The sequence below is a fragment of the Paludisphaera sp. genome, assembly GCF_037189885.1.
GTDB lineage: Bacteria > Planctomycetota > Planctomycetia > Isosphaerales > Isosphaeraceae > Paludisphaera.
Genome location: NZ_JBBCIR010000013.1, coordinates 1 through 115,343 on the forward strand (window position 1 = coordinate 1; position 115,343 = coordinate 115,343).

Annotated in this window: 95 protein-coding genes and 1 tRNA gene (1 of these 96 running past the window's edge); 52 read left to right on the plus strand and 44 right to left on the minus strand. The window is 71.7% G+C overall.

Going from position 1 to position 115,343, the window contains the following annotated elements:
• From WG209_RS05290 to WG209_RS05310, 5 genes are all read left to right on the plus strand, one after another.
• A partial coding sequence (locus tag WG209_RS05290; RefSeq protein ID WP_337173968.1) for a DUF6797 domain-containing protein occupies window positions 1–2,940 on the plus strand: 2,940 nt, incomplete at its 5' end.
• A gap of 243 nt (window positions 2,941–3,183) precedes the next feature.
• Window positions 3,184–3,594: a hypothetical protein gene (locus tag WG209_RS05295; RefSeq protein ID WP_337173969.1), complete on the plus strand. Its 411-nt coding sequence runs from the start codon at window positions 3,184–3,186 to the stop codon at window positions 3,592–3,594.
• 257 nt (window positions 3,595–3,851) lie between these two features.
• The gene (locus WG209_RS05300) at window positions 3,852–5,252 is read left to right on the plus strand and encodes a hypothetical protein (protein ID WP_337173970.1); all 1,401 of its coding nucleotides are present in this window, start codon (window positions 3,852–3,854) and stop codon (window positions 5,250–5,252) included.
• A 49-nt stretch (window positions 5,253–5,301) separates the two neighbouring features.
• On the plus strand, window positions 5,302–6,327 hold the full coding sequence (locus WG209_RS05305) for a DUF1559 domain-containing protein (RefSeq protein ID WP_337173971.1): 1,026 nt from the start codon (window positions 5,302–5,304) through the stop codon (window positions 6,325–6,327).
• Window positions 6,328–6,340: 13 nt separating this feature from the next.
• Entirely contained in the window at window positions 6,341–6,733 is a 393-nt protein-coding gene (locus WG209_RS05310) for a hypothetical protein (RefSeq protein WP_337173972.1), read from the plus strand.
• 42 nt (window positions 6,734–6,775) lie between these two features.
• Here WG209_RS05310 and WG209_RS05315 read toward each other — a convergent pair whose 3' ends face one another.
• From WG209_RS05315 to WG209_RS05370, 12 genes are all read right to left on the minus strand, one after another.
• The gene (locus tag WG209_RS05315) at window positions 6,776–7,684 is read right to left on the minus strand and encodes a DUF1559 domain-containing protein (RefSeq protein WP_337173973.1); all 909 of its coding nucleotides are present in this window, start codon (window positions 7,682–7,684) and stop codon (window positions 6,776–6,778) included.
• A complete protein-coding gene (locus tag WG209_RS05320; protein WP_337173974.1) occupies window positions 7,674–8,624 on the minus strand; it encodes a DUF1559 domain-containing protein in 951 nt (316 codons plus the stop codon). The genes WG209_RS05315 and WG209_RS05320 overlap by 11 nt, the downstream gene beginning before the upstream one ends.
• Before the next feature lie 24 nt (window positions 8,625–8,648).
• Complete coding sequence (locus tag WG209_RS05325) at window positions 8,649–9,557, minus strand: DUF1559 domain-containing protein (protein ID WP_337173975.1); 909 nt, start codon at window positions 9,555–9,557, stop codon at window positions 8,649–8,651.
• Between the two features lie 22 nt (window positions 9,558–9,579).
• Window positions 9,580–9,984 carry a hypothetical protein gene (locus tag WG209_RS05330; protein ID WP_337173976.1) on the minus strand — a complete coding sequence of 135 codons (405 nt, stop codon included), beginning with the start codon at window positions 9,982–9,984 and terminating at the stop codon, window positions 9,580–9,582.
• Window positions 9,981–10,517, minus strand: a complete 537-nt coding sequence (locus WG209_RS05335) for a hypothetical protein (RefSeq protein ID WP_337173977.1) — start codon at window positions 10,515–10,517, stop codon at window positions 9,981–9,983. The genes WG209_RS05330 and WG209_RS05335 overlap by 4 nt, the downstream gene beginning before the upstream one ends.
• Entirely contained in the window at window positions 10,514–10,942 is a 429-nt protein-coding gene (locus WG209_RS05340) for a hypothetical protein (protein WP_337173978.1), read from the minus strand. The genes WG209_RS05335 and WG209_RS05340 overlap by 4 nt, the downstream gene beginning before the upstream one ends.
• Window positions 10,942–12,156, minus strand: coding sequence for a type II secretion system F family protein (locus tag WG209_RS05345; RefSeq protein WP_337173979.1), 1,215 nt, complete (start codon window positions 12,154–12,156; stop codon window positions 10,942–10,944). The genes WG209_RS05340 and WG209_RS05345 overlap by 1 nt, the downstream gene beginning before the upstream one ends.
• A gap of 1 nt (window position 12,157) precedes the next feature.
• Complete coding sequence (locus WG209_RS05350; RefSeq protein ID WP_337173980.1) at window positions 12,158–12,403, minus strand: hypothetical protein; 246 nt, start codon at window positions 12,401–12,403, stop codon at window positions 12,158–12,160.
• 31 nt (window positions 12,404–12,434) lie between these two features.
• Complete coding sequence (locus tag WG209_RS05355; RefSeq protein ID WP_337173981.1) at window positions 12,435–13,544, minus strand: type II secretion system F family protein; 1,110 nt, start codon at window positions 13,542–13,544, stop codon at window positions 12,435–12,437.
• Between the two features lie 61 nt (window positions 13,545–13,605).
• Window positions 13,606–14,688 carry a type II secretion system F family protein gene (locus WG209_RS05360; protein ID WP_337173982.1) on the minus strand — a complete coding sequence of 361 codons (1,083 nt, stop codon included), beginning with the start codon at window positions 14,686–14,688 and terminating at the stop codon, window positions 13,606–13,608.
• A gap of 84 nt (window positions 14,689–14,772) precedes the next feature.
• Complete coding sequence (locus tag WG209_RS05365; protein WP_337173983.1) at window positions 14,773–15,999, minus strand: GspE/PulE family protein; 1,227 nt, start codon at window positions 15,997–15,999, stop codon at window positions 14,773–14,775.
• Window positions 16,000–16,180: 181 nt separating this feature from the next.
• Window positions 16,181–16,588 carry a hypothetical protein gene (locus WG209_RS05370; RefSeq protein WP_337173984.1) on the minus strand — a complete coding sequence of 136 codons (408 nt, stop codon included), beginning with the start codon at window positions 16,586–16,588 and terminating at the stop codon, window positions 16,181–16,183.
• A gap of 352 nt (window positions 16,589–16,940) precedes the next feature.
• Here WG209_RS05370 and WG209_RS05375 point away from each other — a divergent pair, with 352 nt between their 5' ends.
• The 9 genes from WG209_RS05375 to WG209_RS05415 all read left to right on the plus strand — a co-directional run bounded on the left by WG209_RS05375 (window position 16,941) and on the right by WG209_RS05415 (window position 25,735).
• Entirely contained in the window at window positions 16,941–18,767 is a 1,827-nt protein-coding gene (locus WG209_RS05375) for a porin (protein WP_337173985.1), read from the plus strand.
• Window positions 18,768–19,037: 270 nt separating this feature from the next.
• A complete protein-coding gene (locus WG209_RS05380) occupies window positions 19,038–19,757 on the plus strand; it encodes a carbonic anhydrase (RefSeq protein ID WP_337173986.1) in 720 nt (239 codons plus the stop codon).
• Window positions 19,758–19,767: 10 nt separating this feature from the next.
• Entirely contained in the window at window positions 19,768–20,775 is a 1,008-nt protein-coding gene (locus WG209_RS05385) for an urea transporter (RefSeq protein ID WP_337173987.1), read from the plus strand.
• A 54-nt stretch (window positions 20,776–20,829) separates the two neighbouring features.
• The gene (locus WG209_RS05390) at window positions 20,830–21,132 is read left to right on the plus strand and encodes an urease subunit gamma (RefSeq protein ID WP_337173988.1); all 303 of its coding nucleotides are present in this window, start codon (window positions 20,830–20,832) and stop codon (window positions 21,130–21,132) included.
• Between the two features lie 38 nt (window positions 21,133–21,170).
• The gene (ureB, locus tag WG209_RS05395; protein ID WP_337173989.1) at window positions 21,171–21,587 is read left to right on the plus strand and encodes an urease subunit beta; all 417 of its coding nucleotides are present in this window, start codon (window positions 21,171–21,173) and stop codon (window positions 21,585–21,587) included.
• Window positions 21,584–23,305 carry an urease subunit alpha gene (gene ureC, locus WG209_RS05400; RefSeq protein ID WP_337173990.1) on the plus strand — a complete coding sequence of 574 codons (1,722 nt, stop codon included), beginning with the start codon at window positions 21,584–21,586 and terminating at the stop codon, window positions 23,303–23,305. The genes ureB and ureC overlap by 4 nt, the downstream gene beginning before the upstream one ends.
• An 18-nt stretch (window positions 23,306–23,323) precedes the next feature.
• Window positions 23,324–24,007 carry an urease accessory UreF family protein gene (locus WG209_RS05405; RefSeq protein ID WP_337173991.1) on the plus strand — a complete coding sequence of 228 codons (684 nt, stop codon included), beginning with the start codon at window positions 23,324–23,326 and terminating at the stop codon, window positions 24,005–24,007.
• The gene (gene ureG / locus WG209_RS05410) at window positions 23,967–24,755 is read left to right on the plus strand and encodes an urease accessory protein UreG (RefSeq protein WP_337173992.1); all 789 of its coding nucleotides are present in this window, start codon (window positions 23,967–23,969) and stop codon (window positions 24,753–24,755) included. The genes WG209_RS05405 and ureG overlap by 41 nt, the downstream gene beginning before the upstream one ends.
• Window positions 24,755–25,735, plus strand: a complete 981-nt coding sequence (locus WG209_RS05415; RefSeq protein WP_337173993.1) for an urease accessory protein UreD — start codon at window positions 24,755–24,757, stop codon at window positions 25,733–25,735. The genes ureG and WG209_RS05415 overlap by 1 nt, the downstream gene beginning before the upstream one ends.
• Before the next feature lie 21 nt (window positions 25,736–25,756).
• On the opposite strand, the gene WG209_RS05420 is transcribed toward WG209_RS05415, so the two are convergent.
• The 7 genes from WG209_RS05420 to WG209_RS05450 form a co-directional block, all read right to left on the minus strand.
• Window positions 25,757–27,076 (minus strand): outer membrane beta-barrel protein, encoded by a 1,320-nt coding sequence (locus WG209_RS05420; RefSeq protein WP_337173994.1) that lies wholly within the window; start codon window positions 27,074–27,076, stop codon window positions 25,757–25,759.
• 168 nt (window positions 27,077–27,244) lie between these two features.
• A complete protein-coding gene (locus WG209_RS05425; RefSeq protein WP_337173995.1) occupies window positions 27,245–28,711 on the minus strand; it encodes an alkaline phosphatase family protein in 1,467 nt (488 codons plus the stop codon).
• Window positions 28,708–30,570: an alkaline phosphatase family protein gene (locus WG209_RS05430; protein ID WP_337173996.1), complete on the minus strand. Its 1,863-nt coding sequence runs from the start codon at window positions 30,568–30,570 to the stop codon at window positions 28,708–28,710. The genes WG209_RS05425 and WG209_RS05430 overlap by 4 nt, the downstream gene beginning before the upstream one ends.
• A gap of 146 nt (window positions 30,571–30,716) precedes the next feature.
• A complete protein-coding gene (locus WG209_RS05435) occupies window positions 30,717–34,016 on the minus strand; it encodes a multidrug efflux RND transporter permease subunit (protein ID WP_337173997.1) in 3,300 nt (1,099 codons plus the stop codon).
• 67 nt (window positions 34,017–34,083) lie between these two features.
• Window positions 34,084–35,547 (minus strand): efflux RND transporter periplasmic adaptor subunit, encoded by a 1,464-nt coding sequence (locus WG209_RS05440; protein WP_337173998.1) that lies wholly within the window; start codon window positions 35,545–35,547, stop codon window positions 34,084–34,086.
• Window positions 35,548–35,606: 59 nt separating this feature from the next.
• The gene (locus WG209_RS05445; protein ID WP_337173999.1) at window positions 35,607–36,344 is read right to left on the minus strand and encodes a TetR/AcrR family transcriptional regulator; all 738 of its coding nucleotides are present in this window, start codon (window positions 36,342–36,344) and stop codon (window positions 35,607–35,609) included.
• A gap of 88 nt (window positions 36,345–36,432) precedes the next feature.
• Window positions 36,433–36,924, minus strand: a complete 492-nt coding sequence (locus WG209_RS05450) for a DUF4177 domain-containing protein (RefSeq protein WP_337174000.1) — start codon at window positions 36,922–36,924, stop codon at window positions 36,433–36,435.
• Between the two features lie 625 nt (window positions 36,925–37,549).
• Here WG209_RS05450 and WG209_RS05455 point away from each other — a divergent pair.
• The 8 genes from WG209_RS05455 to WG209_RS05490 all read left to right on the plus strand — a co-directional run bounded on the left by WG209_RS05455 (window position 37,550) and on the right by WG209_RS05490 (window position 51,864).
• Complete coding sequence (locus tag WG209_RS05455; protein ID WP_337174001.1) at window positions 37,550–38,818, plus strand: hemolysin family protein; 1,269 nt, start codon at window positions 37,550–37,552, stop codon at window positions 38,816–38,818.
• A gap of 34 nt (window positions 38,819–38,852) precedes the next feature.
• Complete coding sequence (locus tag WG209_RS05460; protein ID WP_337174002.1) at window positions 38,853–39,794, plus strand: alpha/beta hydrolase; 942 nt, start codon at window positions 38,853–38,855, stop codon at window positions 39,792–39,794.
• Window positions 39,795–39,919: 125 nt separating this feature from the next.
• Window positions 39,920–41,377 (plus strand): 30S ribosomal protein S12 methylthiotransferase RimO, encoded by a 1,458-nt coding sequence (gene rimO, locus WG209_RS05465; protein WP_337174003.1) that lies wholly within the window; start codon window positions 39,920–39,922, stop codon window positions 41,375–41,377.
• A gap of 14 nt (window positions 41,378–41,391) precedes the next feature.
• Window positions 41,392–42,021 carry a CDP-diacylglycerol--glycerol-3-phosphate 3-phosphatidyltransferase gene (gene pgsA / locus WG209_RS05470; RefSeq protein ID WP_337174004.1) on the plus strand — a complete coding sequence of 210 codons (630 nt, stop codon included), beginning with the start codon at window positions 41,392–41,394 and terminating at the stop codon, window positions 42,019–42,021.
• 39 nt (window positions 42,022–42,060) lie between these two features.
• A complete protein-coding gene (locus tag WG209_RS05475) occupies window positions 42,061–43,065 on the plus strand; it encodes an undecaprenyl-diphosphate phosphatase (protein WP_337174005.1) in 1,005 nt (334 codons plus the stop codon).
• Entirely contained in the window at window positions 43,010–46,102 is a 3,093-nt protein-coding gene (locus WG209_RS05480; protein WP_337174006.1) for a PD-(D/E)XK nuclease family protein, read from the plus strand. The genes WG209_RS05475 and WG209_RS05480 overlap by 56 nt, the downstream gene beginning before the upstream one ends.
• Window positions 46,099–49,482: a UvrD-helicase domain-containing protein gene (locus WG209_RS05485; protein WP_337174007.1), complete on the plus strand. Its 3,384-nt coding sequence runs from the start codon at window positions 46,099–46,101 to the stop codon at window positions 49,480–49,482. The genes WG209_RS05480 and WG209_RS05485 overlap by 4 nt, the downstream gene beginning before the upstream one ends.
• 63 nt (window positions 49,483–49,545) lie before the next feature.
• Window positions 49,546–51,864, plus strand: coding sequence for a hypothetical protein (locus tag WG209_RS05490; RefSeq protein WP_337174008.1), 2,319 nt, complete (start codon window positions 49,546–49,548; stop codon window positions 51,862–51,864).
• A gap of 9 nt (window positions 51,865–51,873) precedes the next feature.
• Here WG209_RS05490 and WG209_RS05495 read toward each other — a convergent pair whose 3' ends face one another.
• Complete coding sequence (locus WG209_RS05495; protein WP_337174009.1) at window positions 51,874–53,841, minus strand: hypothetical protein; 1,968 nt, start codon at window positions 53,839–53,841, stop codon at window positions 51,874–51,876.
• Window positions 53,842–54,568: 727 nt separating this feature from the next.
• Here WG209_RS05495 and rpsB point away from each other — a divergent pair.
• The 6 genes from rpsB to WG209_RS05525 all read left to right on the plus strand — a co-directional run bounded on the left by rpsB (window position 54,569) and on the right by WG209_RS05525 (window position 61,030).
• Window positions 54,569–55,660, plus strand: coding sequence for a 30S ribosomal protein S2 (gene rpsB, locus WG209_RS05500; protein ID WP_337174010.1), 1,092 nt, complete (start codon window positions 54,569–54,571; stop codon window positions 55,658–55,660).
• Between the two features lie 144 nt (window positions 55,661–55,804).
• On the plus strand, window positions 55,805–56,401 hold the full coding sequence (locus tag WG209_RS05505; RefSeq protein ID WP_337174011.1) for a translation elongation factor Ts: 597 nt from the start codon (window positions 55,805–55,807) through the stop codon (window positions 56,399–56,401).
• A gap of 106 nt (window positions 56,402–56,507) precedes the next feature.
• Window positions 56,508–57,266, plus strand: coding sequence for a UMP kinase (gene pyrH / locus WG209_RS05510; RefSeq protein ID WP_337174012.1), 759 nt, complete (start codon window positions 56,508–56,510; stop codon window positions 57,264–57,266).
• Window positions 57,267–57,378: 112 nt separating this feature from the next.
• Entirely contained in the window at window positions 57,379–57,939 is a 561-nt protein-coding gene (gene frr / locus WG209_RS05515; RefSeq protein ID WP_337174013.1) for a ribosome recycling factor, read from the plus strand.
• 105 nt (window positions 57,940–58,044) lie between these two features.
• Window positions 58,045–58,118: transfer RNA gene (locus WG209_RS05520), tRNA-Val, on the plus strand.
• A 233-nt stretch (window positions 58,119–58,351) separates the two neighbouring features.
• Entirely contained in the window at window positions 58,352–61,030 is a 2,679-nt protein-coding gene (locus WG209_RS05525; protein WP_337174014.1) for a bifunctional YncE family protein/alkaline phosphatase family protein, read from the plus strand.
• A 159-nt stretch (window positions 61,031–61,189) separates the two neighbouring features.
• Here the strand turns inward: WG209_RS05525 and WG209_RS05530 are convergent, their stop codons facing one another.
• Genes WG209_RS05530 through WG209_RS05540 form a run of 3 tightly spaced genes read right to left on the minus strand, consistent with a single transcriptional unit; the run spans window position 61,190 to window position 65,756 of the window.
• Window positions 61,190–61,960, minus strand: a complete 771-nt coding sequence (locus WG209_RS05530; RefSeq protein ID WP_337174015.1) for an amidohydrolase family protein — start codon at window positions 61,958–61,960, stop codon at window positions 61,190–61,192.
• Window positions 61,957–62,772, minus strand: coding sequence for an amidohydrolase family protein (locus WG209_RS05535; protein WP_337174016.1), 816 nt, complete (start codon window positions 62,770–62,772; stop codon window positions 61,957–61,959). Before WG209_RS05535 ends, WG209_RS05530 begins: the two co-directional genes overlap by 4 nt.
• On the minus strand, window positions 62,769–65,756 hold the full coding sequence (locus WG209_RS05540) for a PVC-type heme-binding CxxCH protein (RefSeq protein WP_337174017.1): 2,988 nt from the start codon (window positions 65,754–65,756) through the stop codon (window positions 62,769–62,771). The genes WG209_RS05535 and WG209_RS05540 overlap by 4 nt, the downstream gene beginning before the upstream one ends.
• Window positions 65,757–65,956: 200 nt before the next feature.
• Here WG209_RS05540 and WG209_RS05545 point away from each other — a divergent pair, with 200 nt between their 5' ends.
• From WG209_RS05545 to WG209_RS05585, 9 genes are all read left to right on the plus strand, one after another.
• Window positions 65,957–66,433: a hypothetical protein gene (locus tag WG209_RS05545; RefSeq protein WP_337174018.1), complete on the plus strand. Its 477-nt coding sequence runs from the start codon at window positions 65,957–65,959 to the stop codon at window positions 66,431–66,433.
• Window positions 66,388–69,066 carry a ComEC/Rec2 family competence protein gene (locus WG209_RS05550; protein ID WP_337174019.1) on the plus strand — a complete coding sequence of 893 codons (2,679 nt, stop codon included), beginning with the start codon at window positions 66,388–66,390 and terminating at the stop codon, window positions 69,064–69,066. Before WG209_RS05545 ends, WG209_RS05550 begins: the two co-directional genes overlap by 46 nt.
• Before the next feature lie 16 nt (window positions 69,067–69,082).
• The gene (locus tag WG209_RS05555) at window positions 69,083–69,958 is read left to right on the plus strand and encodes an alpha/beta fold hydrolase (protein WP_337174020.1); all 876 of its coding nucleotides are present in this window, start codon (window positions 69,083–69,085) and stop codon (window positions 69,956–69,958) included.
• Between the two features lie 58 nt (window positions 69,959–70,016).
• Complete coding sequence (locus WG209_RS05560) at window positions 70,017–71,300, plus strand: nucleotide disphospho-sugar-binding domain-containing protein (RefSeq protein WP_337174021.1); 1,284 nt, start codon at window positions 70,017–70,019, stop codon at window positions 71,298–71,300.
• 35 nt (window positions 71,301–71,335) lie between these two features.
• Window positions 71,336–72,448, plus strand: a complete 1,113-nt coding sequence (gene rlmN / locus WG209_RS05565) for a 23S rRNA (adenine(2503)-C(2))-methyltransferase RlmN (protein ID WP_337174022.1) — start codon at window positions 71,336–71,338, stop codon at window positions 72,446–72,448.
• A 40-nt stretch (window positions 72,449–72,488) separates the two neighbouring features.
• Window positions 72,489–73,154: a sigma-70 family RNA polymerase sigma factor gene (locus WG209_RS05570; protein WP_337174023.1), complete on the plus strand. Its 666-nt coding sequence runs from the start codon at window positions 72,489–72,491 to the stop codon at window positions 73,152–73,154.
• A 1-nt stretch (window position 73,155) separates the two neighbouring features.
• Window positions 73,156–73,908: a ComF family protein gene (locus WG209_RS05575; RefSeq protein WP_337174024.1), complete on the plus strand. Its 753-nt coding sequence runs from the start codon at window positions 73,156–73,158 to the stop codon at window positions 73,906–73,908.
• A 12-nt stretch (window positions 73,909–73,920) separates the two neighbouring features.
• On the plus strand, window positions 73,921–74,868 hold the full coding sequence (gene hemC, locus WG209_RS05580; RefSeq protein WP_337174025.1) for a hydroxymethylbilane synthase: 948 nt from the start codon (window positions 73,921–73,923) through the stop codon (window positions 74,866–74,868).
• 182 nt (window positions 74,869–75,050) lie between these two features.
• Window positions 75,051–75,473, plus strand: coding sequence for a hypothetical protein (locus tag WG209_RS05585; RefSeq protein ID WP_337174026.1), 423 nt, complete (start codon window positions 75,051–75,053; stop codon window positions 75,471–75,473).
• A 14-nt stretch (window positions 75,474–75,487) separates the two neighbouring features.
• Here WG209_RS05585 and WG209_RS05590 read toward each other — a convergent pair whose 3' ends face one another.
• The 10 genes from WG209_RS05590 to WG209_RS05635 form a co-directional block, all read right to left on the minus strand.
• Window positions 75,488–75,991 (minus strand): DUF1648 domain-containing protein, encoded by a 504-nt coding sequence (locus WG209_RS05590; RefSeq protein ID WP_337174027.1) that lies wholly within the window; start codon window positions 75,989–75,991, stop codon window positions 75,488–75,490.
• 19 nt (window positions 75,992–76,010) lie between these two features.
• Window positions 76,011–78,341: a DNA translocase FtsK 4TM domain-containing protein gene (locus WG209_RS05595; RefSeq protein WP_337174028.1), complete on the minus strand. Its 2,331-nt coding sequence runs from the start codon at window positions 78,339–78,341 to the stop codon at window positions 76,011–76,013.
• A gap of 165 nt (window positions 78,342–78,506) precedes the next feature.
• On the minus strand, window positions 78,507–78,776 hold the full coding sequence (locus WG209_RS05600; protein WP_337174029.1) for a DNA-directed RNA polymerase subunit omega: 270 nt from the start codon (window positions 78,774–78,776) through the stop codon (window positions 78,507–78,509).
• Window positions 78,769–79,371 (minus strand): guanylate kinase, encoded by a 603-nt coding sequence (gene gmk / locus WG209_RS05605; RefSeq protein WP_337174030.1) that lies wholly within the window; start codon window positions 79,369–79,371, stop codon window positions 78,769–78,771. The genes WG209_RS05600 and gmk overlap by 8 nt, the downstream gene beginning before the upstream one ends.
• 26 nt (window positions 79,372–79,397) lie before the next feature.
• On the minus strand, window positions 79,398–80,270 hold the full coding sequence (locus tag WG209_RS05610) for a YicC/YloC family endoribonuclease (protein ID WP_337174031.1): 873 nt from the start codon (window positions 80,268–80,270) through the stop codon (window positions 79,398–79,400).
• Between the two features lie 86 nt (window positions 80,271–80,356).
• Window positions 80,357–80,821 carry a preprotein translocase subunit SecG gene (gene secG / locus WG209_RS05615; RefSeq protein WP_337174032.1) on the minus strand — a complete coding sequence of 155 codons (465 nt, stop codon included), beginning with the start codon at window positions 80,819–80,821 and terminating at the stop codon, window positions 80,357–80,359.
• 46 nt (window positions 80,822–80,867) lie between these two features.
• Window positions 80,868–81,650 carry a triose-phosphate isomerase gene (gene tpiA, locus WG209_RS05620; protein WP_337174033.1) on the minus strand — a complete coding sequence of 261 codons (783 nt, stop codon included), beginning with the start codon at window positions 81,648–81,650 and terminating at the stop codon, window positions 80,868–80,870.
• Complete coding sequence (gene aroF / locus WG209_RS05625; protein ID WP_337174034.1) at window positions 81,650–82,687, minus strand: 3-deoxy-7-phosphoheptulonate synthase; 1,038 nt, start codon at window positions 82,685–82,687, stop codon at window positions 81,650–81,652. Before aroF ends, tpiA begins: the two co-directional genes overlap by 1 nt.
• A gap of 266 nt (window positions 82,688–82,953) precedes the next feature.
• Window positions 82,954–83,292 (minus strand): hypothetical protein, encoded by a 339-nt coding sequence (locus WG209_RS05630; RefSeq protein WP_337174035.1) that lies wholly within the window; start codon window positions 83,290–83,292, stop codon window positions 82,954–82,956.
• A 438-nt stretch (window positions 83,293–83,730) separates the two neighbouring features.
• Complete coding sequence (locus WG209_RS05635; protein ID WP_337174036.1) at window positions 83,731–84,729, minus strand: zinc-dependent alcohol dehydrogenase family protein; 999 nt, start codon at window positions 84,727–84,729, stop codon at window positions 83,731–83,733.
• Window positions 84,730–84,832: 103 nt separating this feature from the next.
• Here WG209_RS05635 and WG209_RS05640 point away from each other — a divergent pair, with 103 nt between their 5' ends.
• On the plus strand, window positions 84,833–85,699 hold the full coding sequence (locus tag WG209_RS05640; protein WP_337174037.1) for a sulfurtransferase: 867 nt from the start codon (window positions 84,833–84,835) through the stop codon (window positions 85,697–85,699).
• A 15-nt stretch (window positions 85,700–85,714) separates the two neighbouring features.
• Here WG209_RS05640 and WG209_RS05645 read toward each other — a convergent pair whose 3' ends face one another.
• A complete protein-coding gene (locus tag WG209_RS05645; protein ID WP_337174038.1) occupies window positions 85,715–85,951 on the minus strand; it encodes a hypothetical protein in 237 nt (78 codons plus the stop codon).
• 1,122 nt (window positions 85,952–87,073) lie between these two features.
• Entirely contained in the window at window positions 87,074–87,571 is a 498-nt protein-coding gene (locus WG209_RS05650) for a DinB family protein (protein WP_337174039.1), read from the minus strand.
• 337 nt (window positions 87,572–87,908) lie between these two features.
• On the opposite strand from WG209_RS05650, the gene WG209_RS05655 reads away from it, so the two are divergent.
• On the plus strand, window positions 87,909–88,271 hold the full coding sequence (locus WG209_RS05655; RefSeq protein ID WP_337174040.1) for a hypothetical protein: 363 nt from the start codon (window positions 87,909–87,911) through the stop codon (window positions 88,269–88,271).
• Window positions 88,272–89,070: 799 nt separating this feature from the next.
• Here WG209_RS05655 and nikR read toward each other — a convergent pair.
• Window positions 89,071–89,589 (minus strand): nickel-responsive transcriptional regulator NikR, encoded by a 519-nt coding sequence (gene nikR, locus WG209_RS05660; protein ID WP_337174041.1) that lies wholly within the window; start codon window positions 89,587–89,589, stop codon window positions 89,071–89,073.
• Window positions 89,590–89,602: 13 nt separating this feature from the next.
• Entirely contained in the window at window positions 89,603–90,763 is a 1,161-nt protein-coding gene (locus WG209_RS05665; protein WP_337174042.1) for a Gfo/Idh/MocA family oxidoreductase, read from the minus strand.
• A 468-nt stretch (window positions 90,764–91,231) separates the two neighbouring features.
• Between WG209_RS05665 and WG209_RS05670 the strand changes: the two genes are divergently transcribed.
• Window positions 91,232–92,932: a porin gene (locus tag WG209_RS05670; RefSeq protein WP_337174043.1), complete on the plus strand. Its 1,701-nt coding sequence runs from the start codon at window positions 91,232–91,234 to the stop codon at window positions 92,930–92,932.
• Window positions 92,933–93,041: 109 nt separating this feature from the next.
• Here WG209_RS05670 and WG209_RS05675 read toward each other — a convergent pair whose 3' ends face one another.
• Window positions 93,042–94,349, minus strand: coding sequence for a DUF1552 domain-containing protein (locus WG209_RS05675; protein ID WP_337174044.1), 1,308 nt, complete (start codon window positions 94,347–94,349; stop codon window positions 93,042–93,044).
• A 40-nt stretch (window positions 94,350–94,389) separates the two neighbouring features.
• On the minus strand, window positions 94,390–98,409 hold the full coding sequence (locus WG209_RS05680; RefSeq protein ID WP_337174045.1) for a DUF1592 domain-containing protein: 4,020 nt from the start codon (window positions 98,407–98,409) through the stop codon (window positions 94,390–94,392).
• Between the two features lie 124 nt (window positions 98,410–98,533).
• On the opposite strand from WG209_RS05680, the gene WG209_RS05685 reads away from it, so the two are divergent.
• The 7 genes from WG209_RS05685 (at window position 98,534) to WG209_RS05715 (ending at window position 104,859) form a co-directional block, all read left to right on the plus strand.
• Complete coding sequence (locus WG209_RS05685) at window positions 98,534–99,301, plus strand: methyltransferase domain-containing protein (RefSeq protein ID WP_337174046.1); 768 nt, start codon at window positions 98,534–98,536, stop codon at window positions 99,299–99,301.
• Window positions 99,302–99,333: 32 nt separating this feature from the next.
• Window positions 99,334–99,846, plus strand: a complete 513-nt coding sequence (locus WG209_RS05690) for a hypothetical protein (protein ID WP_337174047.1) — start codon at window positions 99,334–99,336, stop codon at window positions 99,844–99,846.
• Window positions 99,847–100,035: 189 nt separating this feature from the next.
• Complete coding sequence (gene hisS, locus WG209_RS05695) at window positions 100,036–101,406, plus strand: histidine--tRNA ligase (RefSeq protein WP_337174048.1); 1,371 nt, start codon at window positions 100,036–100,038, stop codon at window positions 101,404–101,406.
• Window positions 101,403–102,905, plus strand: coding sequence for an ATP phosphoribosyltransferase regulatory subunit (locus WG209_RS05700; RefSeq protein ID WP_337174049.1), 1,503 nt, complete (start codon window positions 101,403–101,405; stop codon window positions 102,903–102,905). Before hisS ends, WG209_RS05700 begins: the two co-directional genes overlap by 4 nt.
• Window positions 102,902–103,939: an ATP phosphoribosyltransferase gene (gene hisG / locus WG209_RS05705; RefSeq protein WP_337174050.1), complete on the plus strand. Its 1,038-nt coding sequence runs from the start codon at window positions 102,902–102,904 to the stop codon at window positions 103,937–103,939. Before WG209_RS05700 ends, hisG begins: the two co-directional genes overlap by 4 nt.
• A 36-nt stretch (window positions 103,940–103,975) precedes the next feature.
• Window positions 103,976–104,347 carry a response regulator gene (locus WG209_RS05710; RefSeq protein WP_337174051.1) on the plus strand — a complete coding sequence of 124 codons (372 nt, stop codon included), beginning with the start codon at window positions 103,976–103,978 and terminating at the stop codon, window positions 104,345–104,347.
• 125 nt (window positions 104,348–104,472) lie between these two features.
• On the plus strand, window positions 104,473–104,859 hold the full coding sequence (locus WG209_RS05715) for a PilZ domain-containing protein (RefSeq protein ID WP_337174052.1): 387 nt from the start codon (window positions 104,473–104,475) through the stop codon (window positions 104,857–104,859).
• A 15-nt stretch (window positions 104,860–104,874) separates the two neighbouring features.
• Here WG209_RS05715 and eda read toward each other — a convergent pair whose 3' ends face one another.
• Together eda and WG209_RS05725 are read right to left on the minus strand one after the other, a co-directional pair.
• Window positions 104,875–105,525, minus strand: coding sequence for a bifunctional 4-hydroxy-2-oxoglutarate aldolase/2-dehydro-3-deoxy-phosphogluconate aldolase (gene eda, locus WG209_RS05720; RefSeq protein WP_337174053.1), 651 nt, complete (start codon window positions 105,523–105,525; stop codon window positions 104,875–104,877).
• Between the two features lie 25 nt (window positions 105,526–105,550).
• The gene (locus WG209_RS05725; RefSeq protein WP_337174054.1) at window positions 105,551–106,954 is read right to left on the minus strand and encodes an MFS transporter; all 1,404 of its coding nucleotides are present in this window, start codon (window positions 106,952–106,954) and stop codon (window positions 105,551–105,553) included.
• Window positions 106,955–107,155: 201 nt separating this feature from the next.
• Here WG209_RS05725 and xerD point away from each other — a divergent pair, with 201 nt between their 5' ends.
• Window positions 107,156–108,094: a site-specific tyrosine recombinase XerD gene (xerD, locus tag WG209_RS05730; RefSeq protein WP_337174055.1), complete on the plus strand. Its 939-nt coding sequence runs from the start codon at window positions 107,156–107,158 to the stop codon at window positions 108,092–108,094.
• Between the two features lie 349 nt (window positions 108,095–108,443).
• On the opposite strand, the gene WG209_RS05735 is transcribed toward xerD, so the two are convergent.
• Window positions 108,444–108,620, minus strand: coding sequence for a DUF1328 family protein (locus WG209_RS05735; protein WP_337174056.1), 177 nt, complete (start codon window positions 108,618–108,620; stop codon window positions 108,444–108,446).
• Window positions 108,621–108,695: 75 nt separating this feature from the next.
• Entirely contained in the window at window positions 108,696–109,178 is a 483-nt protein-coding gene (locus WG209_RS05740; protein ID WP_337174057.1) for a CsbD family protein, read from the minus strand.
• Between the two features lie 985 nt (window positions 109,179–110,163).
• On the opposite strand from WG209_RS05740, the gene WG209_RS05745 reads away from it, so the two are divergent.
• The 4 genes from WG209_RS05745 to WG209_RS05760 all read left to right on the plus strand — a co-directional run bounded on the left by WG209_RS05745 (window position 110,164) and on the right by WG209_RS05760 (window position 114,322).
• Window positions 110,164–110,487: a MazG nucleotide pyrophosphohydrolase domain-containing protein gene (locus WG209_RS05745; RefSeq protein ID WP_337174058.1), complete on the plus strand. Its 324-nt coding sequence runs from the start codon at window positions 110,164–110,166 to the stop codon at window positions 110,485–110,487.
• A 48-nt stretch (window positions 110,488–110,535) separates the two neighbouring features.
• Window positions 110,536–112,824, plus strand: a complete 2,289-nt coding sequence (locus WG209_RS05750) for a hypothetical protein (RefSeq protein ID WP_337174059.1) — start codon at window positions 110,536–110,538, stop codon at window positions 112,822–112,824.
• Between the two features lie 62 nt (window positions 112,825–112,886).
• A complete protein-coding gene (locus tag WG209_RS05755; protein ID WP_337174060.1) occupies window positions 112,887–113,813 on the plus strand; it encodes an ABC transporter ATP-binding protein in 927 nt (308 codons plus the stop codon).
• Between the two features lie 17 nt (window positions 113,814–113,830).
• Window positions 113,831–114,322, plus strand: coding sequence for an N-acetyltransferase (locus WG209_RS05760; protein WP_337174147.1), 492 nt, complete (start codon window positions 113,831–113,833; stop codon window positions 114,320–114,322).
• Between the two features lie 10 nt (window positions 114,323–114,332).
• Here the strand turns inward: WG209_RS05760 and ilvA are convergent, their stop codons facing one another.
• Window positions 114,333–115,343, minus strand: the 3' portion of a protein-coding gene (gene ilvA / locus WG209_RS05765; RefSeq protein WP_337174061.1) for a threonine ammonia-lyase, biosynthetic. It continues 525 nt past the right edge of the window; the window shows 1,011 of its 1,536 coding nt (coding positions 526–1,536); its start codon lies off the right edge, out of view — the gene reads right to left on this strand; its stop codon occupies window positions 114,333–114,335.

A 115,343-nucleotide genomic window follows, 5' to 3' on the forward strand; every position in this document is an offset into this window, starting at 1 on the left:
CCCGCGCGGGGCGCGGCCGTCTTCACGGACGTCCGCTACACCTGCTTCTCGTGCCACGCCGTCGGGGGGCGGGGGGGGGCGATCGGGCCCGACCTGACGACCGTCACCAAGACGGCGACGCCCGAGGAGATCGTCGCGTCGGTCCTCTGGCCGCGACTCAAGGTGAAGCCGGAGTACGAGGCGTTCGGCTTCGCGCTCGACGACGGCCGGGTCGTCCAGGGCTACAAGGAGGGCGAGACCGCCGACGCCGTCCGGATCCGCGACGTGTCGCTTGGCGAGGCCGTCACGCTGGCGAAGTCCGAGATCGAGGAGTCGAAGCCGCTGGGGACGCTGATGCCCGACGGGCTGACGACGCCGATGTCGCCGCGCGAGCGGGCCGACCTGTTCGCCTTCCTGCTGAGCCTGGGCGCCGAAGGCGTCCCCACCCCGACGCTCTCCCCTCCGGTCCACGCCCACGCCCCCGCGCCCGTCGATTTCGAGCATGATCGCAAGCCGTTGCGGCCGGAGTTTTACGCCAGCGCCGACGACCACGTCAACCGCCAGCGGACGTTCGACTTCTACGCCAAGGAAGCCGACTTCTTCCGCGCCCAGCCCAACCCGCCGTCGCTCCTCCCGATGTATCCCGGGCTCGACGGCGGCAAGCGCGGCCACTGGGGCAACCAGAACGAGACCACCTGGGCCGACGGCCGCTGGAACGAGTCGGACCTGGGCTCCGTCCTGGCCGGGGTCCTCCGCGCGGGCGACGAGACGATCCCCAAGGCGGTCTGCGTCCGGCTGGGGGAGGAAGGCCAGCTGTCCGCCTGCTTCGACCCCCAGACGCTCACGTACCCGGCGCTCTGGACGGGCGGGTTCCTCAAATTCTCGGACGTCCGCCACGGTTTCCTGGGGGGCCTGATCCTCGACGGCCAGCTCCAGCCCAAGCCCGAAGGAGCGGCCCCCGAGAAGCCATTCACATATCAAGGCTACTACCGGCACGGAAAGCGGATCATCTTCGCGTACCGGATCGACGGCGAGGACTGGCTCGACGCCCCGTGGGTGGACGAGGCCGGCAACTTCGTCCGCGAGGCCGGCCCCGCCGCGACGCATTCGCTCCGCGACCTGACGCGCGGAGGGCCTTCGCGATGGCCCCAGACGCTCACCACGCGCGGCAAGAGGTCGGAGACGCGGCCCTTCGCCATCGACGTGATCGAGCCGCCTTACGAGAACCCGTGGAAGGCGCTGATGTATTTCGGCGGGCTCGACTTCCTCCCCGACGGCACGGCGATGGTCGCCACGATGGAGGGGGACGTGTGGCGCGTCTCCGGCATCGACGACGCCCTGGAGCGCGTCACCTGGCGGCGGTTCGCCTCGGGCCTGCACCAGCCGCAGGGGGTGGTCGTCGCCGACGGCTCGGTGTACGTCGTGGGGCGCGATCAGATCACGGAACTGAAGGACCTCGACGGGGACGGCGAGGCCGATTTCCACCGCTGCGTCAACAACGCCTACTTCACGTCGCCCGCCGGCCACGACTTCGTCTGCGGACTCCAGCGCGACGCCGAGGGGAACTTCTACACGGCGTCCGGCCCGCAGGGCATCCTCCGCGTCCCCCCCGACGGAGGCCCGCCGACGGTCCTCGCCACCGGCTTCCGCAACCCGGACGGGCTCGGTCTGACGCGATCCGGGATACTCTCCGCCCCCCAGTCCGAGGGGGAATGGGTGCCGACCTCGCAGGTCTGCGACATCACCCCCGGCGCCCACTACGGCTACCCCGGGCCGAAGGACGACCAGGTCCCCGCGCTGCCGCTGGTCTACCTCCCGCGCGGGATCGACAACTCGAGCGCCGAGCAGGTCGAGGTGACGAGCGAGCGCTGGGCGCCGTTCCTGGGGAACCGGATCCACCTGTCCTACGGCGCGGCGTCGGCGTTCCTGCTGCTCCGCGACGTTGTCGACGGCCAGGCCCAGGGCGCCGTCTGGCCGATCCCGGGCGACTACCTCTCGGGCATCCATCGTGGCCGGTTCAACCCCGTCGACGGCCAGCTCTATGTCGTGGGCCAGGCGGGATGGGGGACGTACTCGGCGCTCGACGGCTGCTTCCAGCGCCTCCGCTACACCGGCGACCCGGTCCAGGCGCCGCGCTCAATCCGGGTCGTCGAGAACGGCGTGGTCCTGGGCTTCAACCTCCCGATTGACCCGTCGGCCGCCGCCCTCCCTGGGGCTTGCTTCGCGCAGGCGTGGAATTACCGCTACAGCGGAGGCTACGGCTCGCTGGAATACTCCGCGCGGCACCCCGGGACGGCCGGCCATGACGTCCTTCCGATCCGGGGCGTCCATGTCGTCGGCGACGGCCGGACGCTGTTCCTGGAGATCCCCGACGTGCAGCCGGTCGACACGCTCCACCTGCGCCTGGACCTGGGCGACGGCTGGCCGCAGGAGCTGTTCGCCACCGTCCACAAGCTTGCCCCGCCGTTCACCGAGTTCCCGGGCTATCGGCCGACGGAGAAGATCGTCGCGGCCCACCCGCGGCTGGCCGACATGGCGGCGCTCAAGTACAAGAAGGAGCCGAACCCCTGGGCGAAGAAGCTGCCGAACGCGCGCAAGGTGGAGGTGACGGCGGGCAAGAACCTGACGTTCGCCACCCCCGCGTTCAAGGTGAAGGCCGGGGAGACCATCCGCCTGACGTTCATCAACCCGGACGTCGTGCCGCACAACTGGGTCCTGCTCCGCCCCGGGACGCTGGAGGTGGTCGGCGACCTGGTGAACCGGATCATCGCCGAGCCCGACGCCGCCGCGCGGAACTACATCCCCAGGACCGACGACGTGCTGGCCTACGTGGACGTCGTCGACCCGGGGTCCGAATCCTCGATCGATTTCGTCGCCCCCACGGCCCCCGGCCGCTACCCGTTCCTTTGTAGCTTCCCCGGTCACTGGATGGTCATGAACGGCGTGATGACGGTGGAATGACCGTCGGACCGGCCGCGCCTCGTTATGCCAGCCGCCGCCGGTCGGGCGAGGGGGGCGCGGCCGGATTCTTCGTCGCGACGAATTCCTTGGGATTGACAAGTCGGCCCCGGGCGATCGGTCCGGGCTTGAAAGTCGGACGTTGACGTCATAGATTGAACCCGCCGTGTGGTTTGATCCGGTTCGGCCCCGCCCGTCTCCATTCCATGACGGGGCCCCGATCCAGCGAGCGACGATCTCGATCCCATGACGCCTCGACGCGCCAGGATATCCCTGTTCGCGGCCCCCGTCTGGGCGGCCCTCTCGGCGGCGACCCTGGCCTTCGCCTGGTCGGCCGACGCGCGGGCGAGCTGCGGCGGCCTGGCGCATCCTGCCGAGGCCGTGGGAGTGGCGGCCTCGACCTTCTCGGCCGAGATCGTCGGCGACGAGCCCACCTCGCCCCTGAAGCCCCCCGGCTGCACCGGCGCGTTCTGCGCCAGGACCGACGGGCCCGCCGGCATGGACTTCACCGGGGGCGTCGACCTCCGCGCCGAGTCCTGGGCGTGCGCCCCGACGCCCGTCGACCCCGGGCCCGACGGCGGCGCCCGCCTGGTCGCCCGCTCCGACGCGCTCAGCCCCGGCACGGGCGGCGACGACCTGCTCGACCCGCCCCGATGACCGACCCCTTCGCGCGCCCCCCTTGCGCGCGGAGTTCGCCCCTCGACGGCGCTCCCGCGCGCCCCGACCGACCCGCGCGCGAAGCGCGCGACGGATCCGTCATCGTCACCGTCATCGCTTGAGCCACGGCGAGTCGCTTGCCGCCAGGGGCCGGCTCGCGTCACGGGCCTGGCGCCCCGACGCGGCTCCTCGGCCGCGTGGCGCGCCCGCGCCTGACCATCCAAGTCGGATTCATTCTTTCATCGTGGAGTGTTCTCATGGCCATCAGGCGATTCATGATTGCGTCGGCGCTGCTGCCCTTCGCGTGCCCCGCCTTCGCGGAGGACGAGGCCGCGCCGCCGCCGGTGGCGGTGACCCGGCCGGAGCTCAAGGAGGTGCTCGAAGGGTCGAAGTCGAGCAAGTCACGCCTCCCCTTGCCGCCGCTGACCGACGACGACCGGGCCCGCGCCGAGCAGGCGGAGCGGAACCCCGGCAACCCCATGGGGGGCATCGTGAACAACGGCCGGATGCGGATGCATTACCTCGCGCCGGAGTTCCGGAGCGAGTTCTACGTCCGTCCGGCCGACGCCGCGAAGCCCGACGCGAAGGCGATCCTCCGATGGGGGGCCGGCGACCCGGCCATGCCGCTCGACCCGACGTTCCGCATCATGTTCTTCTGGCTCGTCGCCCGCGCCAACAACTGCTACTACTGCCTGGGCCATCAGGAGGTGAAGCTCCAGGCCGTGGGCGTCACCGACGATGAACTGGCCGCGCTGGACTCCGACTGGTCGGCCTTCCCGCCCGACCGCGCGGCGGCCTTCGCGTTCGTGGCGAAGCTGACGCGGTCTCCCCAGGACGTGACCGACGCGGACGTCGACGGCCTCCGGCGCTACTTCGACGAGCCGGCGATCCTGGACATGATCTTCTCGACGGGCAACTACAACGCGATGACCCGCTGGACCGGCGGCCTGGCGATCCCGCAGGAGGACCATCGCGACTACCTAACGCCCACCGCCGCGGCCTTCCGCGACCGCGCCAGCCTGGTCGCCCCGCTGGACCCGGCGCGCGAGGCCGGCCAGGCCGTCTGCCGCCCGGTCGCGTCCAATCGCCCGGCGCTCGAGCCGCGTGACGTCGTCGAGGCCCGCCTGGCCGCGGCCCGAGACCGCAAGCCGCGGCTCGCCCTCGCGAGCGAGGAGCGCGCCCGCGAGATCCTGCCGACGGGTTCGTCCGCGGAGCCGTCGGCGAACTGGGTCCGCCTGCTCGCGAACTTCCCCGAGGCCGGCCGGGCCCGCGTCGTGAGCATCGCCGCCGCCGCCTCGCCCGACGTGGGCGTCCTCGACCCGACGCTCCGCGCCCAGATCGCCTGGGTCGCCGCCCGGCAGGATCGCGCCTGGTACGCGACCGGCCACGCGCTCCGGCGGCTGAAGGATCTCGGCCAGTCCGACGACGCCGTCTTCGCGATCGACGCCCCCGACGACAGCTTCGACGCCGGCCGCAAGGCGGTGTTCCACCTCGCGAGGAAGCTGACCGCCGACCCGGCGCTCGTCACCGACGCCGACGTGGAGGCCGTCCGCGCGCACTTCAGCGACCGCGAGACCGCCGAGGTCGTCTACTTCGTCACGGTCGCCTCCTTCTTCAATCGCGTGACCGAGGCCGCCGGGCTCCCGCTCGAATTCTGACGGATCGATCCCTTCATCAAATTCATTCGTCCCGTCGTCGGAGGTCCACATGCACGCCCACGTCCGTCGCCGCCCCCGCGGCTTCACGCTGATCGAGCTGCTGGTGGTGATCGCGATCATCGCCGTCCTGATCGCGCTGCTCCTGCCCGCGGTGCAAGCGGCCCGCGAGGCCGCCCGCCGCGCCCAGTGCGTCAACAACCTGAAGCAGATCGGGCTCGCGACGCACAACTACCACGACGTCCACCAGAAGTTCCCGCTCGGCCGCGCGGTCGAGGTGGGCGCTGGGGGGGCCGTGAGCATCAGCCGGGCTTACTCGCCGCACAGCCAGATCCTCCCGTTCATGGAACAGACGCCGCTCTACCAGGCGATCAACTTCAACCTGACGTGGAACCCGGACCCGGCCAACGGCGGCTACGACGGCAACCGGACCGTCCGCGCCTCGGTCGTCTCCGGGTTCCTCTGCCCGTCCGACGCCGCCACGACCATCCCGGCCGGCTACGCGGGGAACAACTACCGCGCGTGCGAGGGCTCCAACTTCCTCTTCGGGCACGGCAGGTCCGACCCCGGCAACGCCAACGCGGCGATGCGGGCGCCCGACGGCCTGTTCTTCGCCAACGAGGCGAGGGGGGTGGCCGAGGCGACCGACGGCACGTCGAACACCGCGATGTTCAGCGAGCACATCATCGGCGACTTCAACCAGGCCGTCGCCACCGAGCACGGCGACACCTTCCAGCCGGGCGTCTACCCGGCCACCCAGGACGAGGCCGTGCGGGCCTGCCGCGACATGAACTGGCGCGACATCGCCCGGCAGGGCTTTTCCGACGTCGGCGCGCCTTGGATCTACGGCTACCACTCGACGACGTCGTATTATCACGTCGGCCCGCCCTCGTCCCGCTCGTGCATGTTCCCGCCGATGCGGATCGCGACCACGGCCAACAGCAAGCACGCCGGCGGGGTGAACGTCCTGCTCGGCGACGGCTCGGTCAAGTTCATCAAGGACTCGATCAACATCCAGACCTGGCGCGCCATGGGCTCTCGCAACATGGGCGAGGTCATCAGCGCCGACGCCATGTGAGCGGAGCAGCGACATGACAGCCAGAACGACCCCCGTGGTCGCCCTCTTCCTCGCCGCCTCCCTGGCGGCGGGGTGCGGCGACGCGGCCCCCGCGGCCACCGACGTCTCGGCCGCGAAGGAATACCTGACCCGGGCGCTCGACGCCTGGAAGGCGGGCGAGCCCAGGGACTCGCTCGCGTCCGGGAGCCCCACGATCCTCGTGAAGGATCCCGACTGGGACCGGAAGTCGACGCTTTCCCACTACGCCCTCGAAGGCGAGGGCCAGCCGCTCGGGGCGGGCGTGCAGTGGACCGTGCCGCTGACGCTGCTCTCCGCGAAGGGCAAGAACGTCAAGAAGCAGGCCGTGTACGTCGTGAACATCGCCGACGACGTCGTCGCGGTCTCGCGCCAGGACATGGACTTCTGAAGACCCGGCCGGCGGGGCGTCGCGTGCGACGCCCCGCCGCGGTCAGAAGGCGTCGCCGTCGATGATCACGCCGTCGGCGCGGTTGGCGAGGGCCCGCAAGACGCGGCGGTCGATCTTGCTCTTGAGGAACCGGACCGAGCCGTCGCCGAGCAGGAAGTTCGCGCCGGTGGAATGGTAACTTCCGAAGCCGCCGACCACGTCGGCCTTCATGTCTCCGGCCTCGATCATGTCGCGGATCGCGGTCGGGTCGAAACCGCCGCCGGAAGGCCGGGCGCGTCCCGCCACGCGGAGATGCTCGGCGAGGGAGAACTCGGGCGAACCCTCGTCGTTGACGTCCCAGCCGGCGTTGCGGAGGGTGGCCGCCGTGCCCGCCGCCCAGCCGCCGTAGGCGATCGAGCCGCGGCCCTCTCCCGCGACGATCGTGAACGCCGGGCCGTCCACGAGGTCCGCCCGGGCGACCCGGCTGTTGAGGAACAGGACGCCGTGGTCGTCCGCGCCGATTGGCTTCTCCTCGTCGTTGTGGCAGCCCGCGTAGTTCATGCCGTTGTCCTGGTTGGGCGACGACGGGCAGACGTAGTTATTGAGCCTCCGGCCCGACGCCGTCCGGTTCTCCTCGGCGAACGCCCCGTAGCGGAAATTCAAGGCGTTGTACGCGTTCCGATGCTCCAGGAACGGCAGGATCCGCGCCGCCCAGCCGACGCGGTAGCCGCTCGGCTCGATGGTGACGGGCCCCTCGGCGTCGACGACGCCCGGCGGATAGACGCGGTTCGACGCCGCGTAGTTCTCCATCGCGAGGCCGATCTGGAGCATGTTGTTCGTGCATTGGACACGGCGCGCGACCTCGCGGGCCGACTGCACGGCCGGCAGCAGCAGCGAGATCAGCACGCTGATGACGCCCACCACGATGAGCAACTCGATCAGCGTGAATCCGCGGCTCGGATCAGTACGCATCGCCGTCCACCTCCTCTCCGTCGTCGCGGTCTCCCAGCCGTCGATAGACGGCCGGGTCGATCGACTGGCGCACGAACCGGGCCGAGCCGTCGCCGAAGGCGAAGAGCGCCCCGCCCCCGCGATGCCGGCTCCCGAAGCCCCCGACGTACGCCGGCGGGAGGTCGACCTCGCCCGACGCGGCCAGCGACTCCAGCGCCGCGGGCGTCCGCGCCGAGCCTCGCCAGGCGTCGGAGTTCGCGACCTCGCCCAGCGCCGCGACGTCCAGGCCGTTGATCGCCGCGCCGGTGTTGCGGAGCGTGGAACGCCCGCCCACGAACCAGCCGTCGGCCGACGGCTGGAAGACCTCGCCCACGAAGATCGTCTGCGAGAGGCCGTCGAGCACGTCGGCCGCTCGGACGCGGCTGTTGAGGAACAGGACGCCGTGGTCGTCGGCGTCGATCACCTTCTCGACGTCGTTGTGGCAGGCGGCGTAGCTCGACGGGCCGATTTCGGACTCGGCCGTGGCCGGGCGGAACCAGGAGGCCCAACCTTGAGACCAGGCGGCCCCTTCCGGCGAGGAATCGGGGCAGAGCCACATGCTGATCCGGACGCGGCGGGCCGTCAAGTTCCCGGGGTCGGTCGACGCGACCTCGAAGTTGATCGCGTTGTAGACGGCCTGCTGTTCGGTCCAGGGGAGGATCATGGCCGCCCAGCTCACGCGGCGCGTGGCGACCGTGGGGTCCAGCGGCCGGGCGTGATCGACGACGCCCGGCGGGAAGACGGCGTGCGAGGAGTGGTAGCTCTGGAGCGCCAGGTGCGTCTGCTTCAGGTTGTTCAGGCACTGGGCCCGGCGCGCCGCCTCGGCCGCGCCCCGGAGCGCGGGGACCAGCAGCGCGAGGATGGTCCCGATGATCCCCAGGACCACGAGGAACTCCACCAGGGTAAAGCCCGACCGCTTCATCGTTCGACCTCCCGCGACGGGCGGTTAGTAGGAGTTGGCGTCGATGACCTCGCCGTCGGCCCGGTTGACGAGAAGGCGGAACGTCCCGATCGCCATCGAGTCCTTGATGAACTTGACGGAGCCGTCGCCGAACAGCGTGTTCGCCCCGCCGGGGTGGTACGAGCCGATCCCGCCGACGAACTTACCGGCGTGCTCGGGGTCGGATTGATAAGCGGCCCTTTCGATCGGGCCTCCCTCCGCGTGGATGAGCACGCCGTCGCGGGCGTTGGGGGGCGAGCCGGCGTTCCGCAGGGTGGCGCGGGTGCCCGAGGCCCAGCCCAGGTCGGTGCCGTCGATCCGCTTCTCGGCGGCGTAGATCGTGTTGCTGGAGCCGTCCGGGACGTCCTCGTAGCGGATGGCGCTGTTGAGGAACAGGACGCCCCGGTTGTCGGCCGCGATGGGCGCCTCGACGTCGTGGTGCATGCCGACGTAGCTCGACGCCGGGAACTCATGGCCGTCGCGCCTGCCCCCCCTGGGGTCCGACGGGCAGATGAAGCTGCTCAGCAGCCGCGCCCGCGTCGTCTGGTTCACCTCGTCGTAGAGGCCGACCTGGAAGTTGAAGTGGTTGTAGACGTTCTTCATCTCCATGTACGGCGCGAGGCGGACCAGCCAGCCGAAGCCGTAGCCCTTGGGCTGGTCGAGGATCGGGCCGTTGCCCTCGTCGACCACGCCGGGGGGCAGGACTTCGAAGGCCCCCTCGTAGTTGTGCAGGGCCACGCCAATCTGCATCAGGTTGTTGACGCACTGCGAGCGGCGGGCGGCCTCGCGCGCCGCCTGGACGGCCGGCAGCAAGAGCGCGATCAGCACGGCGATGATCGCGATCACCCCCAGCACCTCGATCAGCGTGAACCCCGGCCGAGGCCGGCCGGCCGCATCCCTCTTACGCGAAATCATGACGGCGCTCCTCGATCGGGTTTCAGGGCTTCTCGGGCAAGACGACGCGGCGGCTGGACCGTGCGCGGCGCTCGGGGTCGACGGGGTGATCGGCCTGGACGCGGATGGCTCGCGTCCCGCCCTCGGACTCCACCGCGATCGTCACCACGGCGGCCGGGCCCTCGGCGGGGGGGAGGCCGAGCAAGGGGGCGGGGATCTCCCACCGCTCGCCGGCGTAGTCGGGATCGGCCGCGAGTCGGGCGAACGCGCGATCGAGGCCCGCGTCGGCGAGCGCCTCGGACTGCAAGGCCCTGGCGCGGGCCCGACTTCGCGAGTGGTACGTCGCGCCCAGGCCGACGATCGTGGAGGCGATGAGCCCCAGCACGACCAGCAGCGCCAGCACGGCGACCGTGGTCAGCCCTCGACGACGTTTCGGACGCGCGATCACGGCCGGCCTCCTTCCTTCGCCTCGGGCGCGACGTTCCGGCCCACGACCGCCACGACCTCCCACGTCCGGATCGGATCGATGCGATCGCGACGGCGCTGGAGGTCGACCGCCAGCGCGGCGAACGGGCGGCCATCGACCTCGCGGGCTTCCGCCCTCGCGCCGACGCTCTCCGACAGGCGGTAATCCTCGCGAGCCGCGTCCTTGCCGCCCGCGACGACGACGCGGGAGAGCCCGCCGGCCTCGTCGACGCGGTACTCGACGGACCGATCCGCCTCGCCGGTCAGCCGCAGCGTCCGGCCGTCGACCGCGGCGGAGCGCGCGGAGTGGGCGTCGTCGCGGAAGCGGGAGGCGAGGCGGTCGAGCGTCTCGGATCGGCCGAAGCCGTCGAGCGCGTCGGACTGCAATCGCATCGCCAGCCCCAACATGAGGGCGCATATGCCGAGCATCACGGCGACGGCCGTCATCATGACCGTCATCTCCACGAGCGTCACGCCGCGGCGGCGGGAAGCCGGCCGTGCCTTCGGGCGTCTCATCGCGCCGCCTCCTTCCGCTGGTGGATCCAGGTGACGAGCCGCGCCGGCGCGTCCCAGTCGCCGGCGTGGTTGCGCCATCGGAGCCGGATCGTCACGCGACGCGCCGGGATGTCGCCGGCGGGGTCGTCGGCCGCCTCGGCGGTCAGCTCGGCGCCGGGGAGGGTCGCGGCGGCGGCGGGCGAGGGCGACAGGCCCTCGATCGGCCCGACGGCCAGAGCGGCGAACGTCCGGGCGGATATCCGTTCGAGGGCGTTGGCGACCTCGACGGCGGCGACGCCCCGGCGGTCCCACTCGCGGCGCTGCGCGGCGACGGCCGCCGTCGCTTGCGCCGCGAGGGCCATCGCGATCGTCAGCATCAGGGCCGAGATCGCCGTCTCCAGCAACACCGTGCCGCGGCGGGCGCGCGGCGTTCGTCTCGCGAGCATCAGGAGAGCCTCCCGATCAGTTCGACCAGCGGCATGAAGAAGGCCAGCGCCAGCACGCCGACGACCACCCCCACCATCCCGACGATGATCGGCCAGAGCGCCTGGGCGACGAGGGCGCGGCGGAGGTTCGCCCGCCGGAGCGCGGCGTCGGCCAGGTCGTTCATCGCCCAGGGGAGGTTGCCGACGGCCTGGGCCGAGGTCAGCGCCTCGCGGTCGGTCGTCCGGATCAGGCCGCGGCGGAGCAGGGCCTCACGCCAGTCGACGCCGCGCCTCACGTCCTCCTCGGCGGCGGCGACCCGCCGGCGGATGCCGCAGGAGGGGTAGCGCAGGGCCAGCGTGTGGAGGCCGGCCTCGATGGGCCGGTTCGCCTTGGCGGTCATCGCGAGCGCCTGGAGGATCAGGGCCGCGTGCCGCCTGCGCGACGAGCCCGCGGGGAGCCACGACGCCGCCCCGTCCGCGGACATCCAGGGGATCGACAGGAAGGCGAACGCCGCGGCGAGCGTCAGCAGGGGGACGATCATGAATGACGACGACAGGTAGTGGGCCGTCCTGATCACGGCCCGGGTGACGGCGGGCAGCTCGACCCCGAAGTCGTTGAAGATGGCCTCGAATTTCGGCATGATGAAGTAGAGGATGAAGAAGACGATCCCCTGGCCGATGAGCAGGACGATCCCCAGGTAGCTCATCTGCGAGGCCAGCTCCTGGCTGGCCGTGGACCGCTCCGACTGCTGGGCCGCGGCCCGGCGAAGGGACTCGCCGAGGCGGTCGTTCTCCTCGCCGACCTCCACCATCATCGCCGTCTCGGCCGACATCAGCCCCGGGACCTGGCGGAGCGCGACCGAGAGTCCGGTGCCCTTCGAGAGCAACTCCGCCAGCCGGACGACCCGACGGCGGAAGCCGCCGCGGTATTGACCCGCGAACGCCTCCACGCTGGTCGCCAGCGGCATGCGATGATCCGCGGCGATCGCCAGCATCCACAGCAGCGCGTAACGCTGGCTGTCGCGGCCGCGGATGGCCATGAACGACGCGCCGACGACCATGGCGATCGTGAACAGGACGAGCAGGATGACGGCCAGGGGGCCGGTCCACGACCACGCCCAGACGAACAGCGCCGCGGCCAGCACGACGCCGAGCGCGCGGGCGAGGCCCCACGACCCGCCGGCGGACGACGCGCCCGCCTTCGCCCCCGGTGATACCTCCGGCCCCCGGCTCATGTCATCGCCTCCGGATTTCTTCATGGATCGCCGTCACGGTCCCCAGGGCGATCATCGCCACGGCCAGGCCGCAGGCGGCGAGCAGGCCGATCAGTAGCTCGACCTCCGTCGCCCCGAACCTGGTCAGCGCCCTCGCCGCGAGGACGAGGACGACCGGGGCGACGGCGTAGCTTCCGTATTGCGCCGCGCGGGCGGCGGCCCGGTCGCTCCAGAGGCGGAGCCTCGCCAGTCGAATCAGGCCGCTCATGGGTTTGAGCCTCCGGTGGAGATGGATGGGTTCATCCCGACAGCTTCGTTACCAGGGTGACCAGCGGCAGGAACAGGCCGACGACCACGACGAACAGGCCGACGATCACCGCGGCCGCCGCGAGGAACCCCGCGGCCGCTCCCCCGAAGGCGACCTCGGCGCGGGAGCGGGCCTGGAACGTCTCGCCGGCCATGCGGAGGACCTCGGCGATCGCCGCGTGGCCCTCGGCCCAGCGGAGGAGCCGGGCCAGGCCCTCGGGCATCGAGCGCCGGATCGCGCGAAGGCCGTCGGGGTCGGCGCCGGCCATGTCGCCGGCCATCGCCGCGGACAGCGGGGCACCGTCCTCCACGCCCTTCGCCATCGCCCGGCAGGCGCGTTCGACGTCGCGGTTCTCGATCGCCGCGCCGGTCAGCCGCAGGGCCTCCGGGAGCGGGATCCTGGCCTCCAGCAGCATCGCCAGCAGGTGGCAGAACTCGGCCCACGCGGTGTACTTCCACAGCGTCCCGATCACCGGCGTCCACGCGACCAGGCTGTCTCGCGCGCCTCGCGAGGCGAGCATGCCGATGAACGCCCAAGCCAGGACCAGGCCCGCGAACGCCGCGAGGAGGAACGGCGCGAGGATCCTCATGATGCTGGACAAGGTCAGCAGCAGCATGGTCATGCCCGGGAGCGGGATCCCGAAGTCGTGGAAGATCCGATTGAAGCGATCCACGATGAGGGCGTCGACCAGGACGAATACCACGATGGTCAGCCCCACGGCGAGGATCGGGTAGATCAGCCCGGCCCAGAACGTGCGCCGAAGGTCCGTGCCGACGCGGGCGACGTCGGCGAACCGCCCCAGGACGTCCCCCAGGTCGCCGGCGCGGATCCCGGCCCGGATGAGCCCGCGCAGGTGAGGCGGCACGCGACCGGCCTCGCCCTCGACCGCCTGGTCCGGCGGGACGCCCCGGTCCAGGGCGTCGGCAAGGTCGACCAGCGCGGCGCGGAACGCCCCGCGAGGCGATTCCTCGGCCAGCGCCCGCAGGCCGGGCCCCAGCGGCAGCCCGGAGGCCGAGACGCCCGCGACGTGCCGCGACAGCCGCGCCGACTCCTCCGCCGAAAGCTCCCCGCCCCGCCCAGCACCCGCCTCGGATTCGCTCATGACCCCCTCCGGAACCCATCGATCGGCACGTCGCGCCTAGCCCGCTCGCCCGCCGCCGGCCTCAGGGCCCGGCCAGCTCGTCCAGCAGGCCCGAGAGCGGCGCGAAGACGGTTAGCGCGTAGAGCAACACCGCCGCGGCCCCGACCGTCGCCACGATCAGCGAGGGGAGCAGCACGCGAAGCTTCACCGCGCTCGAGGCGGCGCGGGAGCGATACATCGGGGCGAGGTTCCGCAGCGCCCGGGGGACGGAGCCCTCGGCCGTCCCGTGCGCCAGCGCCCAGCGGAGCATCGGCGAGAGCGACCGGAAGCCTCCCCCCGACACCGCCTGCTCGGCCGATCGCCCACGCTCCAGGTCGGCGGCCACGCCGCGGGCCTCGGCGATCAGGCGGGCGTCGCCGGTGGCCTCGGCCGCGAGCGTCACGGCCTTCGGGTAGGCGACGCGGTTCTCCAGCAGCAGGGCCAGCAGCTCCGCGAAGCCCGCCGAGCGGTGGTCGCGCACCAGTGACCGCATCCAGGGGAACAGGCTCAACAGGCTCCACGATCGGCCGTCGAACCGCGCCGCGCGGCCCGAGCGGACCCAGGCGATCGCCAGCAGGATCAGGGCGATCGGCCAGATGGGCCACCAGAGCCAGGCCGTCCCGCCCACCCGCTCCACGAGGGCCATCGCACGGGGCGTCGCCAGGCCGAGCGACTCGAAGGCCGACGCCAGCCTCGGGGCGAAGGCGACCATCAAGGCGACGAACAACGCATAGGCGACCGTCGCCACGATCAGCGGATACCAGAGCGCCAGCCCGACAGACTCCCGGGCCTCGGCGAACCCGCGCAGGTAGCGCGAGACGCCCGCCAGCGCCGCCGGGAGGTCGCCCGATCGCGCGCCCGCCTCGACCACCGCGCGGTACAGGGGGGGGATCGCGACCCCTTCGGCCGCGAGCGCGTCGGGGAGGCTCGCCCCATCGCGCATCCGCCCGGCCAGGCTCTCCGCCAGCCCGCCGATCCGCCCCGGCAGCTCCTCCCCGGCGCGGCCCAGTCCCGCCTCCAGCGGCGACCCGGCCCGCGCCAGCGCCGCGATCTCCTCCGTCAGCGCGACCAGCTCGTCGATCGTCGCCGGCCGTCCGCCGTCGCCCCTCGCGGTGTCGTCCGCCATCGCCGCGCCCTCCTACGACAACTGTGACAGATCCTGGTCTATCACAAATGTCCCAGGGCGTCAATCGGCGGGCCCGCGGATTTCTTACGTTTGTCGGAAGGGGCGGTCGGACATGCCGAGGACGCGGCGGATCTCGGCGGGGGAGGTCCGGCCTTCCTCGATGGCGGCGCGGGCGCGGTCCCATCGGGTGATCATGCCGGCCTCGATGGCGATGGCTTCCAGGCGGCGGACGTCGGCGCGGTCGAGGGTGGCGCGGCCGAGTTCGCCGTCGAGCGCGGGGAGCATCTCGGCGAGGAGGACGCGGCCGGAGTACCCGGTCCCGCCGCACGCGGGGCACCCCACCGCCACGCGGGCGGACGAGGCCGCGATGCCGAGGAGTTCGGCCGGGTCGGCGGCGGGGAGGGAGCAGTCGGGGCAGAGGCGGCGGGCGAGTCGCAGGGCGATCACGCCCAGGACGCCGCCGCGGATCGCGTAGGGCTCGATGCCCATGTCCAGCAGCCGGCCGACGACCTCGCACGCGCCGCCGGCGTGGAACGTGGTGAGGGTCAGGTGGCCGGTGAGGGCGGCCTGGAGGGTCGTCTCGGCGGTGGCGCGGTCGCGGATCTCGCCGACGGCGATCACCTCGGGGTCTTGCCGAAGCAGGGCGCGGAGGCCGGCCTCCAGCGTCAGGCCGGCGGCCGGGTTGACCTGCGACTGCGCCACGCCTTCCAGGGCCGACTCGATCGGGTCTTCCAGCGTCGCCAGGCTGCGTCGGCCCTCGTTGCGGCGGGCCAGCTCGCGGAGGCAGGCGTAAATTGTGGTCGTCTTGCCGCTCCCGGAGGGGCCGGCCAGGACGATCGCGCCGGAGGTCTCGTCGAGCCATCGCGAGAGGGCGTCGCGCGCCTCGGCCGGGAGGCCGAGGTCGTCGAGGACGAGGAACCGGCCCGGGCCGGCGAACAGGCGGATGACGGCCTTCTCGCCGTGGAGCGTCGGGAAGATGGAGAGCCGCATCTCGACGCCGTCGGGGCCGCGACGGAGCCGGCCTTCCTGGGGGACGTCGGTCTTGTAGGTCAGCAGCTCCGCGAGCACCTTCAGCCGGGCGACGATGTTGGGCGCGCCGGCCTTCGGCAGCTTGGCGACGGGCTTCAGCACGCCGTCGACGCGCCAGCGGACGTCGAGGCCGTCCTCGATCGGGTGGACATGGACGTCGCTTGCCCCGGCGGCGACGGCCGCCGAGAGCAGCGCGTCGACCACCGTGGGGGCGTACCGCGACTCCGAGGGGTCGAGTCGCGCGAGGGCCTCGGCCGGTGGGACGTCGACCGCGCCGCTCATCCCGGCCCCCCCTCGCAACAGGTCTCGCAGATGGTCCGGCAGCGCGAGCAGACGAGCTTCGCCCGAATTTCCACCAACCTCCCGCCGCACGCCGGGCAGGCCGGTCGGCACTCGGCGGGGTTCGGGGGAGGGGGGGGCGGCGGTCGCTCCGGGGGCTCGTCCGGCATGTGAGATCCCCGCGTCAGAGATCCAGGTCGATCCGAGAGATCGAGACGAGACCCTCGGCGATGTTCACGGCGTACTCGGCCTTCTTGTCCAGGGTCTTCCCCCGCGCGGAGAGGGTCAAGGGGACGCTCCACTTCACCCCCGCGCCGAGGGGCTGGGGGTCGCCCTCGATCGTGTACGCGGTGAGCTTCGATTTCCGCTCCCAGTCGGGATCGTTGACCAGGAGCGAGGGGCTCCCCTTCGTGAGCGAATCCTTGGGCTTGCCCTCCTTCCAGGCATCGAGCGCGCGGGTCAGGAATTCCTTCGCGGCCGAGGGGTCCGCGGGCGTGGGGGCGGCCTCGCCGCCGCATCCCGCCGCCATCGAGGCGGCCAGCAGGAGGGAGAGGACGGCGGTGACGGCCGTTGATCGCGTTCGAATGCTCATTCGGGCAACTCCGGGCGGTTTCCGCGGCCGCCGGGGCGACGACGGCCTTCACGATTCGCGATTCGATCCGAATGGAGCCGAAAATTGGCGCGGCGAAAGGGACGTACATGCATCGAACCTCCCGGAAAATAATCGATGACCCGCGGGAAGGGAACGGGCCGCCGAAAACTCCACGTCGCGACGGGTGTCCCAGGAAGGCTCGCGACAGGCGATTCGGCCTTGCCGGGGATCGCTTCCCCTCATAATCTCCGCGTCGTCGGCGACGGCGGGGATGCCCATCGCCGCCATCGATCTCGGGAGGGGGGTTGCGGCGCCGGAGCCGAAGCGCGTGGGACCGACGAGAAGGAGCCCAATGAGCCGTCGGATCGTGAAGGCGGGCCTGGCCCTCGTCGCGACCCTGGACGCGCCGGCCCGATCCCAGGAGCCGACGCCGCCGCCGGCGGTTCACGCGGACACCCCCCAGCGTCCCGGCGCCTCGATCGAGGGGCTCGCGGATCGGCTCCGGGCCGTCGAGGCCCTGAACGAGAGACTCGTCGAGCGGTTGGAGCGGACCCGGCGGGAGGGCGAAGCGGAGCGGCGGCGGCACGACGAGCAGATGCGACTGCTCCTGGAACGGATCGAGGACCTCTCGACCCGGCTCCCCGGCGCGCCTTCGCGTCCCCCCGGGCCGGGGACGCTCGACGGGCGGATCTCCAGGACGCGGCGCCCCCAGGACGGCGGCTCCGAGGTCGCGGGCCCCGTCCCCGAGTACGAGACGCAACCGATCGGCCCGGAAGCTCTCCCCGCGGAAGAGGCCGAGGCCCCGGGCTTCTTGACGCCCGACGCGGCCTCCTTGCTCGAAGGCCCGCCGGAGTACAACGGGCCGGTCCCCGAGTACGAGACCCAGCCGATCGAGCCGAACCCGTTCCGATCCGGGGCGCCGGGCCTCTCCACGATCGCGGCACCGTCCCGCCTCCCGCTGGAATCTCACTTCGGCCCCGGCTTCCAGTTCCAGACCCCCGACGAGGAGTTCCTGCTCCAGGTCCACGTCCAGTCCCAGATCGAGGCCCGCGTCTGGGGCGACCCCAACGGCGGCGCGCCTTTCCGCGACGGGTTCTACCTCCCTCGCCAGCGGATCTTCTTCAACGGCCGGATCACGCGGCCGATCGAGTACGTCTTCTCGCTGAACCGGGGCTTCGGCGAGCTGAACATCCTGGAGACCTTCCTGAACTTCCACCCGGACGACCGCTTCCAGGTCCGCTTCGGCCGCTACTTCACGCCGCTCGGCTACGACCAGTTCGCCGTCAGGAACCTCTGGCTCCCGACGCCCGAACGGTCGCTGTTCACGACGAACCTGGGGACGAACCGGCAGGTCGGCCTGATGGGATGGGGCTTCCTGTTCGACAAGCGGCTCGACTACGCGGCGGGCGTCTTCACCGGCCCGCGGAATTCGTTCGAGGACGTGAACAACGCGAAGGACTTCATGGGCTACCTGAACGCCCGCCCGTTCCAGGCCTCGGAACGGTTCCCGGCGCTCAGGAACTGGAACGTCGGCGGCTCGGTGTCCCACGGCCGCCAGGACCAGCCCGCCGTCCCGCTCGCGTTCCGCGTCGGCGCGACGGCGCCGACCAACGCCCCCCAGGCGGACCTGGCCGCCGCGCCGTTCCTCAGGCTGAACCGCGACGTGATGGAGCGGGGCCCCCGGCTGCTGGGCTCGGTCCACTCCGCCTACTTCAACAAGGGGCTCTCCGTCATCGGCGAGTGGAACTACGGCCACGCCGGCTATGCGTCGCCCGTCCTGGGCACCTCGGCGGACGTCCCGATCTCGGGGTTCTACGTGACGGGCGCCTATTTCCTGACGGGCGAGCACGTCGACCGCAGGGCCATGGTGGCGCCCCTCCGGCCCGTGACGGCGGCCGGCGACGATCGACGTCGCGGGATCGGGGCCTGGGAGTTGGTCGGCCGTTACAGCCGGCTGTCGTTGGGCCGACAGATCTTCGACGCCGGGCTCGCGGACCCGGAAGTCTGGTCGAGCGGAGCCGCGACCTACGAGGCGGGGCTCAACTGGTACTGGAACGAGCACCTGAAGGTCTACATGTTCTGGCTCCGCGGCGACTTCGACGACCCCGTCCGCTACGGCGCCCTGGATTCTCGCGACGGCGTCGACATGTTCTGGATGCGGTTCCAGCTCTACTACTGACCGGAGGCCCGCCGAATCCGAAGAGTTTGGCGGCTTGTCGCTGGCGGGACCCGGATCCGCGGGTTAAATTGTCCTCAGATTCGCGGGGCGGTCGATGCTCGCCCGCCCCGGTCGACGATGGGTCGCGAAGTTCGGAAGTCCTGCCGCGGTTCGACGTTCAAACCGACGGGATGGGCCCGACGCCCGTGGTCGCTCGACCGACGGGCCGCCCTCCCGGGACGAGGCGGGCCGTCGCTAGGGAGCCATGGCCGGCTCGCAGGGGGATTCGCCATGCGATCGAACCGATCCGCGTCCCGCCGCGATTTCGTGATCTCAGCCGGCCTCGTCGCGGGGGCCGCCGGCGTCGGATTGGCCCGAACCGGCCGCGCCTCGGGCGCGGACGGCGAGGCGGCCGACCCGGACGCCGTCCTGGCCCGGCTGCTCGAGGGGAACCGGCGCTTCGTGGCCGGCACCCCCTCGCTGCTGACGCGCCGTCGCCCGCAAGACTTCGCCGCGCTGGCCGAGGGGCAGGCGCCGACGGCCATCGTCGTCGCGTGCGCCGACTCGCGGGTGGCCCCGGAGCTGATCTTCGACCAGGGGGTCGGCGACCTGTTCGTCGTCCGGGTCGCGGGGAACGTGGTCACCGGCGGCGGGCCCATCGTGCAGGGGAGCCTGGAATTCGCCGTGGCCGAGCTAGGGGCCCGGCTGATCCTGGTGCTCGGCCACACCGCGTGCGGCGCGGTCAAGGCGGCCGTCGCCCACATCGACGCCAAGGACAAGCTCCCAGGCGCGATCGAGGGGCTGGTCGACGCCATCCGCCCGGCCGTGCGCGACGCCGAGGAGGGGCGGGGGGACAAGGTCGAGAACGTCATCAAGGCCAACGTCCGCAGATGCTCCGAGACGATCAGGCGGCTCGATCCCATCCTCGCGAAATTCGCGGGGACCGGGGAGCTGAAGGTCGTCGGCGGCGTCTACGACCTGGCGTCCGGGCGGGTCGACATGCTGGACTGAGCGAGGCCCCATGACGAACACATCGACATCCGACCCCGCCAGTGGTCCCGCGGCCCCATGGAGACGACTGGCGACGGCAGAGGCCAACATCCCCCCGCCGCCGCGCGACGCGCTGCGTGGCGTCGGCCAGGTCTTCTTCCAGGGGAACGCCCTGACGGGCGCCTGCTTCCTGTTGGGGATCGCGGCCAACTCCCCGATCATGGCGATCGGCGGCGCGGCCGGCGCGGCGATCGGCACGGCCGTCGCGCGGCTGGCGAGGTTCGACGCCGACGAGGCGGCGGAGGGCATCTTCGGATTCAACGCCACGCTCGTCGGCGTCGCGACGTTCTTCTTCTTCCGGCCCGGCCCGGCGAGCGTCGCGCTGATGGTCGCGGGCGCCGTCGCGGCGACCTTCCTCACGCGGCTCATGCGATCGGCGCTGCCGTTCCCCACCTACACGACGCCGTTCATCGTCACCACCTGGGCCCTCTGGCTGATCGGCCCGGCCCTCGGCGCCTCCTGGGTCCCGGCGGGGGAGCCGTACGCCGAGACCAGTTCGCTGCCGGGAGTCGCCAACGGCGTCGGCCAGGTGATGTTCCAGGCGAACGTCCTCACGGCTGCGCTCTTCGTCGCGGGCATCACCCTGGCGAACCCGCGGCACGCGGCGTTGGTCGTCGCGGCCTCGGCGATCGGGGTGGCGGCGGCGAACTATCACGTCACTCCCGCCCAGCGCGCCCTCGACCCCGAGCGACTGGTCGGCCGCTTCCTGACCGAGAACATCGCCCTGGGCCTCTACAGCTACAACGCGACACTCGCCGCGCTGGCGCTCTACCTCTGGCGAGGGTCGCTGATCCCGCCCCTGCTGGGCGCGCTGCTCTCGACCCCGATCACCGAGCTGGCACCGCGGGCGGGCTTGCCCGCCCTGACAGCGCCGTTCGTGCTCGCGACGTGGCTGGTCCTCCTGCTGGCCTGGCTCGACGGCCGCCTCCTCCGCGAGGCTCCGGCGCCCGACCCGGGCGAGCCGTCGCCCGCCGGCTGAGCCGGCGCGGCCGGCGGCGTTTTGTATCCACCCATTTCCCGAGGAAAGTCTCTCATGAATCTATCGCCCCAGGAACGAGACAAGCTGCTGATCTACGTCGCCGCGCAGGTGGCGAGGGACCGCAGGGCGCGCGGCCTCAAATTGAACTTCCCGGAGGCGACGGCGCTCATCACCGCCGAGTTGATGGAGATGGCCCGCGACGGCAAGTCGGTCGACGAGATCATGGAGGCGGGCCGCGAGATCCTCACGCGCGACGACGTGATGGTCGGCGTGCCGGAGATGATCCACATGATCCAGGTCGAGCCGACGTTCAAGGACGGTAGCAAGCTGGTCACCGTCCACGAGCCGATCCGCTGAGGATCGCGGGCCTCCCCCACCACCGCCAGGAGCGACGCATGATACCGGGCGAGTACTTCATCGACGGCGAGGATCTGGAGCTGAATCCCGGGCGGGACCGGGTGGTCCTGCGGGTGAACAACACCGGGGACCGGCCCGTCCAGATCGGGGCCCACTACCACTTCTTCGAGGTCAACCGCGCGCTGGTCTTCGACCGCGAGAAGACCTACGGCATGAGGCTCGACCTCCCCAGCGGCACGGCCGTCCGGTTCGAGCCGGGGGAGGTCAAGGAGGTCTCCCTGATCCCGTACGCCGGCCATCGGGCCGTCTACGGCTTCAACGCCCTGGTCAACGGCTCGCTCGACGACCCGTACATCCGCGACATCAGCCTGCGGCGCTGCCGCGAGCAGGGCTTCGGCGACGAGCCCTCGGAGTCCGCCCCGTCTTCCCCCCAGAGCCGAGGGAACCGCGCATGAGCATCAAGATCTCCCGCCTCGCGTACGCGCACAAGTACGGCCCGACGACGGGCGACCGCATCCGCCTGGCCGACTCCGAGCTGATCATCGAGATCGAGAAGGACCACACGGAGTACGGCGAGGAGTCCATCTTCGGCGGCGGCAAGTCGATCCGGGACGGCCAGAGCCAGAGCCCGCTCGAGGAGCGGATGGGCCCGCCCCACTGCGACCTGGTCATCACCAACGCCGTGGTCATCGACTACTGGGGCATCGTCAAGGGGGACATCGGCATCCGCGACGGCCGCATCGTGGCCGTGGGCCGGTCGGGCAACCCGCTGATCCAGAACAGCGTCGACCCCCGGCTGGTCATCGGGCCGGAGACCGAGGTGATCGCCGGCGAGGGGAAGATCGTCACCGCGGGCGCCATCGACAGCCATATCCACTTCATCTGCCCGCAGCAGGTGGAGGTGGCGATCGCCTCGGGCATCACGACCATGCTGGGGGGCGGCACCGGGTCGGCCACCGGGACCTGGGCCACCACCTGCACGCCCGGGCCGTGGTACATCGAGCGGATGCTCCAGGCGATGGAAGGCCTGCCCGTCAACGTCGGCTTCTTCGGCAAGGGGAACGGCAGCCTGCCCAAGCCCCTGGCGGCCCAGGTCCGCGCCGGCGCCTGCGGGCTGAAGCTGCACGAGGACTGGGGGACCACGCCGGCGGTCATCGACACCGCGCTGACGGTCGCCGACGAGTACGACGTCCAGATCGCCATCCACACCGACACGCTCAACGAGTCCGGCTTCCTGGCCGACACCGTGGCCGCCATCAAGGGGCGGGCCATCCACACCTTCCACACCGAGGGCGCCGGCGGCGGCCACGCGCCGGACATCATCGCGATCGCCGCGCTGCCCAACGTGCTCCCGTCGAGCACGAATCCGACCCGGCCCTTCACCGTCAACACGATCGACGAACACCTCGACATGCTGATGGTCTGCCATCACCTGTCGCGGAAGATCCCCGAGGACGTTGCGTTCGCCGAGAGCCGCATCCGGGCCGAGACCATCGGCGCCGAGGACGTCTTCCACGACCGCGGCATCATCAGCATGATGAGCTCCGACTCCCAGGCGATGGGGCGCGTCGGCGAGGTCGTCGTGCGGACCTGGCAGACCGCGCACAAGATGAAGGTTCAGTTCGGCGCCCTGCAAGGGGACACCGCCCGCAACGACAACGAGCGGGTCAAGCGGTACGTCGCCAAGTACACGATCAACCCGGCCATCACCCACGGGATCGCGGAGCACGTCGGCTCGATCGAGCCGGGGAAGCTGGCGGACCTGGTGATGTACGAGCCGGCCAACTTCGGCGTCAAGCCGTCGCTGATCATCAAGGGGGGGATGATCCTCGCGGCGCAGATGGGGGACGCCAACGCCAGCATCCCCACGCCGCAGCCGGTCCACATGCGGCCCCAGTTCGCCGCCTACGGCCGGGCGCTGTCGAAGTCCTGCATCACCTTCGTCTCCCGGGCGTCGCTCGAGGACGGGATCGTCGACCGCTACGGCCTCCAGCGCGAGGTGGAGCCGGTCGAGGGCTGCCGCTCCGTCGGCAAGAAGGACATGAAGCGCAACGAGGCCACCCCGGAGATCCGCGTCGACCCCGAGACCTACGAGGTCTTCGTCGACGGCGAGAAGGTCGGCAGCGAGCCCCTGGCCGAACTGCCGATGACCCAGCGTTACTTCCTGTTCTGACCGACGGACCCCGCCGCCATGAACCTCGGGCTGCTCCAACTCGCCGACTCCGCGCTGCCGATCAGCGGCTACACCCACTCGTGGGGCCTGGAAGCCGCGATCGCGCGGGGCTCGGTCCACGACCCGGAGACGCTGGAGCGGTGGACCCTCCACTGGCTCCGCGAATCCCTCGGCCCGTTCGAGGGGACGCTCGTCGTCGCGGCCCGCCGCGCGACGGGCGCCGCCGACGTCGGGGAGTTGGCGCGCCTGAACGAGGTCGTCGAGGCCACGATCGCCCCCCCCTCGACGCGGCGCGCCAGCCGCGAGATGGGGGGGCAGCTCCTGGCGCTGGGGGCGACCTGGTCGTGGTCGGCGGGGCCCCTGCGGTCCCTCGGGCTCGCGACCGGGGACGCGCACGAGGCGGGGTGGCATCACCCCGTCGCGTTCGGGGTCCTCGGCGCCATCTCGGGAGGGACGCCGGAGGAGGTGCTCGCCGCCTACCTCCACCAGGCGGCCCTCGGCATGATCGGCGCCGGCGTCCGCGCCATCCCCGTCGGCCACACCCACGGCCAGCAGGTGCTGGCCTACATCCACGACGAGCTTCGAAGCCTGATCGAAGACATCCGACACCGAGAGCCCGAAACGGCCGGCTCCGGCTCGCCTTCCCACGAGATCCTCTGCGATGAACAGACTCGACTCTACGCCCGCATGTTCCGATCCTGAGGGGGCGTGGAATCCGCTGGCGTCCCCCCGCTCCACCCGCCGGCGACGGCCCGGCCCCGCCTCCTTCTCCCACGGCGACCCCGGCGCCGACCACATGGGCCGCTTCGGCCCGGCCCGCTACGCGGGGCCGACCCGGCGCGTCTTCACGCTCGGCGTGGCCGGGCCCGTCGGCTCGGGCAAGACGGCCCTGGTCGAGGCCCTGTGCAAGGCCCTCTGGCCCGAGATCAACCTCGCCGTCATCACCAACGACATCTACACCCACGAGGACGCCGAGTTCCTCTCGCGCAGCGGCGTCCTGCCGCTGGAGCGGATCACCGGCGTCCAGACCGGCGGCTGCCCGCACACCGCCATCCGCGACGACGCCAGCGCCAACCTGAGCGCCGTCGGCAACTTCCAGCGCCAGTTCCCCGACCTGGAGCTGGTCATCGTCGAGTCCGGGGGGGACAACCTCACCGCCGTCTTCTCGCGCGAGCTGGCCGACCGCTTCATCTTCGTGATCGACGTCGCCGAGGGGGACAAGATCCCCCGCAAGGGGGGGCCGGGCATCTGCAACAGCGACCTGCTCGTCATCAACAAGACGGACCTGGCTCCCCACGTCGGGGCCGACCTGGAGGTCATGCGCCGGGACAGCCTGAAGATGCGCGGCGAACGCCCGTTCCAGATGATCAGCATCCGCCACGACGAGGGGGTGCGCGAGGTTGTCGAGTGGGTGCGCCGGCAGCTCCCCCCCGCCGCGAAGGGGTCCTGATGGCGACGACGATCGACGGTCCCCCCACCGCCGCCGGCGGAGCCGCGGCGAGTTCATCCCGGATCACGCGCGAGGAGATCGCCACCCCCCCCGAGTTCGCCGACTGCCGCCGGGCCGGGCACGAGGCCGCGCGGGTCGGCGGGGCGCGGATCGAGCTGACGGCCGATCGAGGGCGCACCCGCCTGGGGCGATGCTATCAGCAGATCCCCCTGCGACTGATGCCGCCGTTTCCCCTCGAAGGCGAGCCGGCGTCGCTGCTGTACCTGATCACCCTGACCGCCGGCCTGCTCGACGGCGACGCGCACCTCGTCCAGCTCCGCGCCCGGCGCGGCACGCGCGCGGTCGTGACCGGCCAGGCGGCGGCGCGCGTCCACCCGGCCCGGGGGAGCTTCGCCACCCAGCAGTGGTCCGCCGACGTCGAGGACGACGCCTTCCTGGTGGTGCTCCCCGGCCCGCTGATCCCCTACGCCGGCAGCCGCTACTACCAGCGCGGCCGGGCCGACCTGGCGGCGGGCGCGCGGCTCGTCTGGGGCGACATCTGGCACGCGGGCCGATACGCCCGGGGCGAGCTGTCCGAGCGATTCGCCTTCGAACGGATCGTCCAGGACTTCGAGGTCCGCCGCGAGGGCCGGCTCGTCTACCGCGAGCGGTTCCGCTGGGACGGCCCGTGGGACGAAGGCCGGACCGACTGGAACTTCGGCGGCGAGCTGGCCGCGGGGAGCCTGGTCGTCGCCGGGCCCGTGCCGGAGGGCCTCGCCTTCGAGGCGCCCGGCGTACGCGCCGCGCTGCTGCCGATGGACACCGGCGTCACCTGCCTGCGATGGTGCGGCCCCCCCGCCGAGGTCACGACGGCCCTGGTCCGGGCCTCGCTGGCGATCGCCGGCTCCTGGACGGGGGGCCCCGGGGCGCCGCCGTGGCTCCTCGACTCGACGGAACTCAGCTCGAACCACTGGTTCTCCATGCCGCCGGGCGAGCCGTGACCGCCCGGCGGCATCCGGTTGCTAGAATTTGACGAGCGTGCTGATGACGCTGGTCAACTGGCTGTAGTGGCCGCCGTCGGTCCCGCCGCCGAAGGCCGGGGCGCTCGCGAAGTCGCCCCGGACCTCGGGGCGGATTTCCAGCCACTTCCACGGATGCCAGTTCACGCCGACCGTAACCTCCGAGTAATCCGCGGCGAATCCCGTCCGCGTCCCGTGGGAGTCCTGGAACCATTCGCCGCGAGCGAGGAAATCGAAGGTCGGGGTCAGGTGGAACAGCCCGATCGTGTAGATGCCGTAGGCCCCGCTGTCGCCGCGCGGGGTGTTGGCGTCCCAGCCCATGTTGCACTGGACGATCTGGGTGAACCGCTCGGTCCAGTTCTGCTGGACCCTCAGCTCCACCATCGAGTCGAAGGTCCCGTTCATGCCCGGCGCCGAGAAGAGGGCGTCGCGCCCCAGGTAGACCGAGCCCGTCAGTCGGGTGCGCCGCTCGTCCGTGAGCCAGTAATTGGCCTGGCCGATGTAGCAGTATGACCGGGCGCTCCTGGTCACGAAGAAGGTGTTCGCGCCCAACGTCATGCCGCTGGAGACGTCGAGTCGGTCGTTGACGTGCAGGTTCGCGAGGAAGCCGGTGAACGCGCCGTCCTGGAGATACCAGAACTGGTAGTCGCTGGAGTAGAACGGCCGATAAGGCGCGAGGAACCCATTATAGCCGATGATGGTGTTCATGCGGCCGATCTTGAAATCGACGCCCCCCTCGGTCAGCACGGGCAGGTGGGCGGAGAGGTAGAGGTCGCGGAAGTCGTGGCTGAAATGCTCGCTGGAGACGGTGCTCCCGATCCCCCCCTTCGGCTGCCCCACCGCGGCGTCCGCGCCCGCGAAGTAGCGGACGTTGAAGCCGATGTTGAAACGGTCTTGTTCCAGCGGCTTCTGGAGCACCAGGCCGATCTGGTTCAGCAGATACTCATTGCCGAACCGGTTCTGTCGAGGCGCCACGCTGAGCAGGCCCGAGCCCGACGAGGAGCCGGTGAACCCGCCTTCGACCCAGCCGAAAGTCCTCATCCCCCGCGAGCTGAGGAACTCGTCGAGCCCGAGGAGTCGCTTCAGGATGCCGACCTGGGAGACTGGCGTCGGCCCCATTCGGAATTCCTGGGGCGCGCCGGGTAGGTCCTCGGCCAGCTCGCCCGGCAACGACTCCGCCTCAAGGCCCCGGCCGTCCGCGTAGGGACGCGAGGCCGGTTCCTCTGGCGTCAGGTCGGCGAATGACACCCCGTCCTGGGCGAAGGTTTCCGACGCGAGACAGACCGGCAGCATCGCCAGGCTGAAAATCAGTCGCTTGTACATGGCTCCCCTCCGGGCCGAAGGCGACACTCCGTCCGCCGCGGTCCTTGCCAGGAGCTTTCGTCCGATGGGACCGTGACGGATTCTTCGGTCAAGCCGAATCCGAGGCTTGAGCGAAGTTTCCGTTGTTGGACCCGCGCGACCTCTCCGCCCGCCGTCGTCCGGGGAGCGTCAGCCGATGTAGCCGAGGCCCCTCAGGCGGTCTCGCACCAGCTCGTCGTCGTCCATCTCCGCCGGGCCGTCCGAGGGGTCGGTCGGCTCGCGCCCTTCCAGGAAGTCGCGGCCGTCGGCGTCGGGCAGGGGGGGGAGCCCGGCCAGCCGCAGCAAGGTCGGGGCGATGTCCAGGACGCCGACCCCCTCGATCTCGCCGAACGGGGGGAGTTGCGACCCCGCCAGGATGAAGACTCCGCGCGAGGTGGGGTTGCAGTCGTCCGGCCCGACCTCCTCGGCCGACAGGTGGATCGACGGATAACCGACGCCGCCGACGGCTCGCCAGGCCTGCTCGCCGAGGTCCACGATCAGGTCGGGGGCGATCCCCCGGACCTCGTCGTAGATCTCCTCGGGCTTGTGCGCGCGGACGCCGAGCGGCTCGCCGTCGGGCCCGGCGAGCGCCTCGAGCCTCGCCTTCAGGTCGTCCCGGACGGACTCGTAATCGGCCGGGTCGACGCGGCCCTCGGGCTCGCGGCCCTTCACGTTTAGATGGACGCGGGCGGTGTAGCCCCCCTCGGCCCAGGCGGTCGTGGCGGGCCAGTCGACGTCCAGCTTGGCGATCGGCGCGACGTGATCGGGGCGCGACCCGAGCTTCAACAGCCCTTCGCGCGTCAGCCATTCATTGATGGCGACCCCCCCCTCGCAGCGGCGGGCGCCGTGGACGGAGGCGATCAGCACGATGGCGTCGTCCCCCGCGAGTTCCAGCGTCCGGGCGATCTCCTCGTCGAGATGGACGTAATAGTCCCCGATGACCTCGGCGAACGGGCCGGCGGGGTCGTGGCGTGGGTCGTCCGAGTCCAGGTGTCGCCAGTAGGCGTGCTGGATCCGGTCGAGCCCGACCTCGACGAACTGGAGGTAGTCCCAGGCTTCCTCGGCCATCAGCCGACGGACGACCTCGAACTGCTTCCGGCTCATGTCGAGGACGCGGTCGCGCAAGGTCTCGCGATCCGCCTGGCGGTAGTCGACGACGTCGGTGGGGTAGGGGCCGACCATCGCCTCGATCCGAGCCGCCAACTCGGCGGGATGCGTCAGGGCGTCGCGATCGTTGGCGGGGGTCAGCGAGCAGGCGATCGACAGGCCCGCGATCGCCCGCGCGGGGTGGCCGGGGGGGACGCCGACGAGGATCGGGCGACCTTCGGCCTCCGCGACCCGGTCCCAGATCGTCGGCGCCTGAATCGTTCCCGAGTCGACGCTGGCGAGGTTCGCGTACGAGCGGTCGGCGCGGTTCCGGAGGCCGTGCACGCCCAGCGCGCCGGGGTCGCGGCCGGTCGCCAGGCACATCCACGCGGGGACGGGCGTCGGCGGAGTCACGCTTTCCAGCAGGCCGTGGCAGCCGGCTTCCATCAGGCCGCGTAGCGTCGTCAGCCGCTCGTCCTGGAAGACGATCTCGGGGGTGGCGCCTTCCAGGCCGATCACCAGGATCTTCATCGGAGCGGGTTCCCTTCCATTCGCGGGCCCTGATCGACCCCCAGGGCTTGCAGGATCGTCGGCGCCAGCTCGAGCAGGCTGGCCCCCTCGCGGCGGAACGGCCGGTTCATGAACAGGACGCCGGGGGCGGCGGACGGGTCGACGCAGTGGTCGCCGGACCACGCCTTGACGTTGTCCTCGTGCAGGGGGCCGTCGGCGACGCCCCCCATCGACGACGACCACGACGCGCGATGCCCCGGCGCGTGGTCGACGACCACGTCGGGCGCGTCCGCGACGAACGGGCCGGAATAGACCTCGTCGCGGGGCCGCGCGGACCGGATCGCGACCCGCCCGCGCTCGTCGTCGCGGAGGCCCGTCAGCTTATCGGCGATCGACCGCCGCAGCGCGTCGGCCTCGTCGGGGGGGACGATCCCGCGCCCCTCGCGGCCCTGGAGGTTGAGGAACAGGCCGCCGAGGCCCATCGCGTAGGCCTTGGTGCGGTCCCAGTCGATCCCCCGGAGGAAGTCCCCGGCGGCCTCGCCCGGCGCGACGCCGGGCTTGAGCGCGAGCAGCCCCTCGCGATGCAGCCAGGTGTTCAGGTGGAACTGGCGCTGGAAGCCGTGGAAGCCGTGGTCGCTCAGGACGATAAGGAGGGTCCGGTCGTCGACGTGGTCGAGCGCCTGGCCAACGACCTCGTCGCCGCGACGGTACTGGTCCTCGATCGCCGCGGCGAGCGCGGGGCTGACGTCTCGGCCGCGGTTGGCGGGGTGGTCGGGCTCGCGGTGCCGCCAGAGCATGTGCTGGACGCGATCCGGGGTGTCGAACAGGCAGTAGAACAGGCCGGAATCGAGCCGGGACAGCTCGCGTTCCATCATCGCCCGGCGCTCGCGCCAGGCGTCGTCGCACTGGGCGAGGAACTGGTCCTCGGAGATGCGATCGTTGATGAGCCCGTTGTGGTCCTCGACGAACCCGGCGGTGTGGAAGGGGCCGATGTCGTCGGCCAGCTCGCGGGCGAACTCGGGGGGGTGACTGATGGGGAACAGGGGGGCGGCGGGGTCGAAGTTGATCGGCGAGGCGTACAGGACGACCGTCGGGTCGCGGCGGATCAGCAGGAACCGGACGACGCCTCGGGCCGACTGGAGCGGGCCGAGCTTGAACTTCACCCCGAGCCAGCCGCTCCATTCTCCCTCGCGGATGGTCAGCTCGCGGGGCTCGCCGGCGGACCGGATCGTCAGCGAGCCGGGCTCGGCCGCGCGGACGAGTTGCACGTCGACGCGGGCGCCTTCGGGCGACTTCGGGCTCCGGGGGCCGAGGAGGTGGGTGGCGATGGGGGACCGGCCGTCGTCGGCCAGCGGGACCAGGTTCTCGGCCTCGCGGGGGGAGGAACCGGGCGCGGCCGTGTAGTAGGTCGACGTGCCGAAGCCGCCGCGCATGTCGGGGACGCCCATGCCGCCGAGCAGCGACCCGCGGAGGCGGTCGGGCGGGTAGGTACAAGGGCAGCGGAGGATGGTGGAGGGGATGCCGGCGGCGGTCAGCAGGTCCCAGATCGTCTCGCCCTGGCGCTGGTTGACGGCCTTCGGGGGGAGCAGGGCCGATTTCCGCTCGTAGCGGTTCAGGCCGCTGTCGACGCGGTAGGTGGCGGGGTCGCGTCGGAGGAAGTCGAAGACGCCGTGGCCGCCGGGGCCCAGGCCGGTGGCGAAGGTCGACCAGGCGACGGGCGTCTGGGCGGGGGCCGTGGTGGCGACGCGGGGCGCGACGGGGCCGTCGGATAGCCGCGCGAGGTTGGGCAGGGCCCCCCGGGCGAGCATGGCGTCGACGATCGAGGGCTCCAGGCCGTCGAGGCCGACGACGACGACCTTGCGTATCGGTAGGCTGCTCAACGCTCCGTCCCACTCCCTTGCCCGGCCGGCGCGGGGAATCCTCGGGCGCGCGGACGCCCCCCCGCGAGGCCGAGACTACCAGGGGGGGGATCCTCGGGCAAGCTCGGTTCGCGGGGGGGCGTCGGGGTCGGGCCGCCGCGCGACGGTCAGTCGCGGGGCTCGTGGGCGGTCGCGCCGGGGGCGCGACGGTGGGCGTCGCCGTTGCCATGGCCATGGCCGTTGCCATGGCCATCGCCGTCGCCATCGCCGCCGGCGACGACGAGGGCCGGCTCCGGGCCGTCGGGCAGGCGGCCGGCCTCGTCCTCGTGGACGTGATCGTCCTCGCCTTCGTCGGCGCCGCGGAGCTTCTTGAAGTAGTCGCTGATGCGTTCGCCCAGGACGTAGTAGACAGGGATGACGAAGCGGCCGAGGACGGTGGAGATGGCGATCCCCGCCGCGATCACCACGCCCAGCGAGTTCCGGCTGGCGGCGCCGGCGCCGGTCGCGCGGGCCATCGGCAAGACGCCCATGACGAACGCGAACGACGTCATGAGGATCGGCCGCAGGCGCTCGCGAGAGGCGATCATGGCCGAGTCCAGGATGCTCTTGCCGTGCCGCTCGCGCTGCTCGACCGCGAACTCGACCAGCAGGATCGCGTTCTTGGTCTCCAGGCCGATGAGCATGACGAGGCCGATCTGGCCGAAGACGTCCAGCGGCATGTCATACCACCAGAGGCCCACGACGGCGCCGAACATGGCCAGCGGGACCGTCAGGATGATGACCATCGGCCGGATCCAGCTCTCGTAGAGCGCGGCCATGAACAGGAAGACGCAGATGATCGACAGCGAGAAGATGTAGATCGCCTGATTGCCGGTCTGCACCTCCTGGAGCGTCGTCCCGGTCCATTCGTAGCCGAAGCCCTCAGGCAGCGTCGCCTCGGCCACCTCGCGGATCGCGTCGAGCGCCTGGCCGGAGCTGAAGCCGGGGGCGGGGTTGCCGGTGATCTTGGCGGCGGTGTAGAGGTTGTAGTGGGGGACGTCGATGGGGCCGAGGCTGTAGTGGACCTCCCCCAGGCTGGAGAGCGGGACGCGCTCGCCCTTGCGGTTCATGACGTAGAGGCTGGCGATGTCCTCGGGATTGTTGCGCGCCTCCCCCTCGGCCTGCATCAGCACGCGCCAGACCTTGCCGTACAGGTCGAAGTCGTTGATGTAGTAGGCGCCCAGGTTGACCTGGAGCGTGGCGAAGACGTCGGCGATCGGGACGTCCAGGCGGCGGGCCTTGACGCGGTCCAGCTCGAAGCGGAGCTGCGGCACCCGGGTGGTGTACGTCGTGAAGACGCTCCCCAGCTCGGGGCGCTTGCGGGCCTCGTCCTGGAACTGGTCGACCACGCTCTGCAGCGCGTCGACCCCCTTGGCGGCCCGGTCCTCGATGACGATCTCGTGGCCGCCGGTCTGGCTCAGGCCGCGGACCGGCGGGGGCTCCATCACCAGGGGCATCGCGTTGTGGATGTTGGCGAAGAGCATCCCCTGGAGCTTCTCCCTCAGGGCGGCGGCGCGCAGCTCGGGCTTGCGCCGCTCCGACCACGGCTGGAGCGGCGTGAACACGATGCCCGAGTTGCTCTGGGTCGTCGAGTTCATGATGTTCAGGCCGTCGAGCGCGACGACGTGCTTGATCCCCTCCAGGCCCATCGCGATCTCGGCGACCTGGTGGACCACCTTGGACGTCTCCTCGCGGCTGGTGCCGTCGGGGGTGTTGATGACGACCAGGAGGTATCCCAGGTCCTCCGTCGGCACGAACGCCTTGGGCCGGGCCATGACCATGGCGACCGTCACCGCCAGCAGGGCGAGCGACGGGACCACGATCGTCCACCAGTGCCGCGCCGTGAAGATAAGCACCGAGTCGTACGACTCCTCGATCCACCGCATCATCGCGTTGAACCAGCGGAACGGCGGGAACCTGGTCTCGCCGTGCTTCGGCTTGAGGAACAGCCGGGCCATGGCCGGGCTGAGCGTCAGCGAGTTGATCGCGGAGAAGATGAACGAGAAGACCACCGTCATCGCGAACTGGTTGTACAGCTTCCCCGTCATGCCTGGCATGAACGCGATCGGCACGAACACGGCCCCGAGCACCAGGGTGATGGTGATGATCGGCGTGGTGATCTCGGCCATCGCGGCGCGGGTGGCCTCCAGCGGCCGGTAGCCCCGGTGGAGGAACTTCTCGACGTTCTCCACAACGATGATCGCGTCGTCGACCACCAGGCCGATCGCGAGGACCAGGCCGCAGAGCGTCAGCGTGTTGATCGAGAAGCCGAACAGGGCCATGGCGGCGAACGTCGCGATCAGCGACACCGGGATCGCCAGCATCGGGATGATCGTGGCCCGCACCCCTTGCAGGAACACGAACACCACGATCATGACCAGGCCGAACGCCTCCAGCAGCGTGTGCTGGACCTCCTCGATGTTCTCCTCCACGTACTTGGTCGTGTCGTACGCCATCGCGTAGTCGAGGCCCTCGGGGAAGTCCTTCTTCAGCAGCTCCATCTCGTGGCGGACCGCCTCGACGATGTTCAGCGCGTTGGCGTCGGCGTACTGGAAGATCGGCAGCGACCCGGCGGGCTTGCCGTCCAGGAAGCCGGCCGTCTCGAAGTTCTCCGACGAAAGCTCGACCCGGGCGACGTCCTTCAGCCGGACCATCGACCCGTCGTCGTTGCGGCGGACGATGATCTCCTCGAACTCCCCCACCTTCGAGAGCCGCCCCTTCACCGTGATGGGGAACTCGCGGATCTGCCCCTCCGGCGCCGGCGCCCCGCCGATCTTGCCGGCCGCGGCCTGGAGGTTCTCCGACCGGACGGCGGCGATCACCTCGTCGGTCGAGAGCCGCATGTTCGCCAGGCGGTCCGGGTCCAGCCAGATCCGCATGGCGTACTTGCGGCCGAACGACATGACGTCGCTGACGCCCGGGATCCGCTTCATGCGGTCCGAGACGAAGATCTGACCGTAGTTGTCCAGGAAGTTGGCGTCGTAGCGGCCGTCCGGCGAGATCAGGTTGACGACGCAGACCATGTCGGTCGACGTCTTCTTGATCGTGACGCCGTACTGCTTCACCTCCGGCGGGAGCTGGGCGTTGGCCGTCTGGACCTTGTTCTGGATGTCGACCGCGGCGATGTCCTGGTCGTAGCCGACCTCGAACGTCGCCACGATGTTCGAGATGCCGTTGGTCGTGCTGTCGGAGCTGAAGTACAGCAGCCCCTTCGTGCCGTTGACCTGCTGCTCGATCGGCGTGGTGACCGTCCGGGCGACGCTCAGCGCGTCGGCCCCCGTGTAGGTCGTCGTGATCTGCACCTGCGGCGGCGCGATCGGCGGATATTGCGCGATCGGCAGCAGGAAGGCGCAGATGCCGCCGATCAGCACCATCAGGATCGCGATGACCGTGGCGAAGATCGGCCGGACTATGAAGAAATTCACCATGATGTGAGTGCGCTCGTGGGTTGGGGGCCGCCTCCGACGACGTGGGACATCGACCGGCTTCGGCGGGTCACGGCTCGGGGGCCGTCTCGGCCTCGGTCGCGGCGGCCGGGTCGGGCTTCGCCTCGGCGGGCTGGGGCTTGGCGGCGGGCTCGGCCTCCTTCCCGGCCGCGGGCCCGGCGGCCGGCTCGTCGGCCTGGCCGGGCTCGGCCTTGGTGGGGGTCTCGACGGGGCGGGCGAGCGTGGCCGGCTGGACGGTGACGGGCATGCCGGGGCGGATCATCTGGAGCCCCTCCACGATGACCGGGACGCCGGAATCCAGGCCGCCGAAGAGGACGCGCATCCCGCGGTAGGTCGTCAGTCCCGCGTTGACCGACTGGATCGCGACCTTGCCGTCCTTGTCCGTGACGTACACCACGGGGCCCCTGTCGGTCTCCATGACCGCCTGCGCCGGGACCACGACGACGTCCTCGAGCTGCTCCACCTCGATCTTCAGCTTGACGTATTCGCCCGGCAGCAGCACGGCGTCCGGGTTCGGGACGCGGGCCCGCGACAGGAACGTCGAGGTCGTCTCGTCGATCATGTTGTCGATGAAGTAGAGCCGCCCGCTCTGGGGATGCTCCTCGATGCCCTCGGCCCCCGGCCGGGTCAGCTCGACGGGGGTGTCTTGCTGGACGAGCTGGGTCGCCCGGCTCAGGTAGCGCGAGCTGACGCGGATGTCGACGCCGATCGGGTCGAGCTGCTGGATGGTGGCCAGGTCGGTGAACGAGCCCCCGTCCGGCCCCGGCCCGACGAGGTTCCCGACCTTCACCAGCGCCACGCCGATCCGGCCGTCGATCGGGGCGGTCATGCGGCAGTAGCTCAGGTTCAGCTCGGCGTCGCGGACGCCCGCCTGGGCCGCCTCGAGCTGGGCCTTGGCCGAGAGGATGCCGATCTCGTAGTCGGCCTGGGCCTGCTCGTACGCGGCCTGGTCGGCCTCTACCTGGGCCTCGAACTGCTTGCGGTCCGCCTCGGCGCGGTCCAGGTCCTCCTGGCTGCCGGCGTTGCGGCTGAGGAGCACGCGAGCGCGGCGTTCCTCGATCCGCTTGAGGTTGAGCTGGGCGACGTCCAGGGCCAGCTTGGCCGCGGAGGTCTCCCGCACCTTGGACTCCTCGGCCTTACGCACGGCGGCCTCGGCCTCGGACTCCTTCGCGCGGGCCGACTCCAGCGCCACGCGGTAGGGCTCCTCGTCGATGACGTAGAGCAGGTCGCCCTTCTTGACGGTCGCCCCTTCCTCGAAGAGGCGCTCGGTGATGAAGCCGCGGACGCGGGCCCGGAGCGTGACCTGCTCCAGCGAGACCACGGTGCCGTTGGGCTCGTCGATCACCGGGACGTCCATCTTCCTGGACACCACGACCCCCACGACCGGCGGGGGGGGGGCCTGCATCTCGACGGGCTCGGCGGCGCATCCGGAGAGCGCGGCGGTGGCCGCCGCGATCGTCGGCAGGAATAGGCGTCGCGGCCCGCGGGTCGCCGGGGTGGGTTCGGTACGCATGTTCTCCCTTCCCCGGGTCGGGGCGGACTGTGGATGGACGGTGTGTTGCGACGGCACGCTCAGCCCTCGTCCTGGATGCGGTCCCATTCGTCCGGGAAGATGCTCTCCATCACCCGGACGCGCGTCGCGTCGTAGTCCCATTCGGTGTACAGGGGGCGCCAGCCGAAGCCGTCGAGCATCATGCTGACGCTCTCGCGCTTCAGGCTGCTGGGGCTCAGGGCGGGCCCGTCCTCGAACAGCGGCTCGCAATGGATCAGCCCGAGGTGCGTCCCGACGGCGATCGCGAAGATCGCCGAGGCGAGGCCTTCCGGCGTCCACGGGCCTCGCAGCTCCAGGTCGCCCGCGGCCACCGCCGCCTGGACGATCTCGCGCACCCAGCCGCCGCAGTCGCGGTCGCGCTGCTGGAGGAGCTTCCGCCTCTGGACATCGGCGCGGTCCTGGAGGTTCGCCAGCCGGATGACCATCTCGGCCTTGTAATACTGCGGGTGCAGCCGGCTGAAGACCTCGTCCGCGACCCCGATCGCGAACATCCGCTCTCGCGGCCGCCCGTCGAAGGTCAACGCCCGCTCGAACAGCTCGCGGCGGTACTCGATGCTCTGCACCGCCAGGGCCGCCACCAGGTCTTCCTTGGTCGAGAAGTGCTGGTACACCGTCCCCTTGGAATACTCGGTCGCCTCGGCCAGCCGGTCCATGCTCAGGCCGGAGAAGCCGTGCTCCATCAGCATCTTGCGGGCGACGTCAAGGAGATACGCCTCGCGCTGGCGGATCTCGCGCTGTTTCCGGGTCAACGTGCTCATGCGGCAATTATCGACGGATCGTCGAAAATCGTCAAGGAGTCGGCCGTCGGCTTTTATTCCACGTCCCGTCCGATCCCCGCGACCCGCGTCATCGCTCCAGGAGGACGACGATTTCTTCCTGCATGGCCCCCTGGAAGTTCTTGATGTGGGGCAGGCACATGGATTTGGCGGCCCATCCCTGGCGGGCGTAGTGGTTGATGGCCTCCTCCAGGCGGCCGAGTTCGAACTTGCCCTCGAAGAATTTGTCGCGCGAGGTGAGCAGCTTGTATTCCCGGGTCGGGCCGGAGGGTGGGGCGGGCTCGAGGGCCGAGTCCGCGGCATGCGTCGCGTCGGGCGCGGGCATGGTGGGGACGACGTGGGAGGAATCGGGGGCGAGCGACCAGGAGGCGGGGTCGAGTCCCTCGACGGCGATCCCCTCGAAGGTCGCCGTCGCGGCCTGGGCGGCCACCGCGACCGGGGCCCTGGCGGGGTCGGTCACCTGGAAGGCGTTGTTGCACTTCTTGCACTTGATCCGGGCCCCGACCAGGTTGGCCGGTATCTTGCCCCGTTCGCCGCACGACGGGCAGGAGATGTGGAGCATGGTCGACACTCCCCGCGTGTTGAGACCCGGTTCACGTCCGACGCGCCTCGAAGTCTAACGCGCCGCCGGGCGCGGTTCCATGGGTTGCGCCGGCCATCTCGCCTTTCGATCAGCCCGCTCGGCTCGCGCCTTGAAAGTTGGCTTCGTTCGCGCGCCGGCGTCTTACGGAATTCGATGCAAGATTCTATATAATATTGGTTTAAAGGAAGGGTGAGTTGGCTTCGTTCGTCGTTGTCGAAGTGGTTTTCGCCCGCCGAGCGTGACACGCGGAGCCTCCTCCCGACGCGGGGGTGGACGGACATCGGGCCGGGGACCCTCGTGGATTTGTCGCGGCGCGGGCGTCCGGCACCAGTGCCGATTCGCGCCGGGCCGTCGTCCGTTGATTCAACTGCTTCCGGGATGTCAAGGAACGACCGACTCGATCCCCCATATGCTCAACGTTGGCATGCGCGGGATTTCAGGTTTCTCGGAATTTTCTCGGAGGGCGTCCGGGGCGACAATCCGGCGCCGCGACGGGAGCGACGGCGGGCTTGGGACCGGTTAAGATGATCGGCGACGCCGGGGCCGGCGGCGATCCGCGACGGATGGCCGCGTGACTCGCCCCGGGAACGACCCGGGTCGCCGAATGACGTCGATCGTGATGCTCGCGCTGGAGGTCCTGGCCTTACTCGCGATTGCCGGACTCTGCTCGCTGCTCCCCCATGCGTTGGAGAAGGCCGAGGCCGGCCGGCTTCGCGAGCGCGCCGCCAGGGGGGAGCCGGGGGCGAGGGGGGCGCTGGAGCTGGTCCGCCGCCCCGAGGGGGCCAAGGCCGCGGCCCGGATCGCCGCGACGGCCGCCGTGGTGATGGCCGGCGTTGTCGCGGGGACGGCGGTCGGCGTGGACGACGGGTCGCTCGCCCGGCTGCCGGCGGCGGGCGCGGCGGTGGCCGTCGCGGCGGCGGCGGCCGTGCTGGCCGAGGCCGTCCCGCGCGCCCTGGCGGCGGGCCGCCCGGAGTGGTACGCCGCGCGGCTCTCCCGGACGCTCGGCGCGGCGGCCAGGCTCGCGGCCCCGGCGGCCGTCTCGCTGCAGCGGCTGGGCTCCGCGCTGGCGCGCCGGCTCGGCGCCCGGCCCCCGGAGAAGGTGGCGGGGGTCGAGCACAAGGTCCGCGAGCTGATGCGCGAGGGGGTGGAGGCCGGCGCGTTCGACGCCACCAAGCACGCCATCTTCCTGCGATCGTTCCGCTTCTGCGAGCGCCGCGCCCGCGCCCTGATGACCCCGCGCGACCGCGTCGTCTGGCTCGACGTCCACGACTCCCCGGAGGAGATCGCCCGCAAGGTCGCCCTCAGCCCCCACGCCAGCCTCCCGGTCTGCGACGAGACGCTCGACAACCTCCTGGGCATGGTCCGCATGAAGGACCTCTTCGCCCGCGGCGCCGACGGCCAGCCGGCGCGGTTCCGGGGCCTCCTCGTCCTGCCCGACTTCATCTACGAGGCGGCCCGCGGCCCGCAGGTCCTGGAAGTCCTCCAGCGCTCGCCGGCCGGCGCCGCGGTCGTCCTCGACGAGTTCGGCTCGGTCGTCGGCGTCGTCAGCCTGGACGACGTACGCGACTCGCTCCTGGGGGCGACCGCCGAGAAGCCCGACGAGGCCGACGCCCCCCGCGCCGTCCAGCGCCCGGACGGCTCCTGGCTGCTCGACGGCCGATTCCCCGTCGACGAACTGGTCGATCTGTTCCAGATCCCCGACCCCCCGCCCGGCGAGTTCGACACCCTGGGGGGCCTGGTCGTCACCCGGCTCGGGCGCATCCCCAGCGTGGGCGAGGGGTTCGACGATCTCGGCCTCCACTTCGAAGTCGTCGACATGGACGCCAACCGCGTCGACCACGTCCTCATCCGACCGCTGCCCATACCCTCGTGATCCGACCCCAGCGACCCACGAAAGCGAGCCCGCGATGATCCGAAAGACGCCCCTGTTCCTCCTCGCCCTGGCCCCCCTCGCTCTCCTCGTCGGCCCGACGGCGACGGCCGACGAGGCGGCGAACTACACGCGGACCGAGGACGTCGTCTATGGCCGCAAGCACGGCATGGCCCTGACGATGGACGTGCTGACGCCGAAGGGCGAGCCCAACGGCGCGGCGATCGTCTGGATGGTCAGCGGCGGCTGGTTCTCGGCGCACGAGGCGATCAACCCGGGCTACGTGGCCGAGTTCCTGGACCGCGGCTACACCGTCTTCGCCGTCGTCCACGGCAGCCAGCCCCGGTTCACGATCCCCGAGGCCGTCGAGGACGTGAACCGCGCCGTGCGGTACGTCCGCCACCACGCCTCCGATTACAAGATCGATCCCGACCGGATCGGCGTGACCGGGGCGTCCGCCGGCGGGCACCTGTCGCTGATGCTGGGGACCGCCGGGGCGCTCGGGAACCCGCTGGCGAAGGACCCGGTCGACCGCGCGTCCAGCCGCGTCCAGGCCGTCGCGTGCTTCTTCCCGCCGACCGACTTCTTCAATTACGGCAAGCCCGGCGAGCGGGCCCTGGGCGAGGGCGTTTTGCAGGGCTTCAAGGCCCCGTTCGACTTCAAGGCGCTCGACGGGGATTCGAAGGTCTACCGGCCCGTCGACCCGGGGATGCGCGACGCCATCGGCCGCCAGGTCAGCCCGATCACCCACGTCACCGCCGACGACCCGCCGACCCTCATCATCCACGGCGACGCCGACAAGCTCGTGCCGATCCAGCAGGCCGAGATCATCGTCGCGAAGCTCAAGGAGAACGGGGTCGAGGCCAAGCTGGTCGTCAAGCCCGGCGCGTCCCACGGCTGGCCCGAACTCGTCAAGGACAACGCCATCCTCGCCGACTGGTTCGACGAGCACCTCAAGCCGAAGGCCGAGACGCCCTGAGGGCTCGCGGGCGGAATCTTCCGGGATTGGGGGCCGACGCCCGGGGGGTCGGGGGATATAATGGGGGATCGCCCCGACGCGGCGCCCGCGCGCCCCGGCCCCAGGATCGAACACCCGCGAGCCCCATGACGCCCCAAAGCAAGATCGACCAGGACGAGACCGGAGTCCGAGGCACCGTCTCGTTCGTCAGCCTCGGCTGCTCCAAGAACACCGTGGACTCCGAGCGCATGCTCGGCCTGCTGGCGCAGTCGGGATACGCGCTGGTGCCCGAGGGGGCGGACTCCGACCTGGTCATCGTGAACACCTGCGGGTTCATCGACGCCGCCCGCAAGGAGTCCTGCGGGGTGATCGAGGAGATGCTCGGCCGCAAGCGCGACGGCCGAGTCAAGGGGGTCATCGTCGCCGGCTGCCTGGCCGAGCGCCAGAAGGACGTGCTGCTGGACGAGTTCCCGGAGGTCGACCAGGTCGTCGGCGTCTTCGGTCGCGAGCAGATCGCCCAGGTGTCCGACCGGATCCTCGGCGGCCTCCACGAGCAGCGCACGCTGTTCAACCCCGCCCCGGTCGACGCGCAGGACGACCGGGCGCGACTGCGGATCACCCCCCGGCACCTGGCGTACCTGAAGGTCTCGGAGGGGTGCGACCGGCTCTGCACCTTCTGCGCGATCCCCTACATGCGGGGCAAGCACGTCACCAAGCCGATCGAGCGCGTCGTCGAGGAGGCCCGCGAGCTGGCCGCCGACGGCGTCCGCGAGCTGGTCCTCGTCGCCCAGGACATGACCTACTACGGCATGGACCTCTACGGCGAGCCCCGCCTGGCCGAGCTGCTCCGCGAGCTGGACAAGGTCGAGGAGCTGACCTGGATCCGCATCCTCTATTGCTACCCGCGCCACTTCACCGACGAGCTGTACGAGGCGATCGCCGGCGCGAAGCGCATCATCCCGTACCTCGACATGCCCTTGCAGCACATCAACGACCGGATGCTGAAGGTCATGAACCGCCGGCACACGCGCGACGAGACCGTCGCGATCCTGGACCGGCTGCGCGCGGACATCCCGAACCTCGTCCTCCGCACCACGTTCATCGTCGGCTTCCCCGGCGAGACCGAGGCCGAGTTCCGCGAGATGGCCGACTTCGTCGCCGAGAGGAAGTTCGAGCGCCTGGGGGCCTTCACCTACTCGCTGGAGCCCGACACCCCGGCCGCCAAGGTCCCCGGCCACCTGCCCGACGACGTGAAGCAGGCCCGCCGCGAGGAGATCATGCGGATCCAGCGGCCGATCGCCGAGGCGTTCAACCGGACCCTGATCGGCCGGGAGCTGGACGTCCTGATCGACGGCCGCGCCCCGTCCGGGGGGGACGGCCTGTGGCTCGGCCGCTCCTTCGCCGACGCGCCGGACGTCGACGGCGTGGTGCTCGTCCAGGGCCCCGGACTCCAGCCGGGCGACGTGGTCCCCTGCGAGATCCTGTCGACCGAGGGCTACGACTTCGTCGCCCGCTCGTCGGCCCTGCCGTCGCGGCGCAGGCGGGCGCGGCCCCGCCCCCGCAAGCGGCCGGGGTCGTCGCTGACCATCCTCGAAGGGATGTAAGGAGAGGTCCGAAGATGGCCACCCAATCCCCCGCCGCCGAGGCGGACGAAGCGGCCGAGGCCTCCGCGCGGCCCGCCGGCCGGTTCTGGAACGTCCCCAACAGCCTGAGCGTCGCCCGCCTGGTGATGACCGCCGTCATCCTCGCGGCGATCTCGGCGGGGTGGTACGGCTGGGCCTTCGGCCTGTTCGTCGTCGCGGCCTTCTCCGACTGGCTCGACGGCTACTTCGCCCGCCTGCTCGACCAGCACACCGCGCTGGGGCGGCAGCTCGACCCCCTCGTCGACAAGGTCATCACCTGCGCCGTCTTCATCTACCTGGCCGCGATCCCCGGCACCGGCGTCCATCCCTGGATGGTCGCGACGATCGTCGTCCGCGAGCTGCTCATCCAGGCCCTGCGCAGCTTGCTGGAGGGGAAGGGCCAGGCGTTCGGCGCGAAGATGGCCGGCAAGCTGAAGACCACGTTCCAGTGCGTCTCGATCTCGGCCGTCCTGCTCGTCCTCTGGCTGGGCGACGCTTACCCGGGACTGACGGCCGTCCGCGACGCCCTAATCTGGGCCGCCGTGGCGCTCACCATCTATAGCGGCGCCGCCTACTTCTGGGTCGCCGGCCCGGCCCTCCGCCGCGAGGCCGCGCGCGGCCGCTGACCGCCCCCACCTCCGCCTGAACGATCGGGATCGCGCCGCATGTTGATGGAATGGATCGAAGCCCTGACCCTGGGCGTGGTTCAGGGCGTGACCGAATTCCTCCCGGTCTCCAGCGATGGCCACCTCCTGGTCTTTCAGCAGCTCTTCGCCTGGCTCACCGGCTCCGGCCGGTCGGGCGCGGAGAACCTGTTCTTCGACATCATGCTCCACCTGGGGACCACCTGCGCCATCCTGTATCACTATCGCGGCCCGGTCCGGCTGGGGATCCGCGGGCTGCTGACCGACGATCCGGAGGTCGGCCCGGACTTCCGCCGGCCGATGGTCGCCCGCGTGCTGGGCCTCGCCCTGGTGGCGACGCTGCCGCTCGTCCCGTTCGCCCTCTTCCTCAAGGATTGGGTCGACGGCCTGTTCGAGAGCCAGGTCGCCGCGCCGATCGGCTTCCTGATCTCGGCCGCGGCGCTCGCGCTGGTCTCCTTGAAGACGCGAGGCCCGGACGGCCACGGCCGGGGGCCGTCGGAGACGACCTGGCTGGACGCCCTGGTGATCGGCTCGGCGCAGATGCTGGCTCCCCTCCCCGGGGTCAGCCGGAGCGGGACCACGATCGTCGCCGCCCTCCTGCTGGGCCTCTCGCGCGTCTGGGCCGTCCGGTTCAGCCTGATGATCGCCGTCCCCGCCGTGCTCGGGGCCGTCGCCCACGAGATGAAGGGCGCGATCGAGGATCCGTCGCGGCTGGGCCTCACCCCGGAGCGCGTGGCGCAGACCCTGGTCGCCACGGTCCTCGCCGGGATGGTCGGCTACGTGGCCATCCTGTGGCTGATCCGAGTTGTGCGATCCGGGAAGCTGTGGTATTTTTCTGTATACTTGGTGGGCCTCGCGGTCCTGGTGCTGGCGTTGGTGACGGCGAAGGGGGGCGGGAGTGACGGATCGGGCTCGCCGAACGCTCTGGACGGGCCCGCCTGGCGCTCCGGCGCCGACGTGCCCGCCGCGAGTGGACCCCTCGCCCCGGGGGACGACCTGGATCGTCCCGACGCCCCTCGCCCGTGACCGGATCGCCCGCGACCTGGCGCTGACCGCGTCGCGCGTCGCCCCGCGCGTCCTTTGCTGGGACGACCTCTGGCGTCGGACGGCCGCGCGGGCCGACAAGGCCCCGACGCTGCTGTCCGAGTCGGCGGCGACGGCCGTCTTCGACCACGCCCTGCGCGACGAGACCGCCGGCGGCCGTCGCGGGCCGCTCGCCGTCCAGGCGACGCAGGTCGGCTATCGCCGCCGCCTCCGTCGTCGGTTCGCCGACTGGACCGCCGCCGAGCGGCACCGCGACCCCGACTGGCGCGCGGGCGAGCCCGAGGGCGACGAGACGATCGCCGCCGCCGAGCGCTCGACGTATCGCCGCTATCGACGCCTCCTCGCGACCCTCGGCGCCGAGGACGAGGCCGGGCTGGCCGTCTGGGCCTCGCTGACGATCCGCGACGACCCGCGCGCCTGGGCCGACGCCGACCAACTCGTCTTCCTCGACTTTGACGGCCGGACCCCCGGCCGATGGCGCGTCTTGCGCGACGCCCTGGAGCGCCCCGTCTCGGTCGACGCGACCCTCTGCCACGTCGACGACCCCGCCCGCGCCGACCTGTTCCTCGCCACGTCGTCCGTGCGGGATCGCCTGCTGGAACTGGGGCTGGCCGAGGCCCGCCTCCCCTCGACCCCCGACCGCCCCGCCGGCCTGCGCGCGCTCGACGACCGGCTGTTCGGCCCGCCGGGGGACCGCGTCGACGACGCCGAGGGCCTTTCCATCCGAGGCGGCCCGGCCGGGATGGACCTGGGCCGGATGGTCGCGCGCGAGGCGAAGGCGCTGCTGGACGCCGGCACGCCCCCCGACGAAATCCTGCTCGTGTTCCCGAGCCGCGACGACCAGTCCGACGCCGCGTTGGAGGCGATGCGCGCCGCCGGCGTCCCCGTCGCCGACGCCGCTCCCGAGCCCCTCGACCGCGACCCGGCCATCGCCGCGGCGCTCCGGGCGGCGCGGATGCCGCTGGAGGACTGGGAGGTCGAGGAGGTCGTCCACCTCCTCCGCAACGGCCAGGTCCGGCCCCCCTGGCGGGGCGTCGACCGCATGGCGCTCTGCGAGACCGCGTCGACGCTCCGCGACCTGCCGGTCTTCCGCGGCAAGGACCAGATCCTCAAGGCCCTGGCCCGCGCCATCTCTCGGTCCGAGGAAGGGGCGAACGAGGCCGAGACCCGGCGACGCCAGGAGAAGGTGGCGCGGGCGAGCCGCGCCTACCCGATCATGGAGATGCTGATCGGGACGATCGGCCCCCTGGATCGCCCCCGCCCGTGGGCCGAGCACGTCGCCGGCTTCCGCCGCGCGGTGGAATCGCTGGGGATCGGCCGCGACGATCCTTGCGCTCTGGAAACCCTCTGGGACGCGCTCGACGACCGCGCCGAGATCTTCGAGCGTCTCGGCCGGGGGGCGATCGCCGCGCCGTGGGAAGCGTTCGTGGAGGAGCTGACGGACGTGGTGGCCGAGACCCCCCGCCCGCGCGCCGCCGCGCCGCCGGGGTCGATCCGCGCGGCGTCGGTCGACGAGATCGAGGGTGTCCGCGCCTGGCATCTCCTCGTGATCGGGCTGGGGGAGGGGAGCTTCCCGCGTCGCCCGTCCGTGCGTCGGTTCCTCGCGCTCCGCCCCGGCGAGGCCCCCGACGACGAGGCGCGGCGGGCGTATTCGGCCGAGGCCCTGCGGTTCGCCCGCGTGCTGGGCGCCGCCGACCGCGGCGCGAGCCTCTTCTACCCCACGACCGACGCGAAGGGGCAACCCTTGCTCCGCGCCGGGTTCCTGGACGACCTGCTGGGCGCGCTCGCCCCGGACGCCGCGTCCGCGTGCCACGTCGCCCACGCCCGGTTCCACCCCGCCCTGATCGACCGCGACGACCTGGCGATCGCGCCGGCCGACGCCCGCGTGCTGGCCGTCGCCCGCGCCGCCGAATCGGGCCGGCTCGGCCGCCTCCGGGCGCTCGCGCGAGACCCATCCCACCGCCGCGCCCTCGACGGCGCCGCCGCGGCGATCGTGGCGCTGGACCGTCGTCGCGCCGGGACGCCGTTCGGGCCGTTCGAAGGGCTGTTGGAGGATTCGCGCGCGCTCGGCCCGCTGGCCGACCTGTTCGACCCGGGCCGGCACGTCTTCAGCCCCAGCCAGCTGGAGACCTACCTGAACTGCCCGTTCCAGTTCTTCTGCCGGCACGTCCTGAAGCTGGAGCCGATCCCCGACCGCGACGAACTGGACGAGGACTACACCGCGCGGGGCAGCATCCTGCACGACATCCTGGAGAAGTTCGAGAAGCGTCGCGCCGAGGTCGACCCGTCCATCCCCGACGAGGTCCTGCTGGCCCAGGCCATCGACGAGGCGCTCCCCCCCGACGAGGACGGGCTGGGCGACGTGGGGGCCGCCCTCCGCGTCATCGAGCGGGGCCAGGTCGCCCGCGTCGTCGCCCTCTACGCCCGCCAGCGGGCGGAGTACCACGCCGACGCCCCCGGCTCGCCGACGCCCACGCACTTCGAGTTCGGCTTCGGCGAACCGGGCCTTGACCATCCCGAGCCCTACGAGCTGCGCCACGGCGACCGGGTCATGAAGCTCAGCGGCCGCGTCGACCGCGTCGACGTCATCGAGTCGCAACCGACCCCCCGCTTCCGCGTCCTCGACTACAAGAGCGGCACGCCCCCCAGCGGCAAGGACGTGACCGAGTATCAGATGATCCAGCTCCCGCTCTACGCGATGGCCCTGGAGGAGATCCTGTACGGCGACGGCCGGGGCGAGCTGATGGACGTCGGCTACTGGGGCCTCAAGGAGAAGGGCTACAGGCCCATCGCCTTCCCGGAGTGGGCGCGCGTCCGCGACGAGCTGCGCGAGCGCGTCTTCGCCGTGATCGACTCCATCCAGGGGGGGGCGTTCCCGATCGCACCGCGCCACGAGGGCTGCGAGAAATACTGCGACTATCGCGCCGCCTGTCGCGTCCGGCAGGTGCGTCTCGCGGGCAAGCTCGACGCGGCTCGCGGCCGCGTCGGCGCCGCGAGCGTCGGGGCGACCGCGCCATGAGCGACGACCGCGTCTCCCTCACCGACGAGCAGCGCGGCCCGCTGGAGCCGAAGGGGGCCAGCATCGCCCTGGCCGCCGGCGCGGGCTGCGGCAAGACCACCGTCCTGACCGAGCGGTTCCTCGCCGAGATCGACGGCGGCCAGGGCCGCGCGCTGCGGTCGCTCGCCGTGATGACCTTCACCGACAAGGCGGCGCGCGAGCTGCGCGAGCGCATCCGCCACCGTTGCCGCGCCAGGCTCGCCGCCGGGTCCGACCCGGCCTGGTGGGCCATCGTCCTCCGCGCCCTGGAGGCGGCGCCGATCGGCACGTTCCACGAGTTCTGCGGCCGGGCGCTGCGGGGCAGGGCGGTCGAGCTGGGCGTTGACCCCGAGTTCGCCGTCCTCGACGACGTGGTCGCCGGCGCGCTACGCGAGCAGGCCGCCGGCGCGGCGATCCGCCGCCTCCTCGCCCAGGTCGACCCCGACATCACCTCGCTCGCCCTCCCGCACACGCTGCGCGTCGTCCGCCGGATGCTCGAAAAGGTCCTCGCCAGCCGGACGGCCGACGAGATCGAGCCGCTGTGCGACCTGGAGCCCCCCCAGATCGTCGCCCGCTGGGAAGAGGCCTGGTCCCGCCGCGCCCGCCCCGCCACGCTCGCCCGACTCGGCCCCAGCCTGCGCGCCTGCCGGCGCGTGCTGGCGCCGCTCCTCGACGTGGGCCCCAAGCTGGCGTCGCTCCGGGCCGAGGTCCTCATGGCGATGGACGACGTGGAGGCCCGCGGCCGCGACGCCGACCTCGACAACCTCCACAAGGTCGCCCGGATCACCTCCATCCGCGGCAAGAACGACTGGCCCGACGCCGACGTGAAGGAGCGCGTGAAGGCCGCCTTCGAGACCGTCCGCAAGGATGTGGAGAAGGTCCGCGGCCGGCTCGCCTGGGACGAGGCCGTCACGCTGGAATCGGCCGCGGAGACCGCGCGGTTCGCCCGCGTCGCCCGCGCCGCCCGCGAGGAGTACGACCGCCTCAAGGCGCGCCGGCGGGGCCTCGACTTCGCCGACCTGATCGTCCTGACCCGCGACGCCTTCCGCGACCTCGCCGCCCCCATCGGCGAGCCCGACGAGGATCCGGCGGAGGTCGAGCCGACCTCGATCGACTTCGTCCTGGTCGACGAGTTCCAGGACACCGACGAGGTGCAGTCGGACGTCCTCCGGCTGCTGGCGCGCGACGGCTTCCGCGACGGCCGGATGTTCGTCGTGGGCGACGCCAAGCAGTCGATCTACCGCTTCCGGGGCGCCGAGCCGGCCATCTTCGGCCGCTGGCGCGAGGAGTTCCACGAGCACGGCCGGCTGCGGCTCTCGGAGAACTTCCGCACGGTCCCCCGCGTCATCGATTTCGTCAACGCCCTCTTCGCCGACTCGTTCGCCGAGCCCGGCGCCGCCCCCGACCCGGCCGCCGTCCGGCTCGCCCCGCGCCGCCTCGACCACGCCGAGGGGCCGGCGGTCCACTTCTTCTGGGTCCCCCCCGACGAGCCCGAGGGGGACGAGAAGCCCGCGAAGCCGACCGCCCAGGAGTGCCGGGTACGCGAGGCCGACGCGCTGGCCCGCTGGCTGCGCCACCGGCTCGACGCCGGCTGGACGATCGTCGACCGTGGCACCCGCCGGCCGCGCCCCGCCCACGCCGGTGACGTGGCCGTCCTGCTCCGGGCGATGACCGACGTATGGCCCTATGAACAAGCCCTGGCCGATCAGGGGTTCGAGTACCACACCATCGGCGGGTCGGCGTTCTACTCGCGGCAGGAGATTTTGGACGTCGTCAACCTGCTCTCGGTCGTCGAGGATCCGCTGGACGACGTGGCCCTGGCCGGCTGCCTGCGCGGGCCGTTCTTCGCCCTGAGCGACGAGGCCCTCTTCTGGCTGTCGCGCGCCGGCGGGCTGGCTCGCGGCCTGGAAGCCGCGGCGGGCGTCGACGGCCTGTCCGACCGCGATCGAGACCTGGCCGCCCGCGCCCGCGACATGCTGGATCGCCTGCGCGCGATGAAGGACCGCGTCCCGATGGCCGAACTGCTGTCGCGCGCGGTCGACGAGACGGGCTTCGCCGCGGCGCTGACGTGCGAGTTCCTGGGCGAGCGGAAGCTCGCCAACGTCCGCAAGCTGATCGAGACGGCGCGGGAGTTCGACCGCCGCGGCGGCTTCGGCCTGGCCGACTTCGTCGGCCGCCTGCGGGCCTTCGCCGACGACCCCCCGCGCGAGGAGCAGGCGGCGACCACCGACGAGGACAGCCCCAGCGTCCGCATCATGACCGTCCACCAGGCGAAGGGCCTGGAGTTCCCGATCGTCATCCTCCCCGACCTGGACCGCGACACCGGCCCGAAGACCGACCCGATGGGCTTCGACCGCGAGCTGGGCCTGGTCCTCAAGCCCCGCCCCGCGCCGGCCGAGCCCGACGACCGCCCCGGCGCGGGGGAGTCCCTGGGCTGGCGGGCGTTCCAGGCGATCGACGAGCGCGAGGAACGCGAGGAGGCGTTGCGGCTATTTTACGTCGCCGCTACCAGGGCGCGAGACGATCTGGTCCTCTCGTCCGCGTTCGCCACTCCCTTGCCGGAGGTCGCCGCGTCGGTCGCCAAGCTTTCCCCCGCGCTCAACCTGCTGTGGGAGCGGTTCGACGGCCTCACCGGCCGCTGCACGGCCGATCTTCCCGAAGGCTGGCCGTGCCCCGAGGGCGACGTCGTGGACGTCGCCGCGATCCCCGCGAGCGAGAAGCGGGTCGACCAGCGCCGCCGTCCCCGCCTGCCGGAGATCGTCGCCGCGATCGAGGCCGAGCCGCTCGAAGGCCGCCCGCCCGTCCTCCCGCCCGCCGCGCCTCGCCTGCTCGACCTTGAGGCCCCGCTCCGCGAGGAGACCCGGACGGCCCGGCTGGCCGCGCTGATCCGCGCCTCGGCGTTCGACGCGGAGTTGATCGCCGGGGCCGACCCGGAGAAGGTGACGCGTCGGCTGGCCGCGCGGCAGACGCCGGCGGCCGGGGCCTCGTTGCGGGCCGACGCCGTCGCCTGGCTCCGCGCCTGGGTCGCCGGCGATTTCTTCGCCGCGCTCCGGCGCTCGCGCGAGATCCGACCGGGCGAACCCTGGACGCTCCCCGGCGCGCCGGCGGTCCTCGGCTCGTGCGACGCCCTGGCGCTCGCCGAGGACGGGCGATGGCGCGTCGTGTCGATCCTCGCGCCCGGTGAGTCGCCCGCCTGGGGCCGCCTCCGCGCCTCCCTCGCGCCCGCGGCCCTCGACCTCGCGCCGATGGGCCCGTCGTGGCTCGTCCGCGTGGACGCCGACGGCGCTCTGATCGCGGAACGCCGCAAGCCGATCCCGGACGACGAGCGCGACCGCCTGGCGCGCGAGATGGCCGGCGCCTGACGCTGGCGGACGCCCCGCCGCCGCGGTACCCTGCGCGGGTCACTCGCCAGGGAGCCCGCCGCCATGCGCCGACCGCGAATCGTCCCCCGCGTCCTCTCCGCGATCCTGCTGGCCGGGGCCGTCGCGCCCGCGATGGCGGAATCCCCGGCTCCGGACTACCGGACCGTCGGCCCGCCGCTCCCCGGCACTCGGGCTCTGGAGATCCCCGGCGACCTGGCCTCCTTGCTCGTCGACGGGGCCGACCGCTTCCTCGACCGCAAGCTGAGAGAGTCGATGGCGGGGCGAGAGATGCACTGGGCTCGCGACCTCTCGTCGGCCGAGGCATACGCGAAGTCGATCGAGCCCCAGCGCGCCCGGCTGGCCCACATCCTGGGCGTCCGCGATCCCCGCGACGCATCGACCCCGATGGAGGTGGTTATCTCGGACAACCATGCCTCTTACAGCGGCGAGGGCATTACGGTCCGATCCGTGCGCTGGGCCGCGTTCGGCGACGTGACGGGGGAGGGGCTGGAACTCCTCCCGGCGGGTGACGCGCCGCCCGTCGCCGCGGCCGTGGTGATCCCCGACGCCGACCAGACGCCCGAGCAGTTCGCCGGGATCGCCCCCGGCATCCCCCCGGAGCGACAGGTCGCGCGGCGGCTGGCCGAGGCTGGCCTGCGCGTGATCGTCCCCGTGCTGATCGACCGGACGGTCGCCCCGCGCATGGGGGGCGCGACGATGACGTCGCGCGAGTACCTCCATCGTCCCGCGTTCGTCATGGGGAGGACGCTGATGGGCTACGAGGTCCAGAAGGTGATGGCGGCCGTCGACCGCCTGGTCGCCGATGGCCTCCGCGTGGGCGTGTTCGGCCACGGCGAGGGGGGGGCCGCGGCGTTGTACGCCGCGGCGCTCGACCCGAGGATTGCCGTCGCCTGCGTGAGCGGCTACTTCGACGACCGGAACGACGTCTGGCGGCAGCCGCTCGACCGCAACGTCTTCGGGCTCCTGGAACGCTTCGGCGACGCCGAGATCGCCTCGATGATCGCCCCGCGCCGGCTGATCGTCGAGGCGGCCGCCGGCCCCGAGTTCACCTTCGCCCCGGGCCAGGGGGGGGCGCCGGGCCGGCTGGAGACGCCGCGCCTGGACACCGTCCGGGCCGAGGTCGCGCGCGCGACGCGGCTGTCGGCGAATCTCGGCGAGGTGGCGCGTCCCACGCTCGTCGACTCCGGGGGCGATGGTCGCGGCCCGTTCGGCACCGACGCCGCGACGGCCTTGTTCCTCGGCGCGCTGGGGGCGAGGCTGGCGCCCGTCGGCGCCCCGCTCCAGGCCCCGCCGCTCCCGGACGGCGCCCTCGCCGCCCGCCAGGCGCGGCAGCTCCGCGAGATCGACCGCCACACCCAGCGGCTCATCCTCGAAGGGCCGGACGTCCGCCGGGAGTTCATGAAGGGGCTCGACACGAGTTCGTTGGACGCCTATCGGAGATCGATCGAGCCCTATCGCGAGCGGTTCGCGACCGACATCATCGGCCGCTTCGACGACGAGATGATCCCGCCCGAAGTCCGTTCGCGACAGATCTTCGACGAGCCGGGCTTCGCGGGGTACGAGGTGGTGATGGACGTCTTCCCCGACGTCTTCGCGACCGGGATCTTGCTGATGCCGAAGGGGATCGCCGAGGGGGAGCGGCGGCCGGTGGTCGTCTGCCAGCACGGGCTGGAGGGGCGGCCTTCGGACCTAGCCGACCCCAACGTGGAGAACCCGTCGTACCACAGGTTCGCGGTCCGGCTGGCCGAGGAAGGCTTCATCACGTTCGCGCCGCAGAACCTCTACATATTCGAGGACCGTTTCCGCGTCCTCCAGCGCAAGGCGAACCCGCTGGGCAAGACGCTGTTCTCGCTGATCGTGCCGCAGCACCGCCGGATCACCGACTGGCTCAAGACGCTGGACCAGGTCGATCCCGATCGGATCGGCTTCTACGGGCTGAGCTACGGCGGGAAATCGGCCATGCGGATCCCGCCGCTGGTGGACGCCTACCGCCTGTCGATCTGCTCGGCCGACTTCAACGACTGGGTCTGGAAGAACGCGTCGACGCTAAGCCCTTATAGCTACGTCCGCACCGGCGAGTACGAGATCTTCGAGTTCGACCTCGGGAGCACGTTCAACTACGCGGAGATGGCCGCGATGATCGCGCCCCGGCCCTTCATGGTCGAGCGCGGGCACTTCGACACCGTGGCGCCCGACGAGGCGGTGGCCTATGAGTTCGCCAAGGTGTTCAACCTGTACGACGCCCGATTGAAGATCGGGGACCGCTGCGAGATGGAGGTCTTCGACGGCCCCCACACGATCAACGGGAAGGGGACGTTCCGGTTCCTACGCGAGCACCTGGACTGGCCCGGCGCGAAGTGACGTGGGCGGTCAGCGCGTGGCGGTGTCGGGGGCCTCGGCCGCGGCGGCGAGGCGGTCGGCCTCGCGGCGGGCGTGGTCGGTCCATCGGGTTTCCAAATCCTTGAACCCGGCGATGCGGTAGGTCGCTCGCAGGGCCGTGTCGGGCCCGCGCTGCTGGGCGTCCTTGATGAACGCGACGAACTGGGCGGGGGTCCCCTGGGCCATCAGGAACCGGGTGAGCGAGACGCTCTGGGCGTAATAGAGGTTCCAGTCCTGGGCCTCGGGGTAGTCCGTGGTCATCAGGGTTTCGAGCGGGAAGACGCGGCCCTCGGCCAGCGGGGCGCCAAGCTCGGAGCATCGGCCGGCCTGCTCGGCGAGCGGCTCGGCCAGCACGGCCATCCCTTCGTCGGCCCAGCGCGGGACCTGCTGGTCGGGGAAGACGTCGGCCAGGACGACGTGCGTGACCTCGTGGGGGAGCACGGCGGCGAGCAACTGCGGGTGGTCGGCGCGGAGGTTCACGCGGCGGGCGACGACCTTCCCGCCGCCGATGCCCATCGTCGAGAATCCCGGCGAGGTCTCCGGCTGCCCGGTCATGCGGGCGAAGTCGGCCGGGGTGGGATAGAGGTAGATGTCGCACTTCGGCGCCCACGCCGCCTTCGTCTCGGGGCTCCCCCAGCGCTTGCCCTGGGCGGCCCGGACGGTCTCGGCGACTTCGGCCGCCTGCTGGGCGAGCGCCGGGTCGACGTGGAAGACGCGGAAGCTCTCCGTCTCGTGCACCTCCCACGAGACCGGCGCGGCGGCCGGCGCCGGGGCTTCGGGCGAGTCGAGCGCCGGCGCGAACTGCTCGACGGGGGGCGTGGGCGAGGGGGGGGGCAGGTCGTCGCCGCCGGCGGGGAGGTCCAGCGCGCCCGCGCGGGCCTGTCGCGCCCTGGGGTCGACCCGCGGGCGAGGGGCGGGGGCGGCCTCGTGCTCCTCCTCGGGCTCGGCCCCTCGGATCGAGGCCAGGCCGGGGCCGGCGCCGGAGCCCTTGGGGATGGGCCGCTTGCCGGCGCGGGCGTCGGTGACGAGATCCTTGAGGTAGTCGACGAACCAGTGGTCGGGGGTCAGGCGCTCGACGCTCTGGATCTCGCGCTCGATCAGGTCCCATTCGGCCTTGGAGGCGGGGCCGGCGTTGATCCGGGAGACGATGGCGGACCAGCGGCAGTAGGCCCATACCTTGTTCCGGACCGTTGGCAGACGCCCCTTGCGGGCGAGCGCCGCGTACAACTTGCCCGCCTCGTCATATTTCCTGGCCTTGAAGAAGGCGTCGGCCTGGGCGAGTTCATCGGGCTCGGCGGGCGCGGCGGGCGCGGGGTCGGGGACGTCCACGACGGCGGCCCGGTCGACGGCGGGGTCGCTCGACCGATGCACGGGCGTCCGGGGGCCTTTATCGACCGACTTCGGCGTCGGGCCCACGAGCGGAAGCTCCAGCGGCTTGTCCGCTTCCGGCGCCTGGGGCTCCGGCTCGGCGGGCGGCGTCGGCGCGGGGGCGGCGTCGGCCGGCGGGGGCGTCGGATCGGGCTTGGGCTCGGCGGGGGGCGTCGGCGGCGGCGCCTCGGCGGGAGGTGTCGGGGCCGGGGCCGCCTCGGGGGGGGGCGTCGGCGCGGGGGCCTCGGCCGGAGCGGGCGCCGGTGGCGGCGCCGAGGGGGCCGGGGAGGAGTTCTCCAGGATCGCGAGGTCGTCCTCGTAGGAGGCGGCGGCGCGGTCGGAGCCCGCGGCCCTGGCCTCCTGGGCGAGGCCGCGATAGGTCTCCTTCAGGAGATCGACCATCGCCTTGCGGTCGGCGGCGGCGGGGGGGGGCGTCGCGGCCAGGGCGTCTTCGAGCAGGGTCGCGGCGGCCTTCAGCTCTTTTGCCGCGACCTTCAGCCGCGCCTGGGCGAGCGGCGCGGAATCGTCGGCCAGCGCGCTCGACGTCGCCGCCGCGAGGAGAACGAGGGTCGTCCGAAGAACCTGGCGCATGACGTCCATGTCCTGCTGAAGGAGCGGTCGATCCGTCGGCCGTCGGCCCGCGCCGACCCGAATTCGGGTCATGGGCCGGGCGGAGTATCCCCGCGATCGCCCCCCCCGTCAACCGGAACCAACCTCCCAGTCGTCCCACTTCCTGTCCATCCGAGCATGCCAGGCTCCAGGCGGGACCGGGCCGGGGCAGGGGGTCGGATGGTGGAAATAGCCGGACTGTCGAGCTTTCATCCCCCGGCGAGGAAAATGTGGACAGAGGGGCAGGGCGGGTGGGCCAGACGATACAGTGGCCGACTCCCCGGGTGTCCCGTTCTTCGTCCACGTCATTCGATCGCCGCGCGGTCTGTCTTGCTGGAGAGGGGGGGCTCCTCACCAATCGCGTTCCCCCGGGTCTCATAATTCCGGCCGGGGCCGAACCCTCGCGGAATCCGGGCGGCTCCATCCCGCGTCGGCGGGTTTGACGCGGGGCCAGGCGGCCGATAAACTGGGACTCCCCTACGAGAAGGGGCGAAGCACGGCCGTCCGCGAGACCGCCGCCGAGCCCGTCGAGCGGCGATCATCCCCCCGTGGGATGACACCCGACGCGGGCTCCTGGTGGCGTGGAAAGCACGGCCTGTGCTCGTTTTGCGTCCGATTCCATTCGTGTCGGACCCTCGCAAGGCCGCCCTGGGCGCTTCGCCCGGGGACCTCGGCCGGATCTGGTATGTCGTCGAGAGAGGTGGGATACGTGGCACTGGTCGTCAAGGATCTGATCGACGCCGGCGTGCATTTCGGCCACAGGGCCAGCCGCTGGAACCCCAAGATGAAGCCGTACATCTACGGCAAGCGCAACCTGATCCACATCATCGACCTGAAGGAAACGGTCCGCGGCCTGCTGCGCGCCACCAAGTACTTCCACAGGGTCGCCTCGCAGAACGGCCTGATCCTGTTCGTCGGGACCAAGCGCCAGGCGTCGGAGACGATCGCCGAGGAATGCGCCCGCAGCGGCATGCCCTACGTCACCGAGCGCTGGCTGGGCGGCACGCTGACGAACTTCCGGACCATCCGCAGCCGGCTTGAGCGGCTGGAGGAGCTGGAGCAGACCCTCGACGGCGAGATGGCCGCGAGCTACTCCAAGAAGATGATCTCCACGCTCACCCGCGAGCGCAAGAAGATCGAGCGCAACCTGAGCGGCATCCGGAACATGACCCGGCTGCCCGAGGCCCTGCTGGTGATCGACCCCCGTCGCGAGCACATCGCGGTGGCCGAGGCGCGCAAGCTGGGCATCAAGGTCGTCGCCCTGCTGGACACCGACTGCGACCCGGACTCGGTCGACCTGCCGATCCCGGGCAACGACGACAGCATGCGGTCGATCGAGCTGGTGATCAAGCGGCTGACCGACTCGATCATCGACGGCAAGGCCATCGCCCCGGACGAGCCGCCGCCGGTCGAGCGCGACGACCGCATCCCCGGGCGTCCCGACCGTCGCGGCCCCGGCGGCCGTGATCGTCGCGGCCCCGGCGGCCCGCGGGACGGCCTCCGCATGGGCGGCAATCGCCCCCAGCCCGGCCCGGCCCCCGCCGCGGCCCCGGCCCCGCCCGCCGCCAACCCGACCCCGGCCGCCGCCGCCGAGGCCGCCTCGGTCGCGACCGTCGACACGCCGCCGGCCGCCGCCGCCGAGGTCTCGCCGATCGCCGAGAACGCCCCGGCCCAGCCCATCATCACCTCCCCCGAGGAGGCCGGCGTCGCGCCCGACGCCCCCGCCTCGCAGGCCCCGACCGTCGAGGCCCCGGACGCGCCGGCCGCCGAGGCCCCCGCCTCGGACTCCGAGAACGCCTGACCCACGGCCCGCTCGGATCGACCCGGCCGCGCCAGGCGCGGCCGGGTCGTCGCACGCCGGGGCCCCCCGGAACCCCACCCTTACATCGATCCAACGTCGCACACATACCGCTTCCGCGCCGGAAGCCCCAGGGAGAGACATTCGATGGCCGAGATCACGGCTCAGGTCGTCAACGAGTTCCGCAAGAAGACCGGGCTGGGCCTGATGGAGTGCAAGAAGCTCCTGACGGAGGCCGGCGGCGACCTGGCCAAGGCCGAGACCCTCGCCAAGGAGCGCGGGCTCAAGCAGGCCGAGCTGCGCGCCGGCCGCGCCGCCAAGGCCGGCCGCGTCGAGGTGTACATCCACCACGACGCCAAGTCGGGCGTCCTGATCGAGCTGAACTGCGAGACCGACTTCGTCGCCCGCAACGACGAGTTCAAGCAGCTCGCCAAGGACCTGGCCCTGCACGTCATGGCGTCGAACCCGAAGTTCGTCCGCCGCGAGGACGTGCCGGCGGAGGCCGTCGAGGAGCAGAGGCGGATCTTCATCAGCCAGGTCGCCGACAAGCCGGAGGCCATCCAGGAGAAGATCGCCACCGGCAAGCTCGACGCCTGGTACGCCGAGTCGGTGCTGATGGAGCAGCCGTTCATCCGCGACGACTCCAAGAGCGTCAAGGACGTCATCACCGGGGTCAATGCCCGCACCGGCGAGAACATCGCCGTCGCCCGCTTCGCCCGCTTCGTCGTCGGCGAGGAGCGCTGAGCCGACCCCCCCTCGCGCCGGGCGGCCTCGGCCGACGCCCGGCGCGGCCCCTCGGCCCGACGGCCGGACCGCCGAGTCGCCCCGAACCGCGACCAAGGACCACGACATGGAACCCGCCCCGACCGGCTCGCCCGCCTTCCGTCGCATCCTCCTGAAGCTCTCCGGCGAGAGCTTCTGCCGCCCCGGCGAGGGGGGCATCAGCGTCGAGGAGGTCAGCCGGATCGCCCGCCAGGTCTCCCGCGTCGCCTCGCTCGGGGTCGAGGTCGCCATCGTGGTCGGCGGCGGCAACATCCTCCGCGGCGCCCAGCTCAGCCGCGGCTCCGACGTCATCAAGGAGGCCACCGCCCATTACATGGGCATGACGGCCACCGTCATCAACGGCCTGGCCCTCCAGGACGCCCTGGAGAGCATGGGCCGCCCCACCCGGCTGATGACCAGCATCCGCATGGCCGAGGTCGCCGAGCCGTTCATCCGCCGCCGCGCGCTCTCCCACCTGGAGAAGGGCCGGATCATCATCCTGGCCACCGGGACCGGCAGCCCCTTCGTCACGACCGACACCGCCGCCGCGCTCCGGGGCAAGGAGCTGGGCGTCGACGTCATCATGAAGGCCACCCGCGTCGACGGCGTCTACTCGGCCGACCCGGAGAAGAACCCCCACGCCGTCCTGTTCGAGGCCCTCGATTTCGACAAGGTCCTCCGCGACGAGCTGAAGATCATGGACATGGCCGCCATCGGCCTGTGCAAGGAGAACGTCCTGCCGATCCTGGTCTTCAACTTCAAGAAGGAAGGCAACATCGAGCGCGCCGTCCGCGGCGACGTCGTCGGCACCTGGATCGGCTCGGGGACCCGGCCCCGCCCCTCCTGACCCGCCCCGTCCGCGGCCCCCGGGACCTTCCCCGGCGCGCCGCGACGCTGGTAAGATGTCGTCGCCCCTCCCCGTCCCCAAGCGGCCACCGCCCCGCCACGGAGTCGTCCCGATGAGCATCGAAGAGATCGCGCTGGAAGCCGAAGACCGGATGGAGAAGTCCGTCGCCCTGCTGGTCGACCAGTTCCGGGGCGTCCGCACCGGCCGCGCCAACGTGGGCCTCGTGGAGTCGGTCCGCGTCGATTACTACGGCTCCTCGACCCCGCTGAAGCAGCTTGCCAACCTGAGCACGCCCGAGCCCCAGCAGATCCTCATCCGCCCCTTCGACCCCTCCGTCGTCGGCGACATCGTCAAGGCGATCCAGGCCAGCAACCTCGGCCTGACCCCCAACTCCGACGGCAAGGCGGTCCGCCTGAACGTCCCGCCGCTGTCGCTGGAACAGCGCAAGAAGCTCGTCAGCCGGGTGAAGGACCTCGCCGAGGAGGCCCGCATCTCCATCCGCAACATCCGTCGCGACGCCAACAAGCAGGCCGATCAGGAGCAGACGGACAAGCTCCTCACCGAGGACGAGGCCGCCACCTGCAAGGAAGAGATCCAGGGCCTGACCAAGAAGTTCGAAGGCAAGGTCAACGACCTGGCCGAGAAGAAGTCCGACGAGATCCTCGAATCCTGACCACTCCCCCGGGGGGAGCGGAATTCCGGACTCCCCCCTTGATCCCGCCGCCTCGATCCCCTATAGTAAGTCTCCCCGGGGCGATGAGGCCCAGACCGAAAACCCGGGCGATTAGCTCAGTTGGCTAGAGCGCATGCTCGACACGCATGAGGTCACAGGTTCGAATCCTGTATCGCCCACTTTCAAGTCTTATTCACGACGGTCGGTCACACGCCGACTTCGCGGACATCCTGAAAGCCAACAAGGAAGGCCGGCTCCTCCATCGAGGGCCGGCCTTCCTTGCTTTCATGCGCGGGCGGATGCTCCCCGCTCGTCGGGCCCGCGCGTCCGGGATCGCATGCTTTCGGAGGGGTGACTGACCGGCTAGACTCCGGGCTGGCTCGTCGGAGAAGCCGCGTACCCGGAGAAAGTCATGAAGTTCGTTTGCGCCCTGTCCTGCTGGACGACCCTGGCCCTGGCGGCGATCGCCCAGGAGCCGACGGTCGAGTCGACCACGGATCTCGTGGGTCGATGGCGAGACGACGTCATCGTCACGCCCGTCAACCAGGTGTTGACCCCGTTCGGACGGCAGGTCGAGCTGCCGAGGATGCGTCCCCAGGCGATCGCGCTGTCGCCGGACGGGAAGCGGCTGCTCGTCACCGGGAAGACGAGCGAGGTGGTCGTCATCGACGTCGACGAGGCCAAGGTCGCGGGACAGGTCGCCCTGCCGGGAGAGGACCAGACGGAGCCGCCGGCGGCGGTCTCGCCCAACATCCTCCACCCCGACAAGAGCGGCCAGGTCAGCTACACCGGGCTGCTCTACTCGCACGACGGCAAGCGTGTCTACCTGAGCAACGTGAACGGCTCCATCAAGGTTTTCGCGGTCGGCGACGACGGAGCCGTGACGCCCTCGCACGTCCTCGCGCTGCCCAACGCCGACGCCCCGCGTCGCAAGGCGGAGATCCCCAGCGGCCTGGCGCTCTCGGCGGACGACTCGCGCCTGTACGTCTGCGGCAACCTCTCCAACAAGCTTTTGGAGCTGGACACCGCCGACGGCTCCGTCGTCCGCTCGTGGGACGTGGGCGTCGCGCCTTATGACGTGGTCCTGACGGGGGGCAAGGCGTTCGTGAGCAACTGGGGGGGGCGTCGCCCCGAGCCCGGCGACCTCACCGGGCCCGCAGGCCGGGGGACCGAGGCTCGCGTCGACCCCGTGCGGCACATCGCCAGCGAAGGGTCCGTCAGCGTCATCGACCTGGCCGCCGGCGCCGTGTCGACGGAGCTGGTGACGGGGCTTCACGCCTCCGCGCTGGCGGTGTCGCCCGACGGCAAGTACGTCGTCTGCGCCAACGCGGCGAGCGACACGCTCAGCCTGATCGACGTCGCGAACGAGGCCGTCGCGGAGACGGTGTGGGTGAAGGCGAAGCCGTCGGACCTGTTCGGCGCCTCGCCCAACGCGCTGGCGTTCGACGAGTCGGGCCGCCGGCTGTTCGTCGCCAACGGGACGCACAACGCCGTCGCGGTCATGAAGTTCGACCCGGAGGACAAGGGGGACACGAAGCTCCTGGGGCTCATCCCCGCCGGCTGGTTCCCGGGGGCCATCGCCTTCGACGCCGGCCGCAAGGCCCTGTGCGTCGCCAACATCAAGGGCCTGCCGACCTCCCCTCGCAAGCGCGACGACGGCACGGAAGGCTACAACTCGCACCACTATCAGGGATCGGTCTCGCTGATGCCGATCCCGTCCGACGACGACCTGGCGAAGCTCTCCGAGCTGGCCGCGCGCAACATGCGCCGAGGGGCGATCGAACAGGCCGCGCTGCCGGCCCGCGAGGGCCAGCCGCCGCGCGCGATCCCGGAGCGGATCGGCGAGCCCAGCAAGATCAAGCACGTCGTCTACGTCATCAAGGAGAACCGGACCTACGACCAGGTCCTCGGCGCGCATCCGCGAGGGCGGGGCCGGGCCGATCTGTGCATCTTCGGCCGCGAGATCACGCCGAACCAGCACAAGATGGTCGACGAGTTCATCCTCCTGGACAACACCTACTGCGCCGGCATCCTCAGCGCGGACGGGCACCAGTGGAGCACCACGGCGTTCTCCACCGACTACATGGAGAAGAGCTTCGCCGGCTTCCCCCGCAGCTACCCCGACGGAATGGGCGAGGACGACAAGGACGTTTTGGCCTACTCCCCGGCCGGGTTCCTCTGGGACAACGCCCTGGCCCACAACAAGACGATCCGCAACTACGGCGAGTTCATGGCCCCCAAGGTCCGCTGGCGCGACGAGTCCAGGAAGGGCTCCCCGGACTACCTCGCCTGCTATCGGACCTGGAAGGGCGAGTCCGACGAGGTGATCTTCGAGAGCGAGCCGTCCGTGGAGTCGATCCGGCCGATCTCCCCCACCGCGTACGTCGGCTGGGAGATGGCGGTCCCCGACCAGTATCGCGCCGACTTCATCATCCGCGAGCTGAAGGAGTTCGAGGAGAAAGGCGAGTTCCCCAACCTCGTGATCATCTGCCTGCCCAACGACCACACCAGCGGCACCAGCGTCGGCTCGCCCACGCCGGCCTCGTGCATGGCGGACAACGACCTGGCGTTCGGCCGGATCGTGGAGGCGCTGAGCCATTCCCGGTTCTGGCCCGAGATGGCGATCCTCGCGATCGAGGACGACCCCCAGGCCGGCTGGGACCACGTCAGCGGCTACCGCACCACGGCCTACTGCGTCAGCCCCTACGCCAAGCGCGGCGAGGTCGTGAGCACGCAGTACAACACCACGAGCATCATCAGGACCATCGAGCAGATCCTCGGCCTGCCGCCGATGAACCAGTTCGACGCCAGCGCCACGCCGATGTTCGACTGCTTCACCGATGAGGCGAACCTCGCGCCGTTCAAGTCGGTCGCCAACCTCGTCCCCCTGGACCAGATGAACCCCGACCCAAAGGCGATGCTCGACGACTCGCTCAAGCAGGACGCCCTGGTCTCCGCGACGCTCAACTTCCGCGAGGTCGATAAGGCCCCGGAGGACGTCCTCAACCGGATCCTCTGGCGCGCCATGAAGGGCACCGCCATCCCGTACCCCGAATGGGCCGCCGGCGTCGACGACGATGACGACGATTGATCGAGCGAGCCGTCGACGCGCCGGTTGAACGTCGATCGATGAGGTGAAAGGCCGGCCTGGGTCCCACCGTGCCGGCCTTTCTCGTCCCCTGTCTCTCCGGGCGGGCACTTTCGGACGACGCGGCGAACATCCTCCCCCCGCGACGCGCGTGGCGTCGGATCAGGGGATCCAGAGGAGGCCGCTGGCGTTCCCCGCGACGATGGCGTCGCGATCGGCCGGGGTTAGTTCGGATTCTTGGAGCTTCAGCGGGACGGCGTCCGGGCAGAAGAATGGCGCGTGGGAGCCGATCATGAGGCGGTCGGCGCCGAAGGCCGCCGCGAACCGCTCGATGCCGGCGACCCCCTCGATCATCGCCGTGTCGACCCATGCCCGTTTGGTCGCGAGCAGGTCGGCGACCGGGCCGGTCCGTGGGGGGATCGGCAGGTTCAGCAGGACCACGCGCAGGTCGGGCCGGGCCTCGACCAGGCCTGGCAGTGGGGAGAGGTCGACGGGGGGGACGCGAACCAGCGGGTGCTGGGTCCGGGCGTCTTCCATCGAGACGGCGATCTGGACCGGCATCGCCCGGCCGGCGGCCTCGTCGAGCAGGTCGACGAAACGCGGGTCGCCCAGCTTGTAGCCGTGGTAATTCGGGTGGAGGCGCAGGCCCGGCATCTCGTGCGTCTCGTGGCATCGTCGCACGTCGTCGCGCCAGTCGGAGAGGGTCGGGTCGACGGTCCCGAAGGGGAGGAACAGGCCGTCGCCGTGGGCGCGGCAGTCGGCGGCGAGCCGCTCGTTGGCCCCCGCCACGTCCCGGTGCAGGAGCGCGTCGAAGCTGCCGGCCCAGGCCCGGACGACGCCCAGGCCCCGGAGCGCGTCGGCCAGCGCCCGCGGATCGTCGAGCGGCAGGCGGCGGAACGGCCAGCGGGAGAGCGAGACGTTGACGTCGATCATGGCTCGAACGCGACCCCCTTCGCCCGGAGGATGGGCGCGAGCATCGCCCGGAGGTTCCCGCCGAGGATCCGGGACCGGTCCTCGTGAGAGAGCGCCGCGGATCGCACCTTGGCGAGCTGCGAGGCGAAGCTACGCCCCCCGGCGTCGCTGCCGAAGATGACTCGCGACGCCCCCAGCTCGCGGACGGCCATCTCCGTCAGCCCGGCGGTCGGGTCGGACCCCGCCAGGTCCACCGAGACGTTCGGCAGTCCCCGCACCGCGCGGATGCCACGCTCCCACTCGCCGCCGGTATGGCCGCAGATGATCGGCGTGTCGGGGTGTCGCCTCGCCAACTCGGCCAGGTCCTCGGGCAGGGACTCGCCCGGCAGGCTCCCCCCGGTTTTCGACCAGGTGTGCTGGAAGATCGCCCCCCGCAACTCCGCGGCGCGGGCGATGATCGGGTCGACCTGGGGATCGGAGCACCGCCGGGCGATCCAGAGCTTGATGCCGACCATCGGGCCGTCTCGGACGCAACGGTCGATCTCGCGGAGGCTGGCCTCGACGTGGTTCGGGCTGACGTAGGCGAAGCCCAGCGCCCGGTCTTCCCGCCCCGCGAGCGCCCGGAGCACCTGGTCGTTCTGGCGTCGCAGGTCGTCGGGCGTCGGGTCGGCGATGAACGGAAAGCCCATGAACACCACGACCCGCTCGATCCCCATGCGATCGGCCCGGCGGATCAGCTCGGCCATCAACTCCTCGGGGGTCGTCCCGGCGAGGCCGGCCAGATGGCAGTGGAGATCCCAGATGCGAATCCGGGGGGCCTGCTTGCTCCTCATTGCTGGACCCCCAGGATGAAGGCGATGAGGTCGGCCATCTCGCCCGGGTCGATCCGCTCCTCCAGGCCCTCGGGCATGAGCGACTTCCCGGTCCCGACGATGGCCTCGACGCCGGAGCGGGGCACGGTGTCTTCCTCGCCGCCGGATCGCCGGAGCGTCAGCGCCGAGGACGATTCCTCCGCGACCATCCCCGACAGCACTCGACCGTCGTCCATCGCGACGGTGTATTCCAGGAACTCGGGCGCGACCTCGCGGTTGGGGTCGACGATGTGCAGCAGGACCTCGTCGGGCGTCCGGCGCTGGACGGAGGCGAGGTTCGGGCCCACCGCCTTCCCCTGGTCGCCGAGGCGGTGGCACGACATGCACTCCCGCTCGAACACGCGGCCCCCGCGCGCCGAGTCGGCCGGGAGGTCCAGCGCGGGGCGGTATCGCTCGTAGGCGGCGGCCCGCGCGGCCGGCGCCGCGGCGGCGAGCAGGGCGTTGGCGCGATCCCGGATCTTCGCGTCGCGGTGGTCCAGGAGGAGGGCGCGGCGGGCCGGGGGGATCACCGACGCGGGGACGGCCCCGGCCTCCACGGCGTCCAGCAGCGCGACGGTCCATGACGGCCGCGACAGCAGCCGCGTCAGCGCCTCGGTCCGCACGGCAGGCGGAAGGGACGGCCACCGCGAGAGCAACGCCGGGGCGACGCCGTCGTCCGGGAACGTCGCGAGCGTCCGCGTGGCCCCGAGCTGGATCCGCTGGGGTTCGCCGGGCGTCAGGAGGGACGCCAGGACTTCCCCGGAGGCGGCGAATCCCGACTGCCCCAGCAGCGCGACGGCACGCTCGCGATCGGCCAGGTCGGCCTCGCCGTCGGCCGCCGTGCTGGTCGCGCGGGCCAGGGCCGAATCGAGCATGGCCCGGGCGGCGGGGTCGGTCGTCGCGGCGTCGCGGAAGGTCTTCCGGCCTCCCCGCGCCATCCCCTCGCCGAGCCCGAGCAGCACGGCGTCGAGCCGTCGCGCCTCCCCGCGGGCGACGGGGCCGGCGGCGAGCCGTTCGAGGAACCGCCCCGCTTCCGCGAGGTCGCCCGACGCCCCTACGAGGGTCGCCAGGTCGCGGAGCAGGACGTCCAGGCCGTCGGCGGCCGCCGGGTCGTCGGCGACGATCGCCTCGAACAGCGGGACGGCGGACTTGCCGGCCGAGCTGAGGACGGCCGTCCGGCGCCAGGGGTCGGCCGCGTCTCGTCGCGCCACGGATGCCAGCGCCGCGACGGCCCTCGGGTCGGACTCGGCGACCTCGCCGAGCGTGAACGCGACCTGGAATCGGACCCGGTCGCCCGGGTCGTCGGCCAGCGCGATCACGCGCTCGCGTAGCGTCGCGACGGCCCCGATCCGGGGCTCCGCCAGCGCCACGGCGTGCTCGCGGACGCCCGGCGAGTCGTCCCCCAGCGCGATTAGCAGGTCGTCGTCGGCCAGCGAGCCCAGGCCGTCGAGCGACCACAGGGCGTGCAGCCGGGCCAGCGGTTCGGCGGACTCGCGGAGCAGGGCCCGCAGCGGGGCGACGGCCGAGGGGTCCTGGCGCTCGTGAATCAGCCGATGAGCCGTGTCGCGATGCCAGGCGTTGCGGTGCGACAGCAACGCGACTAGCTCCGCCGTCGCGGCCGCGGAGAGCCTGGGGGCCGGTCGGGGTTGGAAGTCGGGGGGGGCCAGCCGATAGATCCGGCCGCGGTCCTCGCCGGCGCGGAGATCGAGCGTCGCCTTGATGTCGTCGGGGATCGACCAGGGGTGTTCGATCGTCTCGCGGTACATGTCCAGGACGTGGAGCGTGCCGTCGGGGGCGTGGACGAAGTTGACGGGGCGGAACCAGGTGTCGGTGGACGCGACGATCTCGCCCCCCTCGTCGGCGCGACGGCCCCGGAAGGTGACGCCGTCGGGCTCGACCGCCTGGCGGTGGATCAGGTTGTTGGCGACCTCGCAGACGAAGATCTGGCCGCGCGTCTCCGGAGGGTAGGCGTCGCCGCGGTAGACGGTCACGCCGCTGGACGAGGTGACGATGCCCGAGCCGATCAGCTCGCTGCGGGGGAGCACCTTGCCGTTGGCGGCCCAGCGGCGGGCCCGGAACTCGCGCCATGGCTCGGGGGGGCTGATCCGGAAGACCGGTATGGCGTCCCCGGCGAGGGCGACGTCGTGCAGGACGCGAGGGGCGGCGAGCCGCGGGTTCCGCGCCAGGTATCGGGCGGGGAGGACGACGTGCTCGGCCGGGTTGCGGATGTCGCAGAGGAAGCGGTTGCCCCAGTCGTCGAACGTGTTGCCGAACCTCGCCCCGCCGGAGACCGCCTCGAACTCGCGGGTGGTCGGGTCGAACCGGAAGTCGCGCCGGGGGATCGGCACGCCCGGCGCGTCGGGGCGGTCGGCGCGGCGGATCTCGCCGCCGTTGCTCGACCCCGCGCCGTAAATCTTGTGGTCCAGACCCCAGACGAGGTTGTTCATCACGGCCTGGACGTTGAGCTTGCGGAAGCCCTCGAAGACCCTCTCGCGGATCTCGGCCCGGCCGTCGCCGTCGGCGTCCTTGATGTACCAGACGTCCGGGGTCGCGGCGACGAAGACGCCCCCCTTCCAGATCGCGAGCCCGGTTGGCCATGAGAGGCGATCGGCGACGATGGTCGCGGCGTCGAACCGGCCGTCGCCGTCGCGGTCTTCCAGGAGCTTGAGCCGGCCGAGGGGCGGGTCGAGCGTGTTCTCCTTGAAGGGGACGTCGTTCTCGGCCTCGACGTGGGGATAGTCGGACATCTCCACGACGTACAGCCGGCCGTCCTCGTCGTAGGCCGCCGCGACCGGGTCGAGCACGAGCGGCTCGGCGGCGATCAGCTCCATCCGCAGGCCCAGGCGCGTCCGGAACGTCGCCGGGGCCTCGGCGGCCCCGGTCGGCGGCGTGCGGGGGAACGTCGGCGGGTCGGCCGCCGCCTGGAAGGCCGCGGCGGCGACGAGCAGGGGGACGATCGGCGTCATGATGGGGTCGCTCCGGAGCGAGGGCGTCGGCCTATGGCGCGGGGTCGAGGATAGCGGGGCGGCGGCGCGATTCCCAGGCGCCGCCCGCTCCGTCGGGCCGGGCCGGGCGGCGCGTCCCTTGCGTCGGGGGTCCGGATGGTGTGGAATCGAGGGCGTGTAGGCACGCCTTCCCGCGAATCCTACCATGAAGGAGTTGACTCATGAGACGCTTTCCGTTCCTGGCCCTCGGGCTCGCCTCGATGATCCTGGCCTCGTCGGCGGCCGTGGCGGGCGACGACGCCAAGGCCCGCGAGATCGCCGAGAAGGTGACCACCGAGGGGGCCGCGATCTTCGACACGCTCGACGCCCGCGCCATGGCCGCGACCTATGATGAGAAGGGGGTGATCGTCGCGTATCAGAAGGAGAATGGCGCGATCGTCCGGGAGACCCACGAGGGTCGCGAGAAGGTCGAGGCCGCCTACGCCAAGATTTTCGAGAACCCCGAGACGATCAAGTCGCGGAACACGGTCGACCACGCCCGGCTGCTCGCGCCCGACCTCCTCTCGATCGACGGCACGTTCGAGATGAACACGCTGAAGCCCGGCTCGCCCAGGATCGCGTTCCATCAGGTCCGTCTCAACAAGGGCGGGAAGTGGCTCGTCCTGACCATGGAAATCTCGCTGGTCAAGCTGGACTGACGCCCGCGGCGGCCCGGCCGACGCCCGATCGGCGGCCGGATCGCTCGCCGCGATGGCCCGTCGCGCCGCTGGCCCCCGTGCTGGCGGCGCTCTGCCTCGGCACCGTCGCCGACCGCGCCATCGGCGGGCCGCCGACCGTCGCGTGGGGGCTCGCGGCCCTCGCGCTGGCGGGGGCCTCCGTGCTGGCCTTCGGCCGCCCTCGCCTCGCGTTCGCCTTGCTGACGGCGGCCATCGTCGCCGCGGGGGGCGGTTATCACCACTTCCGATGGTTCGACCTCGCCGGCGACGACCTGGCGGCCGTCGCCGGCGACCAGCCCGAGCCGGCGTGGGTCCGGGGGCACGTCGAGGAGGTGATCGGCCTCCGCGCGCGAGAGGGCCGGGCGCCGGGGCAGCCGCCGCGGACGCGGACCCGATTCATCCTCCGGATCGAGGGGATCTTCGACGGCTCGGCGTTCGTGCCGTGCTCCGGCCGGGCCGACGTCTCCGTGCAGGGGGACCGGACCGACCTGGCGGCCGGCGAGCCGGTGCGGGCGGCCGGGCGCCTCTCGCGCGTCGCCGGCCCGCTGAACCCCGGCGAGTTCGACCGCCGCGCGTTCCTCCAGGCGCAGGGGATCCGCCTGGCGATGGCCGTCGACGAGCCATCGGGCGTGACGGCCGACCCCGACGGCGCGTGGTCGGGCGGCGTGGGGTGGCTGGGGGCGATCCGCGCCTGGAGCCGCGACCGCCTGATCGACGGCCTCGATCCCCGCGCGGCGCCGCTGGCGACGGCCCTGGTGCTGGGGCGTCGCGACGACATCGACCCGGAGGTCGTCGACGCCTTCGCTCGGACGGGGACCACGCACCTCCTCGCGGTCTCGGGGTTGCAGCTCCAGGTTATGGCCTGGGCCGTCGGGATGGGCCTGGTGGTCGTCGGCGTGCCGAGGCGGCTCCGCTACATCCTGGTGGCCTCGGCCGCGATCGGGTACGCAATGCTGGTGGGATGTTCCCCCTCGGTGTCACGGTCGATGGTGATGACCGTCGCGTTCTGCGCCGCGCTGTTCGCGAGCCGGGCGACCGGCCCGGCCGACGCCCTGGCGCTCGCGGGGGTGCTGAGCATCGTGGTCAATCCGTCGGCGGTATTCGACGTGGGCTGCCAGCTTTCGTTCCTGGCGGTGGGCGCGCTCTTCTGGCTGATGCCGATGGCGGGGAAGCTCGGCGAGGCGTTGCGGCTGCGAGTCCTCGGGCCGCCCGACCCGCTCGACGAGTTGGAGGCGTGGCATCACGCGATCGGGAGCCGCATGGCGCGCTGGGCGGGTCGGCAGGCGGCGCGGCTGGCGGCGGCGTCGGCGATCGTCTGGGCCGTGGCGGCGCCGCTGTCGGCGTCGCGGTTCCACGTCGTCTCGCCGATGGGGATCCTGCTGAACATCCCGCTGGTGCCGATGACCTCGATGGCCCTGCTGGCCGGCGCGTTCAAGCTGACGATGGCCGCGCTGGCCGCGCTGGCGGCCGGGCTCTCCTATCCCGCGGCATGGCTGGCCGGGCCGCTGGCGCTGGCGCTCGGGCTGACGGAGAGGACGGCCGGCGTCCTGGAGCGATCGGCCGGGGCGGCGTGCGGGGGGCTGCTGCGGGGCGTCGAGGTCGTCACGACCCGGGGGGCGGCGATCCCCTGGGGGACGTGGTACGCGCCGGGGCCGCCGCCGACGTCGGTCGCCGCGTTCTACCTCCTTCTCCCGGCGGCGGTCTACCTGATGCACGCCGGCCCCAGGCGCGATCGACCTTCGCCCGCCTGGCGATGGGGCCGGCGCGTCGCCTGGGGCCTGGCCCTCGGCTGGTGCGTCCCGGGCTGGTGGCTGACGGGGCCGAGGAAGCCGGCCGACCTGGAGGCCGACGTCCTGGCGGTCGGCCACGGCCTGGCCGTCGTGGTCGCGACGCCCGAGGGGAGGGCGTTCCTCTACGACTGCGGCCGGATGGACGACCCCGGCGTGGGGCGTCGGATCGTGGCGCCGGCGCTCTGGTCGCGCGGGCTCTCGCGGATCGACGCCGTCTACCTGAGCCACGCCGACAACGACCACTACAACGGCCTACCCGACATCCTCGACCGCTTCGAGGTCGGCGAGGTCGTGGTCACCGAGGGCTTCCTCGGCGACGACAACCCGGCGGCGGACTCGCTCATGCGGACGCTCCGGGGGCGCGGAGTTCCCGTGCGCGAGGCGGTCGCGCCGTCGTCGCGGCCGTCGGGGTCGACGCGGGTCGAGGTGATCCACCCGCCGGCCGGCTGGGAGTCGGCGTCGGACAACGCCCGGAGCCTGGTGCTGGACGTCTCCCGGCGCGGCCGTCGGCTCCTGCTGACCGGCGACCTGGAGCAGGTTGGCCTGGCGGAGTTGCTGTCGAAGCCCGAGCCGGGCCGGCCGATCGACGTGCTCCTCGCCCCGCACCACGGCGCCCGAGCGGCGAACCCGCCCCGGCTGTTCGAGTGGGCGCGGCCGCGCGTGGTCATCGCCAGCCAGAGGCCGCCGACGGCGGGCGTGGTCGACGCGTTGACGCCCCTGGAGGCCGGGGATATCGTGCTCTTTCGGACGTGGCGGTCGGGCGCGGTCCTGCTGCGATGGTCGCCCGACGGGGTCGAGGCGCGCGGGTATCTGGGCTCGCGATGACGGAAGGGCGGCCGGGATGACCTGGATGATCGCCGCGGCGGGGTTCGGGGCCGGGCTGATCGCGGCGCTCTTGCTGGCGGTCGTGGAGTTCGGCGCCTGGGCCCTCGTGTCCCCTCGAAGGCCCGCCGACCCCGGCGCGTACGGGCCGGGCGAGCCGATCCGCGCCCTCGCGGCCGACGGCGTGGCGCTCGCCGGCCGCTGGATCGCCGCCGATCGCCCGACGGGTCGCGTCGTCGTCCTCGTCCACGGCTTCGGCGACGGCCCCGCCGCGATGATCCTCGATCGCGCGCCCGCCATCCTGGCGCGAGGATGGAACGTCGCGGCGATCGACCTCCGCGGCTACGGCGCCAGCGAGGGCGTCCATTCGACCTTCGGGGCGCGCGAGGCCGACGACCTGCGGGCCTGGCTCGACGTCCTCGCCGGCCTCGTCCCCCCGGGCGAACCCTTCGCGCCCGTGATCTGGGGGCGATCGATGGGGGCGGCGATCGCCCTCCGCGCCGCGGTGGATGACCGCCGCGTCCGGGGGCTCGTCCTGGAGGCTCCGATGGTCGACCTGCGATCGTCGGTCGCGACCGTGATGCGTCGCAAGCGACTGCCGATGTCCCGGGCGCTGTCGTCCGTCGTGGTTCGTCGCGCCGGGAGGATCGCCGGCGCGGAGCTGGCGCGCCCCGGCATGCTCGAACTGGCGCCGCGCTTCGACCGCCCCGCGATCGTCGTCCACGGCAGCGACGACGACCTGATCCCGACGCCCCTCGCCCGCGACCTGGCCGAGACCTTCCCCTCGCCGGCCACGTTCCTGGAAGTCCCCGGCGCGAAGCACGTCGACGTCGCCCGCGTCGGCGGGGCGGCCATGCTGGACGAGGCGCTGCGATGTCTGGAAGCGGCGACGTGATCGACGGACGAACGTCCCTCGGCTCGATATCCCCAACCGGAAAGGCCAGGCCTCATCCATGGCTCGCATCGGCTTCGTGGGCATCCCCGTCCCGGGTCACTTCTATCCGTCCTCGGCGCTGGCGCGGAAGCTCATGTCGCGCGGGCATGAGGTCGTCTACTTCGAGCTCCCCGATTTCGAGCAAAGGGTTCGCGGGGCCGGGCTGGACTACCGGCCGATCGGGCGGGCCGCCTACCCGCCGGGCTCGTTGCGCGAGCTGGACGAGCGGCTCGGGCGTCTCAAGGGGAGGGAGGCGCTCCGCTTCACGATCGAGCGCATGGCGCGGACCGCGGTGATGATCCTGGACGAGGTCCCCGCCGCCGCCCGCGAGGCGAGGATCGACGCCCTGGTGATCGACCAATGCCAGGTCGCGGGGAGCACGCTGGCGGAGCGCCTGGGCGTGCCCTACGTCAGCACCGCGGCGGCGCTCCCGATCAACCTGGACCCGAGCGTCCCCCCGTTCCAGTTCGCCTGGCGCCACGGGCGGGGAGCGGCGTCGCGGCTGCGGAATCGCTTGGGGAACTGGCTAATCGGTCGGGTGATCAGGCCGGTGGTGACCGCCGTGGACCAGCGGAGGCGCGAGTGGGGCATGGCCCCGCTGGAGTGGGAGACGGCGTTGTCGCGACTGGCCCAGGTCTCGCAGCTCCCGGCCGCGCTGGAACTGCCCGGGCGGGTCGTGCCGCCGAGCTTCCACCACACCGGCCCCTGGACCGACCCCGAGGCCCGCGCCCCCGTCGACTTCCCCTGGGATCGCCTGAATGGTCGGCTGCTGGCCTACGTATCCATGGGGACGCTCCAGAACCAGGTGGGTACGACCTTCCGGACGATCGCCGCGGCGTGCGACGGCATGGGGCTGCAACTGGCGATCTCGCTCGGGGGGGGAGGGGACCCGAAGGCGCTCGGCGACCTCCCCGGCGACCCGATCGTCGTCGGCTTCGCCCCGCAACTCGACCTGATCCGCCGCTCCACGCTCACGATCTCCCACGGCGGCCTGAACACGACGCTGGAGTCGCTGACCTGCGGCGTCCCGACGGTCGTCCTGCCGGTGACGAACGACCAGCCGGGCGTGGGCGTCCGGGTCGAGGCCGCCGGCGTGGGTCGCTCCATCCCCGTCTCCCGCGCCACCGTCCCGCGCGTCCGCGAGGCCGTCCGCGCCGTGCTCGACGATCCATCCTATCGGGGACGCGCCGAGGCGATGCGGTCCCACATCGCCGGGGCCGACGGCCTGAACCGCGCGGCCGACGCGATCCTCGGCGCGTTCGGATTCGCGACTTGGCCGGCGGGCGAGCGGGTCCTACAATGAAGGCGTTCATACATCGAGCAGAATGAGGGCCGGCCGTGACGCGGGGCGGGGAACGAATCGAGGCCGAGACAAATCCGAAGCGCCCCCTGTTCGGGGCGACGGCCGACGAGCTGCGCGCGTGGGTCGCGGCCGTCGGGCACAAGCCGTATCGCGTGAAGCAGATCCACCAGTGGGCGTTCCACCGTCGGCCGAAGTCGTTCGCCGACATGACCGACCTGCCGCTGGACCTGCGGGAGAAGCTCGACGCCGAGTGGACCCTGTTCGCGACCGACCTGGCCTACCGCGGCGTCGCCGACGACGGCACCGACAAGCTGCTGCTCCGCTGCCGAGACGGCCGCAACATCGAGTGCGTCCTGATGGCCGACGGCACCCGCCGGACCGTCTGCGTCAGCACCCAGGTCGGGTGCGGCATGGGCTGCGTCTTCTGCGCCAGCGGGCTCAAGGGGGTCGAGCGGAGCCTGACCGCCGCCGAGATCTTCGACCAGGTGTTGCAGTCGCAGCAACTCCTGCCGCCGGGCGAGTCGGTCACCCACATCGTCGTGATGGGGATGGGGGAGAGCCTGGCGAACCTGGACAATCTGCTCGTCGCGCTCGACCGCGTCTGCTCGCCCCATGACGGCCTGGGGATGAGCCAGCGCCGGGTGACGATCTCCACCGTCGGCCTGCCGGAGAAGATCCGCAAGCTCGCCGGGGAGGACCGGCAGTATCACCTGGCCGTCTCGCTCCACGCGCCGACGGAGGAGCTTCGCGACGAGCTGGTCCCGGTCAACGAGAAGATCGGCCTGACGGCCGTGCTGGAGGCCGCCGACGACTACTTCCGGATCACCGGGCGGCAGGTGACGTATGAGTACGTCATGCTGGGCGGCGTCAACGACCGTCCCCAGGACGCCGCGGCGCTGGGGCGGCTCTTGAGGGGGCGCAAGGCGCACGTCAACCTGATCCCGTACAACGCCGTGGCCGGCCTGCCGTTCGTCCGCCCCGAGCCGGACGACGTGCGCCGGTTCACGGAGCGGGTGCGTGGCCTCGGCGTCGCCGTGACGGTCCGCCGCACCAGGGGCCGGTCGATCGACGCGGCGTGCGGGCAGCTCCGCCGCCGCTACGAGTCGGCCGCCGGGCCGCCGACGGTCGCGATCGGCGCCCCCTCGTGACGACGATCGGGCTCGACTTCCGACGCCGAGAGGAGCGACCGTGAGCCGAGGCGAACTCGACGTGCTGGGGCGCCAGCTTGAGGCCCGCGACCCGGACGTCCGGCTGATGATCCAGATCCGCGACGACGTCCCCGGCGCGTTCGAGGCGATGGTCTCGCGGTATCAGGACCGGCTCGTCGGCGTGCTGTCCCACGTCGTCGGCAACCTGGAGGAGGCCGAGGATCTGTCGCAGGACGTGTTCCTCCGGGTCTACAAGGCGCGCAAGGGGTACCGGCCCCGGGCCAAGTTCTCGACCTGGCTGTTCACGATCGCCAACAATCTGGCGATGAACCACGTCCGCGACAAGGGGCGGAAGCCGGCCGCGTCGGCGGGGTCGACGGGCGGTGACGGCTCGCGGGGGGAGTCGCCCGTCCTGGCCGTCCCCGGGCGCGAGGAGACCGCCTCGGCCCAGATGCGGCAGGTGGAGCTATCCGAGGTCGTCCGCGAGGCGGTCGCGGTGCTGGGGGAGGACCAGAAGATGGCCGTCCTCCTGAGCAAGTTCGAGGAGATGAGCTACGCGGAGATCGGCCAGGTGATGAACCGCTCGCCGGCCGCGGTGAAGTCGCTGCTGGCCCGTGCCCGCAACGAGTTGCGCGAGCGGCTGGAGCCCTACCTGGAGATGGACGAGGCCGCGCCGAGTTCGAAGCCCCGCGCGGCCGGGGGTTGAGATGGCCTCGGCCTGGCGCGCGGTCGGCGAGGCCGTCTGCGACCTCGTCTTCCCCTGGCGTTGCACGCTCTGCCAGGCCGCCGGCCCCGCCGTCCGCGGGCCGTTCTGCGACCCCTGCCGCGCGGACCTGCTGTCGGAGGCCGTCGCCTATCGGGCCTCGTCCTGCCCCCGTTGCGCCCTGCCGGTCGGCCCGTACGCGGACCTCTCCGGGGGGTGCTCGGAGTGTCGCGGCAAGTCGCTGGGGTTCGACGCGGCCGTCGCGCTCGGGCCGCACCGCGACGACGGCGCGCCGTGGCGAGACTTCGTCCTGAAGCTCAAGGACGAGCGCGGCGCGTTCCTGGCGCCGGCGCTGGGCTCGCTCTGGGGGGAGGCCCGGCGCGAGGATTTCGAGGCGCTCCCGCCCGACGCCCTCGTCGCGCCGGTCCCGCAGCACTGGTTCCGGCGGCTGCGTCGGCGGTACAATCAGGCGGACGTGCTGGCCCGCGCCCTGGCCGCGGTCCTGCGGCGCGAGGCGCGCGACGTCTTGCGTCGGGTGAAGTACACCCCCCACCTCGTCGGCCGGACCCGACAGGACCGCGACGCCGTGATGCGAGGCGCTTTCGCCGCCCGGCGAGGGGCCGACCTGAAGGGCCGGACCGTCGTCCTCGTCGACGACGTGCTGACAACCGGCGCCACGCTGGGGTCGGCCGCCCGCGCCCTGAAGCGAGCCGGGGCGCGTGGGGTCATGGTCGTCGCCGTCTCCCGAGAATCGTAATCGAGCCACGCCATGACATCGCCCGACCTCCCGCGTTCGATCCGAGTCGGCACCCGCGGCAGCCGCCTCGCCCGCTGGCAAGCGGATTGGGTCGCCTCCGCCCTCCGCGAGCGGTCCCCCGGCCTCGCGGTCGAGCTCGTCGAGATCAAGACCCACGGCGACCGCGACCGCAACTCGCCGCTGGCGGCCATCGGCGGGACGGGTCTCTTCACCAAGGAGATCCAGCGCGCGCTCGTCGACGGGACGGTGGACGTGGCCGTCCACAGCCTGAAGGACCTGCCGACGAGCGGGCCGGACGGGCTGGCCCTCGCCGCCGTGCCGGGGCGCGAGGAAGTGGCCGACGCCCTGATCGCGCCCGAGCATCGCCGGCTTGACGCGCTCCCCGCCGGCGCGAGCGTCGGCACCGGATCGGTGCGCCGACGGGCGCAGATCCTCCACATGAGGCCCGACCTGGACGTCCGGGCCGTGCGCGGGAACGTCGAGACCCGGCTGAACATGGCCCTGGAAGGGAAGCTCGACGCAGTCCTCCTCGCCTGGGCGGGCCTCCATCGCCTGGGGCTGCACGCCCACGTCACGCAACGCCTGGAACCGCCGACGATGCTGCCGGCGGTGGGGCAGGGGGCGCTGGGGATCGAGTGCCGGGCCGACGACGCGCCGACGCGGGCGCTCCTGGCCCTGCTGGACGACCCGGCCGCCCACGCCGCCGTCGTCGCCGAGCGCCGGGCGCTGGCGGAGCTGGAAGGGGGCTGCATGATCCCGATGGCCGCCTGGGGACGGATGGGCGACGACGGCCGCCTGCTCCTCGACGCCTCGGTGTTCGCGCCCGACGGCCTCCGCGCCATCTCCGCCGCGCTCGACGGCGACCCGGCCGACCCTGACGACCTCGGCCGCCGCGTCGCCCAGGCACTCCGCGATCAGGGGGCCGACGCGATCCTCGACGCCTTCCGCGCGGGCCGCTGATCCGCCGCCGGCGCCTCGTCCGCGCGTGTTGTCAATCGCGAACGTTTCTTGGCTTCGTGTCGGCGGCGTGCAACTCTCGTCCTTGAAAAAATCTGTCGCCCGATCGATAATAGGCGAGTCCAACAGAGGATCGGCGGCGACCGTCCTCAATGCTTGGTCCTTACCGAGGAACGCCAAACATCATGACACGCCCGATCACGCTCGTCGGTGTCGCGCTGCTCGCCGCGTTCTGCTCCGGCGCCGCCGAGGCCCAGCAGACCGGAGGCCTCGGGGACCACTACGCGAAGGAAGCCAAGGCGCAGGTTTCGAGGGCCAAGAAGTACAAGACCGCCCCCAAGGGCCAGGGCTACATGTCCGCGCCTCGCTCGCGGAACAACTACGCCTCGGACGACGCCAGCGGTCGCCTGGACATGTCGGGGCGCGTCCCGCCGTCTTACTTCACGCTCCGCGATCAGTCGTCCCCCGTCTCCAGGCGAGGGTACATCCCCACCGCCCCGCGCCGCCCGGCCTCGTCGAAGAGCGCGTACCCCAGGGCGACCTATGCCCCCTCGGCGTCGGCCGACCGGCCGTCGACCCGGGATTACATCCCGCCGGCCCCGCGCTGAGCGACGCGAACGGGTCAGGATCGGTCCTCGACCCTCCAGGCCCTCGGGCCGAAGGCCCAGAAGACGCCCCCCAGGATCGCCAGGAAGGTCGCGACGAGCCCGAACGCCTCGGCCGTCGCGAGCCTCGGGGGTCGCGCAAGGTTCGCGCGCACCGTGAGCAGGTGTAGCGCGACGAACAGCCCGGTCGTCGCCGCGGCGATCCCCAGGCCGAGCGCGAACAGCCGGGCGTGCGCCTCGTCTCGCCGCTCCGGGGCGAGCCAGTAATCCCGCTCCGGGATGTTGATCAGCGATTCCGGCAGCTTGCGCGTCAGGTACAGCGGACCGGCGCACAGGATCGAGATCAGCGCGGCGGAAGAGAGCAGGTACGTCGCGTAGTCCGATCGCGAGGCCCAGCCGTCCGGCTGGCCGTCCGGGCCGAAGTGCGTGGCCACCCGATCCGGCAGCAGGCGGTGGGTCGCGGCGACGGACAGCGCCAGGGTGGCATGGGCCAGGATCAGGGCGGCGAGGGCCTTCTTCATCGCTCGCGACCTCCTCCCGTCAGGCCGCGGCCTCGTCGGAGGAGCCCGAGGCGTCGCCCGCCTCGCCGCCGTTCTTCATCGCCTCCCACTCCTCCCAGGTGAAGAGGACCTCGCGCGCCGAGCCGCTCTTGAACTCGCCGACGATGCCGTCCTCGGCCATGAAGTCGATGAGCCGCGAGGCCCGCCCGTAGCCGATCCCGAGCGCCCGCTGGAGCAGCGAGCAGGAGCCGCGGCCCTCGCGGACGACGACCTCGATCGCCGGCTCGTACAGATCGTCTCGCTCCTTGAGGGCGGCGCCCCGCTCCTTGCCGCCGGGGCCGCCGCCGGCCTTGAGCTGCATGATCTCGCGGCTGTACTCCGCGGGATACTGCGAGAGGTAGTCCGTCAGGCGGTTCAGCTCGGCGTCGGAGACGTACGTCCCCTGGGCGCGGACGAGCTGGGACGTCCCGGGGACGAGGAACAGCATGTCGCCGTTGCCCAGCAGCTTGTCGGCGCCCATCTCGTCCAGCACCACGCGCGAGTCGTTGCGGCTCGTCACCTGGAACGCGATCCGCGCGGGCATGTTGCCCTTGATCAGGCCGGTGATCACGTCGACGGTCGGCCGCTGGGTCGCCAGGATCAGGTGCATGCCGACGGCCCGCGACTTCTGCGCCAGCCGGACGATGTGCTGCTCGACCTCCTTGCCGGCGGTCATCATCAGGTCGGCCATCTCGTCGGCCACGATGACGATGTACGGCATGTAGGTCGGGATCCGCTTGGCCTCCTCCTCGTCCTCCGGTGCGATCCGGCGCATGATCTCGTCGGCCCCGAGCTGGTTGTACAGCGAGATGTGCCGCACGCCGGCCCGCGCCATGAAGCCGTACCGCTCGTCCATCTTGTCGCACGCCCACGACAGGATCGACTCGGCCTTCTTCATGTCGGTGACGACCGGCGTCATCAGGTGCGGGATCTTCTTGAACTGCGACAGCTCGACCATCTTCGGGTCGATCATGATCATCTTGACCTCGTCGGGCGAGCGGGTCATGAGGATCGAGGTGATCATGGCGTTCAGGCAGACCGACTTGCCCGTCCCCGTGCGGCCGGCGATGAGCAGGTGGGGCATGTCGGCCATGTCGAAGACCATCGGCGCCCCCTTCACGTCCTTGCCCAGGAACAGGGGGATGCGACACTTGTCGCGCGCGGCCTCGGTGTCGGCGATGACCTCGCTGATGCGCACCATGGTCCTGCGCTCGTTGGGGACCTCGATCCCCACGGTGCTCTTGCCGGGGATCGGCGCGACGATGCGGACCGTCGGCACGGCCAGGGCGATCGCCAGGTCGTCCGCCAGGCCGGCGACGCGCGAGACCCGCAGCCCGGCCTCCAGCTCGATCTCGAACTGGGTGATGACCGGGCCGGTGTCGATCTGGACCACTCGGACCTGGTAGCCGAAGTCCAGCAGCGTCCGCTCCAGCAGCATCGCCCGGGCGTGGATCTGGGCCTCGTGCTCCTGGACCGGCGCGGGGGAGGGGGCCTCCAGGATCTCGTACGGCGGGAGCTGGAACGGCGACGACGGGTCGACCATCGGGACCGGTTGCGACGGCCGGGCCACCGCCGGGGGCTGCGGCCCACGCGCCATCGGCGCGGCGGTCGCGGCGGGCGTCGGCCCGCGTTGGACCAGCGGGCCCGGCCGCGGGCCGATCTCGGCCACCCGCGCCAGCGCGGGCCGCGGCGCGACCTCGCCGGCCAGGGCGGGGGGGCCGGGCTGCCATTCGGCCAGAGCGGGGACACCGGCGATCGGGGCCGAACGGCCGCGCCGGAACAGCCCCGGCGCCAGGGCGGAAAGCTCCTGCGCCGGCAGCGAGATCAGGACCTCCTGACAGAGCGCGACCCCCAGGACGCCGGCGGCGCCGAGGATCAGCAGCATGCCCGCGAGCCCGAACTGGCCCTCCAGGGCGCAGGCGGCCATCGCGCCCGCGTAGCCCCCCGGCCCCACCGGCGCGCTCGGGCGGATCCCCGCGCCGAACTTGTCGACGAGGGCCGCGGCGACGATCAGGACGAGCAGCAGCCCGATCGCCGGGCCGACGCGGTCGGCCGGCCGTCGGCCCCGGGCGACCAGGAGGTTGAGCGCGGCCATCGCCGCGAGGCCCAGCCACGAGGCCCAGCCGAACGTGCGCTGGGCGGCCTCGGCCAGGCGGGCGCCGACCGGGCCGCAGGGGTTCGCGACCGGGACGATCGCCGCGTCCTCGGTCGTCCACCGGCCCCGGAGCGCGTCGCCGGGGTCGTAGCCCAGCAGGCTCAGGCCCAGGAAGAGATTGAGGACGAGGAAGGCGAGCGCGGGGGCCGATCGGAACAGTCGCTGTCGCAGGAGCATGATTCCCCCCGAACGCCCCCGCTCCCGTCGGTCGCTCGGCCGCGACCGGCGGCGCGGGTTCGCACCTGGTCGATGACGGAGTCGGCGTCCCCTGTCATCGGCCGGCGGGCCGCGCCGGCTTGGGAGGATTCGACCGCCCGGGTCGGCCCTCGGCCCCGGGGGCGCTCATTCGGCCGGCTGGGTAAGATCGACCGTCCCGCCGTCGAGGAAATCCTCGCTCGGCTCGTTGCTCTGGAGCTTGCCGGACATGTCCAGGTAGATCTTGTCCTGCATGATCTCCTGGATCACCATCGAAATTTTGTCCATGCCCCGGCCGTCGACCAGCGGGCGGGCCCCCTGGTTCAGGGCGATCATCCGCTTCTGGATCAGGGTGGACAGCTTGAACCGGCCGCCGACCTTGTTGACGATCTCTTCTTCCTTCAGCTCTTCAATCATCGCCGATGCCCTCCGCGCAGTTGTGTTCGGCCAGCGTCGCGATCAGGGCGTCGACGCAGGCCTCCAGATCGTCGTTCACTAGCTGGACGTCGTAACCTCGGGACGCCTCGATCTCGCGGCGGGCGTTGGCCAGCCTGCGGGCGACGGCGGCGTCGTCGTCGGTCCCCCGCTCGCGGAGCCGATGCTCCAGCACGTCGGGCGAGGGGGCCTGGATGAAGACGAGCAGCGCGTCGGGGACCTTCTCCCGGACCTGGAATCCCCCCTGCACGTCGATCACGAGGATCACGCAGAGCCCCGCCCCCAGCGCCTCGCGGACGGGGCCCGCGGGGGTGCCGTAGCGCGAGCCGTGGACCTCGGCCGACTCCAGGAGGTCGCCGCGCATCGCGTCGAACTCCTCCGGGCTTACGAAGAAGTAGTCGACGCCGGGGATCTCCCCCTCGCGGGGCGCGCGGGTGGTGGCCGAGATCGACCGCCGGACCTTGCCGCCGGCGCGGGCGATGAGGCGGTCGACCACCGTGCTCTTGCCGACGCCCGAGGCGCCGGACAGGACGACGAGCCGTCCCGGCAGGGTCGACCAGGCGGTCGTGGCTTCCAAGTCGGTCTCCGTGCTCGGTGCGCTGCTCATTCGACGTTCTGGACCAGCTCGCGGATCCGCTCCAGGGCCCCCTTGATGTCGACGACGAGCCGGCTGATCTCCACGTCGTTGGACTTCGATCCCACGGTGTTGATCTCCCGGCCCATCTCCTGGACGACGAATTCCAGCTTGCGGCCGCCGCTCTCCTGCGCGTCCAGGATCTCGCGGTACTGGTCCAGGTGGGCCCGGAGCCGGACCAGCTCCTCCGAGATGTCGCCGCGGTCGGCGAGGATGGCGACCTCGCGGATCAGGTCCTTCGGCTCGACCGTGACGCCGTGCTCCTGCACCAGCGCCTGGACCCGCTCGGTCAGCCGCTTGCGCTGGGCCTCGATCACCGTCGGCGCGCGGGCGGTGATCTCGTCGAGCGTCTCGACGATCGAGCCCCCGAGCGACGACAGCTCCGAGGCCATGGCCGCGCCTTCCCGGGCGCGGGCGGCCTCGAACTCGACCAGGGCCTCCTCCGCGACGCGGGCGATGATGGGCCATTCGCGCTCGACGTCGGGCGTCGCGGCCTTCGTCTCCTCGACGATGCCGGGGAGGCCCAGCAGCGCGCCCAGGTCGACGGCCCCGCCGAGCTTCTCGAGCTGGGCGCGGTAGCCGGCCAGCGCGGCCTCGTTCAGGCGGTAGTCCTCGGCCTTGCGCGGCCGCTCGACCCGGACGGAGAACTGGACCGTGCCGCGCCTCGCGTGCTCCCGGACCAGCCGCTCCAGCTCGGGCTCGAGCCGGCCGTAGGGGTCGTTGATCTTGGCCGTGATCTTGAGGTGGCGGTTGTTGACCGCGCGGACCTCGGCCGAGATCGCCAGCCCGGCGTCGGGGTCCTGGCCCCGGGCCTCTCCGAATCCGGTCATGCTCAGCAGCAAGGTCGGCCTCTTCGGTCGTCGTGGAATGATCGAAGCGAGGCGGGGGGGCCGCCTCGCTTCGCGTCTTCATCGGGGCCGGCGCGGGGTCACTTGGGGGTCGGCGGGGGCTCGTTCCCGGGCGTCAGCGGGAAGTTGCCGGCGGGCGCGGCGGCCGGGGCGCTCTCGATGGGGGCCGGGGCGTCCGAGGGGACCGCGACGGGGGCCGGGGAGCCCTCGATCGGGCTGGGGGCGCCGGGGGTGTCCGGGGCCGCGGCGGACGGGGCCGAGAGGTCGCGGGTCAGCGAGGTCGGCGCGTCGTCGAACGGCGACGAATCCTGGCGGCTGGTCAGGATGACGAGCAGCATGGTCATCACCATCCAGATCGCGGCCGCGCCGATCGTGATGCGGGTGAAGGTGTCCCCGGCCTTGGTGCCGAAGGCGCTGGAGCCCCCCGCGCCTCCGAAGGCCCCGGCCAGGCCGCCCCCCCGGCCGCGCTGGATCAGCACCAGGCAGACGAGGAACAGGGAGAACAGGACGATCAGCGTGTTGAGAACGGCGGTCAGTACACCCACGTCGGGAATCCTTTGCTCGCGGTCGAGGTCGGGGCTCGGGTTCGGATCAGGATTTGCCGCGGGCGGTCACTTCCTGGCCCGCCTTGATGATGGCCAGGAAGTCGGCGGCCTTCAGCGCGGCGCCGCCGACGAGGGCGCCGTCGATGTCCGGGCAGGCCAGCAGCTCGGCGGCGTTGTCGGGCTTCACGCTCCCGCCATACTGGACGACGATCCGGGCGGCCGTCGCCTCGCCGAAGGTCTCGGACAGCCAGCGCCGGATGAAGGCGTGGACCGCCTGGGCCTGCTCGGGGGTGGCGGTCAGGCCGGTGCCGATGGCCCAGACCGGCTCGTAGGCCAGGACCACGCCCGCGGCCTCCTCGGCCGTCAGCCCCGCGAGCGAGCCGGCGAGCTGCTCCAGCAGGACGGCCTCGGCCTTCTCGCCCAGGCGCTCGTCCTTGGTCTCGCCGATGCAGACGATCGGGATGAGCTTCGCGGCGAGCGCGGCCTTGAGCTTCGCGTTGACCTGCTCGTTGGTCTCCCCCATGCCGTGCCGGCGCTCGCTGTGGCCGATGATGACGTGGGTGCAGCCGACGTCCACCAGCATCGGCGCCGAGACCTCGCCCGTGTACGCGCCGCTGGTCTCCCAGTGGAGATCCTGGCCGCCCAGGCCGATCGGCGAGTTCTCCAGGGCCTGGTCGATCCGGCTCAGGAAGACGAACGGGGGCGCCAGGACCACGTGGACGTCGGTCGCCGGGCCCAGCCCGTTCTTCACGTCGTCGGCCAGCGCGGCGGCGGCCTCGGTCGAGGCGGGGTTGAGCTTCCAGTTCCCGGCGATCAGCAGCGTGCGCATCAGACCGTCACTCCTTCGCGGACGTCGATGGACTTGCCCAGCAGCTCGGCGAGCCGACGGAGCTCGGCCATGAGGCGGGCGTATTGGTCGGGGAGGAGGGCCTGGGGCCCGTCGGAGAGGGCCTTCTCCGGGCAGGTGTGGACCTCGACGTGGACGCCGTCGGCGTCGGCGGCGACGGAGGCCTTCGCCATCGCCGGGATCAGCTCGGGCCGGCCGGTCGCGTGGCTGGGGTCGACGACCACCGGCAGGTGGCTCAGGTGCTTGACGGCGGGGACCATCGAGAGGTCCAGCGTGTTCCGCGTCGAGTCCTCGAACGTCCGGATCCCGCGCTCGCAGAGGATGACCTCGCGGTTGCCCTGGGCCAGGATGTACTCGGCCGACATCAGCAGGTCCTTCACCGTCGCGCTCATGCCGCGCTTGATCAGGACCGGCAGCTTGACCTTGCCGACTTCCTTCAGCAGGTCGAAGTTCTGCATGTTCCGCGCGCCGATCTGGAACATGTCGGCGTACTTGGCGACCATCTCGACCTGGCGGGGGTCCATGACCTCGGTGACGACGGGCATGTTCAGCGAGTCGCCGACGCGGCGGAGGATGCGCAGCCCTTCCTCGCCGAGCCCCTGGAAGCTGTAGGGGCTGGTGCGGGGCTTGAACGCGCCGCCGCGGAGGATGTTGGCGCCGGCGTCGCGCACCTTGACGGCCGTCTCGTACAGGAGCTCTTCCCCCTCGATCGCGCAGGGGCCGGCGATCATCGCCAGGTGGCCGCCGCCGATCCTCACCCCCTTCACGTCGAAGACCGAGTCCTCGGGGTGGAACTCGCGGCTGGCGAGCTTGAACGGCTTGAGGATTGGGACGACCTGCTCGACCCCCGGCAGCGCCTGCAGCGGCTCCACCTGGAGCTTGGCCTCGTCGCCGATGACGCCGATGATGGTGCGGGCCACGCCCTGGCTGAGGTGCGGCGTCAGCCCCAGCTCCTCGATCCGCTCCAGGACGTGCGCCACCACGTCGGGCGCGGAATGGGGCTTCAGGACGATGATCATGGGACGCGGGTCTCGATCGTGTTCACTTCCAAGGGGGGCCTACGGCCGGTCGCCTGTCGTCTCAAGACGCGCGCGTACGAACATCGGACCCGTGGCACTTGCGGGGTCCCCATCATACCCCACGTCCCGCCCGGCGCGAAGCGTGCCGCCGGGAAAAACCCCGGCGAGTCGCGGGGGTGGGCGTCCGCGGGGGCCGGAAATGAAAACCCCCCGGGTGGCCCGGGGGGAAATGGATGGCGACCTGGCGGCCTCGGGGCTCGCCTTGGTCAGGCTTCCTCGGCCACCGCGACGGCGTCCTCGGTGCCTTCTTCCTCGATCTCGCCGTCCTCGGCGTCGGCGCCGGGGGCCTTGCCGGTGCGGGTGGCGGGGACGGCCAGGTAGGACTGGTGCTCCCACTGCCCGGCCCAGAACTGGCCGGTCCAGCGCTGCAGGGAGATGGCCCGCACCGTGGGGCGGTCCTCGTCCCGGATCACTTCGCCCCACGCCCCGGCGTAGGCGGCGCGGACCTGGGAGGAGCTTTCGCCCACGCACAGGAGCCGCTCGCCGGTTGGGGCGAGGCACGCGATCGCTCGCCAGTCCTGGGCACCGCTCGTTCCGCTACTCATCGTGGATATTTCCCCGCCCGACGCGGCCGATCCTCGCGTCCCGCGCCTCGTGTCGTCGACTCGGCGCCGCGTCGGGACTTGTTCTAGGCGACCCGTTGGAATCTCGGTCGGGTGGCTTTCAATGGATGTCGTGTCCGCAGAGGCGCCGGCGCGATCGTCGTCGTCAACGCCCTCGCGACGCGATGACGCGAGGGACCGGCCGGGGCCGGGCCTTCGGAACGTCGACGCGAGGGGGAACCTTGGCGAGGCCGGAGGTGGGTCTTCGACGGCGAGGGAAGGGAACCGACGGCGGGCGATCCGACGGATCGTCCGGCCTCCATCGTCCCCCTCCGCGGCCATGGTCTCTACACCTGGAAATTGTAGCGTTCGACCCCCCCCGGGGCGATGGAATTCCAGAAAACTCGTCGTCGCCCACCCCCCCGATCGGCCCCGGCGCCCTCAGCCCTCGCCCCCCAGTTTCAAGAGGACCTTCCCCCCCCGGCCGACCGCCGCGGCCTCTCGCGTCGCGTCGGCCACGCGGTCCAGGGGATATGTCGCCCCGACCTCCGTCGTCAGGACCCCCTCTCGGATCAGCGCGGCGACCTCGCGGAACAGGATCAGGGCCCTGGGGATGGAGCGTTCCGCCATCCAGTGGCCCAGCCAGAAGCCCTCGACACTCGTGCGGGACGAGATGAGCGAGCGCGGGTCGACGGCGATCGGCTCGTCGGTCAGCGATCCGTAGACGACCAGGCGTCCCCCCTTGCCGAGCGATCGGAACACGGCGGTCCCGGCCTCGCCGCCGACCGGGTCGAGGGCGTATCGCGGGCCGTCGTCGCTGGTGATCCCGCGGACCTGCTCCGGGACCGGCCCCTCCGACGAGCTGATCACGGCGTCCGCCCCCAGGTCGATCAGCTCCCGCTTGGCCTCGCTCCGGCGCACCACGCAGAGGGTCTTGAATCCGTCGCGGCGGCTCAGGCGGATGATCATCTTGCCGAGTGCGGAGCCGGCCGCGGAGACCAGCAGCCATTCCCCCTTCGGAACGGCCAGGACGTGCCTCGTCAACGCGACGGCGGTCATCGGGTTGACGAAGAGCGAGGCGGCCTGGTCGTCGGGGATGTCGGCCGGGACGGGCCGGGCCTGCTTCCAGGGGATGACGGCGTACTCGGCCCAGTTGCCCCCCTTGTTATTGATGGCGACGACCCGCTTGCCGACCACCATCTTGCCCATCAGCCCCGGCCCGGCCTTGTCGACCACGCCGACCCCCTCGAAGCCGGGGACGGCCGGGGGCGTCGGCCGGACGCCGTAGCGCCCCTCGATGAACATGGTGTCCGACGGGTTGACGGGGCTGGCGATCATGCGGACGCGGACCTCGCCGGGGCCCGGCTCGGGCGTCGGGACCTCGCGGACTTCCAGCACCTCGGCGGGGTCCCCGAACTTCGAGAAGACGGCGGCTTTCATGACGATTCGGTTCCGATTCGCGCGGGCGCCTGGCCCTTGGGGGATGGTGGAGACCCGGTTATCTTAGGGGCGACGCGCCGGCAAACCTACAGGGACGCGACCCATGCCCGACCGAGACCCGATCGTCACGCCCGAATGGCTCGAAGCCCATCTAGACGACCCGGACGTCCGCGTCGTCGACGTCCGCGGCTACGTCGTGGCCCGCCCCGTCGCGCCGGGGGTCGAGGAGGCCGATTATCGGGGCACCCCCCAGGAGTATGCCGCGTCGCACATCCCCGGGGCCGTCTACGTCGACTGGACCCGCGACATCGTCGACCCGGACGACCCGGTGAAGGCCCAGATCGCCGGGCCCGAGGCCTTCGCCGAGGCGATGGCCTCGCGGGGGATCGGCGACGACACGCACGTCGTCGCGGTCGATCACATGGGGGGGCAGTACGCCACCCGGCTCTGGTGGGCCCTCACCTATTACGGCCACGACCGCGTTAGCGTGCTCCAGGGGGGCTGGAATCGCTGGTTGGAGGAGGAGCGGCCGACTACGGCCGAGATCCAGACGCCCCCCCGCGCCAGCTTCACCCCGCGCGTCCGCCCCGCGCTCCGTCTGACGGCGGAGCAACTCCGCGACCGGCTCGGCGAGACGGGCCTGCAACTGGTCGACGCGCGCGACTCCGGCCAGTACACCGGGGCGCGTCGTCGAGGCCCGCGCGGCGGGCGGATCCCCGGGGCGGTGAACCTGCCCCGCGAGCGATTCTTCGCCGACGGGGGCGGCTTCCTGCCGCTGGACGAGCTGAAAGCCCTCGCGGAACGCGAGAACCTGGACCCGGGCCGCCCCGTGGTCGCTTACTGCAACGGCGGGGTGGCGGCCACGGTCGTCCTATTCAACCTCGCCCGGCTCGGCTTCACGGACCTCGCCAACTACGACGGGTCGTGGAACGAGTGGGGCGAACGGCTCGACCTGCCCGTCGAGCCCTGACTCGCGGCCGACGTCTCAGGCCGTGACCTTGATCTTCGGTGCCTTGACCCGCGCCGGCTTCGCCGCGACGGCCTGCTCGACGGCCTCGGCGGCCATCGCGTCAATCTCGTCCTCGGTGTGGAGGGGGTCGGCCTGCTTGATGGCGCACTGGGGATGGATGCCGGACTTGGAATAGACGGACTGGCGGCAGACCGGGCAGCGGCGGCGACGGTCGTCGGGGAGGGGGGAGTGGGAGTTCCTGGGGTTGATCATGGTGCGGCCCGCCTTCCGTGGTAGGGGTGTGGACTGGCTCCATCGGCACTTCCTTCACGCCGACGCGCGGGGAAACTACCACGAATCGCCCAATCCGCAAACCCGGATTTCCGGCGCGTCCACGCCCAATTCGCCCCACGATGGCGGCTGGCTCCGTTTGGCTTCGTTCGTCGCGCGGTGGCTTTCGAATTGTCCGGTGTAACTTGTTGAAGTGGAGTATCTTGCGGCGAATTTTAGGTCGTGGGTTTTGGCTTCGTTCGTCGTTTTCGAATCGCTCTCTCGATCGGCGGCCGTTCCGGCGAACGCAACTCCGTCGGGAAGCATGCCCGACGTGCCCTCACGTGGGAGATGGACGCGCGGGAGGGCCTTGGGGAATCGCGGCCTGCGACCGAGTCTGGCTTCGTTCGTCGGATTCGTTATCGCGGTGATTCCACGTAACTATTTGGGGCTACAGTGGATTGCAATGCCGCGAGGTTGGCTTCGTTCGTCATTTTCGAACGACTTTTCTCGGCCGCTGGCTTTCCCGCTCGGGATCTTGGGGCCCCACCCTCTTAACCGGCGAGGGTGCTCCATTAGGGCTCGCAAGGGCCGGCTTGGCGACGGGGTGAGACGGCCGGGCAGGCCTTTGAGGAGCCCGATGGCCGTTGGGATTTTCGTCATCCGCGCCTGACCTGATCGCGATCCGTACTCCATCACCGCAGGGTACACGGACGCGAAGGCAGGCGGAGCGCCATGGCCGGACGGGCCTTCGGTGGCTCCAACGGCCTTCGTGTTTGGCATCCCCCTCTCCTGACCGCTTCGCGGTCTGTCCTCCCCCGCGAGGGGGGAAGACATCGGAACGTAACGGCGTCCATCTCGCGGGGGAAATTGCCCGAAGGGCCGGACGGCGGGGAGGCCGAGCCAGGTGGACGTCCGCAACGCCAGGGCGGGTGGGACGGGCTTCAACAGCCCGATGGCCCGTCCGCTCGTCGTCCGCCGGGCCTTCGGCGGCCCGGCGGGCTCTCGTCGATGCTCTCGGGTTGTCAAAGAACCTTCAGACATCGAGGACAATCCCCGGGCGGGCCGTTGAGATTTCAGGAATTTCCTTCGGGCGGGAAATTATGTCTCGCCCGACGCGCGGCGTCAGCCGTGCCGGGTGCCGGCGACGACGAAGGTCCTGTCCATCATCTTGCGCAGGAGCATGATCTCGCCGGTGTGGCGGGCCTCGTCCTGCATGGCGATCAGGAGGGTGTGGCGGGCGGTGCGCTCGGGCTTGCCCGGGTCGGCGCGGTCGAGGCGGTCGGCGTCGAGGCCGGCATAGACCTCGCGCAGGCGGCCGTGCTGCTCGGCGAGGGCGGAGACGATCACTTCCAGCGCCGGCCAGTCCTCGGGGTTGGTGTGCGCGGGGTTGCTATCCCAGCTGAACATCTTCTGCCAGTCGGTCGGGAACTGGGCGGGGGTCCCCAGGGCGCGCGAGGTCAGGAACTCCGCCACGACGTAGTTGTGGCCGGCGTGCCAGAGGCACGAGTTCTGCAAGTTGGGAGGGGCCCAGCGGGCGTGGACGTCGTCCAGGCCCTTGAGCACGTCGAGGGTCTTGGCGCGGACGTCATCCCACAGGGTCAACAAGGTCTGATCGGCCATGGTCGTTCCTACCGCCCCGGACGGCCCCGGGGCGTCGGCTCCTACGAAGGGTTGAAGAAGGGGCCCCCGCTCCGAGCGGTCCCGGGCCTCCCTCCATGCCATTCCAGGGTCCGCCCGTGGGGCCATGCTGGCAAGCCCAGTCCCCCGACGATCGGCGTCGGGGTTGCCCTCGGGGGGCCGTCGACGAACAATGTGAACGCCTGTCGCGTAATTCGAGGGATTTTGCTTGCGGAGCCGACGTGGCGGTCGTGATGATTCTAGGGGGCGCCGCCGGCGCGGGGGGCGCGGCCGTTCACGACTCGAAGTCGCGGGGAGCCGGGCGCACCGGAGGTCGACCATGGGAACCAGGAAGACGGAGCGGGCGAAGGCCGGGGGCGCGGCCGGGACGGCGGTCTCGGTCGCGGACGACGCGCCGGTGATCCTCGACTTCGTCGAGAGCCGGATCGTCGCGTTCAACGAACAGCTCGGCGGCGGCGTCGGGGCGCGGAAGGATCGCCACGGCTACACGCTGTACCGCGAGGATTCCGGCGAGCCCTTCGCGCGGCTCCGACCCCGGCCCGACGGACGCTTCGTCGTCCTGTACTGGAGCCTCTTCCACGAACGCTGGAAGTCCATCGGCGACTTCGGCGACGTGGTGCTCGGCCTGGACGACGCCCTGGCGTACATCGCCGACGACCCGATGAACTGCTTCTGGTTCTGACACGCCGTAGGTCTGAGGGGTCCTTGAACGGCAGCGATGACGATCGTCCCTTATCTCGTCGTGGAGTCCAGACGATAAACCCGGGAGCGAAGGCTAACATCCCTTCTCCCCTCGTGGGAGAAGGTGGCCGAAGGCCGGATGAGGGGGCGACCGGCGGCGCTTCCCGGCGAAGGCCCTCCCTGTTGTGCTGTGGGCGTGCCTCCTGCGTGAGCCTGGGCTGTGTAGGCGCGACGCTCGCGCCCCAAAAGAGTCCCCATCCCTCCTACGCGCTTCGGTCGCGCGCCCCCTCATCCGCCCCCGTGGGGCACCTTCTCCCACGAGGGTGCTCCGTCGAAAACAACGCCGAGGGGCCGTTTATCCCCCTTCTCCCCTCGTGGGAGAAGGTGGCCGAAGGCCGGATGAGGGGGGCGATCGCCGTGGCCATCCCCCGGCCCGCGAGGGATTACGAGCCGACGGCATTGGGTGGCGCGCCCCCTCATCCGCCCCTCCGGGGCACCATCTCCCACGAGGGGAGAAGGGCTGAGAGTCGGTGCCCGCGCCGTCACGTTTTCGACGGAGCACCACGAGGGGAGAAGGGGGGGCGCGTTCGCGCGGCCGTCGCGGGAAGAGCGTCGGCTGGCCAGCCCACCGGAAGACGGGACCCGCGTTTCAAGCTCGCGGGTCCTGGGATCGAGCGAAAAACACTTCGAAAACGACGAACGAAGCCAACTTGCGTGAGCCGCAAGTCATATCGGGGAAACGCTTAGCCGCGAAATCCGGCGAAACGACGGCGCGCGAACGAAGCCAACGGCCGTCGGCCTCAATGCGGGTGCGGGTGCGGATGAGGATGGGAATGTCCGTGCCCTTCGTCATCGTCCTCGTCATCGTGGTCATCGTGGACATGGTCGTGGCCATGACCCGCGACGATCGGCCCGGCGGCGGCCAGGACGAGGCGGCCGGTCTCGACCCCCTTGATGCCGATCAGGTCGTCGGCCAGGCGTCGAACCCGCGCGGCGGTGCCGCGGACGAGGACCACCTCCAGGCAACGCGCGGCGTCCAGGTGGACGTGCGTGGTCGTCACCACCATGTCCAGGTGGGCGTGCTGGACGTCGGTCAGCCGCCTGGCGATGCCGCCGGCGTGGTGGTCGTAGATGAGCGTCACCACCCCCATCGCGTCGGTCGACTCCTCGTCGACCGCCTCGTCGATCAGGGCGTCGCGCATCAGGCCGCGGACGGCCTCGCTCCGGTTGGGGAAGCGCCGGCGCTCGCGGTACTCGTCGAACCGGCGCAGGAGTTCCCCGCCGATCGCCACGCTGAAGCGGACAAGGTTCTCCTTCACGGCTCGGCCTCCGTCAGCCGTTGAACGGGACGTCCACCCACGCCCCGCCCTCGCGGGCGCTGGCGACCGACGCCTCCAGGAAGGCCATCACGGCCACGCCGTCGACGATCCCGGGATGCTCGAACGGCCTCGGCGCGTCCTCGCCGCGACGGCCCCGGATGGTCCACTCGATCGTCCGATGCAGGTTGGCGAGCGCGTCGTGGAAGCCCTCGGGGTGGCCCTGGGGCATGCGGAGGTACGGCCGGATCGATTCGGGGATGTAGCCATAGTCGGCCCCGGCTCGGTACACGGCGACGGGGCGGTCGACGACGTAGTGCTCCAGTTGCGCGAAATGGGTGTGCCGCCAGTGGAGCGTCCCGGCGGTGCCGATGACGCGGAAGCCGTTGTCGTTCTCGGAACCGATCGTGATCTGCGAGGCCGACACAACGCCGATCGCCCCGTTGTCCAGCTCGGCGAAGACGCCGAAATCGTCGTCGAGCGCCCGGCCCGGGACCACCGACTTCATCCGGGCCGAGACGCGCACGGCGCGCAGGCCGGCGACGAACCGGATGAACTGGTAGGCGTGCGAGCCGATGTCCCCGCCGCAGCCGGAGACGCCCGCCTTGGCCGGGTCGGTCCGCCACGACGCCTGCTTGCTCCCCTCGTCCTCGCGACGGGTGGCCAGCCATCCCTGGGGGTACCAGGCCTCCACCTTGCGGACCTCGCCGATGACCCCGTCGCGGACGAGTTGCCGCGCCAGCATGACCATCGGATATCCGGTGTAGGTGTGGGCGACGACGAACGGCACGTCGGTCGCCAGCACCGCCGCGTGCAGCCGCCGGGCCTCGTCGAGCGTGGTGGTCAGCGGCTTCTCGCACAGCACGCCGATCCCCGCCCCCGCGGCGGCCTCGGCCGGCCCGGCGTGGGCGTCGTTCGGGGTGACGATCGTGAGGTAGTCGATCCGGTCCCCGTCGGGCCGAGTGGCCTCGCCGGCCACCAGGTCGCTCCAGTGGCCGTAGCCGCGTTCGAAGAACAGCTCCTCCGCCGACGCGATCGACTCCGCCGGGTCGCTCCGGAGCGCCCCGGCCGTCAGCTCGGCCGAGTTGTCCATCAGGATCGCGCGGCGGTGGGGCGCCCCGAAGAAGCTGCTCCCGCCCCCGCCCACCATCCCCACGCGCATCTTCCTTCGTTTCATCGCGACGGCCTTCCCCATGCGCCCAGGGCGATTCATCCCGTTCCGGTCCGATGATGCAATGCGTCGAACTTAGCCGCGCGCCGGTGGTCGTCGCAAGGGGGCGAGCCGCCCACCGACGCCCGGGCGCGATACAACCCGCGACGAGGGGCGAGGCGGGCCGCGCGGGGGGGGATGACGGCGGCGGGTTCCGTTGCTGGCGGGGCCGGAACGCCACGCGGCGGGGTGGGCACCCCCGCTCCTCCTCCCCGGTGGCCGATCCACCGACGCCGGTTCCCCGCTTTCGCCCCTTTTATCCGAAAAATCGCTCGGATCGCGCGGTCGCTCGGGCCGATAACTCTAGCGTGATTGGGGGTCGAGCGCGCGCTGCGACTCACGATCGCGTGGCTGGCTCCGGAAACGCACGAAATGACAAGCTCGCTCCTTGCGCATCGGCCGCCTCGTGCTTTCGTTCGACGAACCTGCGCCTCCTTGCTGTGGATCGCCATCTACGGGTGTCGGCCCGCGGCCTCGCAGACGCCCCCCCCGGCGCCCCCGCCGAACGCCCCCACCGCCGCCGATTCCGACCTCGAGACGCGGCTTCGCAGGCTCGAGGAACTGAACGAGCGCATCCTCCGCGAGAACGCGGAGCTGCGGGAAAACGTCCGCGCGCTGACCGAGCGGGTGGCGCAGGGCCCGCCGGAGCCCGGGGCGTCATCGGACGGCGATCCCGCCGGCGACGTGCCGGGCCTGGCGTCGGGCCCGAACGTCGACCCCGAGCTGAATCCCGACGGCAGCGATTCGTCGGGATTCCCCCCCTCCCGCCCCGGCGGGGATCCTCGAGTGCCGCTCTCCTCGGGAGCCACGACCGGCGCCGTGCCCGGCCTGGCGTCGGGCCCGAACGTCGACCCCGAGCTGAACCCCGACGGCAGCGATTCGTCGGGACTGCCCCCCTCGCGCCCCGGACGCGAGCGCAAGAGGCAGCTCTTCGGCGATTTCTCGAAGGGGTTCGTCTTCGACACCGACGACGAGGAGTTCGTCCTGCGATTCAACAACGAGACGCAGGTCGAGTCTCGACTGTTCGAGCAGTCCGGTCAGACCCTGGCCCACGACCAGATCGCGATCCCCCGCCAGATCTGGGCCTTCAGCGGACGGATCACCAAGCCGCTCGAATACATGGCGTCGTTCAACAAGGGATTCGGCGACTTCAACCTGCGCGACGCGTACATCAACTTCAATTTCGACAAGCGTCTGATGTTCCGGCTGGGCCGCTATCGCGTCCCCTACACGTACGAGTTCTACGCGGAATCCAACGTCGAGCTGCTCGCGCCCGAACGCTCGGTCTACGCGATCAACTACGGGCTGAACCGCCAGATCGGCTACATGGCGTGGGGGGAACTCCTGTCCGACCGGATGGAGTACGCCGTCGGCATGTTCAACGGCCCGCGAAACGGCTTCGAGGATTTCCACGACGGCGTGGACCTGATCGCCTACCTGAACGTCCGCCCGTTCCAGGAATCCAAGCGGTTCCCCTTCCTCAACCACCTGAACATCGGAGGATCGGTGGCCTCCGGCGAGCAGCGGAACGACATCCAGCCGCGGTTCCTGAGGACGTCGGTCAACGCCTCGAACAGCGAGGGGGCGGCCACGTCGTCGGTCCCCTTCCTCGCGTTCAACGAGGGGGTGTCCGAGGCCGGCGACCGGGCCCTCTGGAGCGTGCACGCGGCCTACTTCTACAAGGGGCTCTCGCTCCTCGCCGAGCTGGACGGCGGGCACTCGACGTACGGCTGGTCGGATCGAGACCTGCAGACCCGCGTGCCGGTCGGCGGATACTACGTCCAGGCCGGATATCTCCTCACCGGCGAGACGCTGGAGAAGCGGACCGTCATCGATCCCATCCGGCCCTTCAGCCTCAAGCGGGGCGAATTCGGGCTGGGGGCCCTGGAAGCCCACGCCCGGTACGCGGCGATCCACCTGGGCGACGAGGTCTTCCTCGAGGGCCTGTCCGACCCGAACCTCTGGACCAACAAGGCGGGCGTGATCGACACCGGCCTGAACTGGTATCCCAACCGCTATCTGAAGATCTACCTCGACTGGCAGCACTCGATGTTCGGGCAGCCGGTCTTCTACCGGCCAGGCGGCCTCCAGAAGACTTCCGACCTCTTCTGGCTCCGCTTCCAGCTCAACTTCTGACCGGGGGCGTGGCGTCTCCGGGCGCGTCTCGGTCGAGGTCGACGCGGCCGCGTCGCGGCGAGGGCCCCCGTCCTCGTGGAGAGGAGGCCCCGCCGCGCCGGCCGACTTCTCAAACCTCGGCCAGCGGCTCCGTGGAGTCGCCGAAGGCGTCGACGTGGAGGCCGGCCTTGTCGAGCAGCGAGAGGAACAGGCTGCACATCTTGCGGTTCTCGGACCCGAGGTAGTCCAGGACGCGGCCCCCCGCGAGCTTGCCGCCGCCGCCGCCGACCAGCACGACGGGGAGCTGGTTGGCGTCGTGGGTGGCGCCGGTCAGCATGCTGGAGCACATCATCAACATGGAGTTGTCCAGCGCCGTGCGCTCCCCCTCCTGGATGGAGTCCAGCTTGCGGGCGATGTAGGCCAGCTGGGCGGTGAAGAGCTGGTTGACCTTCAGCCAGTCGGGCGTGTCGGAGTGCGACAGGAGGTGGTGGATCATGTAGTCCACGCCGAGTTCCGGGAACCGCAGCGAGCTGTGGTCGTTGTTCAGCTTGAGCGTCGTCACCCGGGTCGTGTCGGTCTGGAAGCCGAGGACCACGATGTCGCACATGAGCCTCATGTGCTCGCTGATGTCCTGGGGGATGCCGTCGGCCGGGCGGGGGATGTTGGGCCTGTCCAGCGTGGGCTTCCAGCCTTGCAGCTCCCCGCGCTCGCCGGCGCCGGCGATGCGACGCTCGACCTCGCGGACGGATTCCAGGTACTCGTCGAGCTTGCGGCGGTCGGAGACGCTGACCTCGCGGCGGAAGTCCTCGGCGTCGGACAGCACGGCGTCCAGGACGCTCTTGTCCCCCTTCGCCGCCTCGTCCTTGAACAGCCGGTCGAACGCCAGCGCCGGGAACAGCTCGAGCGGCGTCGGGCTGGTCGGCGACGACCAGGAGATGTGCGAGCTGTAGAGCATCGAGTAATTCTTGTGGACCGCCGGGTTCGGCTGCTCGCACCCGAGCACCAGGCTGGGCACCTTGGTCGACCCCGCGTGACTCTGGGCCAGGAGCTGGTCGAAGCTGGTGCCCGAACGGATCTCGCCGCCGGCGGCCAGCGGCGCGCCGGAGAGGAGGTTGCCCGTCTGCGAGCTGTGGATGTTCCCCTTCAGGGCCTCCTCGTTATAGAGGCCGCGGATGAAGGTCAGCCGCTCGCGGAAGTCGGCCAGCGGGGCGAGCACGCCCCCCAGCTCCAGGTCGCGGCCCTTCCCCTTCGCCCACCACTCCTTGCCGTGGAAGCCGTTGCCGGCGAACAGGACCCCCACGCGCACCGGGGGCTCGCTGGACGGCCGCGCCGAGGGCGATTCCACGCCCCAGACGTTCCGCGACTCCAGCCAGGGGAGCGCCATCGTGACGCCGACGCCTCGCAGGAACATGCGGCGGGAGAGATCGGGGGCGGGCATGGTTCACCTCGAGGTTGGGGGGCGTGGGGAGAGGGTTCGATCAATCGGCTGGGCGGGCCTCGGCGACGACCGGCGAGACGCCGCGGATCTCGCGGAACTGGCGGCTGCGGACGATCGCGTCGACCGCCGTCGAGATCCGGCCCCCCTCGGCCTCCAGCCGGGCCTGGATCTCGTCGAGCAGCGGCTCGTCCGAGAGCAGCACGCTCCTCCCCAGCGCGTAGCCGAGGAGCTTCTTGCAGAACTGCCGCTCGACCGAGTCGCGGCGCTGTTCGGTCAGGAACGACCGCAGGCCGTCGAGCCCGTCGAACTCGGTCCCGTCGGCCAGCGTCGCGCGGGCGTCGATCGGGATGTCGGCGGCGTCCTTCGTCCGGAATCGGCCGATGGCGTCGTAGGCCTCCAGCGAGAACCCATAGGGGTCCATCAGCGCGTGGCAGCCTGAACAGCGGATGTCGCGGGTGTGCCGCTCGGTGAGCTGCCGCGAGGACAGGCCGGTCTCCCCCTCGGCCTCGTCGGGCAGGATCGGCACGTCCTTGGGGGGCTTGGGGACGCGGACGCCCATCAGCACCTCGGCCACCCAGTTGCCGCGGAGGATCGGGCTGGTGCGCGACGCCCCGGACTGCTTCGCCAGCGCCGCCGCGAGCCCCAGGACGCCGCCGCGGCCGAACTGGCGCACGCCGTCGACCCGCCGCCACTCCGGCCCGGTCACGCCGGGGACGCCGTAATGCTCGGCGAGGGCCTGATTCAGGAACGTGTGATCGGCGTCGAAGATCGCGGAGATCGGCGCGTCGGATTGGAACAGGTCGGTGAAGAAGAGGATGGCCTCCTCGTACATCGCCCCCTTCAGGGCGTTGAACGTGGGGAAGTGCCGCTCCGACTTCTCGTCCAGGTCGTCGAAATTGTAGACGTGGAGCCACTGGCATCCGAACTCCTCCGCGAACCGGCGGGCGTCGGCCGAGCCCAGCAGCCGCCGCGCGTGCGCCGCCAGCTCGTCCGGGTCGCGGAGCTTGCCGGCCGCGGCGGCCTCGCGCAGCTCGGCGTCGGGGGCCGAGCAGCGGAGGAAGTAGCTCAGCCGGCTCGCCATCTCCCAGTCCGAGACCGGCGCCGACGCCACTCCCTCCGGCGCCCTCTCCAGCCGGTAGAGGAACGCCGGCGAGGTCAGGATCCGGGCCAGCGTCAGCTCGAACGCCTCCTCGTGCGACAGCTCCTCGGCGCGGAGGCGGGCGTACAGGTCTCGCAGCTCCTCCTCCTCGCGGTCGACCAGGGGCCGACGATAGGCCAGCGGGGCGAACGCGACCAGGGCGTCGACGTGCCTCGGCTCGGTCTCGATCAGCCTCTTCTTGAACTCCTCGGCGTGGTCGTTGATCGGCCCGCGGAACGGCTCGAACTTGCTGGGGTCGCTGTCCTGGGTGGCGTACTCCATCAGGTGCGTGAACGCCTCCACCTGGATCAGCGCGTCGTGGCTGACGTAGTGCAGCTCGTCCCAGAGGCGGTCGAGCGCGGCGGCCTCGGCGTCGTCTAGCATCAGGCGGCGGAGGGCGTCGTCCTCGCGATGGAACAGCGTCAGCGTGACGACCTCGTCGACGGGGACGATCTGGCCGTAGCAGACTGCCGCCGGGAACCACTCGCGGAACCCCGCGAACGCCCTCTTGAGCCGGGCCTCGGCCTCGGGGCCGGCGGCGAGCAGCGGCGCGTCGGGGCGGATGCCGGCGACGGCCGGCGCGGCGCCGACGGTCGCGCGGGGCTGGGCGAAGTCGTCGCGGCCCTCGACCGGCCGGACGGCCGCCGTGGCGACGAACTCGGCGCCGGCGGCCAGCTCGGCCGGGACGCGGATCGCCACGGCCGCCGCGCCGTCGGTCGCCACGTCCGTGCCATTCGCGGCGAAGGCGGCGGGGGGGAGGCCCCAGGGGGAGTCTTCGGGGACGGCCTCGCCGGTCGGCCTCGCGGGGATGATCGGCCCGCCGGGGGTCGTCAGGGCGGCGAGCAGGGCGACGTCGGCCGCGTCGAACCCCTCGGGGCCGTTCGCCAGCAGCTCGCGCAGCTTCTCGGCGTGCTCGGCCTTGCCGGCGGGGTTGGGCGATTCGAGCCACCTCGCGAGCGCGGAGCCGGCCGGGATCGACAGGCCGGCGGAGGGGCCGTCGGGCTCGGCGAAGAACCGCCAGACGTCGGCGTTGCCGTAAGCGTCGGCGTGCGGGTTCGTCGCCAGCGCGTCGACCGACACGTCGCGGGCCATGTCCCACGTCCGGTCGCCGCCGGTCACGGTCAGGTCGACGGCCGTCAGGTCGCAGACGTGGCTGCCGTCGCGCGGGCCGATGGTCAGCGAGACCACGTCCCCCGCGCCCAGGGCGATCGGCCCGAACGGCCCGACGGGGACGATCGCGGGGCCGGCCGCCGTCCCCTCGCCCAGCGCGATCCGCACGGCGCCGCGACGCAGCTCCAGCCGCCAGTGCGTGCCGTTGCCGCAGGCCGGGTGGGCGTGCTGGACCTTCGCCTCGATCCGGTACTCGCCCGGCTCCGGGCAGGCCCAGCCGGAGGCGGCGCGGAGGGTCGGCGACGGATGGACCACCACGCCGCGCCCCTTCAGCTCGCCGGGGATGCGCAGGGTCTCGTCGGAGGCGTTGGCGATCACCTGCGGCGTCTCGTTCGATCCCCATCCCGCCGCGGCGTCGTAGCCGCCGGCGCCCGTCAGGCGGTTGGTGAACAGGTCCAGCCGGACCTCCGCCCCGTCGCCGACGCCCAGCGTCTCCAGCCACGCGCCCAGGATCGCCGGGTCGACGCCGTGCCGGGCCGCGAGGGCCTCGCGGTCCGCGTCGCCCGGCTTCGAAAGGGCCTCGGCGGCCGCCGCGAGGCAGGGGACCACCGTGTCGACGACCTTCGCCCGCCGCGCCGCCATCCCCTCGGCGATCGCCCGAACGTCGCGGATGGCGATCTCGGGCCGACCGGCGCGGACCAGCCGGGGATTCTCCCACGCGACGACGCCGGGCCGCTCGCCCCCGCCGGCCGACAGGCTCACGACGACCTCGCGCCCCTCGGGGGCGTCCGGCAGCTTGACCCGCACGTCCTGACGCGGGGCGACCGGGTCGACGTCCACCATCCAGTCTCTCATGTGGCCGACGCTCTGGAACCGCGTCAGCGCGCCGCGCCAGGCGTCGACCTCAGCGAGGATCGCCGGCAGGTCGGCCGGCGTGGCGGTCTTCCAGCGGGCGCGGATCGGGTCGAGGATCGGCGAGGGCTCGCCCCCTTCCAGCACCTTCGCCAGCGACGCCAGGTAGCGGGCGTTGAGGCCGTGTCGCCCGGCGATCTCCTCGGGCGAGCCGTTCGCCCCGTCGCGGGCCTCCAGCGCCGCGGCCAGGTACCGATCCAACGGGACGCGGCCCTCGGCGTCGGCGTGGCGGGCGTGGATCTCGCGGATCCCGGCCAGCAGCTCCTCGGTCCAGTCGCGACGGGTCTCCCCCTGGAAGAAGCGGAAGCCGTCGGGCAGGGGGACGGCGTGGGCGGCGACGCGCTTGGCGGCGTCGAGATACTTCCCCAGCACCGCGGGGGACATCACCAGCGCGCCGCCGGTGTTGGTGAACCCCTCGCCGGCCGCGCTGTCGCCGGGTAGGTCGCGGGCGGGGTCGTAGTCGTGTCCGGTCAGGTCCTGGAGCGTGTAGCGATACTGCGCGTTGTTGAGCCGCCGCAGGACGACCGGCCCGGGGTCGCCGGCGTTGGCGCGGCCCTCGGCGCGGAGGTAGCGGGCGATCCAGCCCCGGATCGCGGCCTCCTCCTCGGCGGTCGGCCGGTCGAAGTCCTTGGGGGGCATCTCCCCGGCCTCGATCTCGTCGTTCACCTTCCGCCACGTCGTCGGCGTCTCGCGAATCTGGGCCATCCCGGACAGGGACTCCAGGTCGAGATCCCCTTCCTTGTCCTCGGTGGAGTGGCAATCCAGGCAGTATCGGGCGACCAGCGGGCGCACCGTCTCGGCGTATTCGCGGCCCAGGGCGTCGAACGGATCGGGCTCGTCGGCCGCGGCGACGGCGACGGACGTCGCGAGGATTAGGGCGATCCGCGCAATAATTTTCATTCCGGCGTCTCCAGCGGCGAGCGACTCGACCAGCGTGGGAGTTTAACGGATGTTTGCGCGGGGCGGTAGGTTTTTCGCGGCGACGCCTCCCGCGGGTATGATGGTTCCTTTCGGGAGGCGCGGCATGGCGACGGACGGCGTGGAACATGAATTCGGGGTCCCGATCCCGGGCCGAATCCTCCCCCCCGAGCAGTGGGCGCGGACGGCGATCAAGCGCCTGCCGGAGGAGGGGCCGCTCGACTTCGCGGCCATCTTCGGCCGCTCGGCCCCACTGGTCCTCGACCTGGGCTGCGGCAACGGCCGGTACACGCTGCTGAGCGCCCTGGCGCGGCCGGACCACGACCATTTCGCGATCGACGTCCTGCCTGTCGTGATCCGATACGCCACCCGGCGGGGGAACCAGCGGGGGTTGTCGAACGCGCGGTTCGCGGTCAAGGACGCCCAGACGTTCCTCTCGCGGTACGTCTCCGACGGCGCGGCGGCCGAGGTCCACCTGTACCATCCCCAGCCGTACCACGACCCGCGCCAGGCGAGCCGGCGGCTGGTCGCCCCGGCGTTCGCGGCCGACGTCCACCGCGTCCTGGCCCCCGGCGGCCTGTTCGTCGTCCAGACCGACAACCCGGACTACTGGGCCTACATGTCGAAGCTGCTCCCGCACTTCTTCCACCTGGAAGAACACCCGGAGCCCTGGCCCGACAGCCCCGCCGGCCGCTCGCGCCGGGAGATCATCGCCCTCCAGCGCGGCCTGCGGATCTTCCGCGGCCTGGCGCGCCGTCGCGACGAGATCGACACGGCCGACGCCCTCGCCCTGGCCCACGCTCTCCCCGCCCCGACGTTCCGCAGCCGGGGCCCCTGGGCCGACCTGGACCGCCTGGAGCGCGAGGGACGATGACCGGAGCCGACGCGACCGAAGGAGCCGGCGCGATGTCCACGACCGACGGACCCGGGATTTTCCGCCGCGTCAAGCGGAGCGTCGTCGCCGCGGCCGTCCTGCTGGCCTGGGACGCGGGGGTCTGCGGGTCGTTCTTGATGTCGACCCTCGTCTGCCCGGTCTGGTTCCTCGTCAGCCTGATCCTGAACGCGATCCGTCGCCCCGGCTGGGGCATCGCGCTCTTGAGGGTCGGGCTCCCCGCCCTGACGCTCCTGATCGTCCGGGCCAACAGCGACCTCCAACTCACGGTCGCCGAGACGAACGCCCGGCGGGTCGTGGCGGCCTGCGAGCGTTACCATGCCGAGAACGGTCGGTTCCCCGGGAAGCTCGACGAACTCGCGCCGCGATATCTCCCTTCCGTCCCCCCCGCGAGGTATTGCCTGGGCCCGCCGAGCGAGTTCTTCTACCACGGGTCCGAGAACCCCCTCCTCGCGTGGCAGGTCGTCCCGCCGTACTACCGGAAGATCTACAACTTCCGCGACCGCCGCTGGAGCTACCTGGATTAGCGCCGGGTCGGGAGAATAGAAGGGCCGCCGGCGCCCGTCGGCGAGGTCGCCGCGATTGCCGCGCCGGGTGGCGTTTTGCTAGTCTGGGGGGCCGCGAGGTTGGTACCCCTCGCCGCAACTTATTGAAAGCGGTCCAGCTCCGGCCGGTCGATCCGACCCGGGCCGGGGGCCGCGATGGGGCGGACGCCGATGATCGATCCCCGGGTGGCCAGCGGGTTGCGTGACCTGCTCCCCGCCGTCATGATTCCCCGCGAGCGCATCCTCCGGACGTTCCGCGAGACCTTCGCCTCCTTCGGCTTCGTCCCGATCGAGACCCCCCATATCGAGCGGATGGAGGTCCTGACCGGCAAGGGGGCCGGGTCCGAGGAGGTCCTGCGGCAGATCTTCGAGGTCACGAACAAGGGGGGGACGCCCGGCGAGCTGGCGCTGCGGTTCGACCTGACCGTCCCGCTGGCCCGGTTCGTGGCGAGGCATATCGACGAGATCGGAGTGCCGTTCAAGCGGTACGCCGTCGGCTCGGTCTTCCGCGGCGAGCGGCCCGCCAAGGGGCGGTTCCGCGAATTCGTCCAGTGCGATTTCGACACCATCGGCACCGACAGCCGGCTGGCCGACGCCGAGACGGCGCTGGTGATCTACTCCGCGCTGACCGCGGCCGAGGTCCCTCGGTTCACGATCGCCCTGAACGACCGCAAGATCCTCGACGGCGCCCTGGAGGCCCTGGGCCTCGACGGCAAGACCGGCCTGGTCCTGCGGTCGCTGGACAAGCTCAACAAGATCGGCCGCGACGGCGTCCACGCCGAGCTGGCCCGGCCGGCGGAGGAGGGGGGCGCGGGGCTGTCCGAGGAACAGGCCGCCGGGATCCTCGACTTCGCCGAGGGGGGACGCGGCCGGACCGACGTGCTCGACGCCGCAGAGGCCCGGTTCGGCGCCAACGAGCGCGCCGCCAGGGGCATCGCCGACCTCCGCGCCGTGGCCCGGCTGCTGGAGGCCGGAGGCGTGCCTGCCGACCGGATCGCGATCGACCTGGGCCTGGCGCGCGGGCTCGACTACTACACCGGCGTCGTCTTCGAGACGACCGTCGACGGCTGGGAGCGGTTCGGCAGCGTCGCCTCCGGGGGCCGCTACGATAACCTCGCCAGCCTCTTCACCCCGCGACGCCTGCCGGGCGTGGGGGCGTCGATCGGGCTCGACCGGCTGCTCGCCCTGATGGAAGAAGCCGGCGCCCTGAAGGGGGCGGGAACGGCCGCGCCGGTGCTGATCGCCAACTTCCCCGGGACCGACCCGGGCGTGCCGATGCGGCTGGCCTCGGCGCTGCGGAAGGGGGGGATCGGCTGCGAGATCTACCCCGAGCCGATCCAGGTGGGGAAGCAGATGGGATACGGCACGAAGCACGGGCACAAGCTGGCGGTGATCGTCGGCCCGGACGAGGTCGCCGGCGAGACGTTCAACCTCCGCGACCTGGAGACCCGCCACGAGGACCGCGGCCTGGCGTGGTCGGTCCTGGAGGACTCGGTCCGCGGGGCGCTCGAGGTCATCGAGCATCGGGGGGCCTCGTCGTGAACGCCGTCGTCGAACGCCGAGTCGGGCTCGCCCGCGGCACCCGGGATTGGCTCCAATCCGACTACGCCCGCCTGCGGGGCTACGAGCGCGCCCTGATGCGCTGCTTCGCCCGCGCCGGCTACCGCCCGGCGCGGACGCCCGTGCTGGAGATGTCCGAGCTGCACGAGCGCAAGAGCGGCGCGGGGATCGTGGGCAAGCTGTTCGAGGTCTCCGGGGCGGGGATGGCGGGCATCTGCCTGCGTCCCGAGCTGACCGCCGGGCTGGTGCGGGCCTACGTCGAGGCCGAGGAGCCGCCGCTGTTGCCCTGGCGGGCGGCCGTCTCCGGGCCGGTCTTCCGGTTCCAGCCGACCGGCAAGGGGGTGGACCGCGAGTTCATCCAGACGGGGGTTGAGCTGATCGGCGCCGGGGGCCCGGCGGCCGACGCCGAGGTCGTCTGGCTGGCCGATTGGTCGCTGCGCTCGCTGGGGGTCGCCGCGCCTCGTGTGCGGGTCGGCCACGTCGGGCTGATCCTGGAACTGCTCGGGGGCGCGGGCCTGCCGCCGGCGGCGACCTCGGCGCTGATCGAGTCGCTCAGCGAGGCTGCCAGCGAGGGGAAGGGTGTCAACACCCTGGAGGCGGCGCTCGATCGCCTGACCGCCTGGATGGGGACGGCCGGAGCCGACGCCGCCGCGCCCTTCGCCTCGCCCGAGGGCGAGCCCGACCCGGCCGTCGACCGGCTCTTCCGGCACCTGGTCCCGGACGTGACCGGCAGGCGATCCGGCGGCGAGATCGTCGGCCGGCTGCGGTCCAAGTGGGAGCTGGAGCACTCGCTGCACGAGGTGCTGGAGAACGTCCGGGGGATCGTCCGCTCGCTCTCGGCGCTCCGGGGTCCGGCGGCCGACGTGCTGGCCCGGCTGGATCGCGAGTTCGCCGCCAAGGCGCCGGGCTCCGTCGCGGCCATCGCCGAGCTTTGCGACATGCTGGGCCGGCTCGGGGTCGACCCCGCGCGGGTCGAGCTGGACCTCGGCTTCGGCCGGGGGGTCGGATTCTACACGCGGATGATCTTCGAACTCGCGGTCGACACGCCGGATGGGCCGGTCGAGGTCTGCGGCGGCGGGCGCTACGACGGCCTGGCGCGCGTGCTGGGGGGGCTCGACCGCGACGACCGCGGCGCGGGCTTCGCCTTCGGCCTGGAGCGGCTCGACCAGGCGCTCGCCGCGACGGCGGCGCCCGCCGAGAAGCCCGCGCGGGGGTGGCTCGTCATGGGCGAGCCTCGCCGGGCCGCGGCGCTGGCGGCCCTGCTCCGCGACCGCGTGGACATCCCCGTGGTCACGGCGGAGCTGGAGATGGAGGCGGCGGTGGCCTACGCCAAGTCGCTGGGGCTGGACCGGATCGTCGAGGCCGGCCCGGAGATCGAGGTCTGGAACCTGGAGCACGGCGACGTGCGTTCGGTCCGGGAGGACGAGTTGATCGAGCAGATCAAGGGCCGGCTCTCGCTGGCGGGGGAGGACGCCCGATGACCCCCCTCGTCGACCCGATCCGCCTGGCCATCCCCTCCAAGGGGCACCTGTACGAGGGGATCATCGAGATCCTCAAAACGGCCGGCTACAAGGTCCGCCGCGCCAGCGACCGCCAGTACGAGGCGGTCATCGCCGGCCAGCCGCGGTTCCACGTCGTCTTCATGCGGCCGACCGACATCGTGCTGCAAGTCCAGGAAGGCCGCTGCCACCTGGGCGTCACCGGGATGGACGTCTACGCCGAGCACGCCTTCGAGGCCCAGGACGCCGCGGTCGTCTCGCCGGACCTCGGCTACGGCGGCTGCCGGCTGGTGGTCGCGGTGCCGGAGAGCTGGGTGGACGTCGGTCACGTCATGGACCTGGTCGACCTGACGGCCGAGTTCAAGGCGTCGGGCAAGACCTTCCGGGTCTCCACCAAGTACCCCGCGCTGGTGCGGCAGTACTTCCGCAAGTGGGGGGTCTTCCACTACCAGTTGATCGACTCCGACGGCGCGCTGGAATTGCACCCGAGCCTGGGCATCGCCGACGTCATCGTCGACCTGACCAGCTCCGGCGTGACGCTGAAGGACAACCGCCTGCGCGAGATCGGCGGCGGGATCGTGCTCGATTCGGCATCCTGCCTGATCGGCCACGCTCCGAGCCTCCGGGCGATGATCGACGAGGGGGAGGCCGGCCCGCTGGCCATGCTGCTCGACGCGATCGACGGCGTGAAGCGGTCGGAGGGGCTGCTGCACCTGGAGGTCGTCGGCTCGCCGGCGGCCGCGGGGGCCGAGTCGGCGGCGAGGGTCGCCGAGTACCTCTCCGCCCAGGGGGCGATGCACATCGCCCGGGGCGAGGTCTGGGACGAGGCCGGCCGCGACGGCTGGCGGGTCACGGCGCTGGTCGCCGCCAAGAAGCTGACGGCCTGCCAGCGCGCCCTGTTCGGCCTGGGCGCCAGCCGGATCGTCGGGCTCCCCTCCCGGTTCGTCTTCGACCGCGACGCCCCCTCGACGTTCGACGACCTCAAGGCGCGGCTCGCCGGCGCGCCGGTTGCGTAAAGCCCGGGTCGCCCTAGCCGAACCCGGAGGCCGACCGTGCGACCGACACGCGTCCTGATCGTTGACGACCACCGCGAGTCCGCGGACATGATGGCGGCCGTCCTGTCCATCGAGGGACACCAGGCCGAGGCCGCCTACGACGGCGGCCAGGCCCTCCTCGCCGACGCCAGATTCCGGCCCGACGTCGTCCTGATCGACCTCTCGCTCCCGGACATGGACGGCTGCCAGCTCGCCGCCCGCCTCGGCGGCGAGACCCCCCCGCCGGTCCTGATCGCGATCTCCGGCCACGACGCCCTGGAGGTCGGCGCGCGGGTCCGCGCCGCGGGCTGCTCCCGGCTCCTCGTCAAGCCGGTCACGGTCGAGGACCTCCTGTCGCTCGTCGCCGACGCCCCCTCCCGCGGCGCGTGATCCGGCCCCCGGCGCGTCGACAATTTGGAACTCGCCCCGTTTCGAATAAGCGCGACCTAGGCTTTTGAAGGAAAGCCGGGCGTCGGGCCCGGGGATTCCCAGATCCCATCGACGAGCCAACGCCAATGAGAGTCGCCGGCCTTCGCCTGCGGGGGGACGCTCCCCAGCTCAACAACCCCGTCCTGGACCGCCGCCATTGGCCCCGTCGCGAGACGCCGTTCGCCGAGGCCGCCCTGTCGTGGGTCGATCGCCGGGTCGAATCCCGCATGGAGATCCGGGTCGTGAACCTCAGCGTCGGGGGCGCGGGCCTGATCGTGCCCGTCGTCCCGCCCCTCGACGCCGTCCTTCACCTGGACCTGGGCACCCGTCGCGGGCCGACGGTCGTCGAGGGCCGCGCCGTGGCGACCCGCGAGGATCCCGACACCGGCTGGACGTTCCTGCACATGGAGTTCACGCGCGGCTGCCCGGAGCACGTCCTCGACCGCATCGTGGACCATTGGGAGGCCGATTGACGGGACCGGTCATCGTCAGCGAGCGGCCCGGAACTCCCGGACGATCGCCGCGAACTTCGACGCCAGGTCGCGGATGCGGGCGAAGTCGCCCGCGGCGACGGCCTTCGGCTCCACGAGCGTCCCGCCGACGCCCAGGCAGCAGGCGCCGGCCCTGAGGAAGTTGGTCGCGGTGTCGAGGTCGACGCCGCCCGTGGGCATCAGCCGGATCTGGGGCAGGGGCCCCCGGATCGCCTTGAGGTAGCCGGGCCCGCCGACGTCGGCGGGGAAGACCTTCACCACGTCGGCGCCCGCCTCCCACGCCGTCAGGATCTCCGTCGGGCTGAACGCGCCGGGCATCACGGCCTTGTCGTAGCGGCGGGCCAGGCGGATGACGTCCGGGTTGACCGTCGGGCTGACCAGGTACTCCGCGCCGGCGAGGATCGCCGCGCGCGCCGTCTCCGGGTCCAGCACGGTCCCGGCGCCGAGGGCCACGGCGTCCCCCAACGTCTTTCGGGCGTCGCGGATCACGTCGAGGGCGTCGGGGACGGTGAAGGTGATCTCGGCGGCCGTCACGCCGCCGTCGGCGAGCGCCTCCACCACCTTCACCAGCGCCTCGCCGGACTCCGCCCGGACCACCGCCACCACGCCGCCGTCCAGGATTCGCCGCAGGGTCTTCTCGCGACTCATGGTGTGATCACCCGTCGAGTTCGAATCAATGAGGGACCGACGCCGGCCCCGCGCCGGCCCCGCCGCCGGCGTCGATCACGCGTTGCTGGTCCGCGGGGAGGTGCCGCGAGCCCAGCAGGAAGAAGAACGCGCCCAGCGCCAGCACCGGCGCGACCGCCAGCATGGCGACCGTCAGGTTCTCCTCCTTCACCGGGACCGCGCCGATCGACGCGAAGAACGAGCCGATCCAAGACTCCGCGACGGCGGGGCGGCCGAAGTAGGTGGAGATCTTGCCCAGGATCACCGGCGAGCTGATGTCCCCGAAGACGTGGATCAGGAAGATGTAGAGCGCGAAGCCCGAGGCCCGCTTGTTCGCCGGGACCACGTTGGCGATCACCGTGTTGCACGGCCCCAGGACCATGGACAGCAGGATCATCGCCCCGAACAGCATCGCCAGCGACCCGATGCGCTCGGGGTCCAGGATCGCGAACAGGGCCAGCGGCACCGCCCCCGCCGTGACGAGCGCCGCCATCAGCAGGTACGACCGCCTGGTGAACTTCGTGCCGAAGTCGGCCAGGCCGGAGCCCAGCGCGATCCCCAGCAGGCCCGCCACGGCGGTCAGGATGCCGATGGAGGTCGTCGCCTCGGTCATCGACATGCCCCGGACGGTCTGGTAGAAGTTCGCCCCGTGGACGGCGTAGGCCCCGGTCGCGAACGTCACCGCCGCCATCCCGATCGTGTTCAGGACGAACGTCGGGATCGTGAACAGCCGCAGGTAGTCCCCCCACGTCGGGCGGTCTTCCTTGACGTGGTGGACCCCCTCGGCCGCCCCGCGGCCCGGGTCGTAAATCATCAGGCCGGCCACGGCCGCGAACAGGCCCGGCAGGCCGACGACGAGGAACGCCCGCGACCATCCCCAGTGGTCGCCGATCCAGCCGCCGATCCCGTACCCCAGCGCCCCGCCGAGCGGCAGGGCGAGGTAGTACACCCCCATCGCGCGGCCGCGCTTCTTGACCGGGAAGAGGTCCGCGATCAGGGTCGGCGCGATGACGCCGTAGCTGGCCTCGCCGATGCCCAGCAGCGAACGCCAGAAGAACATGTGGTAGAAGTCGTAGGAGAACGCCGACCCCACCGTCGCGAAGCTCCAGAGCGCCACACCGGAGGCGAGCAGCATCCGGCGGTCGTAGCGGTCCCCCAGCCAACCCATCAGCGGCGAGACGACGGTGTAGACCACCATGAACGCCACGGCCAGCACGCTGTACCAGTAGTCGTCGATGTCGAACGACTTCTTGATGTCCACGCCGACCGCGAAGAACGAGTAGCGGTCGATGTAGTTCAGCAGGTTCATCAGGAAGAGGACGACCAGCGCGAAGATGGGGCCGCCGATCGTGGGGAGCATCCGCCGGGGCGGGGACGCGACGGCGGCCGGCTCGGGTTCGGAGGGCGACATCTTGGGGAATGGCCTCGTCGGGATGGATCGCGGTGAACGAGCTAGAGTTATACCCGGATCGCCCCCCCCATGACGAGACCGACGCGGGGGGAAGCGGGATTCCAGGGACCCTCGGGATCGGTGGAGCGGGGGGGCCCATCCTGCCGATCCTGGTCGTGGGCGGCCCATCCGGGCCCGCTCGGCCACCCCCAGGAGCGTCCCTTGAAACCCGCGTATCGTCCCGCCCGCAACCGGGATCCGGTCGGCCCTTTCCTCCACTACCTGATGGCGGAATGCGGCGTCTCGTCGCACACGCTGGCGGCGTATCGGTCCGACCTGATGCGCTTCCTGGGCTGGCGTCGAGACCACGCCCCGGGGCCGATCGAGTCGCTGGACGCGGCAACGCTCCGGGGCTATGTCGACCTCCTGGCCGGCTCCGGCCTCGCCCCCAGCAGCGTCGCGCGGCACCTCGCCAGCCTGTCGACGTTCTTCCGCTACCTGGTCATGGAAGGCAAGCTGACCGACAACCTCGCGAAGCTGCTGACCGCCCCGGCCCTCTGGGACCGCCTGCCGGTCGTGCTGGGGCCCGCCGCCGTCGAACGGATGCTGACGGCCCCCTCGGCCGAGACCCGCCTGGGCCGTCGCGACCGCGCGGCGCTGGAGACCCTCTACGCCACCGGCTGCCGCGCCTCCGAGGTCGTCGGCCTGCGCCCGTGCGACGTGGATCTGGAAGCCGGCCTGGCCCGCTGCGTGGGCAAGGGGGACAAGGAGCGCAGGGTGCCGCTCGGCTCGCGCGCCCGCGAGGCGCTCGCCATCTACATGAAGCGCGACCGCCCAGAGCTGATCGCCCGCTACCCGGCGACCGAGACCATCTTCGTCACCCGCGCCGGGAAGCCGCTTTCGCGCATCGGCCTGTGGCGGATCGTGAAGCAGGCCGCGGCGGCCGCCGGGCTCTCGCCCGAGGTCAGCCCGCACACCCTGCGGCACAGCTTCGCCACCCACCTCCTGGCCGGGGGCGCCGACCTGCGCGTCGTGCAGGAGATGCTGGGACACGCCTCGATCGCGACCACCCAGATCTACACTCGCGTCGAGCTGAGCCACCTGCGGCGCGTCCACGCTCAATTCCATCCCAGGTCCGCCCCGGGGGCCGAGCCGGGGTGAGATGCGGATGGAGTCCGCGGCGCGTTGTCGGGACGGCGCGCGCCGTCCCCTCTCCCCCCGGGAGAGGGTGGCCCGAAGGGCCGGGTGAGGGTCGTCGCAATGTAGAGATGGCGGCGGTCCAGGACATCCCGCGCCGATGCTCCAGCCGCGCTCCGACGACCCTCACCCGCCGCTGCCGCGGCTACCCTCTCCCGGGGGGAGAGGGGACGAATAGGGCCCATGCCCTTCTCAACTTGTGTGGAGAAGGGGAACGCCAGCCGGGCCGCTCCTCGCGCAAGCCGCGAGGGACGGCCCCCGGGTGGAGGCCGTCCCTCGATTCTCGTGGACCGCGATGGACGCGCGCTGCCTCCTAGGTCGCCACCTTCTTGGCCCCGACGAGGCCGAGGACCAGGACGACCAGGAACAGGACCGCGAAGATCGCGGCGAAGAACTTAGCGATCCCGGCGGAGGCGTCGCTGACGCCGTAGAAGCCGAACGCCGCGGCCAGGATCGAGACGATCGCGAACAGGATCGCCAGGCGTAACATATCGAGACCTCCCGGGCCGAGTCCCCCCCGCCGACGAGGGCGGGGGGGCGGGCCCCGCGAGTGGTGCGGTGCCTATCAGAAGAAGCGACGCGACTGCTGCTGGTGCGACGAGGCGCTCGAGTAGCCGATGGCGATCCCCGCCAGCAGGCCGACGCCGAAGGCCGCCGCCACCCACTGGATCGGGTTCCTCACCACCATGCCGCGGGCGTGCTCGTACTGCTCGCCGGCCATCTCGCCGACCGCGCCCAGCCTCTCGCCGGCCTGCTCGCTGAACTTGCCGTAGCCCTCGCGAAGCCGGTTGGTCGCATGGCTCGCGGCCTGGCCGACCGACTCCACGGCGCTCGACAGGGCCGAGGCGCCCTGGGACAGCAGCGAGTCGAGATACTTCTCGATGTTCTCGCGCTGCTCGCCGGTCCGGTTCTGGATGCGGCCGATCAGCTGATCGATGTTGCCGTTGGTCCAGCGGAGGTCGTCGTCGGTGAGCTGGCCCCACTTCTTCTTCACGTCGCCCTTGAGCTCGTTCCACTGACCCTGAAGGTTCTGAAGGTTGATGGCCATGGTTCTTCTCCTTGGGGTTGAGGGCCGGGCCCGGTCATCGTCCGGCCCGATTCCCGGGATCGCCGCGACCAGGCGTCGCGACGGATTGCCGAGGGGAAGGGCCGCGACCTCCTGGATTGGCGGCCCGACCCGTCTCGGCTGTTGGCGTATTGAGATCGCAATCGACGTGCCAACGCCGCGAGCCGTCCCCCTCCCTTCTCCGGGCCCCGGCCGGCCCGCCTCGCGGAGCCGAATAGAGGCATTTCCGCGCGAACCATGGCGTTCAGGCCCGCCCATCCTCCCGGCGCCACGATCCGACGCCCACCCATCGCGAAGCGACCTGCTCAGCGGTGCGAAATGCCGTCGTCGCGATACTCCGCGCATCCCCAAGGAATATTGAAATCCCGGATGCCTGGATGCGGATCATGTTCGACGGTGGCCCGCTCCTTGACAATTCGGACGATCGACGCCTCCCGACGGATCGGGAAGGCATGCCGCCCCGTCGGGGACGCGGCGAGGACCTCGGCCCGGCAGCCCCGCCGGCCGGACGTAGGGAGGTTGAGCGAGACGGCCGTCACCTTGCTCGGAGGCCGGCCGGGCTTCCGGCTGTCCTCGCCCGCGTGGGGGCGAGGGGTATTCGCCCAGGGAATCGCCAGTTCGCCCTTTCCGGCGAATCATGGCGTCCGCCACCTTGTGTAAGCAGCCGGGCCTGGCCTCCCGGGAGATCTCGTGGCGAGCGCGAGCGTATCCGCGGCACGCATGCCAGCCCTGGCGGAGGGGCGACGGAAAACCTCTTCGAAAATGACGAACGAAGCCAACCTCTCGGAGAACTTAATTCCAGGAAGGGATGCGGGTTGCATCGAGGACGCCGCATGGCCGGCGCGCGCGAACGAAGCCAACTCCGCGGGCCGCGCGACGGCCGGTGGGCTCCCACCCTCCGCCCCGGACAAGCGTCCACGAGGAACCCCCTCGCGTGCCGTTCGGGGGATCGGGTAAGATCCGTGTCATGGGCCAGGCGAAGGACGGCGGGATGACTCTGGGCGAATTGCAACGGACCATCCTCGAGATGTACGGGGAGAAGGACGCCGCGCGCGGCGCCGACGCGACGTTCGTCTGGCTCGCGGAGGAGTTCGGCGAACTGGCGACGGCGCTGAGGTCCGGATCCCCGGAGGAGCTGGCGCTCGAGATGGCCGACGTCCTGGCCTGGCTGGCGACCCTCGCCAACATCCGCGGCGTGGACCTTGATGACGCGGTCCGGCGCAAGTATGGCGCGGGCTGCCCCGGCTGCGGCCGTTCTCCCTGCGCCTGCGACCCGGCCGAGAAGCCCTGAGCCGCCCATCTCACCGACCGACCCAACCGGACCCCGACGCGCACCGCCATGATGAACAACCCGCCCCCCGAGCGTCCCCGCATCCGATTCGCTAGCTGGCTCGCCCCGGCGGTCCTCGCGACGTGGGTCGCCGCCACGCCGGCGATGGGGGCGGAACCGGTCGTGCTGGAAGAGGTCCGCGTCGGCCTGGGCGACGAGGGCACCTTCAAGATCGGGGCGTGGACCCCGATCCAGGCCCAAATCCGGGCCGGCGACGCGCCCCTGAAGGGGCTGCTGAACGTCGTGGTCGCCGACGACGACGGCGTCCCGGCCGCCTCTCGCCAGGCCATCGACCTGCCGGCCGGCGAGTCCCGGAACTTCACCGCCTACTCCCGGATCGGGACGCGCGACGGGTCGTTCTCGGTCGAGGTCCGCGACGAATCCGGCCGCCGGCTGGCCTCGCGCTCCCGCGACCAGGCGACCGGCGACGCCCCGAAGGCGATCGCGCCGGACGACTCCTGGATCCTCGCGCTGGGCCGGCCCCAGGGCGTGGACATGGTGGGCGAGGTCGCCGGCTTCCGCCGGACCGACGGCCGGGCGTCCGAGCTGGTCGTCACCCCGCTGGACGCCTCGTCGGACCGGACGCCCGAACGCTGGCTGGGCTACGACGGCGCGCGGGTCGTGGTGGTCGATACGGCCGACCCGGAGGTCGCGGCCATGCTCGCGGGCCCTCGCGGCCAGGCGCTCGTCGACTGGGCCCGGCGGGGCGGGCACCTGGTGGTGAGCCTGGGCGAAAACTGGGAGGCCGTCCGCGACTCGGCGCTCGGGGCCGTCCTCCCCGCCCGGCCGACCGGCCGCGAGCGGCTCCAGTCGCTGGAGGCGCTGGACACGTTCGCCAACTCCAGCAAGCCGATCACCCCCCCCGGCTCGCCGCCGCGGATGGTGGTCCGGCTGGAAGGCGTGGAGGACGCGGGCGGGCGGGCGCTGGCGATCGGCTCGGGCCTGCCGCTGGTCGTCCGCGGCCCGCTCGGCTTCGGCCGCGTCACGCTGATCGCCGCCGACGTGGAGGACGAGGCCTTCGCCCGGTGGACCGACCGCGGCCTCTTCTGGGTCCAGGCGCTCGACCTGAAGCGCGACCGCTTCGAGGAAGACCACACGGCGAGCGTCGGCGGCGCGACGGGCTCGTTCTACTCCTCGGGCGTCACCGACCTGGCCAGCCAGCTCCGCGTGGCGCTGGAGCAGTTCCCGACGGTCCAGATGGTCTCCTTCGGGGTCGTGGCCTTCCTCGCCTTCCTCTATATCCTGGCGATCGGACCGGGGGACTACCTCTTCCTCAAGAAGGTCGTCGGCAGGATGGAGCTGACCTGGATCACGTTCCCCCTGATCGTCGCGACGTTCACCCTGCTCGCGTACCTGGCCGCCTACCGCATGAAGGGGAACGAGCTGCTGGTGAACAAGGTCGACGCGATCGACCTGGATCAGGTCTCGGGACTGGCCCGCGGCCGGTCGTGGACGACGCTCTTCAGCCCCCAGAACCGCGATTACGACCTGGCGTTCGTCCCGGTCGCGATCGACGAGCCCGACGCCCCGCCGCCGGTCGTCGACCCGAAGGCCGACGCACTCCCCGAGCCCGAGCCCGGCGTGGAGGTGACGACCAGTTGGTTCGGCGTCCCCGAGGCGCGGTTCGGCGGCATGGGCGGTTCGAGCAACCGCTTCTCGTTCACCGGCGGCGGCTACGCCTACGCCCCGGTCGGCGACTTCCAGCGGCTGGAGCGGGTCCGCATCCCGATCTGGAGCGCCCGGACCTTCTCCGCCCGCTGGTTCGGCCCCGCGCGGCCGGTCGTGGAATCCGACCTGGCCCTCTCCGGCTTCGACCGCGTGGCCGGGACCATCACGAACCTCCAGGCGTACCCCCTGACCGACGCCGTGCTCGCCTTCGAGAAGCGTGCCTACCTCCTGGGGAACATCGCGCCGGGGCAGACGATGCGGGTGGAACTCCAGTCGGACCGCAGCCTTTCCGGCGAGCTGAAGGCCCGCGAGCCCAACTACATGACGGGCGTCCCGTCCGGGGACGGTTCGACCTCCACCCTCGATCGGGGCGACCTGATCCTCGCCGCGATGTTCCACGACGCCGAGTCCCGCCGGACCGGCCAGGACCAGCCGCTGGGCAACGCCGTGCTCCGCGACCTCGACCTCACCGGCCAGCTCGCGCTCCAGCGGCCGATGCTCGTCGCCCGGATCGACCGGCCGGCCGCCCGGGTGGCGATCGGGAACGCGCCCAACACGCCGAATGTCGAGCAGACGACGGTCCTCCGCGTCATCCTCCCCCTGAAGGCCCCGGCCGCCTCCACGCGCTGAGCCCGACCCGGACATCTCCCCAGCCCCTCACGGAACGTAGCAGCCAGACGAGGCGGATCGCGATGATCGAGACCCACGACCTGACGAAGATGTACGGCGAGATGTACGCCCTGAACCGGCTCAACCTGACGCTTCAGCAGGGGGACGTCTACGGCTTCATCGGGCCCAACGGCGCCGGCAAGACCACGACCATGCGGATCCTCGCCACCCTGCTGAACCCGAGCTGGGGCGAGGCCACCGTCTGCGGCCACTCGATCTACACCGGCGCGAAGGAGATCCGCCGCGTCATCGGCTACATGCCCGACTTCTTCGGCGTGTACGACGACATGAAGGTGATCGAGTACCTGGAGTTCTTCGCCTCGGCCTACCGCATCAAGGGGGCCGCCCGCAAGAAGATCTGCGCCGAGGTCCTGGAGCTGGTCGACCTGACCTACAAGCGCGACGCCCTTGTCACGAGCCTCTCCCGCGGGATGACCCAGCGCCTGGGGCTGGCGAGGACCCTGCTCCACGACCCGCAGGTGCTCCTGCTGGACGAGCCCGCGTCCGGCCTGGACCCGCGGGCCCGCATCGAGATGCGCGGGCTGCTCAAGGAGCTGCGGGGGATGGGCAAGACGATCCTCGTCTCCAGCCACATCCTCCCCGAGCTGGCCGACATCTGCAACAAGATCGGCATCATCGAGCAGGGCTGCCTGCTGGTGAATGGTGAGGTCACCGAGGTCATGAAGCAGGTCCGCACCGACGTGGTCCTGAACATCCACGTCGCCGACCGCCTCTCCGAGGCCGCCGACCTGCTGGAGTCCCAGGCCGAGGTCGAGTCCGTCGACGAGAAGAACGGCGTCCTGATCGTGAAGCTCCGCCCCGGCGTCCACCAGTACGGCTTCCTCGCCAGCCGCATCCTGGAGAACGGCTTCGAGCTGACCATGTTCAAGGAAGACGAGATCAACCTGGAGACCGCGTTCCTCCACCTCACCAAGGGCATCACGAGCTGAGCGGCCCGACCATCACAATCCGCCCCGAGCGGCCCGGCGACGCCCCCGCGATCCGCGCCGTCCACGAGGCGTCCTTCCCCACCGGGGCCGAGGCGCGGCTGGTGGATCTGCTGCGCGAGGCGGGCCGGCTGTCGGCCTCGCTGGTCGCGGAGGTCGATGGCCGGGTCGTCGGTCACGTCGCGTTCAGCCCGGTCACGGTCGAGGCGAGGTCCGTGGGCGCGGGGCTCGCGCCGCTGGCCATCTTGCCGACGCATCGGCGTCGCGGCGTGGGGGCGGCGCTGGTCGCCGCGGGGCTGGACGCATGCCGCTCCGCCGGCTTCGGCTGGGCGGTGGTGCTCGGCGAGCCGGATTACTACGGGCGGTTCGGCTTCCGCCCCGCGTCGGCGTCCGGCCTGTCCGACGAGTACGGCGGCGGGGACGCCTTCCAGGTCGTCGAGCTGACGCCCGGCTCGCTCCCGGCCGGCGCGGGGCTCGTGAGCTACGCGCCGGAGTTCGCCTCGCTGGGCTGATCGGCCCCCGTCACCGCAGGAACAGGCGGTAGACGGGGTTGTCGGTCTCGTCGATGCAGGGGTAGCTGAGCCCGGCGGCGAAGGCGAGGACGGCCGACGGGTCGGTGCCGGGGATCTGCAGGCCGACGAGGACGCGGGCCTCGTCGCCCCCCTGGTTGCGGTAGTGGAACAGGCTGATGTTCCATCCCGGCGGCATGTTCGCCAGGAACCGCGTCAGGGCGCCGGGGCGTTCGGGGAAGTCGAAGCGGTAGAGCCGCTCGTCGCCGGCCAGCGGGCTGCGGCCGCCGACCATGTGGCGGACGTGCTCCTTGGCCAGCTCGTCGCCGGTCAGGTCGACCACCGGGAAGCCCTCGGCCGCGATCCGCCCCGCCAGCTCGGCGGCCTCGTCGCGGCCCGACACGGCCAGGCCGACGAACAGGTGGGCCGCCTCCGCGTCCGAGATCCGGTAGTTGAACTCGGTGACGCTCCGGTCGCCGATCGTCTCGCAGAGCCGCTTGAGGCTCCCCCGGCGCTCGGGGATGGTGACGGCGAAGATGGCCTCGCGCTCCTCGCCCACCTCGGCCCGCTCGGCCACGAACCGGAGCCGGTTGAAGTTGATGTTGGCCCCGCCGGCGATCGCAACCAGGGTCTCGTCCCTCAGCCCATGCTCGGCGGCGTACTGCTTCGCCCCGGCCACCGACAGCGCCCCGGCCGGCTCCAGGACGCTGCGGGTGTCCTCGAACACGTCCTTGATCGCGGCGCAGGCGGCGTCGGTGGAGACCGTGACGAAGTCGTCGACCAGCTCGTCGACCAGGCGGAACGTCTCCTCCCCCACGAGCTTGACGGCCGTGCCGTCGGAGAACAGCCCGACGTCCGGCAGCGGCGTCCTTCGGCCGTCGCGGACCGATCGGATCATGGCGTCGGAATCCGCGGTCTGCACGCCGATCACCTTGATCTCGGGCCGCACCGCCTTGATGTAGGCCGCGACCCCCGCGACCAGCCCGCCGCCGCCGATCGCCGCGAAGACCGCGTGGATCGGCCC

Bases quoted from the DNA above. Each gene is read 5' to 3' on its own strand.
- WG209_RS05295 (WP_337173969.1), top strand. From the start codon at position 3,184: ATGACGCCTCGACGCGCCAGGATATCCCTGTTCGCGGCCCCCGTCTGG.
- WG209_RS05300 (WP_337173970.1), top strand. From the start codon at position 3,852: ATGGCCATCAGGCGATTCATGATTGCGTCGGCGCTGCTGCCCTTCGCG.
- WG209_RS05305 (WP_337173971.1), top strand. From the start codon at position 5,302: ATGCACGCCCACGTCCGTCGCCGCCCCCGCGGCTTCACGCTGATCGAG.
- WG209_RS05310 (WP_337173972.1), top strand. From the start codon at position 6,341: ATGACAGCCAGAACGACCCCCGTGGTCGCCCTCTTCCTCGCCGCCTCC.
- WG209_RS05315 (WP_337173973.1), bottom strand. From the start codon at position 7,684: ATGCGTACTGATCCGAGCCGCGGATTCACGCTGATCGAGTTGCTCATC.
- WG209_RS05320 (WP_337173974.1), bottom strand. From the start codon at position 8,624: ATGAAGCGGTCGGGCTTTACCCTGGTGGAGTTCCTCGTGGTCCTGGGG.
- WG209_RS05325 (WP_337173975.1), bottom strand. From the start codon at position 9,557: ATGATTTCGCGTAAGAGGGATGCGGCCGGCCGGCCTCGGCCGGGGTTC.
- WG209_RS05335 (WP_337173977.1), bottom strand. From the start codon at position 10,517: ATGAGACGCCCGAAGGCACGGCCGGCTTCCCGCCGCCGCGGCGTGACG.
- WG209_RS05340 (WP_337173978.1), bottom strand. From the start codon at position 10,942: ATGCTCGCGAGACGAACGCCGCGCGCCCGCCGCGGCACGGTGTTGCTG.
- WG209_RS05345 (WP_337173979.1), bottom strand. From the start codon at position 12,156: ATGAGCCGGGGGCCGGAGGTATCACCGGGGGCGAAGGCGGGCGCGTCG.
- WG209_RS05350 (WP_337173980.1), bottom strand. From the start codon at position 12,403: ATGAGCGGCCTGATTCGACTGGCGAGGCTCCGCCTCTGGAGCGACCGG.
- WG209_RS05355 (WP_337173981.1), bottom strand. From the start codon at position 13,544: ATGAGCGAATCCGAGGCGGGTGCTGGGCGGGGCGGGGAGCTTTCGGCG.
- WG209_RS05360 (WP_337173982.1), bottom strand. From the start codon at position 14,688: ATGGCGGACGACACCGCGAGGGGCGACGGCGGACGGCCGGCGACGATC.
- WG209_RS05365 (WP_337173983.1), bottom strand. From the start codon at position 15,999: ATGAGCGGCGCGGTCGACGTCCCACCGGCCGAGGCCCTCGCGCGACTC.
- WG209_RS05370 (WP_337173984.1), bottom strand. From the start codon at position 16,588: ATGAGCATTCGAACGCGATCAACGGCCGTCACCGCCGTCCTCTCCCTC.
- WG209_RS05375 (WP_337173985.1), top strand. From the start codon at position 16,941: ATGAGCCGTCGGATCGTGAAGGCGGGCCTGGCCCTCGTCGCGACCCTG.
- WG209_RS05380 (WP_337173986.1), top strand. From the start codon at position 19,038: ATGCGATCGAACCGATCCGCGTCCCGCCGCGATTTCGTGATCTCAGCC.
- WG209_RS05385 (WP_337173987.1), top strand. From the start codon at position 19,768: ATGACGAACACATCGACATCCGACCCCGCCAGTGGTCCCGCGGCCCCA.
- WG209_RS05390 (WP_337173988.1), top strand. From the start codon at position 20,830: ATGAATCTATCGCCCCAGGAACGAGACAAGCTGCTGATCTACGTCGCC.
- ureB (WP_337173989.1), top strand. From the start codon at position 21,171: ATGATACCGGGCGAGTACTTCATCGACGGCGAGGATCTGGAGCTGAAT.
- ureC (WP_337173990.1), top strand. From the start codon at position 21,584: ATGAGCATCAAGATCTCCCGCCTCGCGTACGCGCACAAGTACGGCCCG.
- WG209_RS05405 (WP_337173991.1), top strand. From the start codon at position 23,324: ATGAACCTCGGGCTGCTCCAACTCGCCGACTCCGCGCTGCCGATCAGC.
- ureG (WP_337173992.1), top strand. From the start codon at position 23,967: ATGAACAGACTCGACTCTACGCCCGCATGTTCCGATCCTGAGGGGGCG.
- WG209_RS05415 (WP_337173993.1), top strand. From the start codon at position 24,755: ATGGCGACGACGATCGACGGTCCCCCCACCGCCGCCGGCGGAGCCGCG.
- WG209_RS05420 (WP_337173994.1), bottom strand. From the start codon at position 27,076: ATGTACAAGCGACTGATTTTCAGCCTGGCGATGCTGCCGGTCTGTCTC.
- WG209_RS05425 (WP_337173995.1), bottom strand. From the start codon at position 28,711: ATGAAGATCCTGGTGATCGGCCTGGAAGGCGCCACCCCCGAGATCGTC.
- WG209_RS05435 (WP_337173997.1), bottom strand. From the start codon at position 34,016: ATGGTGAATTTCTTCATAGTCCGGCCGATCTTCGCCACGGTCATCGCG.
- WG209_RS05440 (WP_337173998.1), bottom strand. From the start codon at position 35,547: ATGCGTACCGAACCCACCCCGGCGACCCGCGGGCCGCGACGCCTATTC.
- WG209_RS05445 (WP_337173999.1), bottom strand. From the start codon at position 36,344: ATGAGCACGTTGACCCGGAAACAGCGCGAGATCCGCCAGCGCGAGGCG.
- WG209_RS05450 (WP_337174000.1), bottom strand. From the start codon at position 36,924: ATGCTCCACATCTCCTGCCCGTCGTGCGGCGAACGGGGCAAGATACCG.
- WG209_RS05455 (WP_337174001.1), top strand. From the start codon at position 37,550: ATGACGTCGATCGTGATGCTCGCGCTGGAGGTCCTGGCCTTACTCGCG.
- WG209_RS05460 (WP_337174002.1), top strand. From the start codon at position 38,853: ATGATCCGAAAGACGCCCCTGTTCCTCCTCGCCCTGGCCCCCCTCGCT.
- rimO (WP_337174003.1), top strand. From the start codon at position 39,920: ATGACGCCCCAAAGCAAGATCGACCAGGACGAGACCGGAGTCCGAGGC.
- pgsA (WP_337174004.1), top strand. From the start codon at position 41,392: ATGGCCACCCAATCCCCCGCCGCCGAGGCGGACGAAGCGGCCGAGGCC.
- WG209_RS05475 (WP_337174005.1), top strand. From the start codon at position 42,061: ATGTTGATGGAATGGATCGAAGCCCTGACCCTGGGCGTGGTTCAGGGC.
- WG209_RS05485 (WP_337174007.1), top strand. From the start codon at position 46,099: ATGAGCGACGACCGCGTCTCCCTCACCGACGAGCAGCGCGGCCCGCTG.
- WG209_RS05490 (WP_337174008.1), top strand. From the start codon at position 49,546: ATGCGCCGACCGCGAATCGTCCCCCGCGTCCTCTCCGCGATCCTGCTG.
- WG209_RS05495 (WP_337174009.1), bottom strand. From the start codon at position 53,841: ATGCGCCAGGTTCTTCGGACGACCCTCGTTCTCCTCGCGGCGGCGACG.
- WG209_RS05505 (WP_337174011.1), top strand. From the start codon at position 55,805: ATGGCCGAGATCACGGCTCAGGTCGTCAACGAGTTCCGCAAGAAGACC.
- pyrH (WP_337174012.1), top strand. From the start codon at position 56,508: ATGGAACCCGCCCCGACCGGCTCGCCCGCCTTCCGTCGCATCCTCCTG.
- frr (WP_337174013.1), top strand. From the start codon at position 57,379: ATGAGCATCGAAGAGATCGCGCTGGAAGCCGAAGACCGGATGGAGAAG.
- WG209_RS05525 (WP_337174014.1), top strand. From the start codon at position 58,352: ATGAAGTTCGTTTGCGCCCTGTCCTGCTGGACGACCCTGGCCCTGGCG.
- WG209_RS05530 (WP_337174015.1), bottom strand. From the start codon at position 61,960: ATGATCGACGTCAACGTCTCGCTCTCCCGCTGGCCGTTCCGCCGCCTG.
- WG209_RS05535 (WP_337174016.1), bottom strand. From the start codon at position 62,772: ATGAGGAGCAAGCAGGCCCCCCGGATTCGCATCTGGGATCTCCACTGC.
- WG209_RS05540 (WP_337174017.1), bottom strand. From the start codon at position 65,756: ATGACGCCGATCGTCCCCCTGCTCGTCGCCGCCGCGGCCTTCCAGGCG.
- WG209_RS05545 (WP_337174018.1), top strand. From the start codon at position 65,957: ATGAGACGCTTTCCGTTCCTGGCCCTCGGGCTCGCCTCGATGATCCTG.
- WG209_RS05555 (WP_337174020.1), top strand. From the start codon at position 69,083: ATGACCTGGATGATCGCCGCGGCGGGGTTCGGGGCCGGGCTGATCGCG.
- WG209_RS05560 (WP_337174021.1), top strand. From the start codon at position 70,017: ATGGCTCGCATCGGCTTCGTGGGCATCCCCGTCCCGGGTCACTTCTAT.
- WG209_RS05575 (WP_337174024.1), top strand. From the start codon at position 73,156: ATGGCCTCGGCCTGGCGCGCGGTCGGCGAGGCCGTCTGCGACCTCGTC.
- hemC (WP_337174025.1), top strand. From the start codon at position 73,921: ATGACATCGCCCGACCTCCCGCGTTCGATCCGAGTCGGCACCCGCGGC.
- WG209_RS05585 (WP_337174026.1), top strand. From the start codon at position 75,051: ATGACACGCCCGATCACGCTCGTCGGTGTCGCGCTGCTCGCCGCGTTC.
- WG209_RS05590 (WP_337174027.1), bottom strand. From the start codon at position 75,991: ATGAAGAAGGCCCTCGCCGCCCTGATCCTGGCCCATGCCACCCTGGCG.
- WG209_RS05595 (WP_337174028.1), bottom strand. From the start codon at position 78,341: ATGCTCCTGCGACAGCGACTGTTCCGATCGGCCCCCGCGCTCGCCTTC.
- WG209_RS05600 (WP_337174029.1), bottom strand. From the start codon at position 78,776: ATGATTGAAGAGCTGAAGGAAGAAGAGATCGTCAACAAGGTCGGCGGC.
- tpiA (WP_337174033.1), bottom strand. From the start codon at position 81,650: ATGCGCACGCTGCTGATCGCCGGGAACTGGAAGCTCAACCCCGCCTCG.
- aroF (WP_337174034.1), bottom strand. From the start codon at position 82,687: ATGATCATCGTCCTGAAGCCCCATTCCGCGCCCGACGTGGTGGCGCAC.
- WG209_RS05630 (WP_337174035.1), bottom strand. From the start codon at position 83,292: ATGAGTAGCGGAACGAGCGGTGCCCAGGACTGGCGAGCGATCGCGTGC.
- WG209_RS05635 (WP_337174036.1), bottom strand. From the start codon at position 84,729: ATGAAAGCCGCCGTCTTCTCGAAGTTCGGGGACCCCGCCGAGGTGCTG.
- WG209_RS05640 (WP_337174037.1), top strand. From the start codon at position 84,833: ATGCCCGACCGAGACCCGATCGTCACGCCCGAATGGCTCGAAGCCCAT.
- WG209_RS05645 (WP_337174038.1), bottom strand. From the start codon at position 85,951: ATGATCAACCCCAGGAACTCCCACTCCCCCCTCCCCGACGACCGTCGC.
- WG209_RS05650 (WP_337174039.1), bottom strand. From the start codon at position 87,571: ATGGCCGATCAGACCTTGTTGACCCTGTGGGATGACGTCCGCGCCAAG.
- WG209_RS05655 (WP_337174040.1), top strand. From the start codon at position 87,909: ATGGGAACCAGGAAGACGGAGCGGGCGAAGGCCGGGGGCGCGGCCGGG.
- WG209_RS05665 (WP_337174042.1), bottom strand. From the start codon at position 90,763: ATGAAACGAAGGAAGATGCGCGTGGGGATGGTGGGCGGGGGCGGGAGC.
- WG209_RS05675 (WP_337174044.1), bottom strand. From the start codon at position 94,349: ATGCCCGCCCCCGATCTCTCCCGCCGCATGTTCCTGCGAGGCGTCGGC.
- WG209_RS05680 (WP_337174045.1), bottom strand. From the start codon at position 98,409: ATGAAAATTATTGCGCGGATCGCCCTAATCCTCGCGACGTCCGTCGCC.
- WG209_RS05685 (WP_337174046.1), top strand. From the start codon at position 98,534: ATGGCGACGGACGGCGTGGAACATGAATTCGGGGTCCCGATCCCGGGC.
- WG209_RS05690 (WP_337174047.1), top strand. From the start codon at position 99,334: ATGTCCACGACCGACGGACCCGGGATTTTCCGCCGCGTCAAGCGGAGC.
- hisS (WP_337174048.1), top strand. From the start codon at position 100,036: ATGATCGATCCCCGGGTGGCCAGCGGGTTGCGTGACCTGCTCCCCGCC.
- hisG (WP_337174050.1), top strand. From the start codon at position 102,902: ATGACCCCCCTCGTCGACCCGATCCGCCTGGCCATCCCCTCCAAGGGG.
- WG209_RS05715 (WP_337174052.1), top strand. From the start codon at position 104,473: ATGAGAGTCGCCGGCCTTCGCCTGCGGGGGGACGCTCCCCAGCTCAAC.
- eda (WP_337174053.1), bottom strand. From the start codon at position 105,525: ATGAGTCGCGAGAAGACCCTGCGGCGAATCCTGGACGGCGGCGTGGTG.
- WG209_RS05725 (WP_337174054.1), bottom strand. From the start codon at position 106,954: ATGTCGCCCTCCGAACCCGAGCCGGCCGCCGTCGCGTCCCCGCCCCGG.
- WG209_RS05735 (WP_337174056.1), bottom strand. From the start codon at position 108,620: ATGTTACGCCTGGCGATCCTGTTCGCGATCGTCTCGATCCTGGCCGCG.
- WG209_RS05740 (WP_337174057.1), bottom strand. From the start codon at position 109,178: ATGGCCATCAACCTTCAGAACCTTCAGGGTCAGTGGAACGAGCTCAAG.
- WG209_RS05745 (WP_337174058.1), top strand. From the start codon at position 110,164: ATGGGCCAGGCGAAGGACGGCGGGATGACTCTGGGCGAATTGCAACGG.
- WG209_RS05750 (WP_337174059.1), top strand. From the start codon at position 110,536: ATGATGAACAACCCGCCCCCCGAGCGTCCCCGCATCCGATTCGCTAGC.
- WG209_RS05755 (WP_337174060.1), top strand. From the start codon at position 112,887: ATGATCGAGACCCACGACCTGACGAAGATGTACGGCGAGATGTACGCC.